The sequence below is a fragment of the Chryseobacterium daeguense DSM 19388 genome, assembly GCF_000430825.1.
Classification (GTDB): Bacteria; Bacteroidota; Bacteroidia; order Flavobacteriales; family Weeksellaceae; genus Chryseobacterium; species Chryseobacterium daeguense.
The window spans coordinates 402,525-485,013 of the sequence record NZ_AUMT01000001.1 but is presented as its reverse complement, the minus strand read 5'-3'; the positions used below and the strand labels follow the sequence as shown (position 1 = coordinate 485,013).

The following is an 82,489-nucleotide window of genomic DNA, read 5'->3' as shown; positions in this document are numbered from 1 at the left end:
TCAGCCATACGCTGGTGGAAATTTCATTAAAAATATTCCCTGCAATTCCATCAATAATATGGAAAGGAATACTCAGCAGCACAAAAATTAAAAGGATAAAAAATCCATAAATGAGCGCATCTCTTTTTCCTTTTGCCTTGTTTTTATTCCCTTTTGTAAAGAAGGAAACGGTAAGGGGAATCATCGGGAAAACGCACGGGGTAAGCAGTGCAATTAATCCTCCGATGAATCCAAGGAATAAATAAGTCCAATAATTTTCATCCACTTTGGCTGCTGCAGTTCCGCAGTCAGTCAGTGGTTTCTGGAAATTGATGGATTCTATTTTTAATTGTTTTGGGTCAAGCTTTGAGGCTGCTGTGGCTGTATTTTCTGTTTTTACCTGATTTACAGCTCTTGTTTCAGCTGCTGCAGGACTGGCTGCGGAATCTTTTGCAGGTTCTGTTTTTTCATCGGCTGGAGTTTCTTCTGTGCCTTTTGGAGTTACCTGCTTGTTGAATTCCAGGGTGTTTGGAGCCAGGCAAACCCTGTCGTCGCAGGTCTGGTAAGTGATTTCAGCAACCACATCTCCTGGTTTTGCTGCGTCCTTCAGCTTAAATTTCTGCTTAAATCCTGCCGAATTGGAGTAATAAATAATCTTACCCCCGAAAGCTTCAGAGAATTCTTCATGTTTTTTACCAACTTCGGTGAATTTCCCAATCAGTTCGATATTTTTCCCGGAAACTTTATATTCTGTAGGAATTCCGGTATCTTCAGGAAGGTCTTTGGAGTAGATATGCCATCCGTTTTCCATGGTGGTATTCAGCACTGCTTCGTACTGATTATTTCCTAAATCGTTGATTGTAAATTTAAATTTTACAGGATTTTTGATTTGTGCATTAATTCCTGCTCCTAAAAACAACAGAACTAATAAAAACCAGCTTTTAAATTTCATTTTACTTTAATTAAAATTTTGAGAATTTACCCAATGAATTTATTCCTTTGTAAATCTCAAATAACCAAAATTATTTTTTAGTAATCTTCTTTACCATAGTTTTCCCCTGGAAATTTTTAAGTGTCACAATATAGTTTCCGGTACTTAAGCTGGATACATTTATTTCCTCGCTTCCTTTTTTAAGGTTTCCTGCTAATAAAGAGCGGCCTTCCATGTTATGCAAAGTATATGAAACATTTTCCCTGGACGTGACCTGCAGACTGCTGTTTACAAGAGTTGTAGGAATGCTTGCGAAGGCATCTTTATTATTTTGTAATTCATTTACGCCCAAAACTGCATTGGGATCGTACCTGTAAGTAATGGTAACGGGTGTACCATATTCTGTATTACCGTTATTTACCAGATAGTACTTTATAACATAATCAATAGGAAATGTACCGCTTCCCGGATTGGAATTCCACATATTGTAGCCCGTAGACGGCGTTTCTGAATTGGCTGCAATAGTAATCGGCGAACTTGAATTTGACGGGTATACTGCATTTAAAGCTACCGAAGGCAGACAGGTGCTCAGATAGCAGAACTGGAAGCTGCTTCCCGTAGCATTCTGAATGCTCATGATTTTAATCCTCACCTTAATAGGTGAAGCAGATGTATTTTTGATCTTATAATGCAGGGTTGCAATATTTTCATCTGTTGTATTGTAAGTGAATACCTGCCCGTCTGCAATCGGGGTGCCGTCATCTTTTGCCAAAGCAATCTGGGCCTGGCTCCATGAAGACATCAATGAACATAATAATAAGAAACTAATTTTTTTCATAGGTTTAAATATTTAAAAATCAGGAAAACCCAAAAAGATTTGAGCTTCCCTGATGTAGGTTGTGTTACTTTATGATTAATTTTTGAGTTTTAGGCTTTGAATTTTTCTCTTTAATAGAGACAATATAATTTCCTTTAGCTAATCCCTGAACAGAAACTGCCGTATCCGGAGAAACATTGGATTTTTCTAAAACAAGTCTTCCAGAAGCATCATAAAACGCAAGGTCCACACTATGATTTGCCTGTACTTTAATGTAGTCTGCAGCCGGATTAGGATAGATTGTAAGATAGTTTTCATTGGTTTTAATATCAGATGTACCTAAAGTTCCCAATACAAAAGAACGTGCATTTACCACCTCACCGGTAGTTGCATCCAGCAGAAGCAATACAGCTTTTAGCTTGCTGGTGTTATATCCTGAAGGAATTGTAGCTGTGAACGTATAGCTTGCAACCTGCCCGTCTGTAATAGTGGCAGGTACTGATCCTGCCTGACCGCTATAACCTCCCAAGAGCATTCTTGCTACGTGATCATACTGCATTTGTGAAGCAGGAACCGGATTGGGCAAGCTTTCAAAACCTCCCATCGGGCCATTTCCTCCACCTGCATAATAATTAGTTTGGCCATAACCACTGGCAGTACCAGTAACATCATCTTCCATCAAGACAACAGCAAGCCTAAAATTAGCATTATTAAAGAATGTTCTGAATGTTGCTGATGCATTAAATGTAAGTGAATTCCCTGCTAAGGTACCCGAAGCATTAAGCTCAGCAGGAACTACAAGGTTTTTTCTTGCATTAACCTTAGAAACCATATTGTTGGTATCTACACTTTCACCTAAAAGTACTCTGTCTACATTCATTCCAGGGAAACCGCTTATATCTGCTCCGTTATCATACTCTGCAACTACCATAGGGTCACCATTATGCACCGCAATTCCTACAAAATTATCATGATAGTTGGTCTCCATATAGTTCATGGCTACTGTACCTCTCGGGCACCATCCACACCATGTTCCTGTACCTTCTTCTATCAGCACTTTTTTAGGAGAATTCTGGCTTACAGTTTTGAATTTTGTACTAAGGCTGTTATCTGCCGGGGTTATATCTGGCGCACCATTTACCTGTGTGATGGTCGCATTTATATTTTTCTCTACAACTGACGGGTAGTTTACAGAAATAGAATGATTTATAATCCCTTCCTGTCCAGATGCTATAGGAGTAGATAAAGGAATTGTAGCAATATGATCTGTAGTTCCGTCATTCCAGTTCATAGTGATATTATTAAGTGTTTCAGAACCATTATTTTTTACGGTTGCTTTAAGGGTATAATCAGTATTAATTAGTCCGTATTTATCTAAAGATATTTTTTTAAGGGCTACATCCTTAGCTGCAATAGTTTTTACTTCAATATTATCTACAATTAAATAATATTGATCGTAGCAGTCATAATGCCTGAATGAGATATAGACCTGCTGTCCGATATAAGGGGTAAGATCAATAACTCTATTCTGATACCCACCTATTGCAACTGTTTCTGTGAAAACAGGAGTAGAAGTTACAATTGCTCCTGAGCTGTTAGTAGTAGTAACATAAACGGAATATTTTTCAGCAGGATAATTACTGTTTGTTGCCAAGTCATACTTTAAAGAAACAGTGGATGCAGTTACAGTTCCTAAGTTGATTAACGGTGATGTAATAAGGTTATTAGGTGTTACCGGAGTATTATTGATGTAAGAATATGAAATCAAAGATCCTTTACCTAAATTAGAATTTAGACTTGAAGCATTTATAGTACTCCACTGATAAGTATCTCCATCCAAATCTGTACTTGTCCATCCGTTAAGGCCGGCTGTATTGAAATTCTGACTATAGTAAGTCTGTGCATGATGTACTCCAAATATAAGAATACTCAAAAGAAATAAAATCTTTTTCATTTGTTTAATTTTAATTGTTAAAATAATTTATAAAAATTCATAATTGTTACCAGTTCCTATTTTTTCTTCCCTTACGTTTAATACGCCCCCACTTCCATCCAGTATCATCACGATTACTTTCAGATTACCTGCATTAAAGCCTGCCGGAATATTGTATTGGAAAGATTTTGTGTATTCATTTGAAATCACTGTTTGTGAATCCGGAATAGGATCTCCGGTTACAGAACCTGTTAGTTTATTCCTAAGAACATTATGATGGGTGTAATTATAAATGGTGCTCGCCCCGCCATAAAGTGCTCCGATATAATTCTTTTGGTTATGGACCAAACCATCTTCAACAATGAAGGCCGCAATTTTAAGATTATTAAGATTTTCAGTGAAGAAAGTTTTTGTTTCAATATTTACCGTGTTTCCGGAAACAGTGGAGTTCATTTTTATCCCTATTCTGCTGTAAGCTTTTAGCTGACTGAGTGGCAGAGACATGTCTGTGTAATTGGAATCGTACGGCCAAAGGACATTACGGTTTATAAACATACCTGGCCATTCTGAAATGTTTTTTAAAACTTCCAATTCTGTGCTTGTGGAATTTGCCCAGGGATCAGTAGTTCCTTCCGGTCCGTGAATGCCTATGAAAACGTAGTCTTCCGTTTGCAAAGATAAATTATCATGCCTTGCCAGCGCTATTGTACAGTAGCCGCACCATGTTCCTGTGAAATCTTCATATAAGATTCTATGCTTAAACGCAACTCCCTCATTTACAACTACATTTACAGCGATAGGATTTATCGGTAATTATTATAAGTAGCTTTTACACCTATATGTTCCCTTTTGCTGGGGAGTGTACGTATTTCCGGATATAAGCTGGTCATTAACATATATTTTACTTTCAGAGGTTACATCATTGCTAAGATTATCCTTCACCTTAAAAGTGAATGTTTTTCCCAGTAGTTTTTCATTCCCACCTTCGGAAGCGATAGATAGATAAGTCACTGTTGTGTTCCCTTCATCACTTTCGTTTCCCCTACAGCAAAGGAGGAACGAAAGCATAAAAATCACACTACAAAGAAATAATAAGCTTTTTTTCATGTTCGTATAAAATTTTTAATTGAAATTTCGATTTGTTAATATTTATTAAATTCAAATAAATCAAATGGTTAAAAAATAACTTTTTATTATTGTGAAAAAACTAATATAAGCCACTAATAATTATATATAATATTGCAAATATATATTTTTATTTAATATTTAATAACAAATTGTATGTATATTTGAAAAATAAAATTTTACGTGATGAAAATAATATTATCAGTAGCACTGCTGTTATCTCTTAACTTTTATTCTTCTCAGCAGTTGCCTAATGTTTCTCTGAGCAATCTGACCGGAGAAAAATTAAATGTTTCAAAAATTGAATCTTCAGAACCCGTAGTAATGAGCTTTTGGGCCACATGGTGCTTACCCTGCATGGAAGAACTTAACACCATTAATGACAAGTATGATGACTGGAAAAAAGAAACCAAATTTAAAATGTATGCAATATCTACAGATGATGCGCGTACTACTTCCAAAGTAAAAACCGTAGTAAAAAGCAAAGGATGGTCTTATGACATATTGCTGGATCCTAACCAATCATTAAAAAGAGCATTAAATATCAACAGTATTCCATACACAGTTCTGGTTCATAAAGGAAAAATTGTTTATTCTCACGTGGGATATTCTGCAGGAGATGAAGAAGAACTGATTTCGAAAATTAAAGAATGTAACAGAAATAATTGATTTTTTTCCTAATGCAGAATAAATTAACTACCGTAATCCTGTTACTTTCCAGTGTTAAAATATTTTCCCAGCTTACCGTTAATCTGGAATCCAATTCCCAGTATTATATTGATGATAAAAAAGTAAAGCTTACCGAAAAAGAAGCGGCTCAAAGATTCAGATCAAATAACTATCTGAATGCCAGCTATAAAATAAAAGATTTCACTTTTGGGGCCCAGCTGGAAGCTTATGAGCCAGAAGCTCTCCTGAACTATAATCCTGCTTTCAAAAAAACAAACCTGGGCACTTATTATATTAATTATTCTAATGAAAAATCCGGGATAGATGCAACTGTAGGACATTTTTATGAACAATTCGGAAGCGGACTGGCCCTGCGTCTTTGGGAAGATAAGCAGCTTGGAATTGCAAATTCTCTTTTAGGAGGAAGAATAAAATATACAGATCCCTACCAGATTGTCACATTAAAAGGCCTTTTTGGAAAACAAAGATCCGGATTTGGCTTAACGGACGGACTTATTGGAGGATTAGATGCTGAAGTAAGGTTGGATTCCCTTATGAAAATGAAAAAACTGAGGTCAAGTGTCGGCTTTAGCTATGTCAGTAAAAATGAGGATAACAAAACAAACATACTGTACCCTAAAAATGTAAGTGTTTATGGCAGCCGGATAAAGCTGGAATATTCAAAATTTGCCCTGGAATTTGAATATCTCTACAAAACCAAAGATAATATAAAGCAGGTAACTACATTAGATCCTAATAATATCTTTTCGGGGAATGCTTATTATTTGAATCTTTCCTATGCCACCAATAATTTTGGAATTATTGCGAATTTCAGAAGGCTGGAAAATTTCAATCTCTACTCACAAAGAGACCAGATCGGAAATATTTATAACAATGCAATCCTGAACTATGTTCCTGCCCTTACTAAACAGTTTGACTACAGCTTAGCCAACATATACGTTTACCAGGCTCAACCCCAACTTACCTTCCTTTCACAAAAAAAGGCAGGAGAAATAGGTTCCCAGTTTGATATTTTCTATAAAATAAAAAAAGGAACTCTTCTGGGAGGAAAATACGGAACGGATCTAACGTTGAATATTTCTAATTGGTACGGACTGAAAGGCAAATACCGCTCATATATCAATGACGAAAATGATTATGAAACCGAATTCTTAAAATTAGGCGAAAAATACTATTCTGATCAAAGTTTAGATATCAGAACACGCCTGAAAGAGAACTGGAAAGTTGCATTGGTTCTCATAAACCAGTATTACAATACGTATCGAACTGAAGAAACAACAGGCCAGGTGAAAGCCCAGACTGTAGTCCTGGATAATATTTATAAATTCAGTAAAAGCTCTGTAAAACTGGAACTACAGCACCAGTGGGCAGATGGCTATCACGGCAACTGGCTCGCAGGTCTGGCAGAATATAACTTTAAGAAACACTGGTCTATATTTATAAATGATCTTTATAACTACGGTAATCCTGAAAAAGAAAAACAAATTCATTATTATACCGGAGGATTAGTTTTCAGAAAAAACAGCACAAGAATTCAGGCTTCTTATGGCAGACAGCGAGGAGGACTTCTGTGTGTAGGCGGTGTATGCAGGTTTGTACCTGAAAGTGCCGGTTTTTCCCTGGGTATAAGCGCTAATTATTAATACAATTTTTATATTATTTTTATCATACCTGGTTTTACATAATCTGGTATGATTATTCAAAAAAAGTCTTTAAACATGATCGTTTAAAGACTTTTTTTGAATTTATTTTTCTAAAATTATTTTAATAGTATGAACAAATAAATACTTCTTCATCCATTTCAGATTGAGTAAGAATCTTATTTGTTTTTCTTAAACCTAAATGATGTAAAGTGGCTTCAACAATGATTACAGCTCCGTCTACAATGCTTAGTATCAATCTCAGGAATCTCATTAAGACAAATATAAAGAATATTTATTTACAACATTACTATAAATAGATGGTATTATTACAATGATAGATTTTACTGTCTATATCTAAAAATTATTTGAAATAAATAAAATAATGTTGTTAGGATTTTGCTGATGATTGTATTAACATTCCTATAAAAGACTTAATAACAGAGCCTATTTCAAATGCTCATGTTTTATTCTTTGGATAAGAAATTTCTGCTTCTCATTTTTTAATCCGTAATAAGTTGTCATATTATTTTCTGTCACAGAAATAGAGATTCAGTTTGAGTTGGCAAGATTTTAAAATGGTTGTAATCTTATTTATAAACTCTTCAATTCGTGTCATTTTTATGTTTTTATTGTTTTTTGTCTTCCGCTAACTTTTATCTTTGCGCTTTCCAGTGGTGCAACTTCCATTTCTTCGAGAAGAATTACTCAAGACAAGATAATTCCTTTTATACACGTTATCTATACTACCATACATAGCTCTGTGCTGTCAATATAAGCTGTTTTCATTTATTACTATTTCTCATTTCGCGAATTAATGTCTTATTCAGAGTCGTATACCCTAAGCCAATTCGCGAATTAAAGATTGAAAAGATCAGTATCCAGATTCAATTTTAATCCGTCGGCAATAGAAACCATTGATTATTAAACTCCCAGCCATTGTAATACTAACACGCCAGCTAATCCAGTAATGGACACTAGGGTTTCCATAAGCGTCCAAGAGCGAAAAGTATCCTTTATACTAACTCCAAAATAAGATTTAAACATCCAAAAACCCGGATCATTAACATGTGAGAACATCAGACTGCCCGCACCAGTTGCCAACACCATTAATTCCGGAGTAACCCCGCCAGACTGTACTATAGGCAGCATAATACCAGCCGCCGTAAGCCCGGCAACACTAGCTGAGCCTATAACCATGCGAATAATCGCTGCGATAGACCACGCAAGTACCAGCGGCGACAGACTGAGATTGTTTGTCAAATTTGCTATATAGCCAGCTACGCCACTATCCACTAGTATCTGCTTGAAAACGCCGGATGCTGCAATAATAAAAAGGATCATAGTTATGCCACGGAAGGCTTCTTCCACACTTTCCGACTGTTGCTTTAAGCTTTTACCTTGCCGAATCCCCATCGTGTACATAGCCAATAGGGATGCAATCATTAAAGCAATAACAGGATCTCCCAGAAACTGTAGGGCTATCAGCCCAAATGAGCCTTCCGGCAATATCAAATAAGAAAAAGAACCCAACGCTATCAGCAATATTGGAAACAGGCCTGTGAACAGACTAATTCCAAACCCGGGAAGTCTTCCTTCATCATCCTGACGTTTTTGAGGAAATAATTCCGGGGGCGGGTTGGTTGCGATGCCTTTAAGCGTTCGTCCAAATAACGGCCCGCCAATAATGATTGCAGGAATTGCCACTACAATACCATAAACCATCGTCAAGCCAATGTCAGCTTTAAAGGAAAGCGCTATGGCCGTAGCTCCAGGATGGGGAGGCAGATAACCATGCGTTACGGACAGCGCTGCTAATAGCGGAATGGCTACATACAGCATAGGCAATCTGTTAGACGCACAAACCATAAAAACAAATGGCACCAATACGATAAATCCAACATTGTAAAATAACGGTATGCCTACTAAAAAGCCCGTAAGCACCATTGCCCACGGTAAATTCTTTTTGCCAAATACGTCTGTCAATACCATTGTAATGCGCTCTGCAGCACCGCCTTCTGTCATCAGTTTTCCAAGAACAGATCCAAAGGCCAACAAAAGTCCCAATTGTCCCATAGTACTACTTGCTCCTGTCTCTACAGATTTAAGGATTTCCACAACGCTCATTTGCATGGCAAAGCCCACGGCTATCGATGTTATAAGCAAGGAAAATACAGTGTTTAGTCTGATTACAGTTACTAAAATGAGCAGCATAACCACTCCAAATATGATAATTAATAAAGGCATAGTGATTGATATAATTAAAACTCGTCTTCCAGCTTATGATAAAGTCGCTGAAATTGTTCAAAATTTCTTAAATAGACCGCATGATTTTCCCCACTTGGCATATAAAATTTTTCAGCATTATCTGTCACATCCGATACCGCCTGTTCTATGATAGGCTGCTTACGCTCAATTCCTAATGCTTCCATACCTATTAGTGCCGCTCCCCATGCAGAGCTTTCTACTGTGTTTTTAATGAAAACAGGCTTGTTAAAAATATCTGCTAACATTTGAACCAGATTCTGAGAACGTGCTAAACCGCCACTTGCATATATTTTGTGAATTGGGCCGGTGTTTTCCTCCAACGCAATTCCCACGCTATAGATTGCGAACAGCATGCCCTCCATCATTGCACGAGCGAAGTGGGCCCTGGTGTGTTGCAACTGTATTCCAAAATAAACGCCTTTTGCATTGGAATTCCAGTGCGGAGCTCGTTCACCAGTTAAATAGGGCAAGAAAATCAATCCTTCTGATCCAGGATCAATGGAATCTATCATTTCGTTTAATAAAGCGGTAACATCATTATCCTGTATTTTTTTGATCGATTCGTTTAAGAAGGTATCTCGAAACCAGTTCCGCAAAACACCCCCATTATTAACAGCTCCTCCAATTATATATTCATTCGGTCTAAGAAGATAGCTAAATAACCGTTGCTTTTTCTCCGGGTTTGGCAGAGGACTGGTTACCCGTATAGCTCCGCTGGTGCCAACAGTTACAGAAGCCACTCCCGGTTCCACAGCCCCAACTCCCAAATTGGCCAGACAACCATCGCTACCGCCAATAACAAATAAGGTACCTTCAGGGATGTGCATAGAGGCTGCGATGTCTGGATCGAGCAATCTTGAAATATGATCAACAGGTACAGGCATCGATAGTTGTTCGGCAGAGATTCCCGCTAAATTCAATGCTAAGTCCGACCATGTTAATTGGCGTATGTCAAATAGTCCCGTAGCCGATGCAATGGAATGGTCAACCAAATAGACACCAAAGAGTCGGTAAAAAAGGAATTCCTTAATGCCAATGAATTTATGGGATTGAACGAACACTTTTTCATCATAGGACCTTATCCATATTAATTTGCAAAGCAAAGACATGGGATGAATGGGCGTTCCAGTCTGTTGATACAATAGTTGTCCTTTTTCATTTGCCTTCAATTCAACAGCTATATCTTCACTTCTCCGGTCAGCCCAAATGATACAATTTGTGAGTGGCTTGCCCAATTTGTCGACAGCTATTAATCCGTGCATGGCACTGCTAACCGAAATACACATAGGTTGCAGCATATTATTAATATCCTGTAACTCAATCATCACACGCGCAACGGAATCAATACAGGCTCTATAAATAACTTCAGGATCCTGTTCGTAATGTCCTTCCAGAGGATTCAGTATAGGATAAGATATACTTTGTGTTGCCAAAACGTTGCCTTCCAGGTCAAATGCAACGGCCTTTGTAGAAGAAGTACCAATGTCTAATCCTATAATCATAATCGTTTTGTGAGGTAGTTGTTTTAAATATACAAAAGTTCTACAATATGTTAACAATCATTTTTTGAGATTATTATTAATTTTAATCTTTAAAATCACCTTTTAAAAAGAACTACATACAAAATCAAAGGCCTCCCGTGGGAAGCCTTCGAAACACCAATCACAAAATATTATATGAAAAAAATTTATTTATAAAGCAGTCGCTGTATAAGTTACTGTTTGTGTATAAGTTCCGGCTGGTTTACCTAAAATATCAGAAGATGATGATTTTGTCGCAGGAATCGTGTAGTCCAAATTCAGTGTTAATGCACTTCCAAGCGGAGCGTTTGATACTAAGGTTTGATCTGCTGCAGATAAAACGACAGGAGTTTTTGTTCCGCCCATTGTTCCGGCAGCTGTAGATGCTTTGATGGTCAAAACATTGACAGGGATTAAGTTGGTTCCATTCATGAAATTAGCTCCTCCTGCTTTTACTTTTACGTTAAAGTTCTTCGTTGAAGTAACTTTCAGAGAGTTGGCTTTGGTAATCGTCTGATCAGAGTTATAATCTGCTGCAGTAACATAGTTAAAGTCAACCGTATTCCCGATTGCTGTACTTCCTGCATCGATAGAGATTACATCGTTCAGAGTAATGTTTACGGTTGTGGTTGCAGTTGTATTTTGAGCCTGAGCATTATTAGTTCCTAATATGATGGCTCCGATAGTTAAGGCTGCGATTGCGATTTGTTTTGTCATGATCGTATTATTTATTTTTATTTTTATTTAATTATTCTCTTTTTGTATACTGCAAATCTACAGCGGCTGTAAAATTTTCTTTGTAGTGGAAAATGGAGGTTCATGTAGTAAAATCACTACACGGTTTATTCATTCGGATTAAATAGAAAAGCCCTCAACACTTTCAAGTGTTGAGGACGTATATAAATTGCTGTTATTTATATTATAAATTACCGTTTGCGTATAATTTTTCTATTATACCAGTGAATTTTTTAAATGTTTATCTTCTCTTGGTTACTCCTAGGTTACCAGTATTTTTATTTAAATAATAAAGAGCGACGTAATTTATAAAGTTTTGCATAAACAATCATAAGAGGAAGAAATTTTCAGCTTTTTTGCATTTGAACTTAATCATTCATTTTTAATTCGGCCAAGTATTGATGAACCTGGCTGATTGCCATAGAACCTTCACCTACTGCAGAGGCTACTCTTTTTACAGAACCTTTCCGAACGTCGCCAACTGCATAAAAGCCAGGAATACTTGTCTCCAGAGATTGTGGTTTTCTTTTTTTATAAATTAAAGAATCAGCCATTTCTGCTTCAGCGACATCCGCACCTGTATAAATAAATCCCCTATCATCCATTGAAACAATTCCGTTCAACCAGTCTGTACAAGGCTTTGCCCCGATAAAAGTGAATAAATTCGAAATTCCTATTACCTTCGTTTTCCCATCTGTATCCAATACCACAGATTCTAAATAATGCGTCCCGTTAAGCTGAATAATATTGCTATTCTTGTGAACAATAATATTCGGGGTTGTATAAATTCTTTGAACCAGATAATCACTCATTTTAGCTCCCAGATCATCACCACGAATAATCACATGAACCTCATGAGCATGATCTGCTAAAAACAACGCAGCCTGCCCCGCAGAATTTCCACCTCCAATCACTCCTGCCAATTCATTTTTACAAGCTGAGGCGTTCATTCCGGTAGCAGAATAAAAAACTCCGCTGCCTTCAAACTTTTCGATGTTATCTACCGGTAATCGTGTGTAATTAGCACCGGTTGCTGCAATGATGGATTTCGCCTTAATATTTTTACCATTTGATACACATAACGTGAAGTAGCTTCCAGTATATTCCACTTTTTCTGCCTTTTGGGGAATAGATATCGTACATCCAAATTTCTGCGCTTGAATGTATGCTTTATTAGCAAGGTCATTTCCAGAAATACCCGTCGGAAAACCCAGATAGTTCTCTATTTTTGAGCTTTTTCCGGCTTGTCCTCCCGGAGCGTTACCATCAATTGTGATGACTGATAATCCTTCCGAGGCTGCATAAACACTTGCGGCTAATCCTGATGGCCCGGCTCCTACAACCAACACATCAAATATTTCGTCTCCAAATTCAATTAATACACCCGTTTGTTTGGCCAATTCTGCAAGAGTGGGCTTCTTCGAAATTTCACCGGTAATATTTACAAGGATCGGTAGATCTTCTGACTGCAAGCTGAAATTCTCTAATAACTGTTGTGCTTCTTCAGATGTATCTGTATCCAGGAACGAATGCCAAATATGGTTTTTCTCCATGAAATCGCGTAAAGCATACGTTTCTTTAGATTTTTCAGAGCCGATCACTTTAATGCCTCCATTAAACTCTTTCAACATAGTTTCCTGTCTTTGAATAAAAGCACTTAAAATGACATCACAGATATCGCTGTGCTTCGATATAATGTCTTTAAGATCAGCAGGAGTTATTTGCAGGACGGTACTGCCTTTTGATGCAAATGCGCTAAATGGTATACTTCTGTCTGATAACATACTATTATCACCCGTAAATTCATTAATCCCATGAGTCGCCAATACCTGATTTTTATTAAGCGGATCTTTTATGGATATTTTTCCTTCTAAAACAACATAAAAATCATATACACTATCACCAGCTTTAAAAACTTCGGTTTCATTCTCAAAGGTTATTACAGTACCAGAATTTTTAAGTACGCTAATCTGTTTTTGGGTCAATATAGGAAATCTTGGGTCAGTCATTGTTTGTATTGCTTTAATTATTGTCAATTAATTTTTGCTTCTGAATTTCTTTATTTATGTTTGCCTTGCCCTCTTACTTGAAAAAGATATAAATTATTTATTATCAATGCATACTCGCGACTACAGAGTTTAGTAGAAAGAACGGATGACAACAAGTAATCACCAAGCTCCTATCTTCCGCGTGGAGAAATGCATCAGGCCAATTTTTAATGATTGTTTGCATATGAGTATTTATACGATTATAAAACAAAATTATAGTAGACATCATAAATTAAAAGATGATATTTGACAACAAAAAAAATAGACAAATATCTACTCGTTAGCTTAAATAATTTTTCTAAGTTTTGACCAAACCCTCTTTGCTGTGCAATAAGATTCTCATTACAACAGAAGCTCTTTGCGTACAAATATATATTAAGTAAAAAAACAATTCAAAATTTAAAATAAGCTCCTATATTGAAGTAAATCATGCTATTATATAACAAAGTTCTTGGACAACCCTATGTCATATAATAGCATGATCACTCAAATTTATAAAACAGATTTAAGCCAGCAGCTCTTCCATTCCAAATGCTTTTAATACATTTGCATATTCAACAGCCACAGCGTTGTTGGCAGCTCTTACAATTTCGCCCGTCGTAGGGTCAGCAACTGTTCTCAGCGGTCTTTGCCCTTTTGGTAAATTGATCAGGTTTACGACTGCATCTGCAACCTCCTGAGGATTAGGGTTCGCCGCTTCAAACATTTTACCAACTGCCCCAAATATTTTATCCGGAATATCAGCGATCTTTTTATAATCATCAGCAACCGATGCGTCCGAGCCAAACTGAACCTTTTGAGACATCTCGGTAGGAAACGAGCCTGGCTGAATAATGGCTACATCAACCCCAAATGGTCGCAATTCATAATGCAGACTTTCGCTTAAACCTTCAAGAGCAAATTTTGATGCACCATACATTGCAAAAAAAGGAGCTGAGAATCTACCCCATCCGCTGGAAACGTTGATAATTAAACCTTCCGATTGTTTACGCATAAAAGGTAATACCAGTTTCATCAGTCTCCACGGAGCAATTACATTGACATCGATCATTCGTTGTAAATCCTCAGAAGTAGCGCTTTCCGCCACACCAAACATTGATATACCAGCATTGTTTACCAGGATATCGATGGTTCCTTCTTTAGCTATAATAGTGTCGATTGCATTTTTTATACTTGTCTGGTCAGTGAGGGCCACATCCAAAACAGTTATATTTTCTACCTCTGCCAGGGCTTTTGCCTTATCTGCATTTTTTCCGTCTGTATCCCTCATAGTAGCATAAACTTTATGCCCTAAAGCTGCAACACTATTGGCGGTAAGCCATCCGAATCCACTATTTGTACCTGTAATTAAAACTACTTTTTTGTCCATTTTTTTATCTTTTAAATTAATAATACAAATTTCGACTTCTCGCAAAAGAAAATGTTTACCAAATGGTAAAAAGTGATTTACCTGATATTTTTTCTTATTCTGCTTAGTGATTGTTGAGTTATTCCCAGGTAAGAAGCCACTTGTGAAAGAGGTATCCGATTGACAAGGTTCGGAAATTTTTCAATGAAAGATAAATAGCGGGTAGTCGCATCTTCCGATACTAGCGGACTCCTTCTTTCAATGGTTTCCAGTAAACATTTTTTATAAATTTTAGAGACAATTGAATCCCACCCAACTATTGTATTGAGAAGATCTTCCCAATCTTTTCTTGAAAAGACAAGCATGGTAGAGTCGGTAACCGCCTGTATGTATTCGGAAGCTACCGAGTGGGTTTCAAACTTTTGATAATCGCTGACAAAATTGTTTTCATCAATAAAGAAATGTGTTATTTCATCGCCATTATTGTTGTAATAGCAAAAACGGAACACCCCCTTAAGAATAAACCCAACCTGCATAGGTATTTTTCCCGCTTCGGAAAAATATTCGTCTTTACGGAGTTCAATCGTTGTAGCTTTGCTTATGATAAGGTCAGTTTGCTGTTTATTCAGAGCACCAAACTGTAAAATATAATCAATAAATTCTTTCATAACTTAAAGATACTTCATATTTTAAGCAAATAATTTAACATATGGTAAAAAATAACTCATAACAAATACAAGAAATTTTTGAGGGCGTTTCTATTTACATTTTATCCCATTTTGCTGATATTTTATTTGTACCAAGGCTAATATGGCATTCATGTCTTCATATTTAAAATCCCAAATACAAAATTTTGTGTGATTCTTTACTAATATATAGATTTGGGAACTACAGATGAAGTTTATTTCTTCGTATGCCCAACATTTTACTTACACTTTCAATTGGAACTCATTAGTCAAAGTAATGGTGGTGGCAAACATTTGTATTGTGATATGAAACATTAAATCTTTATTGATTCCACAGATCTCGCAATTTCTTTGAGGTAAGTTTTCTTTGATTTCTCCTTACCCATTTTTTGTAATTTTCGGAATGGGTCAAGAAATAGGTCATATAAATCGTGATCTATTTTGATTTTTTTATAACTGTCCTAAAATAAAAAAACGCTGTAAACATTGATATTTACAGCGTTTTAGCTCATTTTGGTTTCCCAACTTGCGGAGAGTGAGGGATTTTGTGCCCATTCCTCATCGCTTTATTGATAAGATTTTCGCTGTAGCATCTCTGTGGATGGCCTTAAATAGGACATTTGCAAAAAAATGGTAAAATCCTAATTTAAATTTTACGTAGTAAAACTAAAAATTTCTGCTCAAATCTGCAAGTAAAAAGACCAAAATTTGAACAAGTTTTTAAAGTTCAAATCAAAAATTTAATCCTTCTCTTTCGCCTGAAATTTCTCAACTGAAATATTTCTAAAAGAAAACGAAGAAAAAAATTAAAAAAAAGAAAAAAAGAAAGCCTTTTGAAAATGAGCGTGGCATTCTGTCAAGATTTTTCAGAAAAAGTTTTTGCGTAGATTTTTATACGCAAAAACTTTTTCTGAAAATCCGGAGGACTTGACCTTGACAGAATTTAGCAGTTGGACTGGGAAGCGAATTATCTTTGGCTTCTATTTTTTTATTTTAATTTGTAGTTTTCAATATCATTTCTGTTTGGTTTAAGTTTCAAAAAGGATTTATTCAGAGATTTATGAGGAGTTAATATTTTTTGTGACATGGGTTTGGTTTTTATTGATGTTTATCTAATTTGTTTTTTTAAATTCTTCTTTACTTGGAAGTATAGCTTTGTATTCTTTCGCAAAAATGGTCTTATTGTTTTCCGGAAGTGTAAATTCTATAACTGTTTTGTTCTCCTCTTTACAGAGAATGATTCCTATTGTAGGATTTCCATCCTTCGTCTTTATCTTTCTATCATAATAATTTACATACATCTGCATCTGTCCAATATCTTGGTGGGTTAGTCTTCCAATTTTTAAATCTAATAGAACAAAACATTTGATCAACCGATTATAGAAAACCATCCACAAAAAAGCTGTCACCGTCAAAAGCAAATCGCCGTTGCCTGCCTTCAAAAAGGAAACATTTACCTAATTCTAATATAAAATGCTCCAGCTTATTGATGATTTCTGTTTCCAAATCACTTTCGGAATAGCGACTATCTTCTTTCAAATCCAGAATTCCAAAACATAATGACTTTTTAGAACGTCTGTGGGCTTTTCTATAATTTGCCCTTTTTGAGCTAATTGTTTCACGCCTTCTTTATCCATGCTAAGAGCTAATCTTTCATAAATTGCAGAATTATATTGTCTGGCCAGTTCTCTGACGCTCCAATTGTTTTGAGAAGCTTCTATTTCATAAAAGTTTCTTTCATCTTCATTTTCAATTTTAAGTAATTGTACATAATGAGTCCACGATAATGTAAATGGTAAAGTACGAGACGGCGTTTCATCATTTAAATTTTCTGCTGAAAGAGGCTGTCTCAAAAGTGAGACGGCCTCTTTTCTAAATTCCCCAGTCATCGATTGGGAATTCTGTCTTGAAATGTTAAATAAAATTTTCTGAAATATGATGGAATACTAGATGGTTGCTTGTAAGTACCTACTAATTGCTGCCGGGTCCATTTCTTTTCAATTCTCTTTCGATTTCGTTGACTTCCGGCAGTGGCAAGTTATAACTGTTATTCATTGATTGCATTATCCGCTCATCATTGATATCATTTACTTTGTTAACGAAGAGACTATTACTTTCCGTCAGGAATTTCAGAAATTGGTTATAATAATTGTCTTTGCCTATCAGCGGTGGATTAAAAGTCGCTCTTTTGTCATCGTTCACAATAATATCATGGAAATCGGTATTCATTAAAACCGTCTGGAAGAACGATTCCGCTGGAAGCAGGGTGTGGAGATAATAGTCTTCAAAGTCCATCACCTTCTCATTGTTGATCAGGAAGGAACAGGTATCACGGCTAAAGATAAACCATTTGCCGCCTATATAAGGAATAACATTCCTCATAAAGTCTCTCTTGTATATCAGTGAGGATACCTTGTGACTGAGTTCCGTAAAATGATTCTGGATCCTTTGCAATGTGTCAGGTCTGTAAAACTTCTGGTCATAGTAGAAAATATAGTTTCTCCCTACATTGGCCGTCAGGAACTGCCTGATAATGTCTTGGGATCGTAAGGGAAGGTCCTCTCCGCTGAGGTTGATCAGGTAATCCCAATCCTTACTGGCATTAAGTAAAAATTCCATGGCGTTAAGCTCCGCCTGGATCATGCTGAAGCCACCTGACACGATATTTGTGCTTTCCAGGATGTAGACATTCGGATATTGGACGACATAATTCTGGATGGCTTCTGTTATTTCGGAGCTCGCCTTACGGTCAATATGGATCAGGTAGAACTGATCGCGGGTATATATTTTTTCAATCAAGGTTTTAAAAGCCTCAGGTCGTTGGTGTACCATGATGAAATAAGCGATACGAACCTGTGTTGAAGAATGCTCTTCAGTAGTTTGAGGTAAGGTCTGTGGTATGGTTGATAGGGTCTGCATGTTTACGGAATTTTTGATCATCCGCACTGTGCAAATAATTCTTATGTGCACGTAATGTACGAATAAAATAATGATAATCAACTATTTATATTTTTTAATTTTAAGCAATATTGATCTACATTTGCAAAGTATTCATAAAGAAAGGTTCCTGCCTTCGCTTAACCGGTCCAATGACACCGATCGGTCTTGCTTCTACAGTTCCCCCGTTTATAGATCCGATTTTTTAATGATATTGAGAATCACGATTCCTTTGATCCTAAAAAATGAACAATATTGCCGGCATAGATGTTTAAATATCTTACACTTAGTATCAAAAGCCACGCAAAGCATGATTAGTCGAAGTGAAAGTTTTCCTCTTATCAACATTTATAACAAAAATGAAATCTGTAAAGTGTACAGATCCCATTATATTAATTTTTAATTTTATTACAATGCAAAAAGGCACCGTAAAATTTTTCAACGAAGCGAAAGGCTTCGGTTTCATCGCACCATCAGAAGGTGGCGCAGATATCTTTGTACATACTTCAGGACTTGAGTCAAGAGGCATCCGTGAGAACGACGAGGTTGTTTTCAACGTACAGAAGGGAGATAGAGGTTTAAGCGCTATCAACGTTAAACTGGCATAATCTGATAGATATAGTAACTTATTATATTAATTGTATTACTGGCCTCCCGCATATTGCGAGAGGCTTTTTATCTTTTTACGGAAATCATACTGCTGCCATTGAACTATTAAATCAGAAAATATATGCGTATTATCAATAATTACGAAGAATATAAGTCATTGGAGGGCGTCATAGTAGGCAGTTCGCCCTGGCATACGATTGACCAAAAGCAGATCGATCTGTTTGCAGATGCCACCCTGGATCACCAGTGGACCCATGTGGATAGCGACAGGGCATCTATTGAAAGTCCTTATGGATCAACCATAGCTCACGGATATCTTACGCTTGCGCTGATTCCTTATCTGTGGAAGCAGATTGCTTCGGTGCAAAATGTAAGCCTTGAGATCAACTACGGAATTGAAGACCTGAGATTCGGTATTCCGGTGAAAGTGAATTCTGAAGTCTCTTTGCAGGCAACTGTCAGATCGGTGAATGACCTCCGGGGAATGGTCAGGGTTATAGTTGGTGCAAAACTCGTCATCAAGGATGAGTTGAGACCTGCCTATACCGGCAATGTGGTGTTTCTTTATCAATTCAGGTAGAAACTCTCAGGTCTTTGTATTAGAACTCTTTAGATAAAGGTTTTATCAGAGTATTGATCATTTATCTTATTAGTATGATAGCGAACTGTAGTACTATACACATAATTAAATTGCATTCTTCTTTATGAATCAACACAAATATTTACGGTATTGGACGATTGTTGTGCCGGTTTTATCTTGGCTCTTCTACTTTGGGAGCTTCATTTTTTCATCAGGCTATTATTCGATCCTGCTAACGGCATTGTTACTGGGAAGCGTTCTCACGGCAGTATATCACTCCGAAGTACTTGCACATCGGCTCGGTGAACCGTTTGGTACTCTTCTTCTTGCGTTTGCTATTACGGTCATTGAGGTGGGACTGATCATTTCCATCATGCTGGGAGCAGAAGGACTGGAAACCATTACCCTGGCAAGGGATACTGTTTTTGCGGCAGTAATGCTGATTCTCAACGGAATTATCGGGATCTGTATTGTTATCGGATCAATAAGATACAGGGAGCAGACCTTTACTTTGAAAGGTGTAAGCACGGCTCTGATCACTCTTACAGCAGTGGTGGTGTTCGTTCTGATTTTGCCTAATTATACAGTAAGCCATGGAGGAGGCGAATACACCTCTTTTCAGCTTTTGTTTATAGCATTGTTATGTCTGGCACTTTATCTCGGATTTACGATGGTGCAGACAATCAGGCATCGGAGCTTTTTTATATCGCCCAGTGACAAAGCGAAGGAAAGAACTGTGGAATATAAGGCTAAGATTAAAGTTTCCGGAAAGACGATGTACATCAGCAGTTTCATGTTGATCGTCAGCCTGGGGGTGGTTGTTCTGATGGCTAAGCTTCTCTCGAAGGATGTTGAATATCTGGTGGTGGCCGTTGGTGCTCCAAAATCCGCAGTTGGGGTTATAATTGCGGGAGTGGTGTTGCTCCCGGAAGCGCTTGCAGCAATCAGGGCAGCCAAAAATGACCGGATACAGACCTCGCTGAACCTGGCATTCGGTTCTGCTTTGGCGAGTATCGGACTGAGCATTCCCGCCATTGCAGTCATATCGGTAATCAGCGGGATCCGGATGACATTGGGAATCGATATCAAATCGACCGTTTTGCTGGGATTATCGTTATTCATCATCACGATTTCGCTGGCCACCGGAAAGACCAATATCATGCAGGGATTTGTGCTACTTGGAATATTTTTGATCTACCTTTTTGTTACAATCGTCCCGTAATTCTATGGTAAAAGCCAGTCGCCAAAAAAGATTCTTATGCTGCAGATCATAAAATAAAGATGGGATAATGTCTACATTCATCAACAGTAAATATATAGTATGATTGACGAGAAATGTCTGCGATCGCACGGCGCCGTGCTCAGAACATTTAACAGAGATACCTTTCTTTTTAATAAAGGAAGTGAGTTGGAGTATCATTTCCAGATTGTCAGTGGTCTGGCCAAGTTTGTCAGGGAGGACCAGGAAGGTCATCGAATCACCTGTCAGATCTTAGGTAGTGGTGATGCCAATTACCTCATATTGGCTGGATTACCGCTTCCTTTTGATATGTTGGCCATTACAGACTGCACGGTCCTGATGATGCCGAAAGATGACTTTCTGTCGATGATAATGTCTGAGGAAGGAATGCTGAGGCATATCATGAAGTATATTTCCGAGCTGATGTATATTCAAATGGAAAGAAATCGCAAAGAGTTCAATAAAAGCCCCTCGGACAGAATCACAGAGCTCTTTCAGTTTCTTAAATATGAAGAGACAGATCAGGAAATTTTTTCCTTTGAAATCAATTTGAATGTTCATGAAATCGCTGAAATATCCGGAATCAGCTTGGAAATATGCATCGACACTCTGAAAAAGATGAAGGAACATGGATCTGTTAAAATACTGAATGCTCGAATATTCTTCTGAGCAGGACGTAAAATTAATCTATTCTGACGGCTGATCGTATTATTTAAGATTAAGCAGGTCCTATGAAACTATGAACCCGGGCCAAAAGATCATCCAGATCAAAAGGTTTGGAAATAAATGCATCAGGTTGACATTTCTTCTCAATTTCGTACGTTTTTGCATGTGCACTCATCATAAGGACAGGAGCCTCAATAGGATTACTTTTTAGAATATTGCACACATCGATGCCGGACCCGTCAGGAAGCCTGACATCCAAAATAAAAAGATCTACCCTATCGGTTGAATACAATCTGTTGAAATCGCTTACAGCTGCAGCTTCTATGATATTGTAACCCTCAATACTGAAAAAGACATTCAGTAGGTCGCGGATGCTATCCTCATCTTCTAATATAAATATTGTCTTCATAATTTTGGAACCTTACGCAACGGACTATTTATATGAGCCAGATAAAAATGGCATGCTGCGGAATGGGTTATGCAAATACTATGCGACAAATATTTATTTTAAATATAATTTTAGTAACGGTGAAAATGAAAGGTATTTACGTAGCGTTTTTAACGTCTTTGTTTAAAGATAATATTATGTAAGAATTATAATGCTTACGTTAAGTCAACAGATCTGTTGTGATGGATTACTCTAATTAATATCTATTGCCATCAAAGCATGATTACTGCTCACTCTTGCTAATTTTCTAACCATGTTAATATGCCTGAAGCTTGAAATATAATCTTTCAGCAGTAAAGCTAGATCAACAAGCACCTTGAGTTTTAGGTATTTTTTTTAACGACATCCACCAGGTGATCAATGTCAAAAGGTTTTTCAATATAGTCATCAGCTTTGCATTGTTCTGCTTTTTTAGCTAATTCGGGCGAGGTAGAAGTTAGTACAGCTGATAAGTCTTCAGTGGTAGGATCTGACTTTAATTCCTCAATCACCTCTGTTCCTCTTTTATCTCCTTTGATAAATTCATCAACAATAACAACATCAGGATTGATATCGTCAATCTCATCAATGGGATCGGTGTTTAATGATGGTGTTACATCATATCCTTCATTGCTCAAGATGTGATCCATAATTTCCAATATCTGTTCATCATCCTGGATAAGCACCACTTTTTTCTCCATAAGTCACTAATTTTTACGTAAATATATGAAAAAAAATGATCTAAATCAGCGTCCTTAAATATGTCCGTCACAATATTAGAAGTGAAATGCCAGTATTAATTTATTAGGTTTATTTAACTACTTAATTAATTAAGTAGTTAATATTCACGTTGTCTTCAGATAATGTTAAAATAACTGTTCAATCTTGGAATTTATGTACTATACTTAATGATGTAACTTGGATGCGCAAAAATTTGCGATAAAATGAGCTATATTCGTTAAACCAATCTTGATTATATTGTTTTATATACGTAAAACATGAGTTGCTAACTACTTGTAAAATCAAGAAAATGAACTAAAAATCTACAAATGGAGTATTTTTAAGTAGTAACTTTGATAGTATGAATTTGGGAATCAGATTTAAAATTAATTAGAAAGAGAAAAATTGCACTACTTGTCTTAAATGGCGCCGTTTGGCTGTTTGTGACTTTGACGAGCATATCTTCAAACACTTTTATAGATGATTTGGTTCGATTAAGTCAAATTAAACAGGAATTCCAAAGATCATCTTTATCAAGTATTTTTTATAGTTGAAGTTTCTGTCAACCTAAAAAATTGATATCTCTAATTAATCAAAACAAAGTCTTGCCATCACATAACTGATGGTGGATTCTGCACCTTGGTTTAGGTTTACGTTTTTTTCTTCGAGCCCGTCGTAACAGCCACCTGTAGCAGGATTGTAAATAATTTGATCCAAATGATTTTTTCCTAAAAACCAATTGAAGGAATTCTGCATCATTTGCAAATACTTTTCATCTTTAAAAGTTTTATAAAATGAAGATAAAGCCAGAACGGTGTAGGCAACATCAATAGGTTGCTCTCCACCAATGGGTGGTGGTACATTTTCAGTATTTTCTTTTTGCAGCCAGCCTTTATTGGAAATCACTTTTATGCTGTCATCAATCATAATTTTAGATATTAAAAACTGGAAAGACTCTTCAGCAATTTGCTTGTAAAGTTCATCCTTAGTAGAAATCCACGCACACAGTAAAGCTTCCGGCAATACGCTGTTTCCGTAGGTCAGATAATTCTCAAACCAATGCCAATCGTCTTTTGCTTCATGTTGATACATTTTCACCAGACGATTTGCTAATTCTTTTAATAAAGGAAGGTTGTTTTCTGAGTTTTGATAATACAATCCTTTAATAATAAAAGCCATTGCTCTTGTAGAATGAATTTTTTCTGCCCAGACAAGATTTTTCTGAATGATTTTTTCCGCATTCTCAGACAATTCCTTTGGCAAAATTTCTTTTAATGAAATCAAATAACCTAAAGCCCAGATTGCTCTTCCATTGGAGTCATCCAGATTAGTTTCATAGTTTTGATTAGTGAATTGTTTTTGTTCATTTACATAGTTCAGGAAACTCCCGTCTTTATGCTGGCAAAATTTAATAAAGTTTAAATAAATTAAAATCAATTGCATATCTGCTTTGTTTCTACTGCTTTGAAAATGCTTGCAAATAGCGATCATCGCCCGTGAATTATCATCCAGCGTATATCCTGAATTGATATCCGGTTTGCTTATCTTTGAAAACTGAATCATCCCAAAATCGGTTGTCATATTTTGAATATGCCCAAGATTGATTTCCGGTAGAGTATAACTAAGTTCTGTTTTATTATTTCTTAGTTTCTGAAATAACAAAGCGTGTAAGATAGATGAATTTTCCCACGCTGTCGGAGCCATTTTTTCCAATGATTTCTGACGTAGCTCCTCCCGTTTGCTTTCATTTTCTAATAATTTGTTTACCGCAACAGACAACTGCTCCGGAGCTTCAAAATCAATAATAATTCCCGTGTCTTCCTTTAAAACTTCCAAAGCATGTGGAATTGGAGTAGAAACAATGGCGCATCCGCTGCTGATTGCATAGGAAAATGTACCGCTTACTGCCTGGTTTCTGTCTTTTGAAGTGAAAAGATAAACATCGGTAAGCTGGAGATACTCTAATAATTCCTGGAGTGGAAGATAATCATTGATAAAGCGGATGTTGTTTTCCAGATGAAGGGTACAGGTAAGGTCTTCCAAAAAGTCACGATATTTTTCGCCTTCATGCCTTACTAATGCAGGATGTGTTTTGCCAAGAATTAAAAAAATAACATCAGGGTTTTTAGCAATGATTTCCGGTAAGGCTTTCAGTGTCGTTTCAATATTTTTTCCGGAACCTAATAATCCGAAAGTGGAAAGAACTTTTTTATTTTTAAGATTATACTTTTTTTTCAAAGTAATTTTGTCTACGAAAGGCAAAAGGTGTGTTCCGTGAGGGATTACCGTAATTTTATCAGGATAAATGTCATAATCGTTCAAAAGAATGTCCGCTGAAATACTTGTCATTACGATAATAGATTTTGCAGAATCTGCGATTTCTTTCACTTTTTCCTTCAGCTCTTTATCAGGATTTGGCAAAACAGTGTGAAAAGTGATAATAATATCTTTTTTTAAGTTCTTGAGAAAAAGTAACAGACCATTTTGGGTTTCATTAAAAAATCCGAATTCATGCTGAAGCATTACCAACTCAACAGCATTATTTTTGTTGATTTTTGCAGCTAATTCCAAGTAGGAAACGGCGTCCGAGATATTTAATTTATACTCGTTAAATTCTTGATATTCATAATTTTCCTCTTCTGTTTCCATCGGACAAATGGTTAATTTGAAAGATTCTCCGAACTTTGCCTGAAGAGATTTTATGAGATCTTGGGTATAAGTGGCGATTCCGCATACCTTTGGAGGAAAAGTACTTACAAAGACAATCTCTTTTTTATCGTAGGTTTTGTGTTTTATGCCGTTATAAGATTGTCTAATTGCTTTGTCCTCCACGTCTGAATTAATATTTTTTTTCATTTTATTTTCATTTTCAAATTTGATAATCTGATGATTATCTTTAAACCGCAAACATCATCAGTTCTTTTAATAATTTTGAAATACTGAGTGATGCAACAGCTATCCTTTCGTCTGCAGCCCCATAATAAATATAGAGTGAGTCATTTTCTATAATGGTTCCTGTCGGGAAACATACATTGTTAACCTCACCCTTGAGTTCCCATTTTTTTTCGGGTTTGAAAAGCGGATAAGGAAGTCTGGAAATTTCTTTTTCCGGATTTTCAAGGTTCAGTAAAGCTGCACAGGCGTTGTAAACATAACCGTTAATGGTGTCATAAACACCGTGATAAATCATCAACCAGCCGTATTCTGTTTCTATTGGCGGACATCCACCTCCGATATAACTTGATTCGTGATCGTATTTTGGAGATAAAAGAACATGGTCTTTAAAATGTGAAAAGTAATCCTGCCAGAAATCAGAATTCAAGTCTTCAATATTTTTTATGCTGACAATCTGAATTTCAGGCCTTATTCTGTGAAGGAAATAAAATTTATCGTTTATTTTTCTTGGGAAGAAAATCAGATTTTTATCCCACAAAAAAAAAGGATCGCTGTCAGGATGATTGGTTTGAAATTCGTTGTATCTTCTATATTTATCCGGGATTAAATCCTCTGATTCTGATAAAAGCTTAAACTCTTCATAAGAAATTTTTGGAACAATAATTTCCTTATTTTTCCAGGATTTGAGATCTTTTGAAGTCGTTAATGTTCCTAAAGCATTGATGCCATCATAACTGGTGTAAGTAAGATAAAACAAATCATCTATTTTTACAATTCGAGGATCTTCTACACCGTGTTTTTCGTAATCAGATTCAGGAACAATAATGGGTGAATCTGACCGTTTCTCTACCGTAAGCGGATCTGATAATAGGCAATGCCCGACAGTTGAAAAATTACCTTTAGCAACAGCGCGGTAAAATAAATGTATTTTGCCGTTTTCCTTAATAATAGCAGGATTCAAAACTCCTTCGTTTTCAAAACTTAAATTGGTTTTTCTGAGTATAATTCCTTCTTTTTTTATTTCTACCATTTAGGTTGTTGCGTTGCGACTTTCATTTTCTTTGTCTTTCCTTTTATTTTGTTTGGCTTCCCGCTTCTCTTTTAATGATTTTGCCGCAGGTGTTTTATCTGTTTTCTTCTTTGTATCCTTTTCTTTTGACATTTTAAAATATTTTTATTATATGTAAAGGTCATCTATTAAAAAAAGAAAGGTTTGTAATAGTCTTTTAATTTGTTACATAAATCACAGTAATTAAAATTTAAAGGACTAACTTTGAAAGGATGGCTGTCAACATATAGATTGACAAACACGAAATACGGTAAGGATTATGAAGTTATATATAAAATATATGGTAAGCCTGCGCTGCAAGATGGTGGTTCATCAGGAGCTTGAAAAACTGAATATCAGAAATGCCGTAGTAGATTTAGGACTTGTAGAAATATTGGATGATATTACAGATGAACAGCGACAGTTTTTAAAAGAAAATCTCCTCAAAACCGGACTTGAATTACTTGATGATAAAAAAAGCATTCTGATCGAAAAAATAAAAAGTGCGGTTACAGAAATGATCCATTATTCCGAATCTCTTCCTAAAGAAAATTTCTCAGATTATATCAGTGAAAAGCTTGGTTACGATTACACTTACCTTGCCAATACATTTTCTGAAGTGAAAGGAATGACTTTACAGCATTTTATCATCATCAATAAAGTGGAAAGGGTAAAAGAGCTCCTTTTGTATGATGAACTCAATCTTACTGAAATCTCTTATAAACTCAATTACAGCAGTGTTGCGCATCTTTCCAACCAGTTTAAAAAAATAACTGGACTTTCTCCTTCTTTCTACAAACAGCTGAAGCAAAAACGGTTGAAAAATTTGGAAGACTTATAAAAAAGTGTGATATATGTAAATTTATTATTGAAATGTGTAGCGGGATAAGATTAAAATAGATCACCTTTGAATTGTAATAATTCTGTTACACAAAAATTCGAATTATGAATACAAATCACAATAAAGCTCATGAGGCTTTTAAAATTACAGGAGATTGGAAAGAACAATCAAAACAGTTAAAAGAAAAGTTTTCACAACTTAAAGATTCAGATTTGGTGCTTGAAAAAGGAAAAGAAAATGAATTGTTAGGAAGATTACAAAATAAACTAAGCAAAAGCCGTGAAGAGGTTATTAAGATTCTTAATAACACTCAACTTTCATAATGAGTTTATAACTCCGGTAAACAGCTCAATATGTTTAAAGGGGTTTTAATACAAAAGGGGACGGGTACTTTTTTAGTCCCCGTCCTTTTTTATTCTAATATTATTATGTTTCTTTTAAATAGAAAGATATGAAATCAACTGATAATTTGCAGAATCTTACCGGACAGATCTTCAATGTAACGGCTAAAATCCAGTCTTTATATCCCGAATTGTATTTTCTACTAAATGAGACTCCGTTATTTATGTCACCGAACGAGAAAAATATTACAATGAAAGACTTTAAGCAATATCTTTCATCTATTAGAATGCAGCTCATTACTTTCGAAAAAGTAAAAAATAAAAAATGAAAACAATTATATTATATAAATTTAAAAACTCTATCACGCAGAAAATGCCTCTTCTGAAAGAAAAAAGTCTGCTTAGTTCACTTAATGATCTGATGGCAATTGATCTTCTGGATACAGAAATATTAACGGAATATACAATTGATGTTCCTGACGATTTTAATTTTGAATACCATAGCAATGAAGAATTGTTGGAATTATGCAAGGCTTCTAAAAGTTTTATTGATTATCATTTTGTAACAACTTTGAACGACTATGATGTTATCTGACTTTAGCAACCAAAGTTCAATTCCCATATTCAGGCTTGGATAGCCTATTTGCTAGATTATTCACTAATGGGGTATTAATATTCTTTAATCATACATTTTTGCTTATAGGAGCTGTTTTAGCGCCGATTTGTCATTCGGAAACCATTGCTTGTCGGGTAAGTGAAGTGATTGGATTTTGTGCCCATTTCTAATCGATTTATGGATAAGATTTTCGCTGTGGCATCTCTGTGAATAGCCTTAAATAGGACATTGGCAAAAAAGTAGTAAAATCCTAATTTAAATTTTACGTAGTAAAGCTAAAAATTTCTGCTCAAATCTGCAAGTAAAAGACCAAAAATTTGAACAAGTTTTTTAAAGTTAAAACCAAGAATTTAGTCCTTCTCTTTGCACCTTAAATTTCTCAGTTAAAATATTTCTAAAAGAAAACGAAGAAAAAAAATCTAAAAAAAAGAAAAAAAGAAAGCCTTTTGAAAATGAGCGAGGCATTCTGTCAAGGTTTTTCTGCAAATCCGGAGGACTTGACCTTGACAGAATTTAGCAGTTGGATTGGGGAGCGAATTATTTTTGGCTTCTGTTTTTTTATTTTAATTTGTAGTTGTAATTAGTTCATTCTTTCTTTTACAAAACTAGAAACAGTTAATCTATGTACACCTAAAATCCTACCTATTGCAGAATATGAAACTTTCTTTTCAATCAATTCTTGAATCTTCTTTTCCTGACCAGTTAATTTTGTCTTAGAAGATTTACTACCCACAGGACGGCCTAAAATTACACCTTCTGCTCTTTTTCGAGCTAATGCTTCTTTAGTTCTCTGGGATATAAGGTTTCTTTCAATTTCGGCTGATAAACCAAATGCAAATGCCAACACTTTAGAATTAATATCACTTCCTAAGCGATAATTGTCTTTAATGGTCCAAACTTGAATGTCACGATTCATACATTCATTAAGTACACCCATAATCATCAGAAGATTTCTTCCAAGCCTGGATAATTCTGAGCAAATTAAAACATCTCCTTTTTTCATTTTTTTTAAAAGTTTTCCTAATTTTCTCTCATCAACATTCTTTGCTCCTGAAATAGTTTCTTCAATCCATTTGTTCACAACAATTTGTTGCTTGTCACAAAAATGATTGATTTCAAATCTCTGATTTTCTACTGTTTGTTTGTCTGTGCTTACTCTGATGTATCCGTAAATCATTTCTTTTGTTTAAAATTTTATACAATAATGGTATAAAATATATTATAACTGTCTAAAATAAACATAGACTATTAAAATAACATCTATATGAGCGATTATTTTAGACAGAATTTAGTAAAAGTAAATTTTTCCAGTAGTGACTCTTGGGTGATATTAAGTGATATCGAACAACGCATAAAAGCTAAAATTGAAGCTGTAGGAACACCTCTTAAAGAGTGGGATATTAACATCTACAGAGGAATTTTGACTGGGTATAATGAGGCCTTTATTATAGATAAAAAAAAGAAAGATGAGCTTATTGCAGAAGATCCAAAATCTGCCGAAATCATACGACCTATTTTACGTGGCAGAGATATAAAAAGATATGCTTATGAAGCAACTGATTTATGGCTGATTAATACTCATAATGGAATCAAAGAAAAGGGTGTAAAGGCAATAGATATAAATGATTATCCTATCGTAAAAAAACATTTAGATTTTTATTATCCTCAATTGGCCAAAAGAGCTGATAAAGGAGATACTCCATATAACCTAAGAAACTGTGCTTATATGGAGGATTTTTATAGACCGAAAATAGTCTGGATCGAATTAACTAACAATCCAAATTTTTGTTTAGATAAAAACAATTATTTATTAAATAATACTATCTTTTTTATAAGCGGTGAGAGATTAGAGTATTTAGTATCATATTTAAATTCAAATGTCTGCAAATGGTATTTTAATAAGCTTGCAGCAACATCTGGTGTTGGCACGACAAGATGGATTAAAATATATATTGAGCAGCTAAGAGTTCCGATGGGGATTGACCCAACAACAGAGGAATTGTTCACTAATTTAGCAAAAGAAATTCAAACTCAGAAGTCCAAAAATATCAACACTGATTATTTGGAAAATTTAGTAAATCAAAGGGTGTACAATTTATTTGAGTTAAGTGATGAAGAAATCAGTTTTATTGAATCTCAATAAAACCTATTGCAGTTCTCTCTTCCTCGGATAATTCATATAGGTCAAAAATCATTTTATCTAATTGTAATAGAATTTGTTTAATAGTAGAGGAATCTATGTTTGCCTGAATTTTGCTAACTATTATTTCAAATTTAGAGTTTAAATCATTATCAATTTCCAATACAGGAATTTTATCTAAAAATATTTTCCTTAATTCACGTGTCCCTCCTTGTAATTCAGGGAAGTTATCAATAAAACAATATTTGAAGAGTGACGAGTTCAAAAATGCAGTCAAATAAGAAAGATGCTTTCCTGTAATCATAAAGGATTTATCATTTTGCATAAATCCTTTATCGTCGAGATAAAAAGGTAAAAATTTTGTCATATTAGGATACATAATTTTTTGTATAGAAAAATCCTCCCAATAACTTATCGAATCTTGTGTTTCAAACCATTGATTATTAGTCTTTTTACGAGCGCCTTTATCCCAATACATTTTAATAGCGCTACATAAATCGTTGCTGCCTGTTACAAATTCTACCTGGTAGTCATTTCCAATTTGAAATAAATGGTTTGTTATGGCTATTGCTTTTTCGGGTTCACTGTTTTTTTGATTGGTATCCCTAAATATCAACTGATTGTCTGAAAGTGTAACTTCAAATTCCTGAAATCTTCCGGTAAACTTTATCAACTCTTTTGGGTTGATAATGGCAACTGAAGATTTTGATTTATTAAAATTGATCTGCCAGTTAATTTTTCTTTTTTCATTTTCATCTTTTTCGGTTAACAGTTTCTGATCCAGGATATAATTTTGAGCGCTCAGAATACCATTATGGTCTTCTGTTCTAATATCGGGAATTACTCCGACGCCTTCCCAATCGGTTTTAGTGACCACATTTTCACCACGTGAATATGGAATAAAGGCTACAAAGCCATTTCCCAGACTAAAACTTCTGGTTGCGTGAGCTCCTCCTCTTGAGGCATTGCCAATGATCACCGCCTTTTTCATACTTTGTAAGGTATAAGCAAAACTTTCGGCAGCCGAAAAGGTTCTGTTGCTGATAAGTATATAAATGGGCATACCCAATTTTAAACCAGTGGTGATTTCCTTCTTATTTTCAATATAAGAATCTGACCATTTATTTTCGATTCTATTATAAGTTTTACCAGTGTATGTTTTTGCAGGAAAAAAGTAGCTTAGGATTTCTCCTGACATTTCACTATTCCCACCGAAATTATTTCTTAAATCAATGATTAGTCCGTCAGTATGAGAAATAAACTGCATTGCTGAATGGACTGTTTTCCTCGCAGTAGGACTGGGAGCAGCAAAATTGGTAAATTCAATGTAGCCGATGTTTGAAGGCAGAATTTCTACCTTTTTGAAATAAAAATTCTTCTTCTCCTCTTTTTTTAGGTCGTCAGCTAAAACTTCCGCTGAACCTTTCTTGTTCGAAAGGAATTTGATGAGGTCTTTTTCTAAGCGAGGGTTGTATTCAATTCGCAAATGATTGTCATTGTTCACGGAACGAAGTGTCTTTTGGATCTCATTGGCAAATTGGTTCGGGTTCGTAATCGAGCTGAATATATTACTTTGATGCTGTTGCTTCAGAAAATCTGACATCACTTTTGCTTTATCAAGGAAAACATAATAGTGGATGAGCGAATTACAGATGTTGTTTACAACTTCTGTTTTCACAGAATCGTCCATATTTGGCGGTTCATTATTTTGAGCAAAAAGAAATTGCCCAAGGAAAATGAATAAATAAGTCAGAGTACTCTTTTGTATCATTATAAAATTTCTAATTCTTTGTTAGTACTTTCAGAAAATAACTATAGTATAATCGTGATGACATTTATTTTTATTTAAGATCGTCCACCAATACGAATCTCATTTTTGCTCTAATCCAGGTTGCCATAAATCTTTTGTTTTTACTTTGAATCTACCTGTATCTTATTCAGATTTTTTTGAAAATATTCTTTAATCTGTTGGTCGGAAGTGATTTTAATAAGTTTTTGCAGTGCAACAATTTGGGTCTCAAGTAAAGCGTCTTTTTCTGAAATTTCTATATCAGGTTGTACACCTATTCCTTCCCAATTTGTTTTAGTTATCGGATTAACGGCTCTTCCGTTTGGAATAAAAGCAACAAAATTCCCTTTGATATTAACTTCATTTCCGGGGTTGGCCCCACCTGCCGAAGTCTTACCCGTTACGGTCGCCCTTCTTAGAGCCTGCAGGTCATAGGCAAATTCTTCGCCGGCTGAAAATGTTTTACCATCGATAATTATGTAAACCGGCTTTGCAATATACCGTTTCGCAGAAACATACGGCAGCGACCAATACTGTACTGTTTTGTTACTTTCTCTCCAATATAGATCATTTAAATGTACAGGAGTAGTATCAAAGAAATGACTTGCTAAAAACTGTACCATTTCAGGTTCGCCGCCGTGGTTTGATCTAAGGTCAATAATTAATGCGTCCGTATTTGCTATATAATTCATCGCCGCCGTTGCTGTCGGTGAAGCATCATCAACAGGAAAAAAAGCATCTATTTTGAGATATCCGATATTCCCTTCGAGGATATCAATTTTTGTAAAACCAAAGTTCTTCTGAATTTTAAATCGCTGGATTCTATTTGCTTCCTCTTTTTTAGTCTCTGCTGATGGTTCTGGTTGATGATCCTCAGCTTCCTGATAAGAAACGCTTAAATGTTTATCGTGCGCAATGCTCAGCATTTGATCTGTCAAGGTTTCTGCGAAGGTTTTAGCATCTTTGATTTTTAAATAGTAGCCTTGCTTTTGGTACTGTTTGAGAGCTTTTTCAATGTTCACAGCTGTCTCAGGAAAAACGTAATAATCATTCAGCTTTTGAAAAAGCGAATCTAAAACTTCGTTTTTCATCTGTTCACTGATTGTTGTTTTTGTTTGCGTGTCTGTTTGCTGCGCCTTTACATATTGAATACATAAAAAACTGAACATAAAGACAAGATAACTATATTTCATAATAATAATTAAGTTTTAGATTACAATTCGGCAAGTAAGGGAGTACGTTTGCCGATATTCCTCTTATATAGTTTTCGTCTACTATTTTCAAGAGAGCATTTAGCTATTCGTGAGATAGCCCTCAATAATTACGGCTCTTTAATGATAGATTATATTTGTTCTTTTAGATAAGCAGGCTTCTGTCTTAACTATGCTCCGGGTTTGTGTATATTGCTGTTAACATTTTCGATAGTGCTTTCTTTCATTTTTTTTGATAATATTATTCAAAAATAATTATAGTAAAGCTAAATCAACTTGACGATGGTTAAGTTTTACTTTCCGGTAACTCTCTTTATGAAATTGCTGAGGCTTCGCCATCCGTATTAATAATGAAGATGTATTCGAAGATATGGCCGCATTGGTGCCAAAATTCATATGTTTATAGCTAATCTTCAAAATGATTTTAATCTTCCAATTTACTTTTCAAAACCGCCATATCATCACTCACTTTCTTATCCAAAATCTTCGCATAATGCTGAGTAGTCTTAATATTAGTATGGCCAAGCATTTTACTAACGCTTTCGATGGGTACACCATTAGATAAAGTAACAGTAGTGGCAAATGTGTGTCTTGCAATATGGAATGTTAAATCCTTACTGATTCCGCAAACACTCGCAATTTCTTTCAGATAAGAATTCATTTTCTGGTTGCTTAGAACAGGAAACAGGACATCTGAATTGACGCATTGCGGATGATTCTCATATTTTAAAACCATTTCTTGAGCTAAAGGCAATAACGGAACTCTAGTTGAGGTGTCGGTTTTTTGCCGGTGGGTAAAAATCCATTGGTCGCCATCAATGCCGATATTGATGTTAGACTTAGACAATTGCTTGACATCGACATAAGCCAGGCCGGTATAACAGCTGAAAAGAAAGATATCGCGAACCTGATTCAATCGGTCTGATGTAAATTCCTTTTCATAGATCATCTGAATTTCGTCTTTGGTAAGATATGGACGTTCGACAGCCTTTATTTTTGCTTTATATCCGAGAAAAGGATCTTTGGTGATCCAACCGTGAGCCATACACAAACGGATGATCTTTTTGAAATTCTTGAGGTATTTCACAGCGGTATTGTTTGCGCATTTTCTTACACTTCGTAGCCAGAAATCATAATCGCTAATAAAACCGTGATCGATTTGCGTGATATCGATATCAGAAACTTTGTATTTCCAGTTAATGAATTCCTGTGTATGCTTTAAAGATGTTTTGTAACGCTCCAATGTTCCCGGGGCAAAATCCTGTCCGACCAAGGCTTCCACTTTGTCATTATGTTCTTGAAAGATTGGGATGAGCATTCTTTGCTCAATGTCAGTTCCAAGCAGTTTAGATTTTAAACTCTCTGCTGTTACAAATTTCTCTTCTTTCAGCATCAGGTAGTGAAAATCGTAAACTTGCTGTTCCAAAGTTTTAAGATATAGATTCAGTGTTTTGGCTTCTTGCGAATTACCCAACGCCTTGTGTGCTTTAACATCCCATTTCTTCGGATCGATATATCTTTTAGCAGCAATATCTGCTGCCTTGCCGTCTATCGTAATTCGTAAGTAGATGGGAGCGGTTCCGTTTGTTCTGATCTTATTCTTTTTGATGAAGAATAACAGGTTGAATGTTTTGTTCATTGTGTGATAACTTTAATTGATTAATAATTTACTTTTTGTTACCACTTTTTGCAAGATGTACAATCGCTAGACTGCCTATTGGTCAGGCTTTCCTTGATTTTTTGTGACCCATTTTTGTGATTTTTTGAATGGGACACGAAATAGGACATATAAATCGTGACCTATTTTGTTTTTTTTTTTGATACTGCGCTGAAACAAAAAACGCTGTAAACATTGATGTTTACAGCGTTTTAGCTTATTTTGGTTTCTAACCTGGCGGAGAGTGAGGGATTCGAACCCCCGGACCTGTTACAGTCAACAGTTTTCAAGACTGCCGCAATCGACCACTCTGCCAACTCTCCTGAAGATCGACAATACCGTCGTTTTCAGTGGTGCAAATATAGAACGTTTTTCGTAACGGCCAAAATATTTTCGGAACAAATTTTAACAAAGCTTAATAATAGACTAAAAATCAGAAGAATTATTTTTCAGCTTTAAAGCTATAGGCAGTAAGCAGCAGGCTTTGAAGCTTATTGATAACTAAAAAACGCGCCTTGAATAAGCACGTTTTATATTTTTTAATTTGATTTTAACAATTAATGTAACTCCGCTAAATATTTTTCAGCGTCCATCGCCGCCATACAACCGCTTCCTGCAGCCGTAATTGCCTGTCTGTAAATGTGGTCCTGAACATCACCTGCAGCAAAAACTCCCGGAAGATTAGTTCTTGAAGAACCTTTTTCAGTTAAAATATATCCGTTTTCATCTAAGTCAACCTGCCCTACGAAAATATCGGTATTTGGCTTATGCCCGATGGCAATAAAAATTCCGTCTACATCAATTGTAGAAGTTTCATTAGTTTGGTTATTGATTACTACAGCTCTTTCTACAAGGCTGTTTTCACCTTCAATCCCAATTAGTTCGTGATGAAATTTCACCTCAATATTCGGAGTGTTCTCAACCCTGTGGATCATTGCTTTCGATGCACGGAAAACGTCTTTTCTTACCAGCATGGTTACTTTATTTACCAATTTTGCCAGATAAGTAGCTTCCTCTGCCGCCGTATCTCCTGCTCCTACCACCACAACATCTTTACCTTTATAGAAAAAACCGTCACATGTAGCACACGCCGAAACTCCGCCGCCTGCATATTTTTTTTCATCGTCAAGACCCAGATATTTTGCAGTTGCACCCGTAGAAATAATCACTGTTTTGGCAAAAATTTCTTTATTTCCTGCATATAATTTGTGAACACCGCCCACTTCTTTAGAAAATTCAACCTTGGTAATCATTTCATAATGAACTTTGGTATCGAATCTTTCTGCCTGCTTTTGCAAATCCATCATCATTTCAGGACCTGTAATTCCCGCCGGATACCCCGGAAAGTTATCCACCTCCGTAGTTGTAGTCAGCTGTCCGCCCGGCTCCAGCCCTGTGTACAATTCAGGTTTTAAGTCTGCTCTTGCTGCATAAATAGCTGCTGTAAAGCCAGAAGGCCCGGATCCAACGATCACACAATCTAAAATGTTTTGCTCCATAATTTGCTTTTCAAAAGATTTAAAATTTACGACTGCTAATTTCGTAATTTTTAATATTTATTTAAATTTATTTTAATGATACTTGTCAATATCTAATATGTGAATAGTCAATAGTTGTTTGTTGCTTGTTGCTTGTTTCATGTCAATGAATGTTAACCAGAACCCTGCAACCTGCAACCTAGATTTTCATCTTAATCTTATCCACATTGATAATCTTATAAACCAGCTCCTTAATCAGTTCCGCTTCACTCATATTTACAGCTCCCAGACCTTTTCCTTTCATGTCAAATTCCCTTAAAATGGAGATCACCCTCGTTGCGTGCTTTAAAGGATAAAGCCTCGCAGATTCTGCATAATCTTTTATAAAATAAGGATTTACGCCCATCTGGGAAGCAATTACCTGTGGCGGCTGACCAATCATCGTATTATAAATAATCACATTGGAAAAGTAATTATACAAGCTTGCCAGCATCATTACAAAAGGGTTATTCTTGGGATTTTTCCCCATAAAATGTGCAATTTTAAAGGCTGCATTGGCATTTTTTGTACCTAATGCTTTCTGTAATTCAAAAACATTATATTCTTTGCTGATGCCAATATGATCTTCAATAATTTTCCCGTCAAGGACCTCTCCTTCTTTTAGAATAATTTTTAGTTTATTCAGTTCGTTGGCAATTCTGGAAAGGTCATTTCCGAGGTATTCTGCCAGCAGATGGGAAATATTCGGGGCTGTTTTTATGCTTAATTTAATACATTCATCGGCAATCCATTTAGGGAGATTATTCTCTTTTATGGATTCACTTAAAAATAAAGCTTTTATCTTATCCAAAGACTTGGTAACCTTTTTTCTGCTGTCCAGCTTCTTGTGTTTGTGGGCAAAAACCAGAACTGTAGAAGGAACCGGATTCTGAATATATGCCTCTAAAGCATTACTTTCACTTTCCGTAAGCTTCAGATCCTGGGCTTCCTTTACGATAATCACCTGCTTGTCTCCCATCATCGGAAACTGTCTCGCCAGGGAAAGAATTTCCTGATAAGAAGTATCTTTTCCATACACAACGGTCTGATTGAAAGCTTTTTCATCTTCATCCAAAAAGTCGTGTTCAAGGGCTTTTACAGCAAGATCAATAAAGTAAGGTTCTTCTCCGTGGAAAAAATAAATCGGTAAAACTTCTTTATTTTTAATATTTTTGAGGATTAAATCTAATTCTTTCATCTTATAAATGGAACTTCCAAAACTGAATTTTCAGGAAACTTTTGATTTTAAATTCAAGAAAGACAAAGATAAGTTTTTTATTTATGATTTAGTTCGTAAAACTTACCTTTTGCTCACTCCGGAAGAATGGGTGCGCCAACACTGGATTCACTATTATCTCACCGTGAAATCCTACTCTTCCTCTGCCCTGATTACAGAAAAAAAAATCGTTTTAAACGGCCTTACCAAAAGAATTGACCTTTTAATTACTGAAAAAACAGAACCTATTATTTTAATTGAATGCAAGGCTCCGCATATTAAATTAACGGAAAAAACGTTTGAACAGACAGCAAGATATAATTCTATTATAGGAGCAAAAGAAATTATTTTAACAAATGGTTTACAGCACATCAATGCGTATTACGAAAATGAGCAATATCAGTTTTATAAATAATATTGAGGTTAAGGCTAAGCTTCAGCGCCGACCTTAACCTTAACCTTAACCTTAACCTTAACCTTAACCTTAACCTTAACCTTAACCTTAGAAAAATAATGAAAATCAAAAACATCGTATTCGATTTTGGAGGCGTTTTAATGGATTGGAATCCGAGATATTTTTTCAAAGATTATTTCAATGATGACGAAAAAATGGAATACTTTCTGGAAAATATCGCCCATTCTGAATGGAATGAAGAACAGGACAGAGGAAGACTTTTATCTGATGGCACAGAAATACAGGTGAAAAAATTTCCTGAATGGGAAAAGGAACTGCGTGCTTACTATGACAACTGGACGGTAATGCTGAAAAGTGACATCCCGCATAATGTAGAAGTTTTAAGAAAGCTTGGAAGAACAGATTATCAGTTATTTGGGTTAACCAACTGGTCTGAGGAAACTTTTCCGTACGCTTTGCAAAATTATGATTTCTTTCAGCTTTTTGACGGAAAAATAGTGGTTTCAGGAACAGAAAAACTCATCAAGCCTGATCCTAAAATCTGGCACATTTTACTGGAAAGATATGATCTTCAGGCTAATGAATCGGTTTTTATTGATGATAATCCTAAGAATATCGAGATGGCTAAGACTTTGGGCTTTCATACTGTACATGTAACTCCGGAAACGAATTTGGAACAGGAATTAATTGATTTAGGAGTCCGGTTCTAATTTATACCTTCTATTAATCCTCATTGTAAGTTATTTTTATTAATTTAGGTGAGGATTTTTAATTAAACACTAGTATCACAAATGTCTACACAAATTATATCAACTGTAATTCGTGATATTTGTGAAAACTATTAGTGTTCATTCGTGTTTAAATTAAATTACAAAATATGATACGCTCACTCTTATTAACAGCTTTTCTTATGGCTTCAGGAACAGCCTTCGCCCAGAATCTTAAAACAGTAACCTACCAGGACGGCTCTCAAAAACTGAATGGCCTGGTGACTTCCAACGCAGGCAAAAAGCTCCCGGGAGTATTGATTTTACCGGCATGGAAGGGGATTGACGATGAAGCAAAAACTGCGGCCGCAGACTTGGAAAAGCAAGGTTATATCGCTTTTATGCTGATATTTATGGAGAAGGGAATATCCCGAAAGACAGTGATTCTGCAGCAAAAACGTCAGGTTATTACAAGAAAAATTATGAAGCTTACCAGAAAAGAATTTCGCTGGCTTTGGAACAGCTAAAGAAAAACGGTGGGATTGCGGATAAAATTGCAGTGATTGGCTATTGTTTCGGAGGAACGGGAGCGCTGGAATCTGCACGTGGAAATCTGCCTGTTGTGGGCGTGGTATCCATTCATGGAAGTATCGGAAAAGACCAGGCAAGAAAAAACGGTCCGATTTCTACTAAAATTTTAGTTGAAAATCCGGCTGATGATAAAGGTGTAACACCGGAAGACTATAATAATCTCATTAAGGAAATGAATGAAGGTAATGCAGACTGGCAGATTATTACTTATGCCCACTCAAAACATACTTTTACAGATCCGAAATCACCGGATTATAACGAAGTAATGGCCAAAAGAGCATGGAATCACACCCTTATGTTTTTGAAAGAAATTCTTAAATAGGTTCATAAAAATAAAAAATGCTTCGCAAAAATATTCACGAAGCATTTTTTTATTTATTATTTAGCTTGTAATTCAACTTTGTATTCTTTTGGAGAATATTTTGTTAAAGAGCCTGTAGCCGCATCAATTCCGACACCAATAACTCCACCAAGAAGAATGTTCGGTAATGTAACCGGATTAAATTTTTTCGTTAATTTAACCTCTTTGCTTGCAAAACCTTCTTTTTCGAATGTAACGGTTTGTTTGCTTAATGATCTTGGGATCTCTGCAGTACAAGGGGTTGTACATTTTTCGATACCTTTATGAAATACTTTTGCACCTTCAGGACTTGAAGTAAAAGAAATTTTGTCTTTAGTTCCGGTAATGATAGTTGCACATGAAGTTGTAGAAATTGCGATACCTGACATCATCAGGATTGATAACATTTTTTTCATTTTGTTTGTGTTTTTAATTAATTTATGATGCAAAAGTACATAAATATTTCAAATAATAAAAAAATATTATATAAAAGGCAACATAAATAAATTTTAATCTAAAATTTCACAAAAATTTAAGCTTAATCTACACCTTCCACTTCCCTGTTTACCAGCTCCATAGAGAAAGCCGGAAGGCAAATAGAAATATATTCGCATGGCTCAGGAAAAGGATTGCTGTAACGGATTCTTGCTCCTTTTTCTATTAAAATGCTTTGTCCTTTTTCTAAGATCACTATTTCTCCATCAATTTCAAATTGCTTTTTCCCGGAAATAATTAAAGTAAATTCATCAAACTCCGGAGTCTGATGCGGCTCACTCCAATCTGCCGGAGCAACCATATGTGCAATGGAAATATTTGAATTTCCGGTAGAATTCCCCCAATGTTCTTCAATGAGCTTACCATCTGTGGTAGGAACTATGAATGGTGTTTTCTGGATTTTGTATTTTTTCATATTACTATTTTTTAATGTTTATTTTGAAACAAAGTGCATAGAGTTTTAAATACTATTAAAAAGTTTATTTTCTTATTAAAAATTAAGAATGTAAGAATTTTAGTCTTGTTAAGAATTAAGAAATCAATAAATTCCATTTTTGAAGCCTATTAAGTATAAATAAAACTTAAATTCTTAATGTTTAAATATTTATAGAACTTCCTTTTTAATTTCATACACAAAATTAGTTCTTGTCGGTTCCCCGAAATAAGCCACTTCTTCTTCCGCAATTTTTTTTCCTCCAATTCTTTCCAGGGCAGTTTGTGAGCGGTAATTTTCTTTCCCGATATGGAAATAAACCACCTCCACAAATTGAAAAATATAATCTAGCATCAGCTTTTTGATCTGAGGATTAATCCCTTTTCCCCAGGATTTTTTTCCATAGAAGGTATAACCTATGAAAATGCTGTTTTTATTTTCATCAAAATCATAAAAACGGGTGCTTCCCAAAACGTTTCCGGTAGATTTTTCAACAATTTTAAAAGCACCTTTACTTTCGATGGCACCTTTAAAAAAATTTTCAAAAACTTCTCTTTTGTAGCGGTCTTTGTTGGGATGCTGCTCCCAGACTTCAGGATCGGAAGCCACCTCGTATAAAGACTCAAAATCCCCTTGCTGTAAGGGGATTAATTGATATTGCTGATTTTCTAAAACGGTTTGAATAGAAAAATTCATCTGTAAAATATTGTTTTTCAGAACAGGATGCTGATTAGCTTTTTGCTTTTGCAGCCTCAGATTCTATCTTTTTGATTTCTTTTAATTTATCTGAAATTTTAAGTACAGCATCCATTTTTGCGGGTTTTAAAGCAACTTCCGCCTGAGCTGTATCCCATTTTAATACAAGGTTTGCAGAATTTTCATCTGTAGGGTTTAATGTAATTTCAAACCATTCCTGCTTGTCTGTAAGCTTATTTACCGGAACCGTTACGTCTACCACATCCTGTTTCGGATCGTAGGTATAAGCGCCCCACTGCTGGAAATCTTTGTTTAAAATCACTTTCCACTCTTTTTCCGTAGGTATTATGAATAGCCCATAAGTCCCAGCCGGAACAATTTTCCCGCCGAAATTTACCGCCTGACCGAATGTAATTTTTGTAGAAGAATTGGCTCCTGCTCTCCAAACCTGTCCGTAAGGAACCAGTTCACCGAAGATTTTGCGTCCTTTTACTCCCGGTCTTCCATAATCGATTGTAATTTTGGACATTGAAAACTGCTGCTCCACCTTCTGACGCGGACTCGCTGCCGGCACCGAATAATCCTGAGCAAAACTGATAGCCGAAGCTGATAAACAAAGTGCAAATAATAACTTTTTCACGTGATAAATTTTTGCTTAAAATTACAAAATCAAAACAGAATAGCCTTCTCCAATTCCAATAATTTTTGTTTTCTCCAGATTCCTCCCGCATAGCCTACCAGATCACCGTTTGACCCGATAACGCGGTGACACGGGATCAAAATTGCGATTTTATTAATTCCGTTTGCAGTTCCTACTGCCCGGATCGCTTTCAGATTTCCTAATCTCTCAGACTGTTGCCTGTACGTCCTGATCTCTCCCATCGGGATTTCCCGCAAGAGCTTCCATACTTTTTGCTGGAATTCTGTACCTGTGATGAATAATGGAATTTCAAATTTTTGTCTTTTCCCTTCAAAATATTCTTTCAGTTCTTCTTCGAGCTGTATAAAATGCTGATGTTCTTTTTCAATAATTTCTGCATTTAAACTTTTAGATAAGGAACCTAACTGCTTTTCAAAATTTTTCCTGTCGGTGAATTCCAAAAGGCAAATTCCATCGTCTACGGCGCAGGCGATCATTTCCCCGAGTGGAGTTTGTATAGATTTTTTATGTATTTGCATTTGATTAATAATTTTGAATTACATCGCTGACATTATCATTGACATATAATAGTTAGCGCAATGTATAGCATTTATCAATAATATATTTTTATAGGAAAAATTTTCAAAAGTATCCGTGGTTGTTATCTCATATTCGTAATTCATGGAACTCCACTTGAAATTCGGTTTCATTATTAAAAGTTCAGTTCCATTTTGGTCTGTAAGTACAAATGATTCTTTAAAAATACCTTTATGCTTAAAAATATAATCTTTTTCAATATTATTAAAATAGGTTTGTATTACAATATCACCATTCCAGTTCATGGTAAATTTCAGCAGTGTCTGTCCGTTTTCCTTCAGCTCAACTGTTGTTCCCCAAAAACCTTTTGGCTCAATCTGATATTTTAAATTTAAAATTTCTATTTCTGCACTGAACTTAAACCAGCTTTTATAAATTAATTTTCCTATTACCTTATCATTTTTTGTAACCTCAAAAGAAAAGGAAGAGTCTGATTTTGCTTGATATTCCATAAATGTGTTTTAGGTTTCTTACATCCTAAATTAGATAATTTTTACATCTAAACAATAAAATATTCACATTAACTTATTACTATATTAAAAACAAAGAATAACAGATCATCAACTCATCTTATTTCAATTATCTTATATGATTTTGATCTGAGAATTTTTTTTTCGGAAAATTTTTATAATTTTAAAAAATGATAGTATAATCTGAATTGAGAAACTTTAAATATGTAAAAAAATAATGCAATCGATTAACCTTTGTTTATTTTATACATATTAAAACTTATTTTTATTAAAATATGAAATTCAATTCAGCAAAATTATGTATTAAATATTTCACAAAATAATATTGACCAAATGAACAACACCCAATCAGGGAACTCGTTGATTTCTACTTCAAAAAAGAAAAATTACGGACTTCCTTTAATCCTTATAACGAGCTTATTTTTCTTTTGGGGATTTATCCATAATCTGGACCCGATCTTAATCAAACACCTGCGAAGCGCATTCCAGCTGAATCATTTTCAGGCTTCATTGGTAGATTCTTCTGTTTTTGCAGCCTACTTTTTACTGGCTATTCCGGCAGGACTTATCATTCAGAAATACGGTTACAAAACGGGAATTCTTGTAGGCTTATTCTTTTTTGCAGCAGGGTGCTTTTTGTTTGTTCCGGCGGCCAATACTATTAGTTATCCCTTTTTTCTTGGGGCTCTTTTTGTACTGTCCTGCGGCCTGGCCATTTTAGAAACAGCTGCTAATCCTTACATAACCGTTTTAGGCGCCCCGGAAAAAGCAACACAGAGATTAAACTTCGCACAGTCTTTTAATGGATTGGCAGCGTCTATCGCCCCAATAATCGGAGGAATTTTTATTCTAGGCGAAGAGCCGAAATCACCGAAAGAGCTGGCCAGTCTTTCACAGGCAGCGAAAACCGCCTACATCCATGCCGAAACTTCATTGGTAAAAGGACCTTACATTATCTTAGGAATTATTATTCTGCTTGTAGCATTTTTATTTTTATTGATAAAGCTTCCGGAAGTGACGGAAAGTAAAGAAAAATCTACGAAAAGCTTTCTGCAGGTTCTGGGCGTAAAAAATGTGGGATGGGGCGTTCTTGCACAGTTTTTTTATATTGGTGCACAAATTTATATTTTCAGCTTTCTTCTCGTTTTTGCAGAAGATGCCATTAATATGGAGGGGCAGGAAGCAAAATATTATGCTGGTTTAGCCGGATTTTTATTCATGATCGGGCGTTTTATCGGTACTTTTTTCATGAAATACGTCTCACCTCAAAAGCTGTTGAGCATATACAGTATCATCAGCATCATTCTCAGCATCTGGGTGATCGCAGGTTCGGGAATTTCAACGCTGTATGCGCTTGTCAGCATAACTTTTTTTATGTCCATTATGTTCCCAACTATTTTTGCGCTCGGAATAGAAGGAGCCGGCTCAGAAACCAAACCGGCCTCCAGCTTATTGATCATGTCAATTGTAGGAGGTGCCATAATACCGCCTGTTGCAAGTAAAATCACCGATATATCAGGAAATATTCATTTTTCATATATCGTACCTTTAGTCTGCTTTATTGTAGTCTTTCTCTTTTCATTAAGATTCAGAAATAAAAGAGAATCAATATGATAATTATCTCTAATCAAAATAAGATGAACAGACTTATTATTAGCTGAGCAGAGCGCCCTTGCGAACGAAAAATATATGTAAGAATTAAAAAAACCTGCGAACCTTGCGTTAAAAAAATCTTTCAAGTTTAAACCAAAAATGAGCAATTTAATTTTAAAAATAAATCAAAAAGACAATGTTTTGGTAGCCTTACAGGATATTCCTGCAGGTACTGAAATTATTTTTGAAGGAAACGCTTACACTACTTTAGAAGCAATCCCTGCTAAACATAAATTCTTCATGAATGACATGAAACAGGGTGACGAAATCTTCATGTATGGCGTTTTGGTAGGTAAAGTGCAATATGATCTCGCATCTGGAACCCGGATGACAACAGATAATACAAAACACGCCGCCGAACCCTATTATTACCGCGAAGTCGACTATCACTGGACAAAACCGGATGTGTCAAGATTCCTGCATAGAACTTTCAAAGGATATCACCGTTCCAACGGCGATGTGGGTACGGCGAATTACTGGTTGTTTATTCCCACCGTTTTTTGTGAAAACCGTAACCTTGATATTATTAAAGAATCTTTGTATAACGAATTGGGATATGCCGTAGATGCAAAATATAAAAGTTACACCCATCAACTGGTAGAAGCAATTTCAAAAGGAGAAAATATTGATGAGATTGATTTTTCACCTTCCAATATTCCTGCAAAAGACAGAGTTTTTAAAAATGTAGACGGCATTAAATTTCTCAATCACACCGGCGGCTGCGGCGGAACCAGACAAGATGCGGATACGCTCAGCAAGCTTTTGGCGTCCTATGCGGATCATCCAAACGTTGCAGGAGTTACTTTGCTGAGCCTGGGCTGCCAGCATCTTCAAATTGATAATTTTAAAAAAGATCTGTACAACCGAAATCCTGATTTTGATAAACCTTTACTTGTCTTTGAACAGCAAAAAGCCGAAAGTGAAGAAATTATGATTAAAAAAGCCATTTTGGAAACATTGAAAGGCCTTGTGGAGATCAATAAAATTGAACGCGAAGATGCACCACTCAGTAAGCTATGCGTGGGTGTAAAATGTGGAGGAAGTGATGGATTCAGCGGCATTTCTGCGAATCCGGCCGTGGGGCATCTTGCGGATATGCTATCTGTTTTGGGGGCTAAAGTTCTATTGGCAGAATTCCCGGAACTCTGCGGTGTTGAGCAGGAATTAATCGACAGAGCCGTAGATAAGCCGACCGCCGAAAAATTCATTAAACTAATGACGGAATATGATGAACTTGCCCATGCGGTAGGCTCAGGATTTTATATGAACCCGTCACCCGGGAATATTAAAGACGGATTGATCACAGACGCTATAAAATCTGCAGGCGCTGCAAAAAAAGGAGGTTCCTCCCCTGTTGTGGATGTTTTGGATTATACAGAACGTGCAATCAAACCGGGATTAAGCCTTGTCTGTACACCCGGAAATGATGTGGAAGCAACTACGGGAAAAGCGGCTTCGGGAGCAACTTTAATTCTTTTTACCACAGGCCTCGGAACTCCGACAGGAAATCCGGTCTGCCCCGTGATTAAAGTGGCAACCAATACGGCTTTGGCCATGAAAATGTCCGATATTATTGATATTGATACCGGTGCGGTTGTACGTGGTGAAAAAACTATTCAGGAAATGGGGGAAGATATTTTGGATTTCTGTATTGATGTTGCCAGCGGAAATATCATTCCTAAAGCGGTAGCACTGAATCAGGATGATTTTATCCCCTGGAAAAGAGGAGTAAGCCTCTAGTTTTAAAGTAAAATGTAAAAAGTAAAAAGAGCCAAGGTTTAAAAAAGCCTTTTGAGATCTTATTTAAGTGAAACGCCTTTGTGAACTTAAAGACAGTTAGTGGTCAAAAAAATCTTTGCGAGCTTTGCGTTAAAATATAAATAAATCTAATAATTAATATAAAATGTTTTCATTAAAAAATAAAAAAGCCGTTATAACTGGCGGTGGAAGCGGAATCGGACAAGCCATTGCGGTTCAGCTTGCAGCAAATGGTGCGGAAGTCCATATTCTGGAAATTACAGAACAAAACGGACAGGAAACGCTGGAAAAAATACAATCTTCCGGGGGGAATGCTAAAGTGTATGCCTGCGATGTTTCGAAGCAGAAGGATGTTTTGGCGGTTTTCGAGAAAATCGGAGCTATTAATATTTTGATTAACAATGCCGGAATTGCACACATCGGAAAAGCAGATACTACCTCAGAAGAAGACTTTGATAAAATTTATAATGTCAATATTAAAGGAGTTTACAACTGTCTGTTTGCGGCTATTCCTCAGCTTAGAAAATCCGCCGGCGGTGTGATCATTAACATGGCTTCCATTGCTGCATTGGTTGGAATCCCCGACCGCTTTGCATACAGTACGGCAAAAGGTGCTGTAAAAGCAATGACCATGAGTGTTGCCAAAGACTATATCAATGAAAATATTCGTTGTAATTCAATTTCTCCAGCGCGTGTACACACGCCTTTTGTGGATGGATTTTTAAAGAAAAATTATCCTGACAATATTGATGAAATGTTTGAAAAGTTATCAAAAACCCAACCCATCGGAAGAATGGCACAGCCTGAGGAAGTTGCTTCTTTAGCATTATATCTTTGCAGTGATGAAGCCTCGTTCATTACAGGTGTGGATTATCCTATCGATGGTGGTTTTACTACTTTGAATAATTAAAAATAAACTTTTTTTTATTTTTTTAACGCAATGCTCGCAAAGATTAAAAAAATTAAATTTAAAATAACTTCGATCGCAAAGGCGTTTCACTCAGCAAATGATAGTAAAAGTCTTCGGTTAAGAGGAATATTTCTTTAAACGAGAGTGTATAATAATATTTAAAAGCTTGTATCTTTTGGGTAAAACAAAATACATAGTCTCACAAGCAATATAAGAATATCTATCATTTGCTGAGTGAAACGCCTTTGCGAACAGAAAATATACAGAATAGCATTAAAAATTTTAGCGCCTTTTGCGTTAAAAAAATTAGATTTAAAAAATTAAAAATGAAATTAATAAAATTCGGAAAACCGGGACAGGAAAAGCCCGGGGTAATTATCAACGATAAAAGATACGACGTTTCTCATTTAGTAAAAGATTATGATGAAAAATTTTTCTCCGGTGACGCTATTGAAAATCTGAAATCTGAAATAAAAACACAAAATTTACCAGAAATTTCTTCCGGTGAGAGATTGGGAGCACCTTTGGCGAGACCATCAAAAATCATCTGTGTCGGCTTGAATTATAAAGACCACGCAGCGGAAACCAATGCACCCATTCCGCAGGAGCCTATCCTGTTTTTTAAGGCTACTTCTGCCATCGTAGGTCCGAATGATGATTTAATTATTCCCAAAAACAGCATAAAAACCGACTGGGAAGTTGAATTAGCCATCGTTATCGGTAAAAAAGCAAGCTATGTTTCTGAGGAAAAAGCCCTTGAGCACGTTGCAGGATATGTTCTGCACAACGATTACAGTGAAAGAGAATTTCAGCTGGAAAGAAACGGACAGTGGGTAAAAGGAAAAAGCTGCGATACATTTGCGCCGATCGGGCCTTTTATTGTGACGCCTGATGAAATTGAGGACGTTCACAACCTTCGTTTATGGCTGAAAGTCAATGGACAAATGTTACAGGACGGAAATACTTCCAATCTTATTTTCAACGTTCCATTTATTATAAGTTATATCAGCCAGTTCATGACTTTGCTTCCGGGTGATATCATCACTACAGGAACACCTGCAGGTGTTGGTTTGGGGCAAAAACCTGAGCCTTGGTATCTGAAACCGGGTGATGTGGTGGAATTAGGAATTGATGGTTTGGGAAGCAGTACTCAAAAAGTAAAAGCTTACGACGAATGAAAAGATATTGTTTAGCCCTCGACCTGATCGATAATCCTGAGCTGATGACAGAATACGAAAAATATCACCAGAATGTCTGGCCTGAAATCAAAAAAAGCATTTTGGATGCAGGAATTACAAATATGGAGATTTACCGTGTTCAAAACAGATTATTTATGATTATGGAAACAGATGAAAATTTTTCTTTCGAAGTTAAAAAAGAAGCTGATAAAAATAATCCAAAAGTTCGGGAATGGGAGAAGCTAATGTGGAAATATCAACAACAGCTACCCAATTCCAAACCGGGAGAAAAGTGGCAGTTGATGAACAAAATTTTTTCATTATAAATTAAAACCGATTTAAAATGATCATTGATTCTCACGTACATTTCTGGAAGTTTGATCCCATTCGGGATGCCTGGATTACCAACGAAATGACCACGATTCGGAGAGATTTTCTGCCGGAAGATTTATCCTTACATTTAAATGAAAATAAAGTCGATGGCGGCATTGCAGTTCAGGCAGATCAAAGTGATGAAGAAAATACTTTTTTGTTGAATTTAGCTAAAGAAAATCCTTTCATCAAAGGAATTGTTGGCTGGATTGATCTTACTTCCGAGAAACTGGAAGAATCGCTTCAAAACTATCAATCAGAAAATTTAATTAAAGGGTTCAGACATATTGCGGAGGGAGAAGAAATGGGATTTTTACTGCAAAAAAATGTATTCAATGGAATTAAAAAACTTCATCAATATAATTATACTTTTGATATTTTATTGAGACAACATCAACTTTCTGATGCGGTAAAATTATCAGAAAAACTTTCTGACCAACCTTTTATTTTAGATCATTGCGGAAAACCGGATCTGAAAACAAATAATTTAAAAGACTGGAAATCAAACATTACGGAGCTCGCTAAAAATCCGAATATCTTTTGTAAAGTTTCTGGACTTCTAACCGAAGGAAATTGGAATTCCATTGATGAAAAATCAATTTTTGAAATTTTAGATGTTATTTTTTCTCAATTCGGAATTAAACGATTGGTTTTCGGAAGCGACTGGCCTGTAATGTTGTTGGGAGGAAATTATGCGTTGTGGCTGGAATTGATTTCAAAATATTTGAATCAGTTTTCTAAAGAAGAACGGGAACTTTTTTTCTCTGGAAATGCCGTGAAATTTTACAAATTATAATTTAATTTTTAAGGAACACATATTCAAATATGAATTTAAATCTCGACCATAAAATAATCATCGTAAGCGGCGGTGCAAAAGGCATCGGAAACGGCATTGCAAGAATTTTAGCTGAAGAAAATGCTTTCCCGATCATCGTCGGAAGAAACGAAGAAGATAACAGAAAAGCAGTTCAGGAAATCCAGAATCTTGGCGGAAAAGCCGATTTTGTGACGGCCGAACTTTCCCAACCTGAAGAATGTAAAAAAGCCGTTGAAGAAATTGTAAAAAAATACGGGAAAATTAATGGAATCGTCAATAATGCCGGAGTCAATGACGGTGTTGGTCTGGAAAATGGCTCGTACGAAGAATTCATAGCATCATACCATAAAAATGTGGTGCACTATTACCTTTTGGTGCATCATGCCCTTCCCTACCTTAAAGAAAGTAAAGGATCCATTGTGAATATTGGAAGTAAAACTGCAGAGACCGGACAGGGAGGAACTTCAGGATATGCCGCTGCAAATGGCGCCAGGAATGCCTTAACAAGAGAATGGGCAGTTGAGCTTCTGCCTTATAAAATTCGTGTGAATGCTGTTATTGTTGCAGAAGCCTGGACTCCACTTTACCAATCCTGGATTTCCACTTTTGAAAATCCAGAAGAAAAGTTAAAAAGTATTACTTCAAAAATTCCTTTGGAAAACAGAATGACAACTTCGGAAGAAATTGCAAATATGGTTGTGTTTTTGTTATCTGAAAAGTCTTCACATACTACGGGACAGTTGATTCATGTGGATGGAGGGTATGTGTATTTGGATAGGAGTTTGGGGTAGATATTATTCTTTTGTCTTGAAACAAAAAAACCAAAAATTGCCTCCGTAAAGTCGGCGAATGTATTTCAAGACTTGCAAACTTCCGCTAAAAATTAAAATTTAATCCTAAAATTCCCAAAACTTGCGCGAATTCAAGATTTGTTCTTCGGTTGAACAGCTGTCTCACGCATTGAACAGTGGGAATTTTTTAACGGATTAGGTTTTAATTTTCTTAACGCTCCATTTTCCTATGTCATAAAAATAAAAACGCACCTCAACAGAGATGCGTTTAAAAATATCTTAATCCGAAAATTACATCGTTTCCATTTTGAAACTCATGCTTTCAATAACTTTCAAGATGGCTTCAACCGTATCCATTGACGTCAAACAAGGTACACCGTTTTCCACGCTCATTCTTCTAATCTGGAATCCGTCTCTTTCGGCTTGTTTTCCTTTGGTAGTGGTGTTTACAACGTACTGAACTTTTCCTTTTTGAATCAAGTCGATCAGGTTTACACTTTCCTCCCCGATTTTATATCCAATCTTGCAAGGAATTCCTTTTTCTTCAAAGAATTTTGCTGTTCCTTCCGTTGCCCAGATTCTGAAACCTACTTCATGGAATCTTGCTGCCAAATCAGCTGCTTCCTGCTTGTGTTTATCAGCCACCGTGAACAAGATTGAACCGTGCATCGGAACTTTTCTTCCTGCCGCAACCAATCCTTTGTAAAGTGCCTTTTCTAGGGTCGTATCTTTACCCATAACCTCTCCTGTAGACTTCATTTCAGGGCCTAAAGAGATATCAACTTTCGTTAATTTTGAGAAAGAGAACACAGGAACTTTTACAAAAACACCTTCTTTATTTGGAACCAATCCGCTTTCGTAGCCCAGATCTTTCAGCTTTTGGCCTAAAATTGCTTTTGTAGCCAAATTTGCCATCGGAACATCCGTGATTTTAGACAAGAAAGGAACCGTTCTTGATGATCTTGGATTCACCTCAATTACATATACATTTCCTTCGAAAAGAACGTATTGGATATTCATTAACCCGATTACGTTTAGCCCTTTTGCCAGTCTTTTTGTGTAATCAACCAACGTTTCAATTTCTGACTGAGAAACATTCTGTGGAGGATACACCGCGATTGAGTCTCCGGAGTGAACCCCTGCTCTTTCAATGTGCTCCATAATTCCCGGGATTACAACGGTTTCCCCGTCGCAGATCGCATCAACTTCAACTTCTTTACCCACCATGTATTTATCTACCAAAACGGGATGTTCAGGACTTGCGTCTACCGCAAACTCCATATAATGAGCCAATTCTGCTTCTGTGTAAACAATTTCCATTGCTCTGCCTCCCAAAACGTAGCTCGGACGAACCAATACCGGGTAACCGATTTCGTTGGCAATTTTTATCGCTTCTTCTTTTGAGGTGGACGTTTTTCCTAAAGGCTGAGGAATCTGCATTTCCTGAAGCGCTTTCTCGAACTTATCTCTGTTCTCCGCTCTGTCAAGGTCTTCCAGCGTTGTTCCCAGAATCTGAACGCCATGTGAAGCCAGTTTATCTGCTAAGTTAATGGCCGTCTGACCTCCGAACTGAACTACAACCCCTTTCGGTTTTTCCAGTTCGATGATGTTCATTACATCTTCCTCCGTTAAAGGCTCGAAGTATAACTTATCTGAAATCGAAAAGTCAGTAGAAACTGTTTCAGGGTTATTATTTATAATGATCGCTTCGTAACCCATTTCTTTGATTGCCCAAACCGAGTGAACTGTAGCATAATCAAACTCAACACCCTGCCCGATTCTGATAGGTCCGGAACCCAGAACGATGATTTTTTCTTTATCTGAAGCTATACTTTCATTTTCTTCTTCGTAAGTTCCGTAGAAATAAGGAGTTTCAGATTCAAATTCTGCCGCGCAGGTATCAACCATTTTGTACACCGGCATGATTCCGTTTTCTTTTCTGAAATTGAAAACCTCGCGCTCTTTTACATCCCAAAGAACTGCAATATTTATATCAGCGAAGCCTAATTTTTTAGCTTCCAGTAAAATATCTTTATTGAATTTGTTTTCAGCGATAACTTTCTCGAAATCAATTAATTTTTTAATTTTCCAGATGAAGAATTTATCAATTTTGCTCCATTCTACGATTTGTTCCCAATCATATCCTCTTCTTAAAGCATCCCCGATGATGAACAACCTTTCGTCATCACAAACTCTGATTCTTCTTTCAATTTCCTCCGCCGTTAGGGCATCAGCCTGCTTCTTTTTTAAACCAATATGCTTGATTCCTGTTTCCAGGGAACGGATCGCTTTCTGTAAAGATTCCTCGAAATTTCTTCCGATGGCCATTACTTCACCTGTCGCTTTCATCTGAGTTGATAATCTCCTGTCCGCCGTTTCGAATTTATCAAACGGGAATCTTGGGAATTTAGTCACCACATAATCCAAAGCCGGCTCGAAACAAGCATATGTTTTTCCTGTCACCGGATTCATAATTTCGTCAAGAGTCAGTCCTACTGCAATTTTTGCTGCAATTTTTGCAATCGGATATCCAGTTGCTTTTGATGCTAACGCTGATGAACGGGAAACTCTTGGGTTAACCTCGATGATATAATAATCAAATGAATGCGGGTCTAAAGCCAGCTGCACGTTACAACCTCCTTCTATTCCTAATGCTCTGATGATTTTTAGTGAAGCATTTCTTAACAGCTGATACTCTCTGTCAGAAAGTGTCTGAGAAGGCGCCACAACGATTGAATCCCCCGTGTGAACCCCAACCGGATCTATATTTTCCATGTTACAAACCACAATCGCATTGTCGTTTGCATCACGCATTACTTCATATTCAATTTCTTTGAAACCAGCGATTGATTTTTCGATCAGACATTGCGTTACAGGACTGTGTTTTAATCCTAATTCAGCGATTTCTTTCAATTCAACCTCGTTGGAAGCGATACCACCTCCTGTTCCACCCATTGTGAAGGCTGGACGAACAATAACAGGATATCCGATATTATCAGCAAAATTTAATGCTCCTTCTACCGTATTTACGATATCAGATTCAGGAACGGGCTCGTTCAGCTCTCTCATCAGCTCACGGAACAAATCTCTGTCTTCCGCTCTGTTGATCGCTGAAAGCTTTGTTCCCAACACTTCAACTTTACATTCTTCAAGAATTCCTGATTTTTCCAATTCTACCGCCATATTCAGTCCGGTTTGTCCGCCAAGAGTCGGTAAAAGCGCATCCGGACGCTCTTTTCTGATGATATGACTTACAAACTGAAGTGAAATCGGCTCGATATATACTTTATCCGCGATTTCAACGTCCGTCATAATCGTTGCAGGGTTTGAGTTGATCAAAATTACCTTGTAGCCTTCTTCCTTCAAAGACAGACAAGCCTGTGTTCCTGCGTAATCAAATTCCGCCGCCTGACCAATGATGATAGGTCCTGAACCGATTACTAAAATTGTTTTTATGTCGTTTCTTTTCATTTTTTTTTTTCCGCGAGTTTCACCCGTGGTTATTATTGTTGAACCATTTCATGGTTCGGTTAATGGTTGTTTTTTTCATTTCCACGGATTTTATCCGCGGCTATTATTGTTTAACCATTTTCATGGTTAGCTCTTCTTTTTTAAGCAGCCACGAAGTGGCTGAATTTTAATAGCCGTAGGTGAAACCTATGGATTGGATAATTAAGCCGTTCCGACAACCCATGAAATGGGTTGAATATTATTTACCACAGATATTTTTCATCAAATTCAACTCCATGAGAGATTAGCAAATTTTTATATTCATCCTCAAAAGATTCATTTTTGTGATGTTCTTTTTGGTTTTTAATATAATTGATGATCATATTTTTCTCTTTTTCAGAATAGGTGAATGCACCATAACCATTTTGCCATTCTTCGAAATCAGGAAATAATCCGCTTTGTTTGATCCATAAGTTGCTTGAAACCTTAATATCTTTTACAAAACTGCTTAAAGAAACAGATGGATGAAGATCTGTAAATAAATGAATATGATCCGGCATTCCATTAATCCTATAAAGTTTACAGTTTTTATTTTTTACAATTCCCCAAATGTACTTATACAATTGATCTTCATGCTTAATATTCAACACAGGAGCTCTGTGTTTCGTACTAAATACAATCTGATAGTATATTTGGCGAAATGTTGACATCTTTATTACTTATTTCTTAAAATCCTCCATTAAATGGATAAATTCATCAAACAAGTAGTTCGCATCTTCAGGGCCTGGGCTAGCTTCCGGGTGATACTGAACTGAGAAACAAGGGTGAATTTTGTGTTTCAGACCTTCGTTTGTTCTGTCGTTCAGTGCGATGTGGGTTTCAATTAAATCTGTTCCTTTCAAACTTTCCTGATCAACGGCGTAACCGTGGTTTTGAGAAGTAATTGCCACTTTGTTTCTCTCTAAATCCAACACCGGGTGGTTTCCTCCCCTGTGCCCGAATTTTAACTTGAATGTTTTCGCTCCACAAGCCAGACCTATCAATTGATGTCCTAAGCAGATTCCGAAAATCGGAACCTTTCCTAAGATTCCACGGATCATTTCAAGAGCCTGCTGATTATCTTCCGGATCACCGGGACCATTTGACAACATTACGCCGTCCGGATTCATCAATAAGATTTCTTCTGCAGTTACATCGTGAGAAACTACAGTGATATCGCAATTTCTTTGAGATAATTCTCTGATAATTCCCAATTTTGAACCAAAATCTACAAGAACAACTTTAAATCCTCTTCCTGGGTTAGCGTACGGCGTTTTTGTAGAAACTGTTGCCACCTGGTCGGTAGGGAAAGTTGTTGATTTCAATTCTGAAACCACTGTATTTTCATCGGTATCAGCATTTACGATTTTACCTTTCACAACACCGTGGTTACGAAGAATTCTTGTCAGTCTTCTGGTATCGATTCCCGAAATTCCTGAAAGATTTTTCTTTTTAAATAATTCATCTAAAGTAATCTGAGTACGGAAATTGGATGGCAGATCACAAAGTTCTTTTACGATAAGTCCTTTGATTGCCGGCTCTATACTCTCATAATCATCTCTATTAATCCCATAGTTTCCGATAAGCGGATAGGTCATACAAACAATCTGACCGCAGTAAGACGGGTCAGATATCAGTTCCTGATACCCTGTCATTCCGGTATTGAAAACTACCTCTCCTGCAGTTTCCAATTCTGCTCCGAAACCTTCTCCATGAAACACTTCACCGGACTCCAGTATTAATTTTTTCTTCATTTTAAACTTTTATCTCTTATTATTTATTTTATTAGCAGGTCGCCCTCCAGGGCTGATATAAATTTATTTTCATTATTCCACGGGTTGCATCCGTAGCTATTAACAGGTCGCCCCTTCGGGGCTCTCACTATCTTTTTCTTTTTCCACGGGTTTCACCCATGGCTATTAACGGGCCGCCCTTCCAGGGCTCACACTATCTTTTCTTTTTCCATGGGTTTCACCCATGGCTATTAACAGGCCGCCCTTCCAGGGCTCGCTAAACTTTTACTTATTACTTTTAGCTTGGCTCTTATTTAAAGGTATACCCTTCTTTTTCCAAGGCTTCTTTTAAAATGGCCATTCTTGCGAAAACGCCGTTCTGCATCTGTTTGAAAACTCTTGAACGTTCGCATTCTACTAAATCTGTATCAATTTCAACTCCTCTATTAATCGGTGCAGGATGCATGATGATGGCTTCTTTTTTCATTGCCCTTTCTCTTTCCTTCGTCAAACCGTATTTTCTATGGTAATCTGATGCGGAAAAACTCATTTTTGAATCATGTCTTTCATGCTGGATTCTTAATAGCATTAATACATCAACCTCAGCAATCAGCTGATCTACGCTAAGATAGGTTCCATTAATTAAAGCGCCTTCATCGAACCATTGTTCAGGTCCCGAGAAGTATACTTTTGCGCCCAGTCTTCTCAACGCTTCTGCATTTGAATTGGCTACGCGACTGTGTTTTACATCTCCTACAATTCCTACTTTTAAGCCTTCAAACTTTCCGAACTCCTGATAAATGGTCATCAGATCCAGCATACATTGGGATGGATGGTTTCCCGTCCCGTCTCCTCCGTTGATTACAGGGATTTTTATATTTTTTAACTCATCAAAGTATCTGTCTTTCTTATCTCTGATTACGACCAGATTCACTCCTAAGCTTTCAATTGTTTTTACCGTATCATAAAGACTTTCACCTTTATTTACCGAACTGTGTGATGCATCGAAAAGAACAACCTGTAATCCTAATTTTCTTTCGGCAATATCAAAGCTTGTTTTTGTTCTTGTGCTGTCTTCAAAGAAAAGGTTTGAGCAAAAAACTTCTCCTTCAATTTTAGCAGTTTTCCCATTGGCAAAAGCCATCGCTTCTGTCAGTATACTGTTGATTCTCTCGGTGCTTAGTTCTGTAATCGTAAACATATTATCTAAATTTTTTACAAAAAAAAAGCGAAGAAACATCTTCGCTTAAAATAAATAAATATCGTAAAGGGCGTCTGCGCCCGGTAATTCTAATGATATAAATACTGTGTTATTCATTAGGTGCAAAGATACAACAATTTTAGAAACTGACAAAACCAAAATTTGATTTAAATTAAAAAATCTTAAACTCTGTTTACTTTCATTTATAAATACTATTTTTGTTACAACTCAACTTGGCTATTATATGGATTTAAAAGACAAAATGATTCTCAGCATTATTCAGGAAGATTCCACTTATTCTGTAAAGGAAATTTCTGAAAAGATAGGACTTACCTTTACCCCGACCTATGAACGCATCAAACAGCTGGAAAAACAGGGAATTATTGAGAAATATGTTGGTCTTTTGAACCGTGAAAAATTAGGACTCAATATTGTAGTTTACTGCAACGTCCGCCTGAAGGAACAATCTAAAAAAGTACTGGAAACTTTTGAGAAAAATATCATGCAGTACGATGAAGTTCAGGAAATTATCAGCCTCTCCGGCGAATATGACTATATGCTGAAGATCATCGCTAAAGACATTAATTCTTATAATGATTTTACCGTGAATGTGATTTCAAATATTCCTAATATCGGGCAATATCACAGTTCTATCGTTCTTCATGAGGTTAAAAAATCGACTAAATTTAAGATTGATCTGGATTAATTTTTTATTTAAATTAAAACATTTTAACTTAACAATCTAAAGATGCTTCGACTTCGCTCAGCATGACACTCCTACAAATAACTCGCTAATAAAACGCACAGTATTAGAGATGTAATGCTGAGCGAAGTCGAAGCATCTAGAAAAATCTATCAACCCAGCAACTTATTTTTCAGTTTATTAAACTGATATTGAATTTTATCCAGGCAGAGATTCCCAATACTTCCCTGGTGTGTATGATTCAGATTTTCAATTTCAAAATCAAATTCATTATTCTCAATCTCCTGCCCTACTTTTACATAAGCATCACGGAATGAGCTTCCTTTTTTCACTTCTTCATTAATTTTCTCAACACTGAAAAGATATTGATATTTTTCATCTTCTAAAATTCCGTCCTTCACCTGAATATTCGGCAAGGTGTAATTTAAAATCTCCAGACATTCCTTTAAAGAGTCAATAGCAGGGAAAAGAATTTCCTTCGTCAACTGCATATCACGGTGATACCCAGAAGGAAGATTATTCGTTAATAAAATAAACTCATTCGGCAACGACTGAATTCTGTTGCAACGCGCACGAACCAACTCGAAAATATCAGGATTTTTCTTGTGGGGCATAATGCTGCTTCCTGTTGTAAACTCCTTTGGAAAGCTTATAAAATCAAAATTCTGGCTTAAATATAAACAGACATCATAGGCAAATTTCCCCAACGTTCCTGCCAAAGTCGCCATTGCCATCGATAGCATTTTCTCTGATTTCCCACGTGTCATCTGAGCATACACCGAGTTATAATTCATTGTTTGAAAGCCTAAATTATACGTTGTACTTTCACGGTCAATAGGGAAAGACGAACCATATCCCGCCGCCGAGCCCAGTGGATTTTTATTAATGATATTTTTAACTGAAAAAAGCATTTCTACATCATCCAAAAGCGCTTCTGCATACGCTCCAAACCACAATCCGAAAGATGAAGGCATTGCAATCTGTAAATGGGTATAGCCCGGAAGAAGGATATTTTTATGCTGACCTGCTAATTTGATTAATATCTGAAAAAATTCATCTGTCAACGCAGTAATTTCACGGATTTCATCCACTAAATACAGTTTAATATCCAATAAAACCTGATCGTTTCTTGAACGTGCTGTATGAATTTTCTTTCCTGTGTCTCCTAGTTTTTCAATTAAAATAGATTCAATCTGCGAATGAATATCTTCTGCATTTTTATCAATTTCAAAAGTACCGTTTTCGATATTTTTCAAAATTTCTTCCAAAACAGACAACATCTGCTTTGATTCTTCATTGGAAATAATTCCAACTTCTGCCAACATTGTACAGTGCGCCATTGAACCTTTAACATCGTATTTTGCCAAACGCTCATCAAAGTCAAGATCTTTTCCGACCGTGAATTTATTAACTAATATATTGGTGGCATTATCGTCTTTTTGCCATATTTTTTTCATAAGTAATTATTTTTGTCTGAAGATGGAAGTTGGGTGATAGAAGTGTACTACCAACTGCTTTATCTTCTTTATTAGTTTGATTTTGTCATTCCTAAGAGTTTCGCGCTTCAAACAGTGGGAATTTTTTAACGGATTAAATTTCAATTTTTTTAACGCCTCCGCTTCCTAAGTCGCTTTTTACAGACTTCATAAACTTCCATCATCAATCTCCCCGCTACCAGCCTATAAAATCTTTTCCAAAATTCGAATGTAAATCTCAATGCCTTCCGCAATTTCTTCGATGACAATAAATTCATCTGCTGTGTGAGAGCGCCTGCTGTCGCCAGGTCCAAGCTTTACAGAAGTACAAGGAATAATGGCCTGATCGGATGAAGTTGGCGAACCGTAAGTTGCCCTGCCGATTTCCAGACCTGCCTTTACAAATGGATGATCCATTTCGATTTTTGAAGAATTTAGCCTGAAAGATCTTGGTTTTAAGGTTGACTTCATCTGAGATTGGATAATTTCAAAGGCTTCTTTATTGGAATATTCATCGGTAACCCTCACATCTAAAGTGAAAGAACAAGATTCAGGAACTACATTATGCTGAACTCCGGCATGAATTCCTGACAAAGTAACTTTAATTTCACCCAAATAATCTGAAACTTTTGGAAATTTAAAGCTTAAAATCTGCTGCAAATCTGCCATACATTTTACAATTGAATTATCGTCATTCGGATGAGCGGCGTGAGAAGGAGTACCTTTCATTTCCCCGTCAATAACCAACAATCCTTTTTCCGCGATTGCCAGATTCATCTGCGTTGGTTCCCCTACAATAGCAAGCTCGATATTGGGTAGCTGGGGAAGCAAAGCTTCAATTCCGTCAAACCCTGAAATCTCCTCCTCTGCCGTCAAAGCAATAACTAAATTATATTGTAAATCTTCTTTATCATAAAAATGTAAAAAAACCTGCGCCATCGAAACCAAAGAAGCTCCGGCATCGTTACTCCCCAATCCGAATAACTTTCCATCCTTTTCAATCGCTAAAAACGGGTCTAAAGTGTAAGCTTTATTTGGTTTTACCGTGTCGTGATGCGTATTCAGCAAAATTGACGGCTTGAAAACATCAAAATTTTTATTCACCGCCCAAATGTTATTTTTAAAACGTTTTGTAGGAATCTGATTTTTTTTGAAAAAATTTTCAATCTCTACGGACGTATTATATTCATCCTTGCTGAATGAAGGGATTTCAATTAATTTTTTCAGCAAATCCACTGCGTTATTCAGTAATTCTTCTTTATTATAAACAGATTTCAGTTCCTGCATGATGGTTTTCTATATGATTTTTTAGTTCGGTTTCTTTTATTAAGAACACCTTTTTCACATTATTTTTTACAGCTACAAGAGCGTTTTCCAGTTTGGGCAAAATTCCTTTGTGAAGTTTTCCTTGATTTTTTAATGTTGAAAATTCTTCTTCGGAAATATTTTTGATGACAGAATCCGGATTTTCGACATCTTCTAAAACTCCTTCTTTATCAAAGCAATACAATAATTCAACATCATATTTTTCAGACAGAGCCTGAGCAATTACCGAAGCAATCGTGTCTGCATTGGTATTGAAAAGATTTCCTTTTTTGTCGTGAGTGATTGCTGAAAACACAGGAACCAAGTTCAGTTTAAGCAATTTGGAAATCAGTTTTTTATTGATACTTTTTTGCGTAATATCTCCGACAAATCCGAAATCTATTTCGGCATGCTTTCTTTTTTTGGCTTTAATCAAATTGGCATCAGCTCCAGAAAAACCTATTGCTTTACATTTTTTCTGCTGAAGCTTTGCCACAATATTTTTATTGATACCTCCTGCATACACCATCGCCACAATATCCAGCGTATTTTTATCTGTAATTCTTCGTCCGTTGACCATTTTCTGTTCAACGCCTAATTTATCAGCTAATGTCGTTGCTAATTTTCCGCCTCCATGAACAAGAATTTTCCTTTCCTGAATTTCAGAAAACTGATCCAGAAAATCATTCAATAATTCCTCATCATCGATTAATGCTCCGCCAATTTTTATGATGTATAGTTTTTCTTTCATTGCAAATCTTTTTGAGAACCTTGTCAAGGTTTGTGAGTGTAAACCTAACGGGTTTCGGAAACCCGTTAGGTTTGATGTTATTTCGAATTAATTTCGTCCAGAATTTCCGAAAAAACCGCTTGCGCAGAGAAAATCCGGTTTTTTGCCTGCTGATAAATAATCGAGTTTTCACCATCCATCACCTCATCACTCAATTCTATATTTCGACGAACCGGAAGACAGTGCATTACCTTTGCCTGATTGGTATTCGCTAATTTTTCATTCGTCAGCATCCAGTTTTCTTTGACTTCAGGCATAGCGGCATAATCATCAAAAGAAGACCAGTTTTTCACATAAATAAAATCTGCATCTTTTAACGCCTCATCCTGATCATGAATAATTTTCACATCTTTTGTAAAATTTTTATCCAAATCATAGCCTTTAGGATTAGCAATTACCAACTCAACATCCATTTCCTGCATCCATTCTGCGAAGGAATTTCCTACCGCATGAGCAATCGGTTTAATGTGAGGCGCCCAGGTTAAAACTACTTTTGGCTTGCGCGCTCCTTTCCAGTTTTCTGTAATTGTGATACAATCTGCCAAACTTTGCAAAGGATGACGTGTTGCAGATTCCAGAGAAATGACCGGAACTTTCGCATGTTGTTCGAACTGACTTAAAATGCTTTCGTTAAAATCATCTTCCTTGCTTTTCATACCTGCAAAACAACGAACTGCAATGATATCGCAATACTGATTTAATACTTCAATCGCATCTTTAATATGCTCAACAGTGTCGCCATTCATCACCGCACCGTCTGCAAATTCCAGATTCCAAGCCTCTTGAGCTGCGTTTAACGTTAATACATTTAAACCTAAATTTTGCGCTGCAATCTGACTGCTTAAACGTGTTCTTAAACTTGAATTTAAAAATACAAGTCCGATTGTTTTTCCTTTTCCTTTTTCAGGTTCCGAAAGAGGATTTTCTTTAATTTGTAACGCTTTTTTTATGATTTCCTGTAAGTTTTCAACATCACTTACAGTGGTGAATTTTTTCATTTTTGAATTGATTTTAAGATTTTTAATCTGTCATTCTGAACGAAACAAAGTGTAGTGAAGAATCTCTTTTTATCATATTAATAGATTCTTCCTTCGTCAGAATGACAGACCGTATAATTTTCACAGCTTAAATATTCTCTAATACTTCTTTTAAAGCACTGACGAACAAATCAGTTTCTTCCTTTTTAATGTTAAGCGCCGGAAGAAGCCTCAACACAGCCTTATCATTAGAATTTCCTGTGAAAATATGATGATTGTACAACAGGCTGTTCCTCACTTCTGAAGAATCCCTGTCGAGTTCAATTCCAATCATCAGGCCTTTCCTTCGAATGGTTTTAATATGTGGAAGATCTTTCAATTCATTTCCAATATATTCGCCCATTTCCTGAGCATTTTTGATGAGATTTTCATCTTTCATCACGTCTAAAACTGCAATCGCAGCCACGCAAGCTAAATGATTTCCTCCGAAAGTGGTTCCCAGCAAACCATTACTTGCCTGAAATCTTGGGTGAATTAAAACACCACCGATTGGAAAGCCATTTCCCATTCCTTTGGCTGTCGTGATGATATCGGCTTCAATTCCGAATTCTTGATGGGCGAAGAAATACCCGCTTCTTCCGTAGCCTGACTGAACCTCATCTAAAATCAAAACAGCATCATGTTTTTCACATAATTCTTTAATTTTAGTTAAAAATTCAACCGTTGGAATCATGATTCCGCCAACTCCCTGAATTCCTTCAATAATTACAGATGAAATTTCATTTCCCTGATTTTCAAAAATGGCTTCAAGTTGTTCAATATTATTCCATTCAGATTTAATGAATCGTTCGTCGTAGTTTACCGGAGCTACAATTTTTGGATTATCAGTCACAGAAACTGCCGCCGAAGTTCTTCCGTGAAAAGAACCTGAGAAATACAGCACTTTGCTTTTTCCGTTATGAAAAGAAGCCAGTTTTAAAGCATTTTCGTTCGCTTCAGCTCCTGAGTTACACAAAAACAGATTATAATCTTCCAAACCTGAAAGTTTTCCTAATTTTTCAGCCAATTCAATCTGTAATTCATTCTGAACCGAGTTTGAATAGAAAGATATTTTATCTAACTGATTTTTTAATTGAGTTTGATAATGCGGATGGTTGTGCCCTATAGAAATTACAGCATGACCTCCGTAAAAATCAAGATATCTTTCTCCTTTATCATCCCAAAGAAATGATCCCTGAGCTTTTATTGGATTGATGTTAAATAATGGATATACGTTGAATAAATTCATTTTCTGGTTGATTGTTATTGATTGATAGTTGCTGGTTTTACAACTTCATCTTTATTTTATTTCTAATTTTTCTTTTGCCTTGAAGCAAAAGAAACAAAAGTTCAAGACTGGAAACTTTCGCTAAAAAATATTTTTGTTCTCTAAAAACTCTAAAACTTGCGCGAAATCGACATTTGTTCTTGATTCGACATTTTTCTCGCGCTTCGAACAGTAGAATTTTCTTAACGTTAACAAAACTATTTTTCTTAACGCTCCATTTTCCTAGGTCGGATTATTGTCCGTTTTAAAATGCGATTGGTTTTAAATTCAATCCTGAATTTTCTTCCCAGCCCATTGCAATATTCATGTTTTGAACTGCCTGTCCGGAAGCTCCTTTCAACAAATTGTCAATCGCTGAGTGAATAACTGCAACATTTCCACTTTTTTCGATATGAATCACACAGCGATTTGTGTTGACAACCTGTTTTAAATCAATTGCTTTCTCGCTTACCTTTACAAAAGGCGCATCTACATAAAAATCTTCGAACAATTGATTAATATCTGAAAGTTCTAAATCTGTTTTCACCGTGGAACTCGTAAAAATTCCTCTCGCAAAATCCCCTCTCCATGGAACAAAATTCAGACTGATTTCATTTTTATTAAAAGAAATTAACTGCTGTAAAATCTCATCCACATGCTGATGTGTCAATGTTTTATAGGCTGAAATATTATCATTCCTCCAGGTAAAATGTGTCGTTGCCTGTAAAGACTGACCGGCCCCCGTTGAACCTGTAATTCCTGTCGTGTAAACATCATCCAATAAACCTTTTTGAGCTAATGGAAGCAAGGCCAATTGAATCGCTGTCGCAAAACATCCCGGATTCGCAATACTCTTTGCTCCTGAAAGTTGTTTTTTGTTGATTTCAGGCAAACCGTAGATGAAATTTCTTTCTCCTAAATTACCTTCCAAACGAAAATCATTTCCTAAATCAATAACCAACGTTGAATCTTTTACAGGATTTTGAGTCAGCCAATTCTGGCTTTGTTTGTGAGGAAGACATAAGAACAAAACTTCTACTTCTTCCGGCTGGTCTGTTAAAACCATCTCACAAACCGCCTCTAAATCCGGGTACAAATCTGAAATTTTTGTCCCCGAATTTGAACGGCTATATAAAAAACTCAATGACACATTAGGATGAAAAGCCAGCAGACGAACCAGTTCACTGCCTGTGTAGCCGTTGGCTCCGATGATTCCGATATTTTTTTTCATTTTTCTTTTTTACATTGATTTTTCCGTCCACAGGTTGCACCTATGGCTATTCATATTGAACCCTTCGGGTTCACCATCATAATGCTGAATTTATCTGATGATATATATTTAAAGAATTGCTTACGATTTTTGTGTAGCCTTTAACATCATCGCCCGTCCATGCTCTGTTTGCTTCGCCGTAGCTTCCGAATTTATCAGACATTAGATCATGTTTAGATTCAATTCCATTCAAAATAAATCGATAAGGATGGAGCGTTACAAAAACTTTTCCGCTGACCGTTTTTTGAGAATCAACCAAAAAAGACTCGATATTTCTCATTACAGGATCCAGGAATAGTGCTTCATGAAGCCAGTTTCCATACCAGTCAGACAATTGAGATTTCATCATCTGCTGATATTTTGAAAGCGTATGTTTTTCCAATAAATGGTGCGCTTTGATAATAACAGATGCGGCCGCCGCTTCAAAACCAACTCTTCCCTTAATTCCTACAATTGTATCTCCAACGTGGATATCTCTACCGATTCCGTACGCTGAAGCCAATTCTTCAATTTTTTGAATTGCGTAAACAGAATGTTCAAAATTTTCTCCGTTTACAGCTACAATCTCACCATTTTCGAACTCAATTTCCAGTTCTGAAGGCTGAGTTTCCTTAATTTGTGATGGAAAAGCTTCTTCAGGAAGATAATTTCTTGACGTCAACGTTTCTTTTCCTCCGACTGAAGTTCCCCAAAGTCCTTTATTGACGGAATATTGCGCTTTTTGGAATTCCATTTCGTAGCCGTGATTTTTCAAAAATTCAATTTCTTCTTCACGAGATAAAGCCATATCCCGAATCGGCGTAATGATTTCCACCTTCGGGCACATTACCTGAAAAATCAAATCAAAACGAACTTGGTCATTTCCGGCACCTGTACTTCCATGTGCAATAGCATCAGCACCGATTTCAATGGCGTATTTTGCAATCTTCTGTGCCTGTATTGTACGTTCAGCACTTACAGATAATGGATACGTATTGTTTTTCAAAACATTACCGAAGATCAGATACTTTACACAAGAATTGTAATAATCTTCTTGAGCGTCAATGCACCTGTATTGTTTTACCCCAAGATTAAAAGCTTTTTCCTCCAGTTCTTTTTCCTCTTCTTTAGAAAAACCTCCGGTATTTACAGTGACTGCATACACATCATATCCCAGTGTTTCACTGAGATATTTAGCACAGTAAGAGGTATCTAAACCTCCGCTAAACGCTAAGATGACTTTCTTGTTCATTTTTATATCTATTTTCGGGTTGATTATTTACAACACCATTTACTTTATGATTATCGGGAATGAAAAGCATTGCTGTACAAAGACAGTTTTTACGTTCTTTTTTCATTAAAATTTCATAATTCACACAACTTTTGCAACCATCCCAGAATTCTTCATCCTGAGTCAGTTCTGAATAGATTACCGGTTTGTAGCCTAAGTCACTGTTAATTTTCATTACCGCCAAACCTGTTGTCAACCCAAAAACTTTGGCTTTCGGGTATTTATCTCTGGATAACTGAAAAACTTTATTTTTGATTAAAGTTGCAGCACCTCTTTCCCTGAATTTTGGTGAAACAATCAATCCGGAATTGGCTACAAACTGGCCGTGCGACCAGGTTTCTATATAGCAGAAACCTACCCACTTCCCGTTTTCAGTGGCTATTACAGCATTACCATCTGAAATCTTTTTACTTAAATATTCTATCGAACGTTTTGCAATACCCGTTCCTCTTCGCTGTGCAGAATCATACATTTCCTGCTGTATTTCACTCACATACATCAGATGTATGGATGAGGAAATTTCTATTTCCATTTATTTATCTAAATTTTTCGGCAAATTTAAAATATAATTTCTTTTAAATCCAAATTAAAAAGATAATTTTATTGAATTAAATTAATATACAGGTAATTTTATCTTTATATAAAATTAATATTTTGCTAAATTATTATATATTTGCTAAAAAGATATAGCTATGGAAAATCAGTGTCCGAAATGCGGTGGTACCAAAGTCGTAAAAAGTGGAATCGTAAATGAAAAACAACGCTTCCTGTGTAAAAACTGTACCTATTATTTTACTGTAAAAAAACTAGGAAAACAGATTGACGACTACTACGTGATAAAGGCATTGCAACTTTATCTTGAGGGCTTAAGCTTTCGTGAAATAGAGAGGATTATTGGTGTTTCTCACGTTACAATCAGTTCGTGGATCAAAAAATATAACATCACAAGACCGCCCCATTCGGAGTTTCATCCGGTGTATAAAATTTTAAAACAAAATGAATTGATTGAATATATGAGTAAGGAGGAAAATCTTAAAAATTCAGGATTAATTATTACTCAGTTTGCAGATAAATATATGCTGATTAAATGGGAGCGTTTTAAAAAATAAGCTTTGAAAAGTTATGAGTTATTGGTCATGAGTTATAAGTTTTTTTATTGAATAAAATAAAACACAACTTACAGTTAATCAAATTTATAAATTAAATAAGTACACATTTTCAAGAATTCATAATTCATAACTTAAAACCAATAACGATATACTTTCCAATAATATATATTAAATTTTCACAAACAAATTATTAATTACAATTTGGCTTTCACAAAAAACAACGCCAAAAATTGATAATTTATGAAGAAAATTCTCACTTTTATTGGATTGGCTTTAATCAGCAATTCTTTATATTCTCAAGGTTCTCCTGATTATGGAGGCGGATTAAAAATAAACCTTAATCAGCAAGGCGATAAATACATAAGATTTATTTTATGGGACCAATTTTGGTTAAGAAATACAGAAATGAACCCAGGAAGTATGGTGGGAGGAGAACCCACCGATAATTCGTGGAGTTTGGGAAACAGGCGGTTACGAACTCTCGCGTATGCTCAGATTTCCAAAAGATATATGATTCTGGCTCATTTTGGGATTAATAATCAAACGTTTATCAATGGCGGAGGCTCCGGAACTTCCGGAACAGGAGGTTATGGAAACGGCAAAAAGCCTCAAATGTTTTTTCATGATGCATGGAACGAATACGCTGTTATTATGCCCGGAGAAGCAGGAAAATTTAGTCTTACCTTAGGAGCCGGCTTGCATTATTACATGGGGCTATCCCGTATGACGATGGCTTCCACACTGAATTTCCTTACGGTTGACTCCCCTATTTTTACCTGGCCTCTGATTGATAATTCCGACCAGTTCGCAAGACAGCTGGGCATGTTTGCTAAAGGAAAATATGGTAAATTTGAATATCGCCTCAGCTTAAACAAACCATTTGCAACAGATTTAATTCCGGCAAACGTCACAGACCCTTCAAAAGCCGTAGCGGTGGACAATAACGGAAATCCAAACTTTTCAAAAGCGGGATATGTAGAATATCAGTTTTTAGACGAAGAATCCAATTTACTGCCTTTCAAAGTAGGTTCTTACCTGGGAACGAAAAAAGTTTTCAATGTCGGCGCCGGTTTTTACCATCAAAAAGACGGAACTCGGACTTCAGTTAATTCAAACATTGAAAAACATGACATTACCCTTGTTGCCATTGATGCTTTTGCAGATATTCCGTTGGGAAATGCTAAAAACAAAATGGCCGTTTCAGCGTATGCGGGTTATTACAACTATCAGTTCGGTCCGAACTATATCAGAAATTTAGGGATTATGAACATTGCTTCTGCAGACCCTAATTTTATCGGCGACAGAGCCATTGCAGGACCCGGAAATCTACAGCCGACCATCGGAACAGGTAATATTATCTACGCGCAGGCCGGTTTACTTTTACCAAGCCAGGCGGAGAAGCCAAAAATCAGAATTCAGCCATTCGCTGCTTATACTCATAAAAACTTTGAAGCGTTTGATAAATCTTCATCACAATTTGATGTGGGAGCCAACTGGTTCATCGATGGTCATCATGCAAAAATTACAACACAATATTCCACAAGACCAACTTACACAAGTCCCACGGAAAGCCCGAAATCAAAAGGAGAATTTATTGTACAGTTCCAGATTTACTTGTAATCATTGGATTTTAAACATTAAGATCATTTAAGTGGTTAAGATAAATTAAGAAAACATCAAAGATGTTTTTAAGCGTAATGCTTTATTTGACGAAGCCAAACCTTAATCATTTAAATGCAAAGTCTCTGAAGTTTCTTAATGTTAAAATAAAAAATAAACTTTTAAAAACTCAATATCAATTTAAACTAACATCAAAATTTAAGCAATATGAGCGAAAATCATCACGATACCTATGAAAATATGACCGATAAGCAGAAGAACCGCACCATTTGGAGCGTTATCACTGCTTCATCACTCGGCACATTGATAGAATGGTACGACTTCTATATCTTTGGAAGTTTAGCCGTAGTTTTAGCAACTAAATTTTTCCCGTCAGACAATCCTACCGCAGCATTTTTATCTACGCTGGCTACTTTTGCAGCAGGATTTGTGGTAAGACCTTTCGGGGCTTTATTCTTTGGAAGACTGGGAGATATTATTGGAAGGAAATATACCTTTTTGGTCACTTTATTAATTATGGGATTTTCAACATTCCTCATCGGATGCATCCCAAGTTATGAAACTATCGGTTTTATGGCGCCGGTTTTAGTTTTAATTTTAAGATTATTACAAGGATTAGCGTTAGGCGGAGAATACGGTGGAGCCGCGACGTATGTTGCAGAATATGCTCAACCGCACCGGAGAGGCTACTGGACTTCCTGGATCCAGACAACGGCAACGGCTGGACTTTTCATTTCATTAATTGTGATTTTAGTTACAAAAACTACACTTTCTCCTGAGGAATTTGACGGTTGGGGCTGGAGAATTCCGTTCTGGATTTCAATTTTAATGGTGGGAGTTTCTTACGTGATCAGAAGAAATATGAAAGAATCTCCGCTTTTCGCAAAAGCTAAAAGTGAAGGAAAAACCTCAAAAAATCCTTTAAAAGAAAGTTTCGGAAATAAATTCAATTTCAAATTTGTTTTATTAGCATTATTTGGAGCTGCGATGGGGCAAGGGGTTATCTGGTACACCGGACAGTTCTACGCGATGAGTTTTCTCCAAAAAGTAATGAATGTAGAATCTGCACAGGTAGATTCCTTAATGGCAACGGCATTGTTTTTAGGAACACCTTTCTTCGTTTTCTTCGGGTGGCTTTCAGATAAAATTGGACGAAAAGCTGTAATGATGACCGGAATGTTAATCGCTATTCTGGCCTACAGACCCATTTATGATTCTATGTTCAAAAGTGTCAGCCTTGAAAATAAAACGATAGCAGCCAACGGAATTACAGAAAAAAGAACCGCAAAAACCCATGATAAAATCACGACCGACAGCTTAATAAGTTTTCATAAAGAAACACTTTACACAGACGGAACTTTAATCAAGAAAGACAGTGTGGTTCACTGGTCAGCAACAGGACCTGTCATGAAAGAAGGAAAAACAGAAGAACCGAAAGTTTCACAAACCGTAAAACTGGCAGACAATACGAAATGGTATCTTGTATTTCTGGTATTCATTCAAGTTATTTTTGTTACGATGGTTTATGGCCCGATTGCAGCATTTTTAGTAGAAATGTTCCCGGTGAGAATCCGTTATACATCGATGTCTCTGCCTTATCACATAGGAAATGGTGTATTTGGAGGATTGCTTCCTGCAGTTGCAACATATCTGGTAACAACAAGTAAAGAAGCAGGACACGCCACATGGTATCTGGAAGGGCTTTGGTATCCGATCGGGGTTGCCGGAGTCTGCTTACTGATCGGATTATTTTATCTTAAAAACAAGAACAATAATATTCATGATTAAGCTCAAAGCCTATTTAAATTGATATTTATTTTCACCATTAAGAAGTTAAGATTTAAAGATACTTTACTTAAATCCTTAATGTTAAAATAAGAATAAACAAAGTTTATTTTAATTAAGAAAATAAATGGAAAGACAATAAAATATATTAATTTTAAAACAACTAAAATGAACGGACTAAAAAAAATATTAGGCATACTATGGATAGCCATCGCAGTGGTGGTGGGATATTTCGGAATTACAGTGTTGGGAATCCCTAAAATCTCTTCAGGAAAACAGGAAGATCTGGTATTCGGAATCATCATCCTGTTTGTACTGATGCCGATTATCTCTGGCGGAATGGCCATTTTCGGCTACTATTCGCTGACAGGAGAGTATTCTGACGATAAAGTTTAATTTATAAACGATGAATGATAATTGATGAATGATTTTCATCTGTTCATCAATTATCTTTCATCAATTATCTTTTATGAAAAAGAGACACGAACAAAAGCTGATCATTTTAAGCATCGGGCTTATGACAGCCTTCAGCATTCCTATTTCATTGTTGTTCAACAGTGAGCAGGAAGTTTTTGGCTATCCGATGATCCTGATCTATATTTTCGCAGTCTGGATGATTTCCATCATTATTTCTTTTGTAATTGTAAAAAAATATGATGAGTAGTTTCGCGTTGTTTACCGTGGTTTTGTTTTACCTGGCACTTTTGTTCTTAGTCGCTCATTTGGCGGAAAAGAAAAAGAGTAAGCTTTGGATCAACAATCCTTACATTTACGCGCTTTCTCTGGCGGTGTACTGCACAGCATGGACGTACTACGGAAGCATCGGTGTTGCAGCAACAAGCGGGCTCAACTACCTTCCAATTTACATTGGTCCCATCATGATCATTCCGGCATGGATTTACATTAATACCCGAATTGTACGCATTTCAAGGGTGAATAAAATAAGCAGCCTGGCAGATTTTATTTCCCTGAGATACGGTAACAGCAGAAGCTTCAGTGCGATTATTACGATAGTCTGTCTTCTGGCGATTGTTCCTTATATCGGTTTACAGATCAAGGCCATTTCAGAAACTTTTCACCTTGTGACCGAAACCGAAATGTCCAATAATATTCTGACAGACAATGCGACTTTTGTTGTTATTTTAATTGCCTTATTTTCTTCATATTACGGAACAAAATATGTTGATGCTTCAGAAAAGCGTCTGGGAATTATTTCAGCCATTGCTCTGGAAAGCTTTTTAAAGCTTTTTTTTATTGTTATTTTAGGATTTTTCGTGATTTATTTTGTGTTTGACGGGTTTTCAGATATTTATGAAAAAGCAAGCCGATTTGAAGATTTTAAAGCAAAAAATACCTTCAACGGAATTGAAGGCGCCATGAACTGGATGGTTCTCTGCCTGATTTCAGGAACGGCAATCTGCATTCTTCCAAGACAGTTTCACACGGCCATTATTGAGAACAGACAGGAAAAACACATCAAGACAGCCATCTGGTTTTTTCCACTTTATTTATTGATTTTCACCATCTTTATTTTCCCGATTGCATGGGGCGGAAGATTGATTTTCGACGGGCAAAAAGTAAATCCTGAATTCTACTCTATTTTAATCCCGCAGCATTTCGATAATACATGGATTACGGTGTGTGTATTCCTTGGAGGCTTAAGCTCCTGTATTTCAATGATTATCATTTCCACAATCACCTTATCCATCATGCTTTCCAATAATTTAATCATTCCGTACGGATTGTTGGGGAAATTTAAATCTGAAAATGAAGTTCAGAACACCAGAAATATTACCAATATCAGAAAATTCAGCATTTTTGCGCTCATTATTATGGCATTTGCCTTTTATAAATATTTCATTTTAAAAACCTCGCTGGATTCTGTAGGCTTAATTTCATTTGTCGTGATCGGGCAGCTGGCGCCGGCTTTTTTCGGAGCAATTTTCTGGAGAAGAGGAACTTACAAAGGGGCGGTAATCGGGCTGTTGGCAGGTTTGACAATCTGCTATTTCGGACTGATTATCCCACAGTATTATTTCTCTTACAATCAGGAATTCAAAGGAGTTTTAAGAGATATGTATGATGCATTCGACTTTTTTAAAATTTCCTTTTTAGGGAGAATTCCGCAGATTTTTTTCTGGTCGATTCTGGTTAATACAGCACTTTTCAGCATTATTTCTGTAAGTGTAAAAGGAAATTACCGTGAGAGAAATTTCGCCGAACTGTATGTAGATATCGATAAATATATTCAAAATCATGAAAATGCTTTTATCTGGCGTGGAACAGCCTACGTATCAGACATTAAAAATATTCTGGAACGATTTTTAGGCAAAAACAAAACTGAACAGGCATTAAGAATTTTCAATCTTAAATATAATATTAATTCCCAGACAGAAACGGCGGATTCTAGATTCATCAAATTCTCGGAAAACCTTCTGGCAGGAAGAATTGGAACTGCTTCCGCAAAGATTTTAATTGAAGGCGTTACCAAAGAAGATAAAATATCCTTAAAGGAAGTTTTAAACATTTTAGAAGAATCTAAAGAAAATATTACTTTAAATAAAAAACTGACCGAACAGTCGGAAGAACTCCAAAAACTGTCAGATGATTTGCGCAAAGCCAATGAAAGCCTAATCATTAAAGACCATCAAAAAGACGATTTCCTGGATTCTGTAGCACACGAATTGAGAACCCCGATTACAGCCATCCGCTCGGCCGGAGAAATTCTAGCGGATGATGACGATATTCCTCTAGATATCAAAAGAGAATTTTTAAATAATATCATCACGGAATCCGACAGATTAAGCGAAATTATTAACGACATTCTGTATCTGGATAAACTTCAGCATGGCGAAATCGCTTTACACATTCAGGAAAATAATATTATTGAAACCTATAAAAAAGCATTAAATCCGCTGTTGCATCTGATTCAGCAGAAAAATATACATTTAAGTGAAGTAAACCTTCTTAATAATGTTTTATTTGAATATGATGAAGCGAGAATGATTCAGTTATTTCAGAATATTTTAGGAAATGCTTTAAAATTTACCGATGAGCAGGGAACGATCCAGACTAAATTATCTGAAAAGGAAAACCAGTTGATCATTACAATTTTCAACACCGGAAAACATATTCCCGAAGAAGATCTTGAAATGATTTTTGATAAATTTTACCAGTCAAAAAATCAAAACATTTTAAAGCCAACAGGAAGCGGACTGGGACTGGCTATTTCAAAGAAAATCGTTCAGGCTCAGGGCGGAACCATCAAAGCAGAAAACAGCGGGCTGGGGGTAACTTTCACTATCACCCTTCCCAAAAAAATAAAGAGTAAAAATGCAGTTGAATCATAAAGAAAATACACAATGAAAAAGATAATTATTGCAGATGATGAACATAAGATATTAATGTCGCTCGAGTATAGTTTTAAGAAAAACGGCTACGATGTTTACATTGCCCGGGACGGAACCGAAGTTTTGGAATTTTTAAAAACCATGGTTCCTGATGTTATTTTATTGGACATCATGATGCCCAATCTTGATGGATACAGCACCCTGGACATCATTAAACAAGATGAAAAATTAAAGGATACAAAAGTGATTTTCCTGAGTGCTAAAAATAATCCCAGGGATATCGAAAAAGGCTTGGAAATGGGTGCTTATGCGTATGTAACAAAACCTTATTCTATAAAAAAACTGATGCAGCAGATAGAAGAAATGTTTGAGTAGACTTGGAGATGATAGAGAAAAGATAAAAGACTCCTACACCGTCATTTGCGAACGAAGTGAAGCAATCTCAAAGGTTATTTCAAGGAATAAGATTGCTTCGTTGCTTTGCTAAAACACAAAAAATTAATATGAATACAGATATTTTATTTCAACAAAGCATAGAAGACAAAGAGAATTTCTGGAAAGAGCAGGCTCAGGAAATCCAATGGTTTGAATTTCCTACACAAATTCTTTCAGAAGATAATAATGATTACACCCAATGGTTTTCCGATGGAAAACTGAATCTGTGCTATTTATGTATTGACAAACATATTGAAGACGGTTTCGGAGAGCAGACTGCAATTGTTTATGATTCTCCGGTTACCAATCAGAAAAAGACCTACACTTTCAATCATGCGAAAGAAGAAATTTCAAAACTGGCGGGAGGTCTGGCGTCTTTAGGCTTAAAAAAAGGCGATACGGCTGTTATTTACATGCCAATGATTCCGCAGACTCTTTTTGCGATGCTGGCTTGTGCGAGAATCGGAGTGATTCACAATGTCGTTTTTGGAGGTTTTGCACCAAATGAATTGGTGGTGAGAATTGATGACTGCAAGCCAAAAGCTTTAATTACAGCAACCGCCGGAGTAGAAATTGCGAAGCGAATTCCCTACTTACCACTCGTTGAAAAAGCAATTGAACTGGCACAGGATAAAGTTGAAAACATCATCGTTTACAACAGAAAATTAGTGGATAATCAGCACGAAATGTTCGATGGTTTAATTGATTATGAAGAATTGGTTCAAAAATCAGAGTCTGTTGAATGCATTTCTGTAGAGTCCACTCACCCGCTCTATTTGCTGTACACATCAGGAACTACAGGAAAACCAAAAGGAATTACCCGAGATACAGGAGGTTACGCAACTGCTTTGAAGTTTTCCATGAAATATATTTATGGAATTAAAGAAGGAGAAACCTTTTGGGCGGCCTCCGATTTTGGATGGGCAGTCGGGCACAGTTTTTCGGTGTACGGACCGTTGATTAACAGAAATACTACGATTATTTTTGAAGGAAAACCTATCATGACGCCTGATGCGGGAACCTTTTGGAGGATCATTTCCGAATATAAAGTTTCCGCGATGTTTACGGCTCCGACAGCGATTCGCGCTATCAAAAAAGAAGATCCGGACGGAGAACTGGTGAAAAAATATGACCTAAGCCATTTTAAAAAACAATTTTTAGCCGGCGAAAGATGCGATGTTGCAACACTGGATTGGTTTGAAAAACATATCGGGGTTCCTGCAATCGATCATTGGTGGCAGACAGAATCCGGCTGGCCGATGTTGGGTTTATTGACTTTTGACAACAATTATAAGATTAAAAGAGCATCTGCCGGAAAACCAATTCCCGGCTATGACATTAAAATTTTTGATGAAAACGGATATGAACTGAATGCCCATCAGGAGGGATATTTAATTATAAAACTTCCCCTTCCGCCGGGTGCTTTACTTGGAATATGGAATGATAATGAACGTTTTCAGGAAAGTTATTTATCGCAGTATAAAGGCTATTATTTTTCCGGAGACGGTGCGATAAAAGATGAAGACGGTTATGTTTTCATTACAGGAAGAGTGGATGACGTCATCAATGTTGCCGGTCACAGGCTTTCGACTTCAGAAATGGAGGAAATCGTTTCGTCTCATCCCCATGTTGCAGAATGTGCAGTTGTGGGAATTGATGATGAATTGAAAGGGCAGGTTCCTTTTGCTTCGGTAGTTTTAAAGAATGGTTCTACAATTTCTGAAGAAGATTTAGAAAAAGAAATTGTGAAAATGGTTCGTGAAAAAATCGGGGCGGTGGCATGTCTTAAAAATGTAATGACCGTCAAACGCTTACCCAAAACACGTTCCGGGAAAATTTTAAGAAAACTGATCAGAACCTTACTGGACGGAAAGGAATTTCAGTTTCCTTCAACCATTGATGATGAAAAAATCATTGAAGAAATTCAGCAAAAAATCGAGGAATACAGGTCCAAAATAAGAAATTAAGTATACATTTAAAATCAATAAAATTCAAATTCAAAAAACGAAAGAGATATGAGAAATTACCTAATAGAAGATTTACCGCACTATTTTGAGGAGTATAAAAAATCTATTAAAAATCCGAAAAAATTCTGGGACAAGATTGCTGATCAAAATTTTGTATGGTACCAAAGATGGAGCAAGGTGGTAAAATATGATATGAATGAAGCAAAAATCACCTGGTTTAAAGGTGCAAAGCTTAACATTACCAAAAACTGTCTGGACAGGCATCTTTCCGTAAGAGGCGAAAAAACCGCTATTATCTGGGAACCGAACGACCCAAAAGAAGAAGCACAGCATATTTCTTACAACGAATTATATACAAGAGTCAACAAAACAGCTAATGTTTTAAAAGACATGGGCATTGAAAAGGGCGACAGGGTCTGCATCTACCTACCCATGATTCCCGAACTGGCCGTTACCATGCTGGCCTGTGCAAAACTGGGTGCCGTTCATTCGGTAATTTTTGCAGGATTTTCTGCTTCGGCTGTTGCATCAAGAGTCAATGACTGTGAGGCAAAAATGATCATTACATCAGACGGAAGCTATAGAGGAAATAAAGTGTTGGACCTGAAAAGTATCGTTGATGAAGCCTTGGAAAAAACTCCTACTGTTGAAAAAGTTTTGGTGGTAAAAAGAACACGCAACGAGATCAAAATGAAGGAAGGAAGAGATTTCTGGCTTGCTGATCTTTATGAAAAAGCTTCTGCAGATTTTGTAACCGTGATTATGGATGCAGAAGATCCACTGTTTATCTTGTACACTTCCGGCTCTACCGGAAAACCTAAAGGAATGCTTCACACCTGTGCGGGATACATGGTTTACACGGCTTATACATTCAAAAATGTATTTAATTATAAAGAAAATGATATTTACTGGTGTACTGCCGATATTGGCTGGATCACAGGCCACTCCTATATTCTTTATGGTCCTTTATTAAATGGAGCCACTACAGTTATTTTTGAAGGTGTCCCAACATATCCTGAACCCGATAGATTCTGGAAAGTCATTGAAAAACATAAAATTACCCAATTCTACACCGCTCCCACTGCAATACGTTCTTTAGCAAAAGAAAGTGCAGAATGGGTGGATAAGCATGATTTAAGCACATTAAAAGTGATTGGTTCCGTAGGAGAGCCTATTAATGAGGAAGCCTGGCATTGGTTCAATGATCATGTCGGAAAGAAAAAATGCCCTATCGTAGATACCTGGTGGCAGACAGAAACCGGAGGAATAATGATTTCACCGCTTCCCTTCGTAACGCCGACCAAACCTACGTATGCTACCCTTCCATTACCGGGAATCCAGCCTGTTTTAATGGATGATAAGCGTAATGAAATCTCAGGAAATCAGGTGACAGGAAACCTTTGTATCCGTTTTCCATGGCCGGGAATTGCAAGAACAATCTGGGGTGACCACCAACGCTATAAAGAGACCTATTTCACAGCCTTTCCTGGAAAATATTTCACAGGCGACGGTGCTTTGAGAGACGAGGTCGGATATTACAGAATTACGGGCCGTGTGGATGATGTGATCATCGTTTCGGGGCACAATTTAGGAACTGCACCTATTGAAGACAGTATCAACGAACACCCTGCCGTAGCGGAATCCGCTATTGTTGGCTATCCACATGACATTAAGGGAAATGCGCTTTATGGTTTTGTAATTTTAAAAGAATCCGGGGAAAGCCGTCAGAAAGACAATCTTAAAAAGGAAATTAACCAACTGATCTCAGACCAGATTGGTCCAATTGCGAAACTAGATAAAATTCAGTTTGTTTCAGGACTACCTAAAACACGTTCAGGAAAGATTATGCGTAGAATTCTGAGAAAAATAGCAGAAGGTGATTTCAGTAATTTTGGTGATATCTCTACCCTTTTAAATCCGGAAATTGTTGAAGAAATTAAAAACGAGAGAATAAATTAATACCCATCATAAAACCAAAGCGCAGATAGATTCTGCGCTTTATTATTTGAAACCAGAAATTTAACAATAAATCAAACAGCTGTTCAATAGACATTCTCAAAAATTTTAGCTGAATTTTATAGACAAAACAACTAATTAGTAAATTTATTAAATATTCAATAAAATAATTCAGATATTTTTATTATCTTTAAGGTACAAATTTAAAACTTATTGCTTATGTCAAATATATTAGCTGGATTATTTGAACATCACAGCGATTATAAAAAGCTTGAAGCCGATCTTGAAAATTTCGGTTTCCAAAATTCAGATTACATCGTGTATCTTAATGACCCGGTTCACAATTCCAAATACATGGCAAGTGTTGCCGTGAATGATCACAGCCAGGCTGACGATGCGAAAAGTATTTTCAGCCAGAATTCGGTACTCAAAACATACCTTTTCGAAAACATGAGTATTGATCAGGCAGATTATGCCCATTTAAAAAGATATATCGATGCCAGAAACAAAGCAGAAATACACAACAGCCCGGATGTAAGAATCAAAGGTTCTACAAGCGGAATGGACTCTGAAGTGAAATTCTGACACTCAAACATAAGAACTAATAACCTCAATCCGTAGTCGCCTACGGATTTTTTGTCTTTGAAAAGTGTAAAAAATTTCGTATTTTCGTCTGATTATAGGCTTTTACACAAATGAGTTACGATTTAGAACAAGAGAATAAAGAAATCCTGGCCCGATATAAGGATCTGATTTCTAACACATACCGAACTTTGAATGAGGAAAATAACAAGCTCATTCGAAAAGCATTTGATATTGCACTCGATGCACATAAAGATCAAAGAAGAAAATCTGGTGAACCTTACATTTACCACCCTATCGCTGTTGCCAAAATTGTAGCGACGGAAATTGGTTTGGGAGCATCTTCTATTGCCTGCGCGCTTTTGCATGATGTGATTGAAGATTCAGACTACATGTATGAAGATCTGAAGAAGATTTTTGGTGAAAAAATTGCCGATGTTGTGAATGGACTTACGAAGATTTCCATCATGAATCACCAGAATATTTCCGTTCAGTCTGAGAACTACAGAAAGCTATTACTTACTCTCTCTGAGGATTTTAGAGTAATACTGATTAAGATTGCGGACCGTCTTCACAATATGCGTACGCTGGAAAGCATGGCCCCGGACAAACAGAAAAAGATTGCTTCGGAAACGGTTTATATCTATGCCCCAATGGCGCACCGTCTTGGCTTATATAACATTAAATCCGAACTTGAAGATTTATCTTTAAAATATAATAATCCCGAGGTTTTTAATGAAATAACGGAAAAATTAGAGCTCGCGAAAGAAAGCCGCGAAAGATATATAGATGAATTTAAAACCGAAGTTTCTGAAAGACTTAAAGAAGAAGGTTTAAATTTTACTATAAAAGGCCGTGCAAAAGCAATTTCTTCCATTTATAGGAAAATGCTGAAGCAGGGAGTTTCCTTTGAAGAGGTGTATGATAATTACGCAATCAGAATTATCTATAAATCAGATGCTAAGAACGAAAAATTTCTTGCCTGGAAGATTTATTCTATCGTAACGGACGTTTATCACAGTAACCCTTCAAGAATGCGTGACTGGATCACACAGCCGCGTTCCACAGGATATGAAAGCTTACATTTAACGGTACTCGGACCTGATAAAAAATGGATTGAAGTGCAAATCCGTTCCGAAAGAATGGACGAAATCGCCGAAAAAGGCGTTGCTGCGCACTACAAATATAAAGAAGGTTATAAACAAACCTCGGACGACCGTAATTTTGAAAATTGGGTTGCGGAGATCCGGGAAGTTCTGGAACAGCAGCAAAACCTTACTACTTCAGAGCTTTTGGATAATATCAAATTAAATTTGTATTCAAAAGAAGTCTTTGTATTTACTCCAAAAGGTGAAATTAAAATTTTACCTACGAATGCAACGGCGCTTGACTTCGCTTTTTCGGTTCACTCCGATCTGGGAATGAAGTGTTTAGGTGCAAAAATAAACGGAAAGCTGGTTCCGATTTCTTATGTACTGCAAAATGGGGATCAGGTAGATATTTTATCTTCCCAAAACCAGAAACCAAAATCCGACTGGCTGGAATTTGTAGTTACATCAAAGGCTAAATCAAAGATTAAGAGTTATTTAAACTCGCAAAAAAACCAATTGGTAGAAGAAGGCAAAGAAATTCTTCAACGAAAGCTTCGTCACGCAAAAATTAATTTTAATGATGAAGAAGTAAACAAACTTCAAAAATTCTTCAATTTAAAAACTTCACAGGAGCTGTTTATAAAATTCCAGAGTAACGAACTGGATGCAAGCAGCTTAAGAAAATACATCGAAAGTAAGAATGTATTTAATAATTTACTTTCAAGATTCAGAAAATCTCCTGTAAAAAATACGGCTTATATAGAGCCGAAGGAGCAGAATCTGGATATGATTGTCTTTGGTAAAGATGAAGAAAAACTGAATTACAGTTATGCAAAATGCTGTACGGTAATTCCCGGGGATAAAATCTTTGGTTTCATCACCATTTCAGACGGAATCAAAGTTCACAGCGATAATTGCCCCAATGCTATTAACCTGCGTGCTCAGTACGACTACAGGGTGATTCCTGCAAAATGGGTAAACGCAGAAAGCTTCAAAAACAGGGTGAAAATCGAGATCGAAGGCCTCGACAGGATGGGGATGATTAATGATATCACCACCGTCATCAGCGGCGCAATGGGAATGGATATGAAAAGTATGTCTATTGAGTCAAACGACGGAGTTTTTACAGGTACAATCAATCTTGAGGTAAAAAACAAAAGCCAATTGGAACAAACATTTAAAAAACTTAATGATATAAACGGGATTTCAAGAGTCAGACGATTACAATCTTAGATTATGAATTTAACCCTATATTTTAAAAAATTTTTTACGAGCAGTCAATCCTCAGGTATCATTTTGATTTTCTGTGTTTTAGCTTCATTATTAATTGCCAACACTTCTGCAGCTGAAGTTTTTCAGCAGTTTTTGGATCAAAAAGTGGGAACAGATATTTTTGAATTGAAATATTCTGTAAATACCTGGATCAATGATGGATTGATGGCCGTTTTTTTCCTTTTGGTAGGACTCGAGATCAAAAGGGAGCTTGTGGAAGGAGAACTTTCTTCTTTCAAAAATGCCTCGCTTCCGATTTTTGCTGCCATTGGGGGGATGGTGGTTCCTGCCGTTATTTATGCCATCTTCAACGCTGGCACGGCCTATGCAAACGGATGGGGAATTCCTATGGCAACAGATATTGCCTTTTCATTGGCTATCGTTTCTATGTTGGGAAAAAAAGTTCCGAATTCAATTAAAATTTTCCTGGCTGCACTGGCTATTGTTGACGATCTGGGAGCTATTTTAGTGATTGCAATATTTTATACAGATCAAATCCACTGGATGTATTTATTATTATCTTTTGGAGTTACCGCTTTATTATTTTTATTAAACTACTTAAAAGTAACTAAAATTATTTTTTATCTGATTCCGGGACTGTTTTTATGGTATTTCCTTCATCATTCGGGAATACATGCTACAATTGCAGGAGTTTTATTAGCGTTTTCAATACCCACAAATGCATCTGATGTAGAAATTTCACCATTAGAAAAGCTTGAGCACACATTGCATTTCCCGGTAAGTTTTTTAATTATGCCGATTTTTGCCTT

76 protein-coding genes, 1 tRNA gene and 3 pseudogenes (1 of these 80 running past the window's edge) are annotated in these 82,489 nt (G+C 36.3%); 34 read left to right on the top strand and 46 right to left on the bottom strand.

Features of this window, described 5'->3' with window-relative positions; genetic code table 11:
• The 5 genes from H560_RS0102380 to H560_RS0102360 all read right to left on the bottom strand — a co-directional run.
• Positions 1 to 931, bottom strand: a 931-nt coding sequence (locus H560_RS0102380; protein ID WP_034752055.1) for a protein-disulfide reductase DsbD domain-containing protein, incomplete at its 3' end; no start/stop codon positions are given.
• Between the two features lie 70 nt (positions 932 to 1,001).
• The gene (locus tag H560_RS0102375) at positions 1,002 to 1,748 is read right to left on the bottom strand and encodes a T9SS type A sorting domain-containing protein (RefSeq protein ID WP_081413907.1); all 747 of its coding nucleotides are present in this window, start codon (positions 1,746 to 1,748) and stop codon (positions 1,002 to 1,004) included.
• Positions 1,749 to 1,812: 64 nt separating this feature from the next.
• Positions 1,813 to 3,681: a T9SS-dependent choice-of-anchor J family protein gene (locus tag H560_RS0102370; protein ID WP_027378556.1), complete on the bottom strand. Its 1,869-nt coding sequence runs from the start codon at positions 3,679 to 3,681 to the stop codon at positions 1,813 to 1,815.
• Between the two features lie 27 nt (positions 3,682 to 3,708).
• Complete coding sequence (locus tag H560_RS0102365; protein ID WP_027378555.1) at positions 3,709 to 4,335, bottom strand: Omp28-related outer membrane protein; 627 nt, start codon at positions 4,333 to 4,335, stop codon at positions 3,709 to 3,711.
• Positions 4,336 to 4,476: 141 nt separating this feature from the next.
• Positions 4,477 to 4,767 carry a hypothetical protein gene (locus H560_RS0102360; protein WP_155844935.1) on the bottom strand — a complete coding sequence of 97 codons (291 nt, stop codon included), beginning with the start codon at positions 4,765 to 4,767 and terminating at the stop codon, positions 4,477 to 4,479.
• 204 nt (positions 4,768 to 4,971) lie between these two features.
• On the opposite strand from H560_RS0102360, the gene H560_RS0102355 reads away from it, so the two are divergent.
• A complete protein-coding gene (locus tag H560_RS0102355) occupies positions 4,972 to 5,454 on the top strand; it encodes a TlpA family protein disulfide reductase (protein WP_027378553.1) in 483 nt (160 codons plus the stop codon).
• An 11-nt stretch (positions 5,455 to 5,465) separates the two neighbouring features.
• Positions 5,466 to 7,118: a DUF6029 family protein gene (locus H560_RS0102350; RefSeq protein ID WP_027378552.1), complete on the top strand. Its 1,653-nt coding sequence runs from the start codon at positions 5,466 to 5,468 to the stop codon at positions 7,116 to 7,118.
• A 121-nt stretch (positions 7,119 to 7,239) separates the two neighbouring features.
• On the opposite strand, the gene H560_RS22880 is transcribed toward H560_RS0102350, so the two are convergent.
• From H560_RS22880 to H560_RS0102295, 11 genes and pseudogenes are all read right to left on the bottom strand, one after another.
• Positions 7,240 to 7,389, bottom strand: coding sequence for a hypothetical protein (locus tag H560_RS22880; protein WP_155844934.1), 150 nt, complete (start codon positions 7,387 to 7,389; stop codon positions 7,240 to 7,242).
• A gap of 650 nt (positions 7,390 to 8,039) precedes the next feature.
• Positions 8,040 to 9,362 carry a gluconate:H+ symporter gene (locus H560_RS0102340; RefSeq protein WP_027378551.1) on the bottom strand — a complete coding sequence of 441 codons (1,323 nt, stop codon included), beginning with the start codon at positions 9,360 to 9,362 and terminating at the stop codon, positions 8,040 to 8,042.
• 14 nt (positions 9,363 to 9,376) lie between these two features.
• Positions 9,377 to 10,885 carry a gluconokinase gene (locus H560_RS0102335; RefSeq protein WP_034752054.1) on the bottom strand — a complete coding sequence of 503 codons (1,509 nt, stop codon included), beginning with the start codon at positions 10,883 to 10,885 and terminating at the stop codon, positions 9,377 to 9,379.
• Positions 10,886 to 11,074: 189 nt separating this feature from the next.
• Complete coding sequence (locus tag H560_RS0102330) at positions 11,075 to 11,620, bottom strand: hypothetical protein (protein WP_027378549.1); 546 nt, start codon at positions 11,618 to 11,620, stop codon at positions 11,075 to 11,077.
• A 386-nt stretch (positions 11,621 to 12,006) separates the two neighbouring features.
• The gene (locus H560_RS0102325; RefSeq protein ID WP_027378548.1) at positions 12,007 to 13,647 is read right to left on the bottom strand and encodes an FAD-dependent oxidoreductase; all 1,641 of its coding nucleotides are present in this window, start codon (positions 13,645 to 13,647) and stop codon (positions 12,007 to 12,009) included.
• Between the two features lie 544 nt (positions 13,648 to 14,191).
• The gene (locus tag H560_RS0102320) at positions 14,192 to 15,055 is read right to left on the bottom strand and encodes an SDR family oxidoreductase (RefSeq protein ID WP_027378547.1); all 864 of its coding nucleotides are present in this window, start codon (positions 15,053 to 15,055) and stop codon (positions 14,192 to 14,194) included.
• Between the two features lie 77 nt (positions 15,056 to 15,132).
• On the bottom strand, positions 15,133 to 15,702 hold the full coding sequence (locus H560_RS0102315) for a Crp/Fnr family transcriptional regulator (RefSeq protein ID WP_027378546.1): 570 nt from the start codon (positions 15,700 to 15,702) through the stop codon (positions 15,133 to 15,135).
• A gap of 247 nt (positions 15,703 to 15,949) precedes the next feature.
• Positions 15,950 to 16,082 (bottom strand): annotated as a pseudogene (locus tag H560_RS23725) (site-specific integrase); the annotation flags it as partial.
• 750 nt (positions 16,083 to 16,832) lie between these two features.
• Positions 16,833 to 17,259 (bottom strand): annotated as a pseudogene (locus H560_RS23210) (PDDEXK nuclease domain-containing protein).
• Positions 17,256 to 17,609, bottom strand: coding sequence for a DUF1016 N-terminal domain-containing protein (locus H560_RS23205; protein WP_051289102.1), 354 nt, complete (start codon positions 17,607 to 17,609; stop codon positions 17,256 to 17,258). Before H560_RS23205 ends, H560_RS23210 begins: the two are co-directional and overlap by 4 nt.
• Positions 17,610 to 17,691: 82 nt before the next feature.
• Complete coding sequence (locus tag H560_RS0102295; protein WP_027378544.1) at positions 17,692 to 18,660, bottom strand: glycosyl transferase; 969 nt, start codon at positions 18,658 to 18,660, stop codon at positions 17,692 to 17,694.
• 410 nt (positions 18,661 to 19,070) lie between these two features.
• Here H560_RS0102295 and H560_RS0102290 point away from each other — a divergent pair, with 410 nt between their 5' ends.
• The 4 genes from H560_RS0102290 to H560_RS0102275 all read left to right on the top strand — a co-directional run bounded on the left by H560_RS0102290 (position 19,071) and on the right by H560_RS0102275 (position 21,755).
• A complete protein-coding gene (locus H560_RS0102290; RefSeq protein WP_027378543.1) occupies positions 19,071 to 19,265 on the top strand; it encodes a cold-shock protein in 195 nt (64 codons plus the stop codon).
• Positions 19,266 to 19,387: 122 nt separating this feature from the next.
• A complete protein-coding gene (locus H560_RS0102285; RefSeq protein WP_027378542.1) occupies positions 19,388 to 19,846 on the top strand; it encodes a MaoC family dehydratase in 459 nt (152 codons plus the stop codon).
• Between the two features lie 124 nt (positions 19,847 to 19,970).
• Positions 19,971 to 21,068 (top strand): calcium:proton antiporter, encoded by a 1,098-nt coding sequence (locus tag H560_RS0102280; protein WP_027378541.1) that lies wholly within the window; start codon positions 19,971 to 19,973, stop codon positions 21,066 to 21,068.
• 135 nt (positions 21,069 to 21,203) lie between these two features.
• Complete coding sequence (locus H560_RS0102275) at positions 21,204 to 21,755, top strand: Crp/Fnr family transcriptional regulator (RefSeq protein WP_162143844.1); 552 nt, start codon at positions 21,204 to 21,206, stop codon at positions 21,753 to 21,755.
• Positions 21,756 to 21,804: 49 nt separating this feature from the next.
• Here the strand turns inward: H560_RS0102275 and H560_RS0102270 are convergent, their stop codons facing one another.
• From H560_RS0102270 to H560_RS23545, 5 genes are all read right to left on the bottom strand, one after another.
• A complete protein-coding gene (locus tag H560_RS0102270) occupies positions 21,805 to 22,161 on the bottom strand; it encodes a response regulator transcription factor (RefSeq protein ID WP_027378539.1) in 357 nt (118 codons plus the stop codon).
• A 362-nt stretch (positions 22,162 to 22,523) separates the two neighbouring features.
• A complete protein-coding gene (locus tag H560_RS0102260) occupies positions 22,524 to 22,880 on the bottom strand; it encodes a response regulator (protein ID WP_027378538.1) in 357 nt (118 codons plus the stop codon).
• A gap of 607 nt (positions 22,881 to 23,487) precedes the next feature.
• Positions 23,488 to 25,755 (bottom strand): glycosyltransferase, encoded by a 2,268-nt coding sequence (locus tag H560_RS0102255; protein WP_081413912.1) that lies wholly within the window; start codon positions 25,753 to 25,755, stop codon positions 23,488 to 23,490.
• A 40-nt stretch (positions 25,756 to 25,795) separates the two neighbouring features.
• Entirely contained in the window at positions 25,796 to 26,824 is a 1,029-nt protein-coding gene (locus H560_RS0102250; RefSeq protein ID WP_027378536.1) for a glycoside hydrolase family 130 protein, read from the bottom strand.
• Positions 26,825 to 26,956, bottom strand: coding sequence for a hypothetical protein (locus tag H560_RS23545; RefSeq protein ID WP_262486255.1), 132 nt, complete (start codon positions 26,954 to 26,956; stop codon positions 26,825 to 26,827).
• A 166-nt stretch (positions 26,957 to 27,122) separates the two neighbouring features.
• Between H560_RS23545 and H560_RS0102240 the strand changes: the two genes are divergently transcribed.
• From H560_RS0102240 to H560_RS0102225, 4 genes are all read left to right on the top strand, one after another.
• Entirely contained in the window at positions 27,123 to 27,683 is a 561-nt protein-coding gene (locus tag H560_RS0102240; RefSeq protein WP_051289100.1) for a helix-turn-helix domain-containing protein, read from the top strand.
• 104 nt (positions 27,684 to 27,787) lie between these two features.
• Positions 27,788 to 28,006, top strand: coding sequence for a CsbD family protein (locus tag H560_RS0102235; protein ID WP_027378534.1), 219 nt, complete (start codon positions 27,788 to 27,790; stop codon positions 28,004 to 28,006).
• A gap of 128 nt (positions 28,007 to 28,134) precedes the next feature.
• On the top strand, positions 28,135 to 28,353 hold the full coding sequence (locus H560_RS0102230) for a hypothetical protein (RefSeq protein WP_027378533.1): 219 nt from the start codon (positions 28,135 to 28,137) through the stop codon (positions 28,351 to 28,353).
• A complete protein-coding gene (locus H560_RS0102225; RefSeq protein ID WP_027378532.1) occupies positions 28,350 to 28,619 on the top strand; it encodes a hypothetical protein in 270 nt (89 codons plus the stop codon). The genes H560_RS0102230 and H560_RS0102225 overlap by 4 nt, the downstream gene beginning before the upstream one ends.
• A 601-nt stretch (positions 28,620 to 29,220) precedes the next feature.
• Here the strand turns inward: H560_RS0102225 and H560_RS0102215 are convergent.
• Positions 29,221 to 29,817 carry a master DNA invertase Mpi family serine-type recombinase gene (locus tag H560_RS0102215; protein ID WP_027378531.1) on the bottom strand — a complete coding sequence of 199 codons (597 nt, stop codon included), beginning with the start codon at positions 29,815 to 29,817 and terminating at the stop codon, positions 29,221 to 29,223.
• 87 nt (positions 29,818 to 29,904) lie between these two features.
• On the opposite strand from H560_RS0102215, the gene H560_RS20970 reads away from it, so the two are divergent.
• The gene (locus H560_RS20970; protein WP_051289098.1) at positions 29,905 to 30,783 is read left to right on the top strand and encodes a TaqI-like C-terminal specificity domain-containing protein; all 879 of its coding nucleotides are present in this window, start codon (positions 29,905 to 29,907) and stop codon (positions 30,781 to 30,783) included.
• Here the strand turns inward: H560_RS20970 and H560_RS22220 are convergent.
• The 6 genes from H560_RS22220 to holA all read right to left on the bottom strand — a co-directional run bounded on the left by H560_RS22220 (position 30,767) and on the right by holA (position 38,152).
• Positions 30,767 to 32,551 (bottom strand): S41 family peptidase, encoded by a 1,785-nt coding sequence (locus H560_RS22220; RefSeq protein WP_051289096.1) that lies wholly within the window; start codon positions 32,549 to 32,551, stop codon positions 30,767 to 30,769. The two genes, H560_RS20970 and H560_RS22220, sit on opposite strands and share 17 nt — an antisense overlap.
• Before the next feature lie 140 nt (positions 32,552 to 32,691).
• Positions 32,692 to 33,762, bottom strand: coding sequence for a S41 family peptidase (locus H560_RS20955; protein WP_081413906.1), 1,071 nt, complete (start codon positions 33,760 to 33,762; stop codon positions 32,692 to 32,694).
• Between the two features lie 442 nt (positions 33,763 to 34,204).
• Positions 34,205 to 35,419: a site-specific integrase gene (locus H560_RS0102190; RefSeq protein ID WP_027378530.1), complete on the bottom strand. Its 1,215-nt coding sequence runs from the start codon at positions 35,417 to 35,419 to the stop codon at positions 34,205 to 34,207.
• 253 nt (positions 35,420 to 35,672) lie between these two features.
• Positions 35,673 to 35,760: transfer RNA gene (locus H560_RS0102185), tRNA-Ser, on the bottom strand.
• 234 nt (positions 35,761 to 35,994) lie between these two features.
• The gene (gene trxB, locus H560_RS0102180) at positions 35,995 to 36,936 is read right to left on the bottom strand and encodes a thioredoxin-disulfide reductase (protein WP_034752053.1); all 942 of its coding nucleotides are present in this window, start codon (positions 36,934 to 36,936) and stop codon (positions 35,995 to 35,997) included.
• A 178-nt stretch (positions 36,937 to 37,114) separates the two neighbouring features.
• A complete protein-coding gene (gene holA / locus H560_RS0102175) occupies positions 37,115 to 38,152 on the bottom strand; it encodes a DNA polymerase III subunit delta (protein ID WP_027378528.1) in 1,038 nt (345 codons plus the stop codon).
• A 7-nt stretch (positions 38,153 to 38,159) separates the two neighbouring features.
• Here holA and H560_RS0102170 point away from each other — a divergent pair, with 7 nt between their 5' ends.
• The 3 genes and pseudogenes from H560_RS0102170 to H560_RS20950 all read left to right on the top strand — a co-directional run bounded on the left by H560_RS0102170 (position 38,160) and on the right by H560_RS20950 (position 40,205).
• Positions 38,160 to 38,585 carry a type I restriction enzyme HsdR N-terminal domain-containing protein gene (locus tag H560_RS0102170; RefSeq protein WP_027378527.1) on the top strand — a complete coding sequence of 142 codons (426 nt, stop codon included), beginning with the start codon at positions 38,160 to 38,162 and terminating at the stop codon, positions 38,583 to 38,585.
• Between the two features lie 98 nt (positions 38,586 to 38,683).
• On the top strand, positions 38,684 to 39,295 hold the full coding sequence (locus H560_RS0102165; protein ID WP_027378526.1) for an HAD family hydrolase: 612 nt from the start codon (positions 38,684 to 38,686) through the stop codon (positions 39,293 to 39,295).
• Between the two features lie 167 nt (positions 39,296 to 39,462).
• A pseudogene (locus H560_RS20950) lies at positions 39,463 to 40,205 on the top strand (dienelactone hydrolase family protein).
• A gap of 56 nt (positions 40,206 to 40,261) precedes the next feature.
• On the opposite strand, the gene H560_RS0102155 reads toward H560_RS20950, so the two are convergent.
• From H560_RS0102155 to H560_RS0102130, 6 genes are all read right to left on the bottom strand, one after another.
• A complete protein-coding gene (locus tag H560_RS0102155; RefSeq protein WP_027378525.1) occupies positions 40,262 to 40,639 on the bottom strand; it encodes a PEGA domain-containing protein in 378 nt (125 codons plus the stop codon).
• Positions 40,640 to 40,761: 122 nt separating this feature from the next.
• A complete protein-coding gene (locus tag H560_RS0102150) occupies positions 40,762 to 41,133 on the bottom strand; it encodes a cupin domain-containing protein (RefSeq protein ID WP_027378524.1) in 372 nt (123 codons plus the stop codon).
• A 189-nt stretch (positions 41,134 to 41,322) separates the two neighbouring features.
• Positions 41,323 to 41,847: a GNAT family N-acetyltransferase gene (locus H560_RS0102145; protein WP_027378523.1), complete on the bottom strand. Its 525-nt coding sequence runs from the start codon at positions 41,845 to 41,847 to the stop codon at positions 41,323 to 41,325.
• A 34-nt stretch (positions 41,848 to 41,881) separates the two neighbouring features.
• The gene (locus tag H560_RS0102140) at positions 41,882 to 42,487 is read right to left on the bottom strand and encodes a DUF2911 domain-containing protein (protein ID WP_027378522.1); all 606 of its coding nucleotides are present in this window, start codon (positions 42,485 to 42,487) and stop codon (positions 41,882 to 41,884) included.
• A 29-nt stretch (positions 42,488 to 42,516) separates the two neighbouring features.
• A complete protein-coding gene (locus H560_RS0102135; RefSeq protein ID WP_027378521.1) occupies positions 42,517 to 43,026 on the bottom strand; it encodes a methylated-DNA--[protein]-cysteine S-methyltransferase in 510 nt (169 codons plus the stop codon).
• Positions 43,027 to 43,044: 18 nt separating this feature from the next.
• Positions 43,045 to 43,536 carry a hypothetical protein gene (locus H560_RS0102130; protein ID WP_027378520.1) on the bottom strand — a complete coding sequence of 164 codons (492 nt, stop codon included), beginning with the start codon at positions 43,534 to 43,536 and terminating at the stop codon, positions 43,045 to 43,047.
• A 351-nt stretch (positions 43,537 to 43,887) separates the two neighbouring features.
• Between H560_RS0102130 and fucP the strand changes: the two genes are divergently transcribed.
• From fucP to H560_RS0102095, 7 genes are all read left to right on the top strand, one after another.
• Entirely contained in the window at positions 43,888 to 45,168 is a 1,281-nt protein-coding gene (gene fucP / locus H560_RS0102125) for an L-fucose:H+ symporter permease (protein ID WP_051289092.1), read from the top strand.
• A gap of 138 nt (positions 45,169 to 45,306) precedes the next feature.
• Positions 45,307 to 46,947 (top strand): UxaA family hydrolase, encoded by a 1,641-nt coding sequence (locus H560_RS0102120; RefSeq protein ID WP_027378518.1) that lies wholly within the window; start codon positions 45,307 to 45,309, stop codon positions 46,945 to 46,947.
• Between the two features lie 163 nt (positions 46,948 to 47,110).
• Complete coding sequence (locus H560_RS0102115) at positions 47,111 to 47,875, top strand: SDR family NAD(P)-dependent oxidoreductase (protein WP_027378517.1); 765 nt, start codon at positions 47,111 to 47,113, stop codon at positions 47,873 to 47,875.
• 326 nt (positions 47,876 to 48,201) lie between these two features.
• Entirely contained in the window at positions 48,202 to 49,053 is an 852-nt protein-coding gene (locus H560_RS0102110; RefSeq protein ID WP_027378516.1) for a fumarylacetoacetate hydrolase family protein, read from the top strand.
• Positions 49,050 to 49,379 (top strand): L-rhamnose mutarotase, encoded by a 330-nt coding sequence (locus H560_RS0102105; RefSeq protein ID WP_027378515.1) that lies wholly within the window; start codon positions 49,050 to 49,052, stop codon positions 49,377 to 49,379. Before H560_RS0102110 ends, H560_RS0102105 begins: the two co-directional genes overlap by 4 nt.
• Before the next feature lie 17 nt (positions 49,380 to 49,396).
• On the top strand, positions 49,397 to 50,221 hold the full coding sequence (locus H560_RS0102100) for an amidohydrolase family protein (protein ID WP_051289090.1): 825 nt from the start codon (positions 49,397 to 49,399) through the stop codon (positions 50,219 to 50,221).
• Between the two features lie 29 nt (positions 50,222 to 50,250).
• Positions 50,251 to 51,033, top strand: coding sequence for an L-fucose dehydrogenase (locus tag H560_RS0102095; RefSeq protein ID WP_027378513.1), 783 nt, complete (start codon positions 50,251 to 50,253; stop codon positions 51,031 to 51,033).
• Between the two features lie 291 nt (positions 51,034 to 51,324).
• Here H560_RS0102095 and carB read toward each other — a convergent pair whose 3' ends face one another.
• From carB to H560_RS0102075, 4 genes are all read right to left on the bottom strand, one after another.
• The gene (carB, locus tag H560_RS0102090; RefSeq protein ID WP_027378512.1) at positions 51,325 to 54,504 is read right to left on the bottom strand and encodes a carbamoyl-phosphate synthase large subunit; all 3,180 of its coding nucleotides are present in this window, start codon (positions 54,502 to 54,504) and stop codon (positions 51,325 to 51,327) included.
• 242 nt (positions 54,505 to 54,746) lie between these two features.
• A complete protein-coding gene (gene tnpA / locus H560_RS0102085) occupies positions 54,747 to 55,193 on the bottom strand; it encodes an IS200/IS605 family transposase (RefSeq protein ID WP_027378511.1) in 447 nt (148 codons plus the stop codon).
• A gap of 9 nt (positions 55,194 to 55,202) precedes the next feature.
• On the bottom strand, positions 55,203 to 56,276 hold the full coding sequence (locus tag H560_RS0102080) for a carbamoyl phosphate synthase small subunit (RefSeq protein WP_027378510.1): 1,074 nt from the start codon (positions 56,274 to 56,276) through the stop codon (positions 55,203 to 55,205).
• Between the two features lie 289 nt (positions 56,277 to 56,565).
• Positions 56,566 to 57,456, bottom strand: a complete 891-nt coding sequence (locus tag H560_RS0102075) for an aspartate carbamoyltransferase catalytic subunit (protein ID WP_027378509.1) — start codon at positions 57,454 to 57,456, stop codon at positions 56,566 to 56,568.
• Positions 57,457 to 57,700: 244 nt separating this feature from the next.
• Here H560_RS0102075 and H560_RS0102070 point away from each other — a divergent pair, with 244 nt between their 5' ends.
• On the top strand, positions 57,701 to 58,162 hold the full coding sequence (locus H560_RS0102070; RefSeq protein WP_027378508.1) for an Lrp/AsnC family transcriptional regulator: 462 nt from the start codon (positions 57,701 to 57,703) through the stop codon (positions 58,160 to 58,162).
• Positions 58,163 to 58,311: 149 nt separating this feature from the next.
• On the opposite strand, the gene argH is transcribed toward H560_RS0102070, so the two are convergent.
• The 8 genes from argH to H560_RS20945 all read right to left on the bottom strand — a co-directional run bounded on the left by argH (position 58,312) and on the right by H560_RS20945 (position 67,084).
• Complete coding sequence (argH, locus tag H560_RS0102065) at positions 58,312 to 59,616, bottom strand: argininosuccinate lyase (RefSeq protein WP_051289088.1); 1,305 nt, start codon at positions 59,614 to 59,616, stop codon at positions 58,312 to 58,314.
• Between the two features lie 222 nt (positions 59,617 to 59,838).
• A complete protein-coding gene (locus tag H560_RS0102060; protein ID WP_027378506.1) occupies positions 59,839 to 60,921 on the bottom strand; it encodes a M20 family metallo-hydrolase in 1,083 nt (360 codons plus the stop codon).
• Positions 60,896 to 61,690, bottom strand: coding sequence for an acetylglutamate kinase (gene argB, locus H560_RS0102055; protein WP_027378505.1), 795 nt, complete (start codon positions 61,688 to 61,690; stop codon positions 60,896 to 60,898). Before argB ends, H560_RS0102060 begins: the two co-directional genes overlap by 26 nt.
• A 77-nt stretch (positions 61,691 to 61,767) precedes the next feature.
• Entirely contained in the window at positions 61,768 to 62,727 is a 960-nt protein-coding gene (locus tag H560_RS0102050) for an N-acetylornithine carbamoyltransferase (RefSeq protein WP_027378504.1), read from the bottom strand.
• A 127-nt stretch (positions 62,728 to 62,854) separates the two neighbouring features.
• The gene (locus H560_RS0102045) at positions 62,855 to 63,994 is read right to left on the bottom strand and encodes an aspartate aminotransferase family protein (RefSeq protein ID WP_027378503.1); all 1,140 of its coding nucleotides are present in this window, start codon (positions 63,992 to 63,994) and stop codon (positions 62,855 to 62,857) included.
• A 283-nt stretch (positions 63,995 to 64,277) separates the two neighbouring features.
• A complete protein-coding gene (gene argC / locus H560_RS0102040) occupies positions 64,278 to 65,243 on the bottom strand; it encodes an N-acetyl-gamma-glutamyl-phosphate reductase (protein ID WP_027378502.1) in 966 nt (321 codons plus the stop codon).
• Positions 65,244 to 65,319: 76 nt separating this feature from the next.
• Entirely contained in the window at positions 65,320 to 66,513 is a 1,194-nt protein-coding gene (gene argG / locus H560_RS0102035; RefSeq protein WP_027378501.1) for an argininosuccinate synthase, read from the bottom strand.
• A complete protein-coding gene (locus H560_RS20945) occupies positions 66,485 to 67,084 on the bottom strand; it encodes a GNAT family N-acetyltransferase (RefSeq protein WP_081413905.1) in 600 nt (199 codons plus the stop codon). The genes argG and H560_RS20945 overlap by 29 nt, the downstream gene beginning before the upstream one ends.
• 160 nt (positions 67,085 to 67,244) lie before the next feature.
• Here H560_RS20945 and H560_RS0102025 point away from each other — a divergent pair, with 160 nt between their 5' ends.
• The 12 genes from H560_RS0102025 to nhaA form a co-directional block, all read left to right on the top strand.
• Positions 67,245 to 67,661, top strand: coding sequence for an IS1/IS1595 family N-terminal zinc-binding domain-containing protein (locus H560_RS0102025; protein WP_027378500.1), 417 nt, complete (start codon positions 67,245 to 67,247; stop codon positions 67,659 to 67,661).
• Between the two features lie 240 nt (positions 67,662 to 67,901).
• Positions 67,902 to 69,281, top strand: coding sequence for a hypothetical protein (locus H560_RS0102020; protein WP_027378499.1), 1,380 nt, complete (start codon positions 67,902 to 67,904; stop codon positions 69,279 to 69,281).
• A 207-nt stretch (positions 69,282 to 69,488) separates the two neighbouring features.
• Positions 69,489 to 71,069 (top strand): MFS transporter, encoded by a 1,581-nt coding sequence (locus tag H560_RS0102015; RefSeq protein WP_027378498.1) that lies wholly within the window; start codon positions 69,489 to 69,491, stop codon positions 71,067 to 71,069.
• A gap of 165 nt (positions 71,070 to 71,234) precedes the next feature.
• Positions 71,235 to 71,462 carry a DUF6814 family protein gene (locus H560_RS0102010; protein ID WP_027378497.1) on the top strand — a complete coding sequence of 76 codons (228 nt, stop codon included), beginning with the start codon at positions 71,235 to 71,237 and terminating at the stop codon, positions 71,460 to 71,462.
• A gap of 73 nt (positions 71,463 to 71,535) precedes the next feature.
• A complete protein-coding gene (locus H560_RS0102005; protein WP_027378496.1) occupies positions 71,536 to 71,730 on the top strand; it encodes a hypothetical protein in 195 nt (64 codons plus the stop codon).
• Complete coding sequence (locus tag H560_RS0102000; protein WP_027378495.1) at positions 71,723 to 74,416, top strand: ATP-binding protein; 2,694 nt, start codon at positions 71,723 to 71,725, stop codon at positions 74,414 to 74,416. The genes H560_RS0102005 and H560_RS0102000 overlap by 8 nt, the downstream gene beginning before the upstream one ends.
• Positions 74,417 to 74,428: 12 nt before the next feature.
• Positions 74,429 to 74,791, top strand: coding sequence for a response regulator transcription factor (locus H560_RS0101995; RefSeq protein WP_027378494.1), 363 nt, complete (start codon positions 74,429 to 74,431; stop codon positions 74,789 to 74,791).
• Between the two features lie 92 nt (positions 74,792 to 74,883).
• A complete protein-coding gene (locus H560_RS0101990; protein ID WP_262486256.1) occupies positions 74,884 to 76,818 on the top strand; it encodes an acetate--CoA ligase in 1,935 nt (644 codons plus the stop codon).
• Between the two features lie 48 nt (positions 76,819 to 76,866).
• A complete protein-coding gene (acs, locus tag H560_RS0101985; RefSeq protein WP_027378492.1) occupies positions 76,867 to 78,777 on the top strand; it encodes an acetate--CoA ligase in 1,911 nt (636 codons plus the stop codon).
• Between the two features lie 216 nt (positions 78,778 to 78,993).
• The gene (locus tag H560_RS0101980) at positions 78,994 to 79,359 is read left to right on the top strand and encodes a hypothetical protein (RefSeq protein WP_027378491.1); all 366 of its coding nucleotides are present in this window, start codon (positions 78,994 to 78,996) and stop codon (positions 79,357 to 79,359) included.
• A gap of 110 nt (positions 79,360 to 79,469) precedes the next feature.
• Positions 79,470 to 81,680, top strand: coding sequence for a RelA/SpoT family protein (locus H560_RS0101975; protein ID WP_027378490.1), 2,211 nt, complete (start codon positions 79,470 to 79,472; stop codon positions 81,678 to 81,680).
• Between the two features lie 3 nt (positions 81,681 to 81,683).
• On the top strand, positions 81,684 to 82,489 hold the 5' portion of the coding sequence (gene nhaA, locus H560_RS0101970) for a Na+/H+ antiporter NhaA (RefSeq protein ID WP_027378489.1). Its footprint extends 373 nt past the window's final position; only the first 806 of its 1,179 coding nucleotides appear in the window; it begins with the start codon at positions 81,684 to 81,686; the stop codon falls past the right edge of the window.

What these genes read in the sequence shown, in the direction of transcription:
- H560_RS0102375 (WP_081413907.1), bottom strand. Translation starts at nt 1,748, where the DNA reads ATGAAAAAAATTAGTTTCTTATTATTATGTTCATTGATGTCTTCATGG.
- H560_RS0102370 (WP_027378556.1), bottom strand. Translation starts at nt 3,681, where the DNA reads ATGAAAAAGATTTTATTTCTTTTGAGTATTCTTATATTTGGAGTACAT.
- H560_RS0102360 (WP_155844935.1), bottom strand. Translation starts at nt 4,767, where the DNA reads ATGAAAAAAAGCTTATTATTTCTTTGTAGTGTGATTTTTATGCTTTCG.
- H560_RS0102355 (WP_027378553.1), top strand. Translation starts at nt 4,972, where the DNA reads ATGAAAATAATATTATCAGTAGCACTGCTGTTATCTCTTAACTTTTAT.
- H560_RS0102350 (WP_027378552.1), top strand. Translation starts at nt 5,466, where the DNA reads ATGCAGAATAAATTAACTACCGTAATCCTGTTACTTTCCAGTGTTAAA.
- H560_RS22880 (WP_155844934.1), bottom strand. Translation starts at nt 7,389, where the DNA reads ATGAGATTCCTGAGATTGATACTAAGCATTGTAGACGGAGCTGTAATC.
- H560_RS0102340 (WP_027378551.1), bottom strand. Translation starts at nt 9,362, where the DNA reads ATGCCTTTATTAATTATCATATTTGGAGTGGTTATGCTGCTCATTTTA.
- H560_RS0102335 (WP_034752054.1), bottom strand. Translation starts at nt 10,885, where the DNA reads ATGATTATAGGATTAGACATTGGTACTTCTTCTACAAAGGCCGTTGCA.
- H560_RS0102330 (WP_027378549.1), bottom strand. Translation starts at nt 11,620, where the DNA reads ATGACAAAACAAATCGCAATCGCAGCCTTAACTATCGGAGCCATCATA.
- H560_RS0102325 (WP_027378548.1), bottom strand. Translation starts at nt 13,647, where the DNA reads ATGACTGACCCAAGATTTCCTATATTGACCCAAAAACAGATTAGCGTA.
- H560_RS0102320 (WP_027378547.1), bottom strand. Translation starts at nt 15,055, where the DNA reads ATGGACAAAAAAGTAGTTTTAATTACAGGTACAAATAGTGGATTCGGA.
- H560_RS0102315 (WP_027378546.1), bottom strand. Translation starts at nt 15,702, where the DNA reads ATGAAAGAATTTATTGATTATATTTTACAGTTTGGTGCTCTGAATAAA.
- H560_RS23205 (WP_051289102.1), bottom strand. Translation starts at nt 17,609, where the DNA reads ATGACTGGGGAATTTAGAAAAGAGGCCGTCTCACTTTTGAGACAGCCT.
- H560_RS0102295 (WP_027378544.1), bottom strand. Translation starts at nt 18,660, where the DNA reads ATGATCAAAAATTCCGTAAACATGCAGACCCTATCAACCATACCACAG.
- H560_RS0102290 (WP_027378543.1), top strand. Translation starts at nt 19,071, where the DNA reads ATGCAAAAAGGCACCGTAAAATTTTTCAACGAAGCGAAAGGCTTCGGT.
- H560_RS0102285 (WP_027378542.1), top strand. Translation starts at nt 19,388, where the DNA reads ATGCGTATTATCAATAATTACGAAGAATATAAGTCATTGGAGGGCGTC.
- H560_RS0102280 (WP_027378541.1), top strand. Translation starts at nt 19,971, where the DNA reads ATGAATCAACACAAATATTTACGGTATTGGACGATTGTTGTGCCGGTT.
- H560_RS0102270 (WP_027378539.1), bottom strand. Translation starts at nt 22,161, where the DNA reads ATGAAGACAATATTTATATTAGAAGATGAGGATAGCATCCGCGACCTA.
- H560_RS0102260 (WP_027378538.1), bottom strand. Translation starts at nt 22,880, where the DNA reads ATGGAGAAAAAAGTGGTGCTTATCCAGGATGATGAACAGATATTGGAA.
- H560_RS0102255 (WP_081413912.1), bottom strand. Translation starts at nt 25,755, where the DNA reads ATGAAAAAAAATATTAATTCAGACGTGGAGGACAAAGCAATTAGACAA.
- H560_RS0102250 (WP_027378536.1), bottom strand. Translation starts at nt 26,824, where the DNA reads ATGGTAGAAATAAAAAAAGAAGGAATTATACTCAGAAAAACCAATTTA.
- H560_RS23545 (WP_262486255.1), bottom strand. Translation starts at nt 26,956, where the DNA reads ATGTCAAAAGAAAAGGATACAAAGAAGAAAACAGATAAAACACCTGCG.
- H560_RS0102240 (WP_051289100.1), top strand. Translation starts at nt 27,123, where the DNA reads ATGAAGTTATATATAAAATATATGGTAAGCCTGCGCTGCAAGATGGTG.
- H560_RS0102235 (WP_027378534.1), top strand. Translation starts at nt 27,788, where the DNA reads ATGAATACAAATCACAATAAAGCTCATGAGGCTTTTAAAATTACAGGA.
- H560_RS0102230 (WP_027378533.1), top strand. Translation starts at nt 28,135, where the DNA reads ATGAAATCAACTGATAATTTGCAGAATCTTACCGGACAGATCTTCAAT.
- H560_RS0102225 (WP_027378532.1), top strand. Translation starts at nt 28,350, where the DNA reads ATGAAAACAATTATATTATATAAATTTAAAAACTCTATCACGCAGAAA.
- H560_RS0102215 (WP_027378531.1), bottom strand. Translation starts at nt 29,817, where the DNA reads ATGATTTACGGATACATCAGAGTAAGCACAGACAAACAAACAGTAGAA.
- H560_RS20970 (WP_051289098.1), top strand. Translation starts at nt 29,905, where the DNA reads ATGAGCGATTATTTTAGACAGAATTTAGTAAAAGTAAATTTTTCCAGT.
- H560_RS22220 (WP_051289096.1), bottom strand. Translation starts at nt 32,551, where the DNA reads ATGATACAAAAGAGTACTCTGACTTATTTATTCATTTTCCTTGGGCAA.
- H560_RS20955 (WP_081413906.1), bottom strand. Translation starts at nt 33,762, where the DNA reads ATGAAATATAGTTATCTTGTCTTTATGTTCAGTTTTTTATGTATTCAA.
- H560_RS0102190 (WP_027378530.1), bottom strand. Translation starts at nt 35,419, where the DNA reads ATGAACAAAACATTCAACCTGTTATTCTTCATCAAAAAGAATAAGATC.
- trxB (WP_034752053.1), bottom strand. Translation starts at nt 36,936, where the DNA reads ATGGAGCAAAACATTTTAGATTGTGTGATCGTTGGATCCGGGCCTTCT.
- holA (WP_027378528.1), bottom strand. Translation starts at nt 38,152, where the DNA reads ATGAAAGAATTAGATTTAATCCTCAAAAATATTAAAAATAAAGAAGTT.
- H560_RS0102170 (WP_027378527.1), top strand. Translation starts at nt 38,160, where the DNA reads ATGGAACTTCCAAAACTGAATTTTCAGGAAACTTTTGATTTTAAATTC.
- H560_RS0102165 (WP_027378526.1), top strand. Translation starts at nt 38,684, where the DNA reads ATGAAAATCAAAAACATCGTATTCGATTTTGGAGGCGTTTTAATGGAT.
- H560_RS0102155 (WP_027378525.1), bottom strand. Translation starts at nt 40,639, where the DNA reads ATGAAAAAAATGTTATCAATCCTGATGATGTCAGGTATCGCAATTTCT.
- H560_RS0102150 (WP_027378524.1), bottom strand. Translation starts at nt 41,133, where the DNA reads ATGAAAAAATACAAAATCCAGAAAACACCATTCATAGTTCCTACCACA.
- H560_RS0102145 (WP_027378523.1), bottom strand. Translation starts at nt 41,847, where the DNA reads ATGAATTTTTCTATTCAAACCGTTTTAGAAAATCAGCAATATCAATTA.
- H560_RS0102135 (WP_027378521.1), bottom strand. Translation starts at nt 43,026, where the DNA reads ATGCAAATACATAAAAAATCTATACAAACTCCACTCGGGGAAATGATC.
- H560_RS0102130 (WP_027378520.1), bottom strand. Translation starts at nt 43,536, where the DNA reads ATGGAATATCAAGCAAAATCAGACTCTTCCTTTTCTTTTGAGGTTACA.
- fucP (WP_051289092.1), top strand. Translation starts at nt 43,888, where the DNA reads ATGAACAACACCCAATCAGGGAACTCGTTGATTTCTACTTCAAAAAAG.
- H560_RS0102120 (WP_027378518.1), top strand. Translation starts at nt 45,307, where the DNA reads ATGAGCAATTTAATTTTAAAAATAAATCAAAAAGACAATGTTTTGGTA.
- H560_RS0102115 (WP_027378517.1), top strand. Translation starts at nt 47,111, where the DNA reads ATGTTTTCATTAAAAAATAAAAAAGCCGTTATAACTGGCGGTGGAAGC.
- H560_RS0102110 (WP_027378516.1), top strand. Translation starts at nt 48,202, where the DNA reads ATGAAATTAATAAAATTCGGAAAACCGGGACAGGAAAAGCCCGGGGTA.
- H560_RS0102105 (WP_027378515.1), top strand. Translation starts at nt 49,050, where the DNA reads ATGAAAAGATATTGTTTAGCCCTCGACCTGATCGATAATCCTGAGCTG.
- H560_RS0102100 (WP_051289090.1), top strand. Translation starts at nt 49,397, where the DNA reads ATGATCATTGATTCTCACGTACATTTCTGGAAGTTTGATCCCATTCGG.
- H560_RS0102095 (WP_027378513.1), top strand. Translation starts at nt 50,251, where the DNA reads ATGAATTTAAATCTCGACCATAAAATAATCATCGTAAGCGGCGGTGCA.
- carB (WP_027378512.1), bottom strand. Translation starts at nt 54,504, where the DNA reads ATGAAAAGAAACGACATAAAAACAATTTTAGTAATCGGTTCAGGACCT.
- tnpA (WP_027378511.1), bottom strand. Translation starts at nt 55,193, where the DNA reads ATGTCAACATTTCGCCAAATATACTATCAGATTGTATTTAGTACGAAA.
- H560_RS0102080 (WP_027378510.1), bottom strand. Translation starts at nt 56,276, where the DNA reads ATGAAGAAAAAATTAATACTGGAGTCCGGTGAAGTGTTTCATGGAGAA.
- H560_RS0102075 (WP_027378509.1), bottom strand. Translation starts at nt 57,456, where the DNA reads ATGTTTACGATTACAGAACTAAGCACCGAGAGAATCAACAGTATACTG.
- H560_RS0102070 (WP_027378508.1), top strand. Translation starts at nt 57,701, where the DNA reads ATGGATTTAAAAGACAAAATGATTCTCAGCATTATTCAGGAAGATTCC.
- argH (WP_051289088.1), bottom strand. Translation starts at nt 59,616, where the DNA reads ATGAAAAAAATATGGCAAAAAGACGATAATGCCACCAATATATTAGTT.
- H560_RS0102060 (WP_027378506.1), bottom strand. Translation starts at nt 60,921, where the DNA reads ATGCAGGAACTGAAATCTGTTTATAATAAAGAAGAATTACTGAATAAC.
- argB (WP_027378505.1), bottom strand. Translation starts at nt 61,690, where the DNA reads ATGAAAGAAAAACTATACATCATAAAAATTGGCGGAGCATTAATCGAT.
- H560_RS0102050 (WP_027378504.1), bottom strand. Translation starts at nt 62,727, where the DNA reads ATGAAAAAATTCACCACTGTAAGTGATGTTGAAAACTTACAGGAAATC.
- H560_RS0102045 (WP_027378503.1), bottom strand. Translation starts at nt 63,994, where the DNA reads ATGAATTTATTCAACGTATATCCATTATTTAACATCAATCCAATAAAA.
- argC (WP_027378502.1), bottom strand. Translation starts at nt 65,243, where the DNA reads ATGAAAAAAAATATCGGAATCATCGGAGCCAACGGCTACACAGGCAGT.
- argG (WP_027378501.1), bottom strand. Translation starts at nt 66,513, where the DNA reads ATGAACAAGAAAGTCATCTTAGCGTTTAGCGGAGGTTTAGATACCTCT.
- H560_RS20945 (WP_081413905.1), bottom strand. Translation starts at nt 67,084, where the DNA reads ATGGAAATAGAAATTTCCTCATCCATACATCTGATGTATGTGAGTGAA.
- H560_RS0102025 (WP_027378500.1), top strand. Translation starts at nt 67,245, where the DNA reads ATGGAAAATCAGTGTCCGAAATGCGGTGGTACCAAAGTCGTAAAAAGT.
- H560_RS0102020 (WP_027378499.1), top strand. Translation starts at nt 67,902, where the DNA reads ATGAAGAAAATTCTCACTTTTATTGGATTGGCTTTAATCAGCAATTCT.
- H560_RS0102015 (WP_027378498.1), top strand. Translation starts at nt 69,489, where the DNA reads ATGAGCGAAAATCATCACGATACCTATGAAAATATGACCGATAAGCAG.
- H560_RS0102010 (WP_027378497.1), top strand. Translation starts at nt 71,235, where the DNA reads ATGAACGGACTAAAAAAAATATTAGGCATACTATGGATAGCCATCGCA.
- H560_RS0102005 (WP_027378496.1), top strand. Translation starts at nt 71,536, where the DNA reads ATGAAAAAGAGACACGAACAAAAGCTGATCATTTTAAGCATCGGGCTT.
- H560_RS0102000 (WP_027378495.1), top strand. Translation starts at nt 71,723, where the DNA reads ATGAGTAGTTTCGCGTTGTTTACCGTGGTTTTGTTTTACCTGGCACTT.
- H560_RS0101995 (WP_027378494.1), top strand. Translation starts at nt 74,429, where the DNA reads ATGAAAAAGATAATTATTGCAGATGATGAACATAAGATATTAATGTCG.
- acs (WP_027378492.1), top strand. Translation starts at nt 76,867, where the DNA reads ATGAGAAATTACCTAATAGAAGATTTACCGCACTATTTTGAGGAGTAT.
- H560_RS0101980 (WP_027378491.1), top strand. Translation starts at nt 78,994, where the DNA reads ATGTCAAATATATTAGCTGGATTATTTGAACATCACAGCGATTATAAA.
- H560_RS0101975 (WP_027378490.1), top strand. Translation starts at nt 79,470, where the DNA reads ATGAGTTACGATTTAGAACAAGAGAATAAAGAAATCCTGGCCCGATAT.